This is a genomic window from Paenibacillus sp. MY03, from assembly GCF_002165585.1.
Lineage (GTDB): Bacteria > Bacillota > Bacilli > Paenibacillales > Paenibacillaceae > Pristimantibacillus > Pristimantibacillus agaridevorans.
On sequence record NZ_MXQD01000028.1, the window covers coordinates 57672 to 144440 of the forward strand.

The following is an 86769-nucleotide window of genomic DNA, read 5'->3' on the forward strand; positions in this document are numbered from 1 at the left end:
TATTGCGTATGGAATTTATTTTTTGCCGATCATGTTCTCCGGACGGACGTACTGGTCGAACTGCTCCGACGTCAGAAGGCCGCTTGCGATGGCGGATTCCTTGAGCGTCAGCCCTTTTTTGTGCGCGTTCTTTGCGATCGCCGCCGCGTTTTCGTAGCCGATATGCGGGTTGAGCGCCGTAACCAGCATCAGGGACTGGTCCAGATTACGTTTGATGACTTCTTCGTTCGGCTCGATGCCGACCGCGCAGTTGTCGTTAAACGAAATCATGGAATCCGCCATCAGGGCCACGGATTGAATGAAGTTGTACAGGATGACCGGCTTGAACACGTTCAACTCGAAGTTGCCTTGGCTCGCCGCCATGCCGATCGCCGCGTCGTTGCCGATAACCTGGCACACCGCCATGGTCATGGCTTCGCTTTGCGTCGGATTGACTTTGCCCGGCATGATGGAGCTGCCCGGCTCGTTTTCCGGAATGGAAATTTCGCCGATGCCGCAGCGAGGGCCGCTCGCCAGCCATCTGACGTCGTTGGCGATCTTCATCAGGTTGGCAGCCAGCGCTTTGATCGCGCCGTGCGTATACACCATTTGGTCATGGCTCGTCAAAGAATGGAACTTGTTGCGCGCCGTTATGAACTTCTTGCCTGTCAGCGCCGTAACTTCCTCGGCTACCGCGACCGCGTAATCCGGATGAGCGTTAAGGCCCGTGCCGACCGCCGTGCCGCCAAGCGCCAGCTCGCGCATCGTGTCCACGCTCTGAATGAGCATCGCGCGCGTGTTGTCCAGCATGGAGTACCAGCCGCTGATTTCTTGGCCGAACGTAATCGGAGTCGCGTCCTGCAGGTGGGTACGGCCGATTTTTACGAGATTGTCGAACTTCTCCGCCTTCGCGCGCAGCGTGCCGTTAAGCACGTCCAGCGCAGGGATGAGCCGGTCTTCGACCGCGATGACGCCCGCGATATGCATAGCCGCCGGGAATGTATCGTTCGAGCTTTGCGAGCGGTTGACGTCGTCATTCGGGTGAATGCGCGTTGCGCTGCCGCGAGCTTCTAGAATTTGGTTCGCGCGGCGCGCGACCACTTCGTTGACGTTCATGTTCGTTTGCGTGCCACTGCCAGTCTGCCAAACAACGAGAGGGAATTCGGCATCCCACTTGCCGCTTAGAATTTCGTCGACGGCTTCGCCGATGACCGCTGCCTTCTCCTCATCCAGCACGCCAACCTTCAGGTTCGCGAACGCGGATGCTTTCTTAACGATCGCCATGCCGTAGACGACCTCGAGCGGCATCTTCTCGCCGCTGATTTTAAAGTTTTGCAGACTGCGCTGCGTCTGCGCTCCCCACAGCTTATCCGCGGGAACTTGAATTTCGCCCATCGTATCTTTCTCAATCCGGTAATCCATTACAGTAACGTCTCCTTTGCGCTAAAAATGATTCCTTCATACAAACCTCTTTCATTTATAACGCTTATCGGACGCAGAAGCAAGCCGGAGTCTTTATTTCAACACCCATTCCTGCGCTCTCTTGCGCTCCTGCCAGAACCGGCGGTATATGCCGTCGCTGGCGATCAGCTCGAGATGATTGCCGTATTGCGCAACCCGTCCCTTGTCGATGACGGCAATCGTATCCGCATGACGCACCGTATTCAGCCGGTGGGCGATGATGACCACCGTCTTGTCGCGGGCCAGCTCCTCGAACGCCTCCTGTATATGCTTCTCGTTATCGGGATCCACGCTAGCCGTCGCTTCGTCGAGAAGAATGATCGGCGCGTCCTTCAGCATGGCTCTGGCAATCGAGATCCGCTGCTTCTGGCCGCCGGAAAGCAAGCCTCCGCCTTCGCCGACCACCGTATCGTAACCGTACGGCAGCTTCTCGATAAAGTCATGGCAGCGGGCCTTGCGAGCCGCCTCCATCACTTCCTCCATCGTGGCGTCGGGATTGCCGTAACGGATATTGTTCGCGATCGTGTCGTTGAAGAGGTATACATCTTGGAACACAAAAGCAATCTTTTCCATCAGCGCATCGGATTCCAGGCCCCGCACATCCGCTCCGCCAATCGAGACGGTTCCTTGGCCCGCGTCCCAAAACCGCGCGATCAGGTTCAGGATGGTTGTCTTGCCTCCGCCGGAAGGACCGACAAGCGCCGTAATTCCCTGCTCCGGGATAGTTAGATTCAAATTCGTCAACACGGATTCATCGCCGTAGCCAAAGGTCACGTCGCGGAAAACGATGCCGTGGCCCTCGGGCTCACGCCTTCCGGTAGCCGGCAGCAGCTTGACGTCGTCGGTCAGAATAATATCGTTCATATGATCGACCGTCGTCATGAACATGCGACGGAACACGGCATAATCCATAAGCGGCAGCGGCTCGTAGAAGCAGATCGCCAGAATAAGGAACACGACGAACTGTCCGGGCTCGAGCGTTCCCTGGCCGATCAACGCGCCTCCGACAAGCAACACAAGCGCAAGACCAAGCTCGAACGAGACGTTGTACACCGCCGTATACGGCGTCAGTTCTTTGTTAATGGAAATGCTGGCCTTCTTGTAGGCCAGAATCGTACGGGAATAGCTTTGCATCCGGCTGCCCGTCAAGCCTAAAGAACGAATGACCGCAATGCCGCGAATGTATTCCAAAATGCGGCTGTTGGCTTCCTGGCGCGCGATTGACAGCTTCCGCATAATCTCCTTGAGCTTCCGCTCCGCCAGCCATGTGGCTGCGAGGCTAATCGGCACGCCAGCCAGCGATACAAGCGCCAGACGCCAGTCGATCCACATCATGGCAGCCAGAATCATCGGCGGAATGACCCAGCCCTTAATGAGGCCGACCACAATGGACGGCATGTAGATGTAAGTGCCCGCATCCGACTTCACTCTCGATTCCAGCACGGAGGCGTCCTTTTGCAGGAAAAATCCGTACGGCACCTTGCGCAGCCGATCTCCCAGATATAAACGCATATGCGTCAGGAAGTGGCCGAACATGGGGAAGGACCATCTATTCGTCCAGTAGTAGAAGACCGCCTGCCCGCCGAACATGGCAACCATCCACAGGACGGCCTGCCAGGCATCTTCCATGCGGCCGGACAATGCCGCGTACACGGCGACCGCCACCGCGATGGAGCCGAGCGCGACGAACACGTTCTCGAGTATCGAGAACGCGTATACGCCCCAAAGCTTGCCTTTCTTCTCATCGCCTGCGAGCAGCATGGATTGCGCAAGGGCGGACATCTCGTTCAAGCGGCGATGCGGATCGTCCATCTCGTTATCCTCTCGCTCGTGCAAAGCACCTTGGCTGCCATTCGTCTCGACTGCGCTGCCCGCGAGTACCGTCTCGGGATCCAGCCGACGTGCTCTCTCACCCGTTCTGTCTCTTGCAACGACAGGCTCCTCCCGCTCAAGATCCTCCGCGCCGCTCTCGTAAGCTTCCCACATGCGCCGGTACAATTCGCTCGCCAGCAGCAGCTCCTCGTGCGTCCCTTTCGCGACGACCCGGCCTTCGTCGACGACCACGATTTGATCGGCGTGCACGATCGTTCCCAGACGGTGGGCGATTGCCAGAATCGTTTTGCGTTCGCCGTCCGTCGTTCGGGTGAGGGAGGCCAGCGCGTCTCTTATGCGCGCCTCGTTCTCGGGATCCACAAGCGCCGTCGCTTCGTCCAGGATAATAACCGGAGCATCCTTGAGAATCGCCCTCACGAGGCTGATTCGCTGTCGCTGGCCTCCGCTTAGCGCCATCCCGCCTTCTCCTACCTCCGTGGCATACCCTTGAGGCAGCTCCGCAATAAAGTCGTGGCAGGCTGCCCGGCGGGCCGCGTCCATCACTTCCTCATCGGTCGCCTCAGGGTTCCCGTACCGAATGTTGTCCATGATCGTTCCGCGGAACAGGTAAGCATCCTGAAATACGAACGACACGAGAGACATAAGCTTCTCTTCGTCCATTTGGCGAACGTCGACTCCGCCTATCGCGACCGAGCCGGCCGTCACATCCCAGAAGCGGGGCAGCAGGCGCGCGATCGTCGTTTTGCCTGCGCCCGATGGGCCCACCAGCGCCGTAAACGTGCCGGCTGGCACCTCCAGCGACACCTCGTTCAGCACCGGCTGCTCGTTATAGGCGAAGCTAACTTCCCTCAATGCGATGGAAGCGTTCTGAGGCTCGCGTGCGGCTGCCTTATCGACGGCTGGCATCTCCGCTTCTTCCAGCAGTCGACTGACGTTTTTGAGCGATGCGGACAGACGGAAGGCCGTCATGCCGCTGGAACGAAGCATTTTAAACAGAGCCGCTCCCACGCCGAGCGACATCAGGATGAAGAACACAAGCGCGGGAACCGTCAATTGATCGCGGCCGATTAGCCATAATCCCGACGGAACGACGATCAGAAGCGCCGTACGCGACAGCAGCACGGCCAGCGTCTTAAAGGGCATGCCCTTGCGTTCGATCTCCGAGCTGACGTCGGAGAATTCCCGAACCGCCTTCGCGTACGATTCGAAAGCTTCGCCGGTTCGCGAGAAAGCCCGAATGACCTTCATGCCGTATACGTAAGTAAGTATGGCGCTGCTGACCGCGGCGCCCGCCTTGCCGAATCCGGCCTGAATCGGCTTCAGCCGCGTCATGACGAACGAATAGCCGATCACCGTCACGGCGATGAACGCGAACACGGCCAGCCCCATCCGCCACTCCAGCGCGAACATGATGGCAAATGACAAAATCGGCAACGCAGCGCTTTTCGTAATATCCGGCAAAAGATGCGCGATCCCTTCCTCCAGCCCCTCGACATCCTCGTTAACCGTATGTTTGATTTGACCGCTGTCCGTCCGGTCGAAGTAACCGAGCGGAATTTGGGCCAGCTTATCGGCCAGTGCCATCCGCACTTCATAGACGACGTCATAGGCGACTCGGTGCGTCCAGTCCGTCGATATGGCAGTCAGTACGCCCTTAAGCGCAACGGCTAGCAGGGCGAGCCCCGCGAGCAGCATCAATTCGGAGCTGTCGGCCAGCAGAGTTCCGTTCACCAGCCCCACGCAAATGCGATAGATAATCCAATAAGGCACAAGCCCCATCAACGTCGCCAAAACGCCTGTCGCGATGGAGCCGGCAAGCGATGTCTTGCGCTTCATCAAAAACGGCTTCAGCCGGGCGAAAGGCGTCGGCGGCTTCTTATTAGCCGCTTTCTTTCCTTGGCCGGCTTGGGGAGTCGGACCGGTTTTCGAGCTGGCAGATGCTTCGTGATGCTGCGATGCTGCTGGTTCCTGCCGCGTCTCGCTATTCCGGGTTGCAGTCGTCATAGGTATCACCCTTCTAAAAATGATAATGATTATCATTATAATTCTAATGCACAGGCTCGGAAAATGGAATGGATAATTTGCCATTAACGGGATGGACTTGTGCCAGCGGGCTGGAGCTTGGCTTGCCGGCTGCTCTTCGCGTAGTGGACGGCAGCGCCTGCGAAAACCGGAAAAAACGCACGGGATTTTTCTCTTTTTAGAAGCCGGTCATTCCCTTATGCTTAGTGTCTAGATCCATGAACAGCCGCCTATCCGGCAGCATAAAGAGGTGATTCCGCTATGAAATCCGTTATTCAGCTGTTGCATTTCGGCTACCATCAGGCCATGAGCTGCCTGTTTCCCGTCGCCATCTTCGGCACTTTAGCGCTGTCCGGCATGGTGGATTGGCCCTTCATCCATCGTTACGACGCCATTCTGCTCGTCTTGCTCGCCGTGCAATTCCTGATGTATCGGAGCGGGTTGGAGACGCTTGATGAAATCAAAGTGATTTGCGTATTCCATCTCATAGGATTGGCTCTTGAAATCTACAAGGTAAAGATGGGCTCGTGGTCGTATCCGGAACCCGGGTTCACGAAGATGTTCGGGGTACCGCTCTACAGTGGTTTTATGTATGCGAGCGTAGCGAGCTTCATGTGCCAAATTTGGCGCAGACTGCGCATGGACATGACCGGCTGGCCGGGACTTCCCGCCGCCGGCTTGCTGGGAGGCGCGATCTATTTGAACTTTTTTACGCATCACTTTATTCCCGACTTCCGTTGGTGGCTGACGGGGCTTGTGCTGATCGTGTTCTGGAGAACATGGATTCTGTACCGGGTTCGCGGCGTCACGTACCGAATGCCGTTGACGCTTGCCTTCGCCATCGTCGGCTTCTTTATCTGGCTGGCCGAGAATATCGCGACTTTCTTCGACGCGTGGAAATATCCCGACCAGCACCAGTCCTGGCAGCTCGTCGGCTTTAGCAAGATCAGCTCGTGGTTCTTGCTGGTAATCATCAGCGTCATCATCGTGGCGCAATTAAAGCATGTAAAAGCGGGCAGGCAGCCGCGGGGGAGTTGAGTTTGATTGGCGACTTAAAGCCTGTGTTTCAAAAACCCGTAACGTCCAGTCGCTCACTGCCTATCGGACATAATTGACGCTATTCGTGATACGGAAAATTCTATTGTGGCAACAAAAAAAGCGCCTGACGAAGCCATAAGCTTCTTCAGACGCTTGTTTCCATAGTATGAGGGGCAGTCTCGTCGGGGGCCTACAGCCCTTTGGCTTCGCGGTATGCGGCCATATAAGCGGCGGCCTTCTGCTCGATGATCGAGAAGTCGCCCGACTTCACCGCGTCCTTCGTCAGGTCGGAACCGATGCCGACGGCAACGGCGCCAGCCTTGATCCAATCCTTCAGATTGTCCAGCGACACGCCGCCGGTCGGCATAATATTCGCCTGCGGAAGCGGTCCCTTGATGGACGGAATAACGCCAGGCGAATACAGATTGCCGGGGAACAGCTTGACCACGTCCGCGCCAAGCTCGAGCGCGTTCTGAATTTCCTGGATCGTCATCGTTCCCGGCATGACCGGCACCGCATAGCGGTTGCACAGCTTGATGGTATCCGGATTCAGCGCGGGGGCAACTACGTATTCCGCTCCTGCCAGAATCGCGGCGCGAGCCGTCTCCGGATCCAGCACCGTTCCCACTCCGATGATGGCGAAGTTGTCCGCTTCCGGAGACACGTCGCAGGAATATTCCTTGGACAGCTGCTCGATCGCGCGAAGCGCAAACGGTACAGTCATGGTGATTTCGATTGCCTTGATGCCGCCCTTAATGGCGCGTCTCGCCATCTCTGCTACTTCCTCCGCCGAATCGGCGCGAAGCACGGCCACGACTCCGGCATCCGTCAATTGCTGCAATACTTTCAGCTTTTTCAACACGCTAGTCCCTCTCCCTTTTTCGTACGTCTATGTTCGAAATTGTTCGTTTTCTCTAGCGTCATTATAGAGCTTTTCCGCAAATCCGGCAACTAGGAGCCTGCTTTCGTCACTCGCTCGGCGGCCTAAACCTATAAACTCCAATATTAACCTCCGGGAATCGTTGTTTAACACAAGACGCGCTACTCCTTACAGCTTGTAGTCGATCTCCAGGAACTTCTCGACTTCCTTCTCCCAACGCTCCGAAACGAACGCCGAGTGCAGGTCGTGATGGTTGTAAGCGTCATATTCCTCCTGGCTGTCGAATTCCATGGCGAATCCGAAGTCGTAGTCGTTTTTGACGCTGACTTGCTTGTACGCCTTGAATCCCTTTACTACGGGGATGGAAGCAAGAATTCGTTCGCCGTCCTCCAGGAACCGGCGCTCCGCTTCGGAGCCTTTCTCATGCTTCAGCGTGAAAATAACGGAATGCAGAATCCAGCCGCTTTCTTTGCTCATTATGTAACTCTCCCTCTTGTTTAATAGAATGCTTGTCTATTTCATTATAAGGCGCATGCATGCTTATGGCGAATGACTGCCCGCTTTGGCCGATATAAAATTCGTAACGGATCCCTATCCGAATCGCCCATTCTCTGGCTATACTGGTAACATATTAGAGACGAGGGATGAACAGATGTCTACCATTCAACTTAGCAAAAAATGTTTAAATCGGACGCTGCTCCATCGCCAGCTGCTGCTCGAACGCTCCTGCCTGTCTCCTCTTGAAGCGATCGAGCAACTGGTGGGGCTGCAAGCCCAATCGCCGAAACCGCCCTATTACGCTTTGTGGAGCAGGCTGCAGGATTTTGAGCCATCCATGTTGTCGGAATTATTGCTCGGCAGGGATGTCGTACGCATCGCGCTTATGCGGTCCACCATCCATCTGGTGTCCGCCCGCGACTGTCTTTGCTTTCGTTCCGTCCTGCAGCCGGTGCAAAATCGCTTGCTGATGGGGACGCATGGCAAAGCGCTCGTCGGCGTTGACATGGAACGGCTTGAGGCTACCGCTCTAAAGCTGCTCGCCGAAAGCCCCCGCACATTCGAGGAGCTCGGCAAGCTGCTTCAGGAGCATTGGCCTTCCGCAGCGGCGGGCTCGCTGGCGACAGCCGTCCGTGGCCGCTTGCCGCTCGTACAATTACCGCCAAGGGGCGTATGGGGACGTTCTGGCGCAGCCACGCATGCAACAGTAGAAGAGTGGCTCGGGGAGCCTTTGCGGGAAGGGAATGAACACTCGTTGCTAGAGCTGATTCGCCGCTATTTGCGCGCCTTCGGTCCCGCATCGGTTAAGGATATCGGCGTCTGGTCCGGACTCTCCAAGCTGGGTCCCGTTCTTGAGAAGCTGCGCCCCGAGCTTCGTACATACCGTGACGATGCCGGCCAGGAGCTGTTTGATCTGGTCGGCTTGCCCTTGCTTTCGGAAGATACGGCAGCCCCTGTCCGGTTCCTGTCGGAGTTTGACAACATGCTGCTATCCTACCAGGATCGAAGCCGGATTATGGATCCGGCTCACAAGCAGCTCGTGTTTACGGTGAACGGCATCATCAAGTCCACCTTCCTCATCGACGGTTTCGTAGCAGGGCTGTGGCGCATTGAGTCATCGAAACACGCCGCTATCCTGCACCTTCGTCCGTTTGGACCGATAAGGGATGAAGCTCGTGGAATGCTGGAGGAGGAGGGCGGCCGCCTGTTAGCGTTCGCTGAGCCCGAACGCGGGCCTTCTATCGTCTGGGAAGCCGATTAGACGATTCCCCCTTGATTTCCGCTAACGAGACGTTATAATACTTTATAACGTCAGTGAACGGGACAGTAATTCATTGGAGCAACGTTGCATAGCGAGCCGGGATGGTGGGAGCCGGTCAACGTCCGACGAACGAAGAGGGCCCTGGAGGCGGCTTTCCGAGAGACTCATCCTGGTCTCAAGGTCGGTCCGGTTCGGCCACGTTACGGCCAAGATAAGATCCGAACGCCATAGCGCATCCGGATAATCAGAGTGGCACCGCGGGTATTCCCCGTCTCTAGCAGAGACGGGGATTTTTTGCGTTTATGCGGCTGGCCGCCTCGACTTAGGAGGAATAAACATGATCAAAGAAAAACTGGTGGATGCTCTAGCCCCTCTTCTCTCCCTTGCCAAGGAAGAAATGACGTCGCTGCTGGAATTTCCGCCGAGCGATGAGCTGGGCGACCTGGCTTTGCCATGTTTCGTGCTGGCCAAGAAGTTGAAGCAAAGTCCGGGGCAGATCGCCGCGGCTCTTGCGGACACTATCGTCCATCCTCTCTTTCGCGCCGAAGCGGCAGGACCGTATTTGAACTTCAAGCTGAATCGATCCGCATTCGGCGCAGAGCTTCTGGAGCGTACGCAATCGGAAACATTCTGGCGGCCAAATATCGGGGAAGGAAAACGCGTCGTCATCGACATGTCGTCTCCGAACATTGCCAAGCCGTTCGGCATCGGGCATCTGCGTTCCACCATGATCGGCAACGCGATCTATCGCATGCTGAGCGAAGTGGGCTACGACACCGTAAATGTCAATCATCTCGGCGACTGGGGTACGCAATTCGGCAAAATGATCGTCGCCTACCTCAAGTGGGGCGACGCTTCCGCGATTCGGGCCAGCGACAACCCGACGAAGGACTATCTGTCTTTGTATGTCAAATTCCACGAGGAAGCGGAGCGTCATCCCGAGCTGGAGGACGAGGCGCGGGAGTGGTTCCGCAAGCTGGAGACGGGGGATTCGCTGGCAACCGAGCTGTGGCGGGATATGATCGGCGAGAGTCTGAAGCAGTTCAATAAGCTGTACGAGCGGCTTGGCGTTACGTTCGATCATGTGCTGGGCGAGAGCTTCTACAATGACAAAATGGAGCCGGTCATCCAGAAGCTTCGCGGCCAAGGCTTGCTGGAGGAAAGCGATGGAGCCCTTGTCGTCCGGCTGGACGAATTCGGGATGCCTCCCTGCCTGCTCGTCAAGTCCAACGGCACTTCCATCTATGCCACGCGCGACTTGGCGACCGCCATCTATCGCCGCGACGTCATGGGAGCTTCGCAGTTGCTCTATGTGGTTGGCGGCGAACAATCCCTCCATTTTGAGCAGGTGTTCCGCGTGCTTGGCAAGATGGACGATGCATGGGAGGAACGCTGCAAGCATGTTCCGTTCGGCCTGATGAGGATGGAAGGGCAGAAAATGTCCACTCGCAAAGGGAAGGTATTGTTCCTGGAGGATGTGCTGAACGAGGCGGTGGCACAAGCGAGACGCATCATTGAGGAAAAAAATCCCGCTCTCCGCGACAAAGAAGCCGCAGCCGAGGCGATCGGCATCGGCGCGGTCGTGTTCGGCGACTTGAAAAACACGCGCACGCTCGACGTCGACTTCTCGCTGGCGGACGTGTTGAACTTCGAGGGAGAGACCGGACCTTATCTGCAATACACGTATGCCCGGATGGCAAGCATTCAGCGGAAAGCGGCTGCGGCGGGCTTTACGCATGCAAATGCGGATTCTGATGCAGAGGCGGTTGCGAATGTGGATGTGGATGTAGAGGCGGATCCAGGATCAGTTGCGAGTTCAGGAGCGGGTTCCAGTGCGTACGCTAATGTAGACAGAGATGCGGGTACATCTGACGTAGACGTCGCAATGCTCCTGGCAAGCCCGCCATCTAGTTCAAGCGATACTTCAAATGGAGGAACTGGACCCGTGTATGGTGGTTTCGGAACCGCCGAACATGATCAAGTGTGGCCGCTGCTTAAGCAGATCTCGTTTTATCCAGCCCGTCTGGCTCAAGCTGCCGAAAGGCACGAGCCGTCCGTGCTCGCTCGTTATCTCCTGGAGCTTGCGCAATCGTTCAACCGGTTCTACCACCACGTCAAAGTGCTGGACGGCAGCGCCCAAGAGCAGGTATTCAAGCTCGAAGTCGTCCGCGCGGCTTCCAAAGCGCTTAGCAATGGCTTGGCTCTGCTAGGCGTTCGAACGCTCGAGGAGCTCTAGCAGCATACAAGATCCCGCCTGTTGCGATGGAGGGTCTGTCTCGACAGTCGCAAATAGTCGGCTGTCTGGACATACCTTGTTCCACATACGACAATTGTCGTATGGCATGGAGTGCACAAAGAGGGTCCACACGCATAATTGCACATGAACCCTCCTGATTATATGAAACTGGTTGCAGCCGCCACTTGTCACATTACATAAGCTGAATCATTCTGTAGACGATAACGGCAGCTTCCGCGCGCGTTGCATGAGCTTGTGGATCAAATCTGTTGTTCAACTTTCCAGTCATAATGCCAACGGCCGCTACGTTGTTTACCATATCTCTGGCCCAATCGCTGATTTGGCCGTTATCCGCAAATGCGGCATTCCCCGGATCAACTGCTCCGTCAACTCCGCCTGCCTCAAGCGCGCGCATGACCATGGCGGCCATTTCCTCACGGGTAATGTAACCTTCGGGAAACATGCCCGTACCCTTGCCATTCATAATTCCGGCCTTATGCGCCGTCGCGATGGAGCTAGCGTACCAAGCCCCTTCCTTCACATCTGAAAACTGCCCCTCGTAGGCCACTTCCTCCAGCCCCAGCAAGCGGTTCATCAGGGTGACGAACATCGCGCGGGTCAGACGGTCGTCAGGCGCAAACGAATCGTTACCCACACCATGCATATATCCTCTCATCGCCAGTTGACCAATCGCCTCGTCAGCCCAATGAGAGGCGTCAACATCCTTAAATAAACTGAAATATTGAAGCACGGAAAATGGAACAAACGGATGAATATCAAACGAAAACGCGCCATTGAAACGATCCAAATTGCCGCCAACATATTTCCACGTCTTCGCTCTTTCTTCGAAGGTGTAAGCCGCCACAGATGGAGAGCGGTTTGCGTCAAGCCCGCTATAGACAACCTGAATGGATTTATCCCAGTATAATCGCTCACCTCCCGACATTGCAGATATTTGGATCTTGCCCGATACGGGAGCAAATCCTTCAACCGCGGAGAGCAAACGTTCCACTTCCAACATAATTTTCAATTCATCCTTGATCTGATCGGGATCCAGCCATTCCTCTGGCAGCAGAAGCATGACGTTACCATTGCGAATTTCGATCAATCGGTTATGCTCCCTCAACAGTTCAAGTCCTTGTTTGGACAGGATAATCGTCTTGGCAGCAGTATCTCCAATGTTGGTCAGTTCGAACCTTACGGAGGTTGACTCGGATGCAAGTATATCCTGCAACAGTTTTTTGTCATTTACGGTCAACGTTGTCATGCCTTCCGCTGTATCGACTTTGTGTTCTTCGGGAGCGATAACGCCGATGCCCGTATGCGAATTCACAGGCAAATGTTTGGTTTGAACTTGTATGGACAAACTTGACTCCGATTCGTTGCCGGCTGCATCATAAGCCGTCACTTTATAATCGTAGCTGCTTCCCGGAGCAAGTCTTTTATCTGTGTATGCCGTTTCAGCGGTGTCCCCAACCTCAACTCCATCCCGATAAATTTTGTAGCCTTCTACTTCATACGGGGGAGCCTCCCAGGTTAATTCCACCACATCATATGAAATATTGGTCGTTGTCAAACTTGTCGGTGCGGGTTTACTCCGATTGCTTACCCGTTTGCCGACATACTCGTCCATCGCATGCCCGTCGACCGTCTTAATGCTTCCCAATTCTGGAAGGTAGGATAAACTTAAAACTTCGCCAGCCTGCGCTTCACTCGTCAAATGGAGCAATAAACGCCGTCCATCTTCTTCGACCCTGTAATTAGCCGAGGTGACCATAATCGGCCCTTTGGTCCCAAGCAAATAAAAACCTCTTGCATGATTTAAAACGATGGCCTGGTCAAAGGTAAGAACCAGCCGATTGGCTCTGCCGTCCACAATCTTTGCGTCAACGATAGCCGGTCCTTCGCTCACCGGTTTCTGCCGCCATTCCAGCTTGGCGACAGCGCCTGTCAATACATCAAACGCGGTATCAAGCTGATGTTGATTCGCTTGTGAATCGGCTAGCAACGCATCAGCCGCAGCCAAACTTTTCGGTATAATCTCCCAGCTTTCCTCCGTATACAAGGATTGATCAAGGAGTCTGATTTCATCCACCTTGGCTTGCAGTGCGCCCTCTTCTCCCCCGTCTGGCACATTCAACGGCTCTACATAGATATAATCCACTTCGCTGAAATGAAGTCCTTTTGCCAATCGGATCGTGTTCATTCCTCTATCAAGCTCCACATTTAAAGAGGCTTCCTTCCAATTGCCCCAACCTGTGGACGGCAGCGAAAGTTCTACGGCCGGCCTGTCATTTACGGTGACCTGATAGCTGGATCTGTCCATGCCATGAGCATACGCTATTTTCAATACATACGTCCCTGCCCTTGCGGCATAGATTTGCGAAAACTCCACATAACTGTCGTTAAAGTCGATATTGCCGACATGGCTGCCGCAAGAAGCGTTCTGGTTATGATTCTGTACGACGGAACGATTATACCGGGCATCCTCGGCTTCGTATCGACCTGCCTGACATTTTACCAATATTTGCACAGCTGACGGCCGACCAAAATCAGGCGTTCCGTCCTCATTCCATTCAATCTTCTGCACCCGGGTGCCGCGCGCTCCGGTACATCCGGCGTCCGGCCTCGAATTGGCGTGATAAACAAGCCAATCCTCCGTTCCATCAGGAGAGGTAGTAAAGCTGTTATGACCAGGACCATACACGTTTTCTTCCGGATTTTTGCTAAATACCGGTGCGGGCGACTTGGACCAGGAGGCGGGATCAAGCAAATCGGCTGTATCCTCGGCCGTCAGCATGCCCAACGAATAATCAGGCGACTGGCAACCTGTTGCAGAAAAGGTCATAAAAATCCGGCCATTGCGCTTGAGGATGGCAGGACCTTCGTTTACACCGCCCGCAATTTTCTCCCAGTCATGTGTCGGTGTGGAAATGACAACGGCTTCGCCGCGAACGGTTAAGGGATCGATCATCGCATCAATCCACAATTCCATAATGCCGTTTGTACGGGTCGACCATACAAAATAATAAGTTCCGTTATGCTCGAATGTATTGCCGTCAATCGCAAATATATCCGGCATATTGACAACTTCTCCCTTGCTTACCCATGTCCCCGACATTGGATCAGGAGACTCGTTTTCCAATACATACATCCGGTGATTGGCGTCTACGCCATCATCCGCCGTATAATACAAATACCATTTGTCATTGATCCGGTGCAGTTTGGGCGCCCATATATTTTTGCTGCCCCAGCCGTTGGCTGGCGGTGTGAACGCTCGTGTAACCTCGCCGTTCGCAATATCTGCCAGGTCGGCGGATTTGAAAATATCAATTCGGTCCACCTGTGTAAACGTCATATAATAATTGCCTTCATGGAGCAGGACAAACGGGTCGGCAGCCCCGTTCATAATCTGTTTTTCGAATACCTCCCCGTTGGCTGCCGACGCTCCCGATATCGGAAAAATGCCAGCAAGCAAGCAAAAACTTAAAAAAATCGAAAACCCTTTTACACAAAGCTTCATCATTGTCCCTCCTTGAATAATATGTAATTCGGACTAATCCTTGTTGGATTTCTCCATTTTAATAGCCTGACCGCGATTAAAAAACGACTTGCTTTTGGAAGGAGTGGACATATCATTGGATTTAAATGCGATAATATGTAATCGCTATAAGTCAATCTTTGCACCTCTCAGAGACGAGCGACCGCGTTTAGAGTCAGGAGCCAAATAGCCCCTGCCCTTAGGGGCAGGAGCATCGGGAAGAGGCTCTTAATGTAGAAACGATAGCAAATGCTCTGTTCTTAAGCGCATAAACGAAATAACTGGCTGTTACAAACACGCCACGCGGGGCCAAAGCAAGTTCCGCTATCGGCTCGGCTAACGCCCCGCCGCCTCTCCCTCTGGCCCGCGCGTAAACAACGCGAAACACACGACGGCCCCCGCGATCAACGCCATCATGACGGTTGCCAGCGGCAGAGCCGTCCCTTCGCCGCCAAGGCCTACGAGCGGCGCTGCGATTCCGCCGAAGACAAAGGAGAGCATGCCGAGCAGCGCCGAGGCGCTTCCCGCCGAGCGTCCTTGATCTTGCAGCGCCAGCGATGTCGTCGTCGCGCTGGTGATGCCGATGCTGGACACGACGAAAAAGAAGCCAGCAATGACCATCGGCAAGCCTAGATCAAGCAACACGGCAGCCATCAGAATAATCGCGCCGAGGCTTGCCATCGACAGACCTGCCGTAAGCAGCCTGCGTGCAGGCACTTTGCCTGCCAACCTGCCCGCGATTTGGCTCGCCAGGATGATGCCTGCGCCGTTAAGCCCGAACACAAGACTATATCCGCGCGGCGTCACGCCGTACAGCTCTTGCAGAACAAAGGAAGAACCGGAAATATAAGCGAACATGGCAGCCATCATAAGGCCCTGCGTGAACGCGTAGCCCATAAAGGCGGAATTGCCCAGCAGCTTGCGGAACGTCGTCAACGTATTGCGCAAACCTCCGCGAGATCGGCGATCGACAGGTAGGGTCTCCCGAAGCCCTACGTAAACGGCTGCCAGCATTAGCAAGCCCGACGCGCTCAGAACAGCGAATACCCCCCTCCATGACGTAAACGTCACGATCTCCGCTCCGATCATTGGAGCTAAAATCGGGGCAGCCCCGTTAATAAGCATCAGCAGCGCAAAAAACTTAGTCAGCTCCGCGCCGGCATACAAATCTCTTGCGCTAGCACGGGAAATTACGATACCCGCTGCACCTGCGAAACCCTGTACGAAACGAAGCAAAATAAAAGTCCATATGCTCGGAGAAAACACGCATAGCAATGAAATGACGGCATATACGGCCATGCCGATTAACAAAGGCATCCTGCGCCCTCTTACGTCGCTGATCGGTCCAACGATCAACTGCCCGAGCGCGATGCCGACCAGGCATGCGGTCAAGCTGAGCTGCGCAAGCGACGTCGAAGCGTTAAAATCATCTGCAAGCGCCGGGAGCGCTGGCAAATACATATCGATGCTAAGCGGGCCTATACCCGCAAGCAGGCCGAGTATGACGGCTATGAACAGACGTCTGGATTTAACCTCGCGTTCGGCAATGGTGTTGGTGGATGACATGATGGTGCATACTCCTCTCTTGCTGCAGCAAATCTCAGCTTTCATTGTAGTCCCGGCAGGCCGCATTTGGCAATCGCATACCAAAAAGAAGCATTCGGGGCTGATTTCTGTTAAAATGGAAGCGGCGATACTCATAGCGGAGGTTACAGCATTGGACTATATTGTATTGGATATCGAATTTAACGGCCGCAAGTTTGCAAGCGATCTGCCCATGGAGGTCATCGAGATCGGTGCCGTTCGGCTTAACGAGCGTCTCGAGCTTGTAGACGAATTTACGGCTTTTATAAAACCGGTTTATTTTGCAAAATTGAATAGCTTTATTCAGAAAAAAACGGGCATCCCGCAGCAATCCATCGATACGGCGGAACGGTTCCCGCGCGTCATCGGCGCTTTCCTGCAATGGCTTTCGCGCAGCGAGTCTCCGCTCCTTGTCACTTGGGGCGGCGAAGACTTGAAGCGAATCGTGCTGGATACCCGCATGCACAAGCTCGACGATGCCTATTGGTTAAGCGTAAATTACTTTGACCTGCTCAAAGGCTTTCTGCGTTATCGCGGACTCACGAACGACGTAAGCGTTGAGGCAGCGCTGCAGGAACTTGGCTTAAGCTCAGAGGGCTCCGCCCACCGGGCGCTGGACGACGCGCGGATGACGGCGGATATTTTCCGCACGGCATTCCCTCACCTCGACTTCAGCTTCACGCAGAAATACAAGGATATGCACTCCAATGCCAAGGAACGACGGCTGGTCAAAAATGCGATTAGGCTGCTCCGCTCCCAGAAGAAGGAGCCGACTTGGGAAGCGCTCGTGGAGCATGTGTTCAAAGACAAGGTCAAGCTCGATAACCCCAAGAAGGTAGCCGAATTGCAAGCTTACTTCGAGGTCGAGGCCGCAAAGAAACCCAAGCCGTCTGCACCGAAGCCGCGCAAAGAGGCTGCCTCCGGCAGCGAAGCTGCTCCTGCACAAAATGCAGGCAGCGTAACTGCTCCTGCTCAAAATGCAGGCAGCGAGTCTCCAGCCGACATTGGCGGCCCGGATGCAATCAGCGGCGAAACAGCTTCGAACGCCATTGCGGACAATACCGGCGAGCAAGTCTAGCCCGCCTTCTCCCGTTCGCAGGAAGCAGGCCGGTCTGTTATTTCCGTTCCATAAGCAATTAACAAAAATGCAGCTGTTCAGCGAGAAACGGATTATTCTCGCGACGAATAGCTGCTTTTTTGCATCCGAGCTTCAATACCAATTTTTTTAAGCGCAACCTTTCCATTCTAGCTACGTCTATTTGTAGAGCAATAATTCCTCATCAATGGTAGGAGTGGAAAATGATGATAACAAACAAATTAGCCAAAACTCTGTTAGCCGTTTCGCTTTCTTTTGGAGCCGTGCTGGCCGCGGCTCCCGCACCTGCCGCTTATGCGGCGGAAGTCGCCGCGGTTAAGATCGATTCCGCCGCCCAAGCCATCGATCGGGCCAATGCGCTTCATCTTATTCCCGCAGCTGCGAAAGCAGAAGCCAAGCTTGTTGGCGGAATTTGGGAAATCACGTTCAGGGGAGAAAAATCGTTCCCTAAAACGACTAACCCGTACTTGGCTGGGTTCATTAAACTGCAAGCAAAAGACGGCAAGGTTACGGAGTATGCGGCAAGCTTGCAATCGGATTACGTCGTGGAGTATCCCAGCGACCCTAACGATGAAAGCACCTTTAAGTTTACTGTCGATGAAGTACGGGATATCGCCTCCAAATTCGTAGAGCAGCAAAACTGGACGCTGGATGTCCAATGGATGGACGATCCTTATCCCATCTCCGATTATATCGCAGGCAGAGAATTCCATACGGCCAGAATGCATATCATTCGCTACGACCGGTCCCACAACGGAATTCGCGACGGATCAAACGGAGGCTATGTGACTGTTGACCGAGTAACGGGCGACGTCCGAGCCTATTCGGTTTATTGGAAAGAGCAAACCTATAGTCCGAATTCCGCCCAAAATGCCGCCGGCCTAATTACTTTGAATGAAGCAGCCAATCGCTTCTATTCCGCTGTTGATCCGTTTTTGAAGTGGCAGGCTATTTACGATCCCGAGCAGCCAAGGCTTATCTATGCGCTGCATCCTCAATATTTGATGACCTACGACGGCAAGTTCCCGAAGGAATATCAATGGGAGAACCCGACGATTCCGGAAAAAATCAAACCCGCCTATTCCAGCGTTTTGGCCAAAAAACGATTGTTGTCGATGTATGATTTAAATCTGGAATACGTGGGAGGCAAGCTGGCCTACAAGCTGCGCTTGAAGCCGGAAATCAACTTCTTCCAGGAAGGTCTGCAGCCATCCATCGACGCGAATACGGGCGCATGGCTGGATTTCTTAAATCATCCCCTTGAGAAGCCTCTGCCCGACGCAGGAGAATGGCTCGAGCAGGCTGCTCCATTCGTCAAGGTAGGATATGCTGCCGCGTTCCTCTGGGATAACGAGCTGCTGCGACTAGAGAACGAACCTTTTATTCAGAATGCCTATACGCTTGTTCCATTCCGGGAGCTGTTGACAAAGCTGGGAGCCAAGATCGGCTGGGATCCCGTGGCGCGCAAAGTAACCGCAAGCAAAGCCGGCACGACCATCGTGCTGACCGTAGATTCCGATACAGCCATCATTAATGGCGAAACGAAGAAGCTGGAAGCGCCCGCGCGGATCAAAAACGGCAGAACCTACGTCCCTGCAAGACTTGTACTGGAGACATTTGGGGCGGATGTCGGCTGGAACGACGAATCCAGGCTTGTCATCGTAAAGACTGCCGACAACGTGCCAAATCCATCTGCAGATGAGCTCAAGAAGCATCGGTTCCAGGCCCAGCTCAATTGGGAGAATAAAGCGCTCAAGTAAGCGGACTTAAGCTAGCGGACTGCAGACACGCCGAATCGGGGATAACACATGAGAAGAACGGGGATGCTCTTGGGAGCGTTGATTGTCCTATTGACGGTCTGGGCCGGGGCTGCAACTTATATGTGGCTAAAGGCCGATCGGCATCAGCATGCGGAGTGGAACAACATCCTCCATCGCTTCAATCAAGCCGACATCGAACGTCTGAACGAGATGGTCCATCGCCATCGTGAAGGCAAAGGCGACTATTTGTTACTCATTCCTCCAGCTTTCGATGGAGGTTACTGGATCCATGATGTACATTCTAACGGCAGGACCATCACGTGGACGATCGACAATACACGGGACGGAATGAGCTCCGGAGCCGACAAAGGGAAACAGGAGTTTATTTGCAAAAACATTCAACTTCGCGAAAACTCCGAGCGTTATGTTTATACGTTGGAACAGTGCGCCGGCGAAGGCGACGAAATCCTGCCCGTTTTCACCTACCGGAAGGATAGCATCGCCGAAAACACAAAAAAACATCGCTAGATTCATTAACGCTCGGCTATTCTGCTTAATCGCACTGCTTCGGAGCTAGATCGTAAGTATTGATCCTTTCATCCAGTGACCGCCTAACGGACAAAAACAACACTATTTTTCGATTTTGCTAGCTTTCCAAAATTTAACGGACACACATGACGTTATTTGCATCATCCGAACGTCTAATGGTTTGGTTTCGACGAAATAGAGTCTTGCCTGTCCGTTAGATTGGGTAGAGGTCAAAAAACGGGCAAATAGCGTCGCTGGTGTCCTTTAGATTTTCAAGCTTTTGTGGGTTGTATGTGATTTACTTTCTTATCTTTCAAAAAAGGCGAGCTCCTCTTCATGCTTGAAGGAGCCCGTCTTTTTTATGCCTTTTTACACGTCTCTCGAGAATCGGGGTGCCGTCGATCTCGTCCATTAACCAAAAATTGCTCTGGCAAACAGCCCCGTCCATAAGCTATATTCAAATATGGACTTCATTACACGACCGAAAGCGAGCTAAACCTCATGAATCGCAGCACGAAAGGTATTACCACATATGAACTTCTTTATGTAGCAGGCATTGTAGCCATCTCGTTCTCTTCCATCTTTATCAAATGGTCTCAAGCCGACGTTGCCGTCATTGCCATGTACCGGCTGTATCTGACCAATCTGCTCCTGCTGCCGTTTGCCTGGAAATACCGTCGCGAGCTGTTCGCGCTTACGAGGAAGCAATGGCTGATGCTGGGGGCCTCCGGTCTTATGCTGGGCCTTCATTTTCTACTCTGGATGGCTTCCTTGCGCCTGACGACCGTCGCAAGCTCCACCGTCATTCTTACGCTTGAGCCCGTTCTTGTTATGCTGGGCTCTTACTGGATCTATAAGACAAAAGCCAATTCCGCCATGCTGGCCGGCATGGGCATCGCCATCATCGGCTCCGTTATGATCGGGGCCGGCGATTTCAGTCTGTCCGGCGATGCGCTGGCGGGCGATATTCTCTCTTTCTTCGGAACCGTCGCTGTGGCTGCGCATATGCTGATCGGCAAAGGTCTCCGCGACAGCGTAGGAGCGTTCCCTTACAACTTCTGGGTGTTCCTGTTCGCCGCTACCGCGCTGGCCGTCTACAACGTCGCTGTCGGCAATCCGTTTACGGGCTACTCCGGACAAGAATGGGGGCTGTTTCTGCTGCTCGCCATCGTGCCAACCCTGTTCGGACATTATTTGTTCAACTGGCTACTCAAATATATGAACGCGACCGCCGTGTCCATGTCCGTGCTCGGCGAGCCCGTCATCTCGTCGCTTCTCGCTTGGGTGCTGCTAAAAGAAGCGTTGACCGGCTATCAGTTGGTTGCCGGCGTCTTCATCCTGTCAGGCGTATGGTTATTCATTCGGCGTGGGCAGGATCGCGGGGCCGAGCTTGCTTCCAAGGCGGCCTCGAATGGCTCCGCCGTTTGACGGCAGCGCCACTTTCTTGGCGACAACAAAACCGGCTAATCCCAAAAGTGTTCGAATGCTAGGGGAACGTTAATACGTCTTGTCATTCTCCAATAACGACCAATCCGTTCGGATGTTGTCTCTCCGCCGCTCCAGAAGCTCACGCTGGAAGTTTCCGAACTCGAAATAATCGCCGATGGAGCCCTCGTCTATGAGTAGCGCGGCCAACTCGCCAAGCAGCACCGCCCTTTCGTAGTTCGCCCTGGTCTCTTCGCTGGACCAGAACGCTTCCTCCGTCAGCCCCGTCTTGTCGATTCGCCGCTGCATCAGCTCCGCCGCAAGTCCGTTCTCGGAATCCGCATCCATCAGCGCCGCCCTTTCGTTGGCAATGACGGAATCAATCTCTTCCTTCGTGGCCGTTAACCCTTTATCCCGGGCATAAGCAACAGAAAGCTCGGTCGCCGTCAGCTCGTCCAGTATTTCCTCGTCGCTCGGTACCGCGAAGTCCGATACCGTCGCGGCAAGCTCCGCATTTGCCTTATAGGAGTGGAACCGTTCAACCGTAATGGCAACGCCCTGCCCCTCCACAAGAAGCGGCTGCTTGTTATCGCCTGACCTCGAATCAATGATAAACATCGTCAACAACAGCAGAACGGCAGCCAGGCAAACAAGGACGACTATGCTCTTCTTCTTCAGTGGTATGCACCTCCATGTTCTTCCTATCGCCATCGAAGCTCTCCTCTTATACGCAGTTTTCCGGCTATAAGACTCAAAAAAGCTGCCGCGCAAGCTCGTAATTTCACATCCAAGGCAAGCCCGGAAACATATACGTTTATGTGGTAAATGCAAAGAGACCTTGCGTATAAATCGCAAGACCTCTTTATAAAGAACCTGTTTACGTGTAGCCGTTCATTTTACAACAACCACAACAGCAACAGACAGGCCGCCGCCAATACGAGATGAATCCAGCCGAAAGCCTTAGCGGTCCTGTAATCCTTGCTCCCCCTGTCCGCCATCGCGACATCGATCGTGAGCAGGAACAGGCCGCAGGCTGCGCAGAGCAGACAGAGGTATCCCGAAACGCCGATCGTCAGCACGCCTACTTCCATATCGGATCCCCTTTCTTACATCGCGTTCATACCGACCCTTCTGATCTTCACGTTAACATCGATATCGAATTCAAGCCGCTTGTACATCTCCTGCCACTTCTCCTTCGACCCGATGTTCTTATTCCAATAACCCGGCTTCTTCGCCCGAACCTGCTCGCCGAAGCCGAAAATGTCGGAGCCCTTGAGCTGGGTCTGCCGGATGACGTTCTGGTAGAACATGGCGGAGGTCTCGCTCTGTACTTGCTCGATTCGCCGTATCGTTTCGGGATCGTCAATGGATAACTCTCCGTTGATTTTCTCCTCCAGATTGGCTTCAAGCTCCACCAAAATGCGAAAACGGGGCAGGCCGTCCTTGATGTCCAGATTGATTCTGGAATAACGGTGCGTGACGTTCGTCATAACCGTCTTGTTGGAATTGTCCTTCTCTAGCTGGACGACTGCCCGGTACCCCGCAGGATTGACTCCTCTAATGCCTAGAAACCCCGAAATCTCCGCCGGCTTGGTCGTTCCGACCAAATGATTGCCGCGGAAATACGCAAGCCCTTGCACGCCCACGTTTTCGTTCTCCTTTATATCTATATAAGGCAGAAATCCTTCCTGACCCAGCTTCGACGAATTGCTCCAGAACTGTCCAATGTAATTCTTCGGAAACTTCCCCATGCGGATCGAATTCTCCAGAGTCGACATCAAATATAACGTAGGCACGCGCTCCAGCTTGGGAGAAGCTTCTATAAGTTTCTCCGCGCGGCCCTTGGCCACCATCATCCAAGCCATTCGACGAACCTCCGGGTTGCGCCGAAAGAAGTCGTTAATATTCTCGATTCCCTTTTTGGCAACGGCTTCGGATAATACAATGACTCTCAGATGGCCGAAAAAAATACGAGCCGAAATTTGCTGCTGCAGGTTCATGAACGCATCGTCGACGGTATGGCCTACGACGCTGATGACCCAGACGGTATCTTTCGTTTCCCCATTGCCTCCCCCAGCTTCGCCGGGACCGAGCGGGATGCGGCCAGGCAGAGCGATTTGAACACCGATGCGGACCATCCCTTTGCTTGGCGGAGGCAGGGAGCCCTTTACATGCGATACCTCTTGCTCCTCTTCCTCGCCCTCTTGGTTACTGACTTCATCGATGGAAACGCCCAGCACGACCGCTCTGTCATCGATCTCAAGCCTGTCCCAGCAGCCGGCGAGCAATGGCATGAACAGAAGCAGGACCAATACGGTCGCTATCAGCCTCGTCTTCGCCATGCCGCTCATGCCTGCGCCCCTTTCTTCCTTCGCGCCAACGCCAAGAGAAGCAGAATTAAGGGGTAAACGATCGTCACCAACAAGCCGTAACGCCCCACGTCTTCAATAATGCGATACATATACTTGACGTTCTGCGGAAGCATCGCCATGAAATAGATGAAGGGCAGCATGACAAAGGACAAGGTGCGGTGCTCCTTCATTCCAAAAAGTTGTTTCATGGCATAGATCGTCAGGAAATAACTGGACAGCAGCGTCGTAAAAACGGCAGTTACCCACACCGCCAGGAAGGCTGCGTCCAATCGCTCCAGCACGTTGGCGGGCAGCGAAGTCGCTTTCGCGAGCTCAAGAGTGGGCCATAACAGCATCTTGATTTCTTCTGAACCGAACACGCTGACGGCCGCCGTGACAATGATCAGATATAAGCCCCCTGCTATAGCTATTCCAAAAAAGCTTGCTTTCATCGCCTTTTCTGGTTTGCGCATGGACGGAATGATCATGGTAATGATAAAGGAGCCCTGGAATAATCCGCCAACAGTCAGCATACCCAATACTACCTTGCCGGAATGGGTCGAGATGATAGGCTCCAGATTAAGCAACTCGGCATTTTTGAGCGAGAGGAACGCGATCAGCAGGCACGGGACAAGAAGGAAGGGGAAGTAGAAGTTATGCATATACGCGAACTGCACGATCGACTTGCGCACGGCAGCAGCCGCCAGCAGCAGCATGCAGATAACCGTCACTTCTACGGGAGTCGTCTTAAGAACCGTCGTGACGACCACTTCGCCGAATTCTCGTGCGGTCAGCGATGTCAAGATCGCGAAGAACAGAATGATCACGAGGCTTCCGATCGCCGCTCCCCACTTGCCTAGCACGCTGCGGCTATATTGGATGATCGTCTGATCGGGAAAACGCACGCCCAGCCAAGTGATGACGGAAAGCCCTGCCATAGCAACGAGCATGCCGAGAAGCGTGACGAGCGGCGCGGCAGAACCGGCCGCGTTCGCCGCGAAGAGCGGCAGAGGCAAAACGCCGACGCCGATAATGGTGCTTACAAGAATGGCCGTAGCCTGGAATACCGTAATGGAGCGGTTCGAATCAGGGGATTGGGAATCGTTCATGGAACAGATATCTCCTTTCCGCTTTGTTTGTTGGGATCGTTCTCAGCTTGATTGGTCCCCGTCCGGCTGCTCTCCGTCCTGGTGTTTCTGAGGAGGGCGAAGCTTGACATCATCCTGCGGGGCCAGGAAGGACGGCCTTCTATTCATCCAACTAAGAGGACTGCGAATGAGCACGTCTTTCATCCCTTGAAAGTTGCCTGGAACGATCGGGCTAAGATAAGGGACGCCGAACGATTTTAACGAAAGCATGTGGTTGGCGATGAGGATTAAACCGATCATGACGCCGTAGAGCCCGAACGTGCCCGCCATGAAAATGAGAGGAAACCGAAGCAATCGAAGCGCCAGCGCTGCGTTGTAAGCCGGGGTGGCGAAAGAACCAATCGTCGTAAGCGCGATGATGACGACGGTGATGGGGCTCGCGAAACCGGCAGCTACGGCCGCTTGTCCGATAACGAGCACGCCGACGATGGAGAGCGCGCCGCCTACCTGCTGCGGAAGCCGTATCGTCGCTTCGCGCAACACTTCCATGGACACCTCCATGATAAGCACCTCCACGACCGCCGGGAATGGAACGCCAGCCCTGCCGCCCGCCACCGCAACCGCAAATTCCGTAGGAATCAACTCGGGGTTAAACGAAATGACGGCTACGTACAACGCGGGAAACACGAGGGAGAAGATTAACGCTACAAGCCGAGCCAGTCTGATGGCGCTCATTAGCAGAAATCGCTCTGTGTAATCCTCTACCGTCTGATAGAATTGCGCGAAGATTGTCGGCACGACAAGAGCCAGCGGGGATCCATCCACGAGGATGGCGACACGGCCTTCCAGCAAATTCGCTACGATTTTGTCCGGCCTCTCCGTGTATTGCACCTGCGGGAACGGCGACCACTTATTATCCTCGATGAACTGCTCCAAATATCCGGAATCCAATATGCCGTCGATGTCGATGTTCGAAAGCCGGCGTTTCAGCTCCTTTAGAAGGTTGGGATCCGTAATATCGCGCAAGTAGCAGAGGGCAACCTTGGACTTGGTTCGCCGGCCGATCTCCATGGATTCCACCCGCAATTGCGTGGATTGCAGCCGATAACGAATCAATCCCAGATTAGTGCCGAGCGTTTCAATAAAGCCTTCGCGCGGACCTCGTATAACCTGCTCGGTTGCCGGCTGCTCGATGCCTCTTTTCTCGATGCCCCGGGTAGATATTAGAAGAGCCGCCTTCACGCCTTCGATCGCGATGACGGTATCACCCGCAAGCACCGCGCTCAATAACCTGTCCATCATTTTCTCGGTTTCGACGCCGCAATGGTACAACGTCTCATTGACAAGAAACTCCGCCAGCTCCTCCCTAACAAGCAATTCGGGATTTAAGTGACTGGGCACATTCATAAGGGGCTTCATGATCTCTTCGTTCAGCATCGTCTGCTGCACCATATGGGAGAAGCAGTATATGACCGCGGAATAATGTCCAAAGATGCGGAAGCGGCGAACGGAGAAGTCGGCGCTTTCGCCGACTGTCTCCTGCATGATGGTGTCGAGCTGGTCGAGATCGCCGTTTAGCTCCATCCTCTCGTATTCCTCCAGCGTATGGTTGACGCTGATCGACACGGTCTGTTGCCTATTCGATTGTCCCTTCCTATTTAGCGAATTCATCAAATCACCACCGACGGCAAGTAGATGCCCAAGATTAAGTTATCTCGAGTAGTCTCTGCCATCAGGGGAAATTCTATCCATGGACCTGGAAATGAGCAAAAGGCCCTTGCAGTCATTCGCCGCATGGACCTCTCTATTCGTATAGAAATAATCATAGAATACGTTTGCCCATAAATGCCGCTGCCAGCGCTACTGCCAGTCCGGACGTTCGGCTTTCTTTATCCTTCAGCGGATTCACTCCTACGATATCCATAGAAGCGATGGAGGGACTGGCCGCCAGTCCCTCCATCGCGAGCCGCGCTTCCCGGAATGTAAGTCCGCCATGCACGGGCGTCCCGACGCCGGGGGCCTCTCCAGGATCCAGCGCATCCATGTCGAGACTAAGATGAATGCCGTCCGAATCGTTGCCTGCCAGCAGAAGCGCGCGCTCGATAACTTCCTGGATACCGAGCCGATCGATGTCCATTATCGTAAAACAATGAATACCATGCGAGCGAATCAAGGTTTTCTCCCCATCGTCAAGTTGCCGGATGCCCACGAGAACGATATTCCGATTGCGCAGAAGCCGTCTCGTCTGTCCGATATCGGTCTGTTTGAATGCAGCGAGCCCCGTTGCGATCGCGAGCACCATACCGTTAGCGTTGCCGGAAGAAGAAGTATGCTCCGTGTTCAAGTCCCCGTGCGCGTCCACCCAGATCACTCCCAGCTTGTCGTATACGCGAGACATGCCGGCAAGCGTACCTATCGCTACGCTATGGTCACCGCCAAGCACAAGCGGAAAGCTTCCGTACAGGGCGGCTCGCGCCACGCGATCCGCCGTTCGTTCGCTCATCGCCCTCACTTGCGGCTCATATTTGATGATCCCGTCTTGTCGGCTTCGCGGCGACAGGTTAAGACTGCTGTTCGCATAAACTGTCTCTGAATTCGTATCCTCGCTGTCGGCGTCCCGATGCGGTTGTTCCAGCCGTACCTCGTCGCAGCTCACCCCATGCGGAGCCAGATGCTTCAATTCATCCAGCAAGCCTGCCGCCAGTATGCTCGTCGGCCCCTGTTCCGTACCGGCAATTCCGCCTCCCAAGCCAAACGGCACCCGGATTACCGATATTTTATCCCGCGAAATGTTCATGCCGCTCATCCTCCCATGATGACTTTACAGGCAGCTACGGAGTGGCAGATTCCAAAACTCGCTTGATGCGGATAACGTCCCAGTCGATATATAACATGAACCGATTGCCCTGCGGAACGGTTTGCAATAACAATGGGCATCGGCATGTAATTGCAGGTCCTATATTACTCGGCCAGCGGCATGGCGTCCCGTGATGAAGGATTCGGCGTTGGCATGTTCATGCGAAAGGTCCCCTCGTCGCCTAATGTGTTATTATCCTATTCACGGGACAATGCCTGCGAACCATAAATCATTATTTTTTTTGGCTCGCGGGCAGTTTCACGATGAACGTTGTACCGATCCCAAGCTTGCTCTTAACTTCAATTGAGCCCCCATGAACGGCGACAAATTCTTTGGCAATGGCAAGTCCGAGTCCCATCCCCCCGCTGTTACGATCCCGAGCATCGTCGCTGCGATAGAATCGGTCAAAAATATAAGGCAGATGCTCCGGAGCTATGCCCGGGCCCGTATCCGCAATAGCTGCAACGACCACCGATGCTTCGCTGCCGGCAGGTTCAAGCTCAGCGCCGATCTCGACAGTGATCGTTCCTTCGTCAGGCGTATAACGCATCGCGTTCCCGATCAAGTTTAGGAATACTTGCGTCATGCGATCCCAATCCAGCCATAGCTGAGGGTTGCCGCTTCGGTCCTCCAGGACGAGCGTCATCCCGCGCTCCTCTGCTTCCTCGCCGTATCGGTTCAAGATCCGTCCCAGCAGCTCTTCCAGCGACCCCGGTTTACGATCCAACACCAGCTTGTGCGCTTCCGCCATCGACAATTGATGCAGATCGTTAACCAGCTTGCCGAGCCGGATCAGCTCATCCTGCAGCGATAACAGCTCATGGGGTTCGGCGGCTCTCCCCTGCTGCTGAAGCAAGTCCAGCTGGCCTTGCAGGATGGTCAGCGGCGTCCGCAGCTCATGCGCAACGTCCGCCACCAGACTCCTTCTGGCAATCTCCGTTCGCTCCAGTTGAGTCGACATCGCATTAAACGACTCGGCAACTTTACCGTACTCATCCTTGCCCAGCACAGGTACCTGGGCGCCAAGCTCCCCGCTGCCCAACCGATCGATGGCGGGTACGAGCGACTGAAGAGGAGCTGTTATCCGTTTGGCAAGCCAATAAGCCGCGATTAAAGACACAAGCAGCAGAATAACCGAAAATGCCAGCAGAATGACCGTCACGGAGCTTCCGATCCCGTATTGAAGCTTGGCCAGATTAGCCGCCTCGGGATGGTAGTAATATAAAATGCCGACTTCGACTCCATCTGCAAGGAGGTCATGCTTCTCTCCGAATGCTCGAATCTCGACTTCATTGCGGGAGCCGGCTAGAAGCAGCAATTCCCGATTCTTCGATAGCAGGAGAAAGCTGGTCTCGAGCGGACCAGCGTCATCGGATGAGAACTGGTTCGTTGCATCAATGCCGCTCCATGTTTTGTCGTGAGCGTTATAGTAGTCCAATAGCCGGTCCGCCAGATGGGCGACCTCTTCGTCGCGATTCGCGATATCCATATATTTTAACGCCCCGTTTACGACGAATACGGCAATCAGGATATGAATGAGACTCAAACTCGCTACCAGCGCTGCCATCGCGAGGAACAGCTTGCGCCGAACGGTCATAAGGACGCACCGCCGCCGAACCGGTAGCCGAAGCCGTACACCGTTTGAATATAGACGGGGCTTGACGGATCAGCTTCGATTTTTTTGCGAATGCGGCTAATGTGTGCGTCGACCGTTCTCTCGTCGTTGAGCAGATCCTCGGCCAGCGCAGCCTGAAGCAGCTGCAGCCGGCTGTACACGATGCCCGGCTTCGCCGCCAGCGTCAGAAGCAGCTTCAGCTCCGTAGGCGTCAATGTCAGTTCCTCGCCCTGCTTCCAGACTCTGCATTGCGACTCCGAAATCGAGAGCTCGCCCCTTTGCAGGATCCTCTCCTTGTCGCCCCCCGCTCCCTCCATCCGCCGCAGAACCGCTCGGATTCGCGCATGCAGCTCTCTTAGAGAAAAAGGTTTCGTCAGGTAATCGTCGGCACCCATCTCGAGCCCTACGATTTTGTCCGTCTCGTCCGTCCGGGCCGTTACCATGATGATGCCCATCGCAGTCTCGCGACGCAGCTCCCGACAGACGTCGATGCCGCTCATTTCCGGCAGCATCCAGTCCAAAATGGCAAGCTCCGGCTTATGTTCCTTCGCCAGACGAAGCGCATCAAGGCCCGTCTTCGCCGTTACCACGACATACCCTTCCCCCTTCAGGTAAGGCTCCACGAAGTCCAATACCTTCTGTTCGTCATCTACAAGCAGCAGCGTATGCGCCATTCAAGATCCTCCCTTTGTTGAAAATATAGAAACGAAATCGACATCCTTTTTCGATTTTTCCCGGAATGTAACGCGCTTCGCCGCAAAAAGGCGACAGTCGTTTCAACTTGTACTTCTAGCCTTGTGCTTCTAGGTTGTATGTTAGAGCTCCGGAATCGCCTTGTCAAAAAAAGAATAACCTCTCTCCGCAATTTCACGGAATACGAAAAACTTCGTCACAGGTTCACAACATTTCATTGCTACAATCGGTACATCCACTTAGGAAATGAGGCGAAATCATAGATGAAACGACTACGATCCCCGCTGGTTCCGATGCTCTGCATCGCCGCCCTCTTGGCGCTGCTTCCCCTCGTAACGGCGGCCTGCGGCATGTATAAGCTGAAATATCCGGAGGAGATCAATATGGCCGATATGAGCGGTCATGCCGATCATGCCGATCATGCCGGGCAGATGAACTCCGGAAGCGGCACGGCAAGCGATGGAGGCTCCTCCTGTGCAGACATGACGGAGGCGTCGTCCTCTGCGCCAACTTCGGCCTTCGATCTGACGGCCTATAAGACGAAGGTCGATATCGGCGGCCGAACCGTCTCTGCCTGGACCTTTGACGGGACGACGCCCGGTCCCGAGCTTCGAGTTCAACAAGGGGACCGCGTCATTGTCAACCTTAACAACAAGGATATCGACAGCGGCGTCACCATTCATTGGCATGGCATCGTCCTCCCCTGCTCGCAGGACGGCGTCGCCGGCGTGACGCAAGACGCGATCAGCCCCGGCGAATCCTTTACGTACGAATTCATAGCGGGGCATGCCGGGACGTACTGGTACCACTCGCATCAGCAGAGCTCCGAGCAGGCTCAAAAGGGCCTGATAGGCAGACTGATCGTGGAGCCCCGCGAGGATTCTCTTCGGTACGATAGGGACTACGCGGTCACGTTGCAAAAGCTTGCCGACAAGCATTGGCTGACCAACGGCAAGCGTGGAGGCGACACGCTTGCCGCGAAGCCCGGGGAGCGTATTCGGCTCCGCCTGATCAATAGCTCCAGCGAGGTGCAATGGATGGGCGTTGCTGGAGCGGATTTCCAAGTCGTCTCGATGGACGGACAGGATCTAAACGGTCCGGACGTCATCCGGGATCAATGGATTCCGATCGGAGGCGGGCAACGTTATGACGTGCTGCTGGCCATGCCTCAGAGCGGCCAAGTCGAGGTGTACAGCCGGAATAAAGAAGCGTTGCGCGTTACGCTTGGGGAAGGGACCGCACCCGCCCTGCTCGACAAAAAAGGCGCCGAATTCGATCTCGCCTCCTACGGCACGCCGCTTGATGACGGCGTTACGGCCGACATGACGTTCGACCGCGAATACGAGCTCGTACTCGGTCTGCTGGACATCAACGGCAAGCGATTCCATGATATCCCTCCCCTTATGGTCAAGGAAGGCGAATGGATCAAAATCACACTTAAGCACGAGTTTGGCGCAGAGCATCCCATGCATATGCATGGCCATCTGTTCAAGGTGCTGACGAAAAACGGCAAGCCGTTGACGGGAAGCCCTGTATACGCCGACAGCGTTTTACTCTTTCAGGGCGACGAATACGAAATCGCGTTTCAAGCCAACAACCCCGGCCTATGGATGGAGCATTGCCACAATCTCGGCCACGCGGCGAACGGCATGTCGATGATGATTAATTATGAAGGCGTCACGACGCCGTATCGCGTTGGCACGAAGTCGGGCAATTTGCCGGATTAGCGCCCGGCCCGGCTGATGAATGTACATTTTTGCAGAAAAATGGGCTCGTATCGTGGGCATTTTTTTGGATATATGCCGCCCGTACCGTAGGCATTTTGCAGAGATATGTCCCGCGTATCATGGGTATTTTGTAGAGATATGCCACCCGTTTCGTGAGCATTTTGCAACGCCTGCATTTTTTAGATATAAGGAACGGATAAACGGGAGTAAACATTACTTTTTAATGGGGGAAACGGACATGTTCAGAAAAACGTTGTTTGCAATCGCAGGACTAATCGTAGGTTTTATAGGCGGCATTATCGTCAGCGAGGTTATCGCCATCACCGCCTACTTGACGTTAGGACAATCTGCTTGGTTGAAGGGATTAAAGTATCTCCCATGGATCCTGTCGATCCTTTGCGCCGCTGCAGCCTATATTTGGGTCCCCGCCAAGAAGCAGTCGCGCAGGGCGACTTAGCCCGGGCGCGGACGAAGCTGGAGCTGGAAGCGAGCAATATCCCGATTTTTTCGGGCTATTGCGCTTGGCGGGGTCGGCGGCGCTGCTATAGCCCGATTTTTTCGGGCTATTGCGCTCGGTGGGGCCGGCGGCGCTCCTATAGCCCGATTTTTTCGGGCTATTGCGCTTGGCGGGGGCGGCGGCGCTGCTATAGCCCGATTTTTTCGGGCTATTGCGCTTGGCGGGGGCGGCGGCGCTGCTATAGCCCGATTTTTTCGGGCTATTGCGCTCGGCGGGGCCGGCGGCGCTGCTATAGCCCGATTTTTTCGGGCTATTGCGCTCGGCGGAGCCGGCGGCGCTCCTATAGCCCGATTTTTTCGGGCTATTGCGCTCGGCGGGACCAGCGGCGCTGTTATAGCCCGATTTTTTCGGGCTATTGCGCTCGACGGGGCCGGCTGCGCTGCTATAGCCCGATTTTTTCGGGCTATTGCGCTCGGCGGGGCCGGCGACGCTGCTATAGCCCGATTTTTTCGGGCTATTGCGCTCGACGGCCCTTCGTACTTTGCTGCCACAGTTTCAAGTAACTTGGTTACTCGTGACTACAGTTAGGCTGATGCATGGAACTTTCGTATGATGGGTGCCGCAGTTTCAAGTAACTTGATTACTGTGCTAAAAGGGGGATTGTGCTTAGTTCATTTCTTTAGCATGTAGCACAGTTCATATCCGGTTGTAAATATTTCTCCCCCGCCTATTCCCAAGCTCATCTGTTAGTACATACGCGTGAACACGCTGTTTGCCGGTCCGCAGCGGTTTGATTCGATGTTTGGCTTGAAGATTCTTCAGTACTTTCCGACTCACGTCCTCGCCTCGTTTTAAACAATCTTGCACATCCTTCAGATAGATTGGCTTGTTGATATAAGCAGCGTAAGCAATTACCTTCTGTTCATAAAGAGATAACTCTTCTCCCTCTACTGCTCCTAGCGCTCCCAATAACTCGAACAAACTCGTTCTGCATTTATCCGGTCTCTTGCTCAGCTCGTCCCAAGTAAACGGGTAGTACAGATAACCTTTGTTTGCCAATGTACGTACTCGATGCCTTTCGAAATCGAATCTGTCACGGGTAATGTTCTCCGCATGCGCGACAAAGCCCTCGCTCTCAAACGCAATGCCTAATGGCTCATAGAAGGCGTCAATGTAAATCGAAACTCCCGTAAAGGTAACAATCTCGAATTGCATCGTAAAACCTTTAAACGTTCGAAACGCCGGCCACAACACCTCTTGGAACATTTTCTTTTCCGCCAACAAATCCTTCTGGAGCATCTCCAGCCTTTTGCCGGTTGCTTCACAAAGTTGTTCTCTCGCAAATTGATCAAATAACGCGCCGAATGACATTCGCTTCAACTCCCTCAGACAAATAAAAAGGCGCCGCTATCTCAAAAAGAGACAACGGCGCGTGCTTCGCGCTAAGATGATTGATTGTTCCATTATACATGTTCTTATTTTACTATGGAAGAAAAATCGTAATTCTTAAGCGTTGTTTCGCCGAAGAACAGACTTTGCATAGCCGCCTAACAAATAGAAGCCCGCTCTGCGCATTTTGGAATGGTTATCGACATCGCCTTTTTCGTAGACGAGCGGTTGGCTCCCGTTGTCCTTAGGCGGCGCGGCGTGTTTATCGAGATGTTATGAACTAGATGGTAGGGAGGAACGAAACATACCGCTCGTTTGATGGAAAAATAATTAAAAAATGGCGGTGCCAAAAGATTATCCTATTGCCGCCATTTGCGGGTATTGGTTAATTGCCGCTGTATTCTTATGATAGCAGTTGACAGACGAAAGCCGCCTCCGGATGAATCTCTGGCAGAGTTATCGGCGCGGGGCTGGCTCGAAAGCCCGAATTTTCCGGGCTATAGCTGCTCAGACGCGGCTTTACGCTCGATAGCCCGGCCTTATGAGACACCCCCTCGCACTAGCATATAATAGTTGTACACTTCATCGTCGATCTCGATAACGTTCATGAAGACGAAGCCGCATTTCTGGAGAACTCTGTTCGAGGCATCGTTGGCGAGCAGAGCAACGGCGCTCAGCACCTCGATGTTCGCATGCGCGAACAGATAGCCGGTGACCGCCTGCACGGCTTGCGTAGCATAGCCTTTGCCCCTATGGTCTTTGGAGATGGCATACATGATCTCGCGGTTAGGCGCCGGCAGCTCCTCCTTCGGGCCGGTGCAGCACCAACCGATCAATTCTCCCGTTTGTTCTAGCATAATGGCCAATCGAAGCCGCAGCTCTCCCACGTCCTCCCCATTGCTTGCCAAGCGCAGAAATTCCCCGTTCTCCGGTATTTCGCAGTTCTCGAGCCACTCTCTCCGCTGCTCCAGGGACACGTTCCAGCCAGGCAGCCACGCATGGATCTCGGGCTGCCACGTCAGCGCGTGGATGGCTTCCGCATCCTCCGCCATGTATGCTCGGAGCCGGATGGCCCCCACTACCAACGTAAACGGTTGTTCGCCCGAGGCCTGCCTGGACATTCTATTCATCATTGCTCACCTTCCCGCATGTACTGGTACGTCTATCATACCTCGTCGGGACGATCCATCGTACGGTCCAAATAGTTATAACTAATTTGTATCAACTTCCCCGCGAGGCAGCCAGCCCGATATCAGCGCCCCGCCATCCGGACCGTTGCTCGCCTCAAGCTCCCCGCCGTGTTTCCTGATAATGCGCCTCGAGATGGTTAGGCCGAGCCCGGTGCCGCCTGTGGAACGATTTCTCGAAGCTTCCCCGCGATATAACGGCTCGAATACCCGCTGCAGCTCCTCCGCCGCGAAACCCGGGCCCGTGTCTCCGATTGCGAAGCGGACGAGGCCGGCGTCCCGGTAACATTGAACAGTGATGACGCCCCCGCCTCCTTCGGGCGTATATCGGACGGCATTCTCCATCAGATTGACGAAAGCGCGTTCCAATAAGTGGCCTTCGCCGCATATGGAGCAATGACTCTCCAATCCCTCCGCGGCAAATATAATCCCCTTTTGCTCCGCCTGCGGCTTCAAGCTGTCCATCGATCTCCGGAGCACGGCGGTCAGATCAACGGACGACGCATTCAGCTCCGGCTCTACGTAATCCAGCTTCGCGAAGTCGAACAGCTCCTCCACGAGCCGATCCAATTGCGCGGACTTCTCCTTGCATACGGACAGGTAGCGGGCGATCTTCTCGGGCGATCGGGCAATCCCTTGCTCCAGGCCATCCAAATAACCTCGTAGCGCGAATAACGGAGTTCGAAGGTCATGCGCCAGCGCCGCGATGACGAAGCGGCGTTCCTCCTCGAGCTCCGCCTGCTTTAGACTCGATTGCCGCAGCGCCTTCAACATGACCTCGAAAGCGTCCCGAACTTCGGCGATCTCGGTCAAGCGAACCGCCGGCAGCGCAATCTCCCGTTCGCCGGCAGCGACCTGCCGGGCCGCCGCGCCGAGTCCTTCCAGAGGCTTAAGCAGATACCTCCTCATTCTCATCGCCACGACGAACAACGCTAGCAGCAGTCCTGCAATAAGCGCATGAACGGGCAATACGCTGGTTTTGTCCGCGCCTCCCGTCGCAATCCGAATTGTTCCATACTCCATATAAAACGCCCCCAAGTAGAAGACCCAAGGAAGCAGCAGAAAAAAGAACAGACATAACAACAAAAACTTGCGAATGCGTAGCGTCTTCATCTCAGCCTCCTTCGAATCGGTAGCCGACGCCCCAAACATTGACCAAGTGACGCGGCTTGTCCGGGTCGGACTCGATCTTGTCGCGCAGCCGACCGATATGGACTCTTACCGTATGCTTGTCCCCGACGCCTTCCCAGAACTTTTGCAGCAATTGCTCATAGGAGAATACTTGGCGAGGATGCTCCGCGAACAACGTCAACAGCTCATATTCCTTCGGCGTGAGCATAACGTTTTCTCCGTCGATGACGACCTCCCTGGCTGTCAAATTCAGTTGAATGCGTCCGTAGTCCAAGATGTTCTCCGCGTTTAGCCGCTTGCTTCCCATGCGGCGCAATACCGCTTTCACACGGGCCACGATCTCTCCCGGCGAAGCGGACTTGACGATGTAATCGTCTCCTCCGAGCGTCAGCCCTCTGATTTTGTCCACGTCGTCGCCGCGCGCGCTTAAAAAGAGAATCGGCACGTCGCTGTCCCTCCGAATCCGTCTGCACAAGTCGAAGCCGTTCTCTCCCGGCATCATGATATCGAGCACGAGACAGTCAATGGCCTGCTGCTGGAATATCCTCCACGCCTCGGCCGCATCGCAAGCGGTCCTCACTTCGAACTTCTCGTTCTCCAGGAAATCCTTTATCAATTCGACGATGCTTGGATCGTCGTCTACGACTAGCACCGTTGGCATCAAACTCATATCGATCCCACCTTCCTCTCCTACTTTACCACGATTCCCGCGAGAACCAAGCTGCCCTTGCCGCTTTGTGACGGATTGTTCCTGTTCTGTGACCCCTTGGATGCTTGGTTCGAGATACTTTCTTGTTATGATTTTCTTCGAACAAGGCAAGTCGCAATAGGATCGCATTATTCGAAACGGCTTCAGCCGCTTCAATATATCAAAGGGGGATTTCCATTCATGTTATCGGTTCAAATCGTGTTATTTGACGGCTTCGACTTGTTGGATGCCATTGCGCCATACGAAGTGTTCTGCGCTGCCGCCAAGTATACGGATGGCGCGATTGTCGTAGAGCTCGTCACTGCGGAAGGCAGCAGATCCGTCGCAAGCGGCGTAGGAGGGCTCAAGATCGAAGCGACCGGCAGACTGGCTCCGGAGAAAGGCGGCATCATTGTCGTCCCCGGCGCTTCCGGGGATGTCGAGGGTGATGGTCCGGACTCCGTTCCGACCATCTTAGCTCGCGCCATGGGCACGGAATTGACGGGGCTCGTCGAACGGGCGCTTGAAAGAGCCGATGTCGTCGTCGCTACGGTATGCGGAGGTTCCCTTCTGCTGGCTATGGGAGGACTTCTGGAGGGCAGGCCTGCAGTGACGCATCATTTGGGCATGGACGTGCTGGGTGCGATCGGAGCCGCTCCCGTGCAAGCCCGCGTCGTGGATGACGGTAATCTGGTTACCGGCGGAGGCGTTACGTCGGGTCTGGATGTCGCGCTGCATCTGGTGGAGCGCGAGCTGGGACCGCGTATCGCGCATGCGGTAGAGCGGTTGTTCGAATACGAGCGCAGAGGTACGGTATGGCGGGCAGTTGGGCTGGAGCCTGACGCCGCCAAGCCGCCAAGCTCCGTTCGCCCCAGCGAACCCGCGCCGCTCGCCGTGCTCAACTCGGATAGACACGCACCGCTCGCCTTGCTCAACTCGGACGGACACGCGCCGCTTGCTGCGCCCAACTCGGATGGACACGCACCGCTCGCTGCGCCCAACTCGGACGGACACGCGCCGCTCGCTGCGCTCAACTCGGACGGACACGCGCCGCTCGCTGCGCCCAACTCGGACGGACACGCGCCGCTCGCCGTGCTCAACTCGGGCGGACCTGCCGATGTTCCGGCGAGCCGGACTTCCACCTCCGACCTGGCCGGCAACTGGGAGACAATCATCGCCACGCCCGTAGGTAAGATGCCGGTCCTGCTTTCGATTGTCATTCGGGACGGCGATCTCCAGGGGACAGCCACGCAAGGCGACGAGACCGTGGAGCTAATCGATCCTGACTGGCAAAATGATAGGCTGAGCTGGTCTCTTCGCGTGACGAAGCCGATGCGCTTGAATTTGAAATTCGAGGTTGCGGTAAATGGAGACGTGATGACCGGAATCGCCAAAGCAGGCATTCTGCCGGCATCCAAAGTGACGGGAAAAAGGGTAACGCCTGGTGAAATCGAGGAGAAATCTGAGGAAAACCGTCAATGAGAAAAGGGATATTTTCTTACAAAATGTTGGCTGCCATCGCCATCCTGTTCATTTTATACGCGCTGATTCGGAATTACATCATCGATCCCGGAGCGGAAAGCTTCCTGAGCCATAAGACCGGCTTGAAACGCGAACTGAATCTGCCGATGTGGCTGAATGTCATGTATATCCACGTCGCGTTTGCGTGCCTGGCCATGGCGACCGGGCTGCTGAACTTCTCGTCCCGGCTGCTCGAGAACAACCGGAAAATTCACCGTGTCAATGGTTATACGTATATCGTATCCGTTCTTTTCGTCGTCCTTACGTCCGGGTACATGGCGCCTTATGCCACCGGGGGCAAGATCAGCAGCATGGGATTTAACTTCATGAATTTGATATGGCTGTTCATCACGGTTACGGCCCTTGTCCAAATCAGAAAAAAGAGAATCATTCGCCATCGGAACTGGATGGTCCGCAGCTATGCCTTCTGCTTCGCGAACATGGCGATCCATCTGGTCTCGACGTTGTTCCATCAGGGCTTCGGCTTCGACTACGCGGACAGCTACGCCATCGGCGTATACGGCGCGCTTGCGCTGCTGCTGATCATCCCGGAGGCGCTGATCCGAACGACTCTGAAGTCCGGCACATAAGCGAAGCGCTCTTTTATGGCAAAGGGCGGCCCCTGATGATGGGACCGCCCTTGTCATACCATTATTTAATGAGTCCTCACAAGCGTCAACCTCTTTGGTTCTTAAGGCTCAGCGATCAATTTGACGACCTTCACTTCTTCCGGATCAAGCGTTAAAGAGAATTGCTCGCCAACAAGGGAAAGCGGCATGCCGGCCGTTAATTCCTCGGCAGCAATCATCGTGCCCAGTCCCATGGCCTGGCCGTCGAACGATATAGTCGACGTAACGGCCGAAGTTCCTTGGTTCATGAACGTGAGATACACTTCGTCTCCTTCGCCGTATCGTTCCATCGCGACCGACGGGGAGTCGGCGCTTGCCAAAGTGAGCGGCTCCCAGCCAGCTTCGGCTACGGCTTTCACCATCGGCACGTAACGAATAAACAATGCCCGGTCGCGATCATAGAAGCTCGCATTCTTCCAATAATTCGTCGCATTGTCCGCCGTGGCGCTGAACGCGCTCGGGAAGATGCCGTAAAAAAGCAGCTTCTCCATGTAGCGCTCCATGTACGCGTTGCCGAATTTGCTGAAATTCGTGTTCTGGAGCATCAAGTATGGCTTCGCTCCCGACAGCGTTCTGTATTTGCTGAGCGTCTCGTCCGTGTCGGGGTTAAACGTGTCTCCCGCCCCGAGCCAATTGCGTTCGTTGCCCATCGCGTCCAGCCAAGGCATATACATCGAGTAGGCGTGAGGCGTTCCGTTTGCCATCAGCAGCCGGCCGTCTCCATGAAGTTCGTCCGCCAGGCGGACCGTCGCTTCCCAACTGGAGAATGCCCGGTGTACGGCAGGCCGCTTCGTTACCTTGGAGAAGACCAGCGGCGCTATTGCGTATTCGAAGTGATCCCGATTATAGTTGAGCGTATAAGGCCAACCGTCCAGGGTGTCCAAATATTCGCCGTCCGGCTTCGGACCGGTCGTGTTGTAGCGTGCGTCCATCTTATCCTCGCTAAAATACATCTCATAGCCGTTGGAATCGCCCGGCAAGTCCGGATTAGCGTTGATCATCCAGAGAGCGCCTACGTTCCAGGGAGTATCCAGCCATTGCAGGTACGGATCTCCTGCCGGATTGCGCATGGCCGCGGCTTGCGCCATCTGCGCTTTTTCCTCCCCGAGCAAGGCTGCCGCGTCCCTCGCGCTCTCCGCTGTCGCAACCGTCTTGGGTGATTGCGGGTCGATGCTCTGCCACCAGGAAGACAGCTCCTGATAGTGGAATACCAAAATGTCGTTGGCGTTGGCATAAGCCGTATCCACGGGGTCGTCGTCGCCTTCCTTAAAGCGGAATCCGAAGTCCTCGTTATCCGGTATGTCGGAAATGGATGCAAACGGCATCCAGATGCCTTGCTCCGGTATCCGGACCTCGTAAAACTCCGGGAACAGATCCATGTATTTGTCGAACGCGCCGCGGAAACCCTGTTCCCCGTCAAACCCGTAAATCACGAATCCGAAGTCCGCCGCGGAAGGGAAATTCGCGGTATCTGGCGCAAGGCCAAGCTCGAACGTAATCGTCAGTTGCTTCGTGCTGCCGTTGTAATCGAGCCGGTAATGCGTCGGCTTGTTGTAGTCCGCGCCCAACGACAAACCTGCTCCCGTTGCCGGATCATAGATTGCGGATATGGGATAGATGGACAACGGTCCCGTCTCGAAGTCGGGAATTTGGCTGTTGCTGTATACGTTGCCGGCCTGTCCCGTCTGGATGGTCCTCTCGCCGCGGACGTAATCGCCCCACTTCCACCCCTCCGCGTTCACCGGCAGGGCAAAGGTCAATGTCACGGCCCGGTCGTCGCCGCTGAGATCCGACAATCGACCGGATACTTTAATCCCTTCGGGCAGCACCTCGAAATCGGCTTCGATCTCGAGGTCAAGCTGATCCGCGAGACCATTAAACGAACCTGGGTTGTTGCCCGCCAATCGCTCGAACGCATAAACGTCGGAATCCGATTCGTGATCGCGGACCAGAAATCCCGATGCGACACCGGCCGAAGCCAGCTCGCCGCTATTCCATTTCAACGAAGAGACGCCCCGCTCGCCCAATGACAACTCCAGTCCGTCCATGGTCTGAAGCGTCGTGTAAGCCGTGCCTGCCTGATACGGCAGAGGAGTGACCAGCGCATCTTCGAATACGGCCGCTTCCGTCGTTATTTCCTTTACGGAGAAGTCGTCGAACCAGACATCCCCTTGGTGCCCGTCCCGGAAAATGCCATAAACCGATATCGTCTGGACCGGCTTCTGCGGCTGGAAGTACAGCTGTCCTCTTGTCCAATCCTGCGTGCCAGTCGCAAATGGTGCCGTTAAAGCGAATTGACTGGTTCCGTCCGTATAGAACACGTCCATGTACAAGGCATAACCTCGATCGATGTCTCCGGAAACATTGGCGGCCTTGCTCCAGCCGCTAAAAACGATCAGCTTGGGCGTGCTTTGGTTGACATGAAGCGTCTGGTAAATGCCGGACGCGTCCGTGCCCGAAGCGTTGCTTAGCTTGACGCCTCGGCTACCGCCCCGCCCGCCGGCGGCTTCGATCGTATAGCCCTTGCCGAACGAACCCCAGCCTTCGATCGCGGTTCCGGCCACGTTCTGAAGCGTGCCGTTAGCCAGCAGTTCCGTGCCCGTCGTCGCGGGATCGCGTTTCCCCATGACCGCCCCTCCGGCGATGTGATCCGGCAACTCCTCCAGCGAGAAATTATCGAACCAGACGGTGCCGCTCCGACCGTTAAACAACGCATAGATAGCAACCGATTTGACCGGCTTGGCCGGAGCGATGTACAGCTGCTGCGGCTCCCAATCATGCGTTCCGCCTTCGAACGCCGCGTATAATCCCCACTCTTGGGTGTCATCGGCATACGTTACGTCCGCATAGATCGAATAGGAGGATCCCGGCGAGCCGCTTACGGAATCCGCTTTGCTCCAGCCCCTGACGAGCAAAGGCTTGACGGTAGTCCGGTTAAGAGTAGCCGTCCGATAAATGCCGTATTCCGAGCTCGTCCCGGAACTGCTGACTTTAACCGCCGAGCTGCCTCCCCTGCCTTCGCCGGCGGCAATCGCGTAACCGCTCTTCCACGAACCCCAACCGGCGATCTCTCCGCCGACCGGCGATTCGAACGCGCCGCCCGGAAGCAGATCGGCTGGCAGCTCCTCGACGGACAAGTCGTCGAACCAGACCTTGCCGGTCTTGTTGCGGAACAAAGCATATACGGTGACGGCTTTGACCGGCTTCTCCGGATCGATATAAAAGGCAGCCTGCTCCCAATCGTGGGTCCCGGTCTGGAACGCTTTGGCCTCGCCGTACAGATGTGTATTGTCGGCGTACGTCAGGTCCACCCACAAGGAATAGTCGGAGGATAAGTTGCCGCTTGCGGTTTGGGCTTTGCTCCATCCGCTCACCTTAAGCGGCTTCGTCTCCGTCCGATTAAGCTCGATATACTGATAAGCGCCGCATTCGCCGGCCGTTGCCAGCTCGCATGTCAACGAGCGGGTCCCGGAACGGGCGTCAGAGCTATCGACCGAATAACCGGCATACCAGCCCAGCCATCCGGAAGCTCCCCCTCCGCTCAAGGACTCGGCGCCGCCGTTTGCCAATAATTGTGTCGAATAATGAGGATAATCCGGTTCCGAATAATAGGCCTCGGTCGATGAATAAGGAAATGCCATTAATCCAAACACGAGAAGCGCGCAAAGCAACGTCGATACCAAACCTCGCATACGATCGTTCACGTTTTTTCCTCCTCAATAGTTCATGATCAAACTTTCCTTGGCCCGCACAACGACATCCTCGGCCAATATCGCCCTGCCGCCATCAACGCGGCACTCCATCCCTCCTTCATTGAATCGTACCGTCGCTTCGGCGACTGCCTCCAGTCGCTTGCTTCGAATCGACTTCAAACGCAGCTCGCCGCCCAACACCTGCAGCGCAACCCTTCCCGGCACCATCTCTACCGTGCCCCAAGCGTTTCCGGCAGCCCAGAAGGAGCGGAAGAGCTCTCTCTCCTTCGTTGCGGGCGAGAAAGCGATTTCCCCATCGCTCATGTCGAACTGAAAACCGCTCATGGCCAGCAGCAGCGCATAAGAAGACATCGCGCGGGCGTAGTGGCTGCCGCATTCGAATTCATTCCATGGATTGCGCCTCACGCCGTCGTAACGTTCCCTCACCGCTCGGACGACAGACAACCCTTCATCGACCAAACCTTCGTAGATCATGTGGCTTGCCGCCTGGTATTCGAAGCCCGTCATGCACTCATCCGCGTAAGGAACCGGCACGAGCGGCTGCCCGCCTCTCGGCCACGTGCACACCAGCACGCCCCGCTCGTCGTTGAGCGCGTATACCCGGTTCGAATTGGCATGCTCCCTCATCGACGCGAAATTATAGCGATAAATACTGGCCAGCGCGCTTCGAACCTGCGAGCGCTCGAATATGTCCCCCAGTCCGGCCACCCGCGCGTGCCACTGGCCGATTACTTGGTCAATATGGCAGCCTTGACCGATTTGATATTTGATCTCTCCAAGCTCCGGGTCGACCGGATAGGCGGGATCCGACAGATCCAGCAGCTGATGGTAATATTCGCCGTTGAACGCGTTGGCGTCGATCCAGCTTTTTCCCTGCCGGTACATGGTTTCGTACTGATCGGCATCCCCGTCGCCGAGCGCCCGCCCCATGCGGGCCGCGGCCAGCAGCGCCGCCTGGTAATAACCGTTAAGATACGAATTGGGGCCGTATAGCTCGACGTCCAGCGTATGATGCTGGGCGCCTTCCAGAATACCGTCCCGATTGCGATCCCAGCCGTGCTCGTTATCCGAAGCCCAGGCGAACGCGAGCGCCTTCTTGACGGCTGGCCACAGCTTCCTCAGCCAAGTCGTATCGCCGGACAGCCTCCATTCACGATACGTCCGTACGATAGCTCCCATCTGACCGTCGACCGCCGCGTGGTAATCGGACTTCTCCCGTCCAAGGGGCAGCATCGTCCGGAAAGCCATCTTCCCATTGGGATACTGGTTATAGGCATAATCGAGCGATCGCATGGAACGCGCCAGCGCGGGGAACAGGAAGGCCGTAGCCTGCTCGTAATTCCATACATGCGTGCACGAGCCTTCGCATGAGCCTTCGTCCGTGTGGCAACCTTCGAAACCGTACAAAGAACCGTCCGTTAGCCGCATGACCGTAGGAGACTTAAGCGTCGACAGATTGGCGGATACCGCCTCGATCACCGCTTCCGGCAAGGTCGATTGAAACAGCGCCTCCTTGAACGCCATCGTTTCCCCGAGCAGGCGGTCGTAGTTGGCGTGCGCGTAGGCGGCCGCGGCCCTCGCCCCTTCGAATACGGTAGCGTAATAATTTTTCCATTTGCCTTCCAACGAGCTGCCCTCGGGCAATGGATTCCAGTCGTTGACCGCCCATGGAAAGTGCCAAGCCAGAACGAATCGAAATGTCGCCCGCTCGCCCGGCCGAAGCGTCTGGTGACCGACCACGCTGCAAGTATCGAAGTTTTGTTCCACGACCCGGTAGACGTCAAGATCCCGAGGTTCCGCATATTCGCGTTCGGGCAAGCGGCCCGGCCGCAAAAATTCCTTCCAGAATACCGTGACGTTGTCGAACCATTCGCCGCGGTACCAGTAGGTCTGCAGGCTGGCGTCGGGAGCGTCTGTCGACAGCGTGATTTCCCCGTATTCCGGATCCGCCGGGGGGATGGCCGCCGTGGACAGCGTGACGCCCTTTATGGCATCGTCCCGAAACGAGATGTTGACCGATCCTTTTGAAAACGGGTTGGAAACGCAGCCCGCCAGCGAAACGTCCAGTTCATCCTTCGACCGGTTCTCCACCTCGTAGACGAATATCGCGACGGGGAGCGACGAGTCCCGCTCGTTCATCGGGATAAACGGATTAAACGCGGTCAGCTTGACGGCAAGCGGGGAATCATCTTCCTCGAAACCGAGCTCGGCGATCGGGAACTCGCCCCGAAACGTTGAGTCGCGAAAGTGGGGAAAGCCGGCCATCTGTCCGCGTCGCGGACCGAAGCCGTAGCCCTCGAATCGCCCCCTGCCTTCTCCCGAATACGGCGGTTGCTTGTCTCCCTGGACGACCTTGGCCAGCACGGTGCGCCCCTCCCGCTCCGCCTTGACCGCGAAAAACGAAAAACCGTTAAGACTGAATTTGGCCGGACGGTTGCGAATTTGCCAGTCGATCAGTCCGCCGTTGCCCGACAAACCGATGCTTCCCGTGCCGATTCCGCCGAGAGGAAATGAAATTTCCCCCGTATTCGCGCCCGTATATACAAAACCTTGCTTCAACTTTCCCCGCCTCCTTGGTCAGCCTTTTAGCGATCCGGCTGTCATGCCGGCGATAATATACTTTTGCAGGATCAAATAGAACAGGAGCAGCGGCGCGATGGATAGGAACAACATTGGAAACAGACTGGTCCAATCGACCGAAAATTGTCCGATATTTCTGAAAACTTCCAGAAGCAACACGCCTTTATCCCTCGATTGAAGGAACAGGAGCGGCGTAATAAAGTCGTTCCAAGTCGCCAGCACGTTTAGAATCGTCACCGTCGCGACGACCGGCGTCAGCAGCGGCAGCGTGATGGACGCAAAGGTTCGAAACACCGAGCACCCGTCTATTTTGGCGGCCTCCTCGAGCTCGAGCGGCACCGTCGATTCGATAAAGCCCTTCAGCAAGAAAATAGAGAAAGGCAGGCCATATGCGATCTCGATCAGAATGACGCCCGTGAGGGTGTTCATGAGCCCCATCTCGGATATGAGCTTGAACAGCGATAGAATGCCCATCTGGTAAGGCACCATCATCCCCGCGAGAAAGATGCCGAAAATAACGCGGGAATAAACGCGGCGCCTGCGCGCGAGCGTATAGGCCGCCATGGAAGCGAACAAGACGATGCCTGTCACGGCGCCTGCGCTAATGATCAGATTGTTCGAAAGCGCCCTGCCGAATTGCATCGTTTGAAGCGCGTTCGCATAGTTCGTCCATAACCAGCTTTGCGGCAGTCCTAGCGGATGAAGCAAAGCTTGCTCGGGCGTCTTAAACGTCGTGACGAACAAATAGTAGACGGGAATAATAAAGACGGCAGCCGCGATCCACATCGCCGCTTCTCCAAGCCGGAGGCCGAACCGCCGTTTCAAGCTGCTTTCGCGTATCCGTTTCATCTAGCGCTCCCCCCAAAGTCTGACCAGCCTGAGCTGCAAATACGTAATGAGGCCGACAATGCCGACAAACAATATGCCGAAGGCGGAACCGAAAGCGTAGAAGCCTTCCCCGAGCCCCTTCTTGACCATTAACGAAACGATGGTTTCCGTGGCGTGGCCGGGCCCGCCGGACGTCAGCGAATAAATAATATCGAATACTTTGAGTCCGCTGATCATGACCGTGACCGTGCAAAACGTGATCGCGGGAGCCAGCAGCGGCAGCGTGATGCTCCGAAACGACTGCAGCGGACCGGCTCCGTCGAGTTGGGCGGCTTCGTAATATTCGGGATTGATGCTTTGCAGATTGGCCAGATAGATGACCATGTTGTAGCCCGCCCACTGCCACACTTGGGTAAAGATTACCGCGTAAAGGGCAATATTCGCATCTCCGAGAAAGTTGATTTTGCCGATGCCGATCGCCGCAAGTCCTTGGTTAATGAGCCCGAAATCCGACGTGGAATACAGGTAGCTCCATAGGAACCCGATAATCAGCGGACTAAATACAGCGGGAAGGAAAAAGACCGAACGCAGCAGCGCGCGCGTCTTGAATCCCCTGTTAAGCGCCACGGCCAGCGGGATGGCGAGCGCGTTGATCAATAGCGTCGAAATGAGCGCGTAGACGAGCGTGTTTCGAATGCCGGTCATGTAGATCTCTTCGCGGAATATCGCCTTGTAATTTTTCCAGCCGACAAATTCCACATCGCGAGGGTTAATGTCGGACCAATTCGTAAAGCTGTAGACGAACGTGCTAAGCGCGGGATAAATGAAGAACAGACCGTAGATGGCGAGCGCCGGCAACAGGAGCAGCGCGTAAGTCGGCTCCAGGCGGCCGTTCATTTTCCATTTTGTCAAACCCATCCGGTTCGCCTCCTTTCTTGATCCATTCTAGGGGGTAATAAAAAGGGAGGCGCACCGTCGTTTGACGCCGCCTCCCCGTGTTTTATTTGTTTCTAAGCGATTCGGCTTTTTTGTCGGCCGATTCCAACGCCTGTTCCGGCGTTGCATGCCCTCCGACGACGGCCTGAATCATTTTGCCGAGCTCGTCGATGATGGGATTGCGCAGCGTTCCCCAGCCGTTAGGAGGGAAATACACGTTGCCCTGCTCGAATGCGGCTTGAGCATCCGCGTATTCTTCCGGCATCTCGAACACGACGCCTTTCAAGTAGGAGGAACCGCCTTTATTATCTTCCCAGTATGCCTGCTGCCCTTCCGGAGTCGACAGCAGCTCCAGCACTTCGAACGCGGCTTCTTTGACCTTTGACTTGGCATTGATGCCGAACGCGACTCCCGGTCCGCCGACCATCCAGCCCGCTCCGCCTTTCGTCCCCAAATTCGGGAACATGCCGATGTTCATGTCGGGGTTCTTCTGATTGAACGTGTCCATGTACCAAGGACCGGATTGGAACATCGCCGCTTTGCCGCTCGTAAACTCGTCAATCGCCTGTTCTTCTTCCAAGCCGAGCATGTCCTTGGTAAAGATGCCTCGTTCCAGATACTGCGTCCACGTCTGAAGAGCCGGCAGCAACGCTTCCTTCATCGTCGCTTCGCCCTTTCGGAAAGCCTCGTCGAAGTCCTTGCCCTCCGCCGTGCCGATGTGGTCGTTCAGCGCCAATGCGATGAAGGACTGCATCGCGACGTTTGCGTTTTTGAGCCCGATGGCTTGCGGTTTGATGCCGTTGTCGAGGAATGTCTGGGCGACGGCAAAATATTCGTCCAGCGTCGTCGGAACCGTCAAACCGTATTGAGCAAATAAATCTTTGTTGTAATACACGCCATTGAACCAGCTCGCTTGCGGAAGTCCGTATAGTTTGCCTTCGAAGGTGACGTAGGAAGTACCCGAATCGTGGTACTTGCCAGCGAACCGACCCGTTAAATCTTCGAAGTAGCCCAGCTTTACCGTCGTGTCGTCGATTAATCCGCCTACGATATCAGGCCCTTCGCCCGCGGCCAATTGCGTCTTGATGATCGTGTCATATTGCGTCGCATCAATGAACTGATACTCCAGGTCCACGTTAGGCAGTTTCTCTTCGATCAAGGCCAGCAAAGACGCCATGCTTTCTTCTTTGTTCCAATAAGAGAGACGAACTTTGGTTTTGGCGCCCGTTTCATTCGGCTCCTTGGACGAACCCGTTCCGGCCTCTTGGACTTTCTGACCCGCATCCGGCGAAGCAGGCTGATTATTTGACCCGCATCCGGCCAAGACCATTGTGGCTGCCAGCAGCATGGATACGACGGTAAACATCATTTTTTTCACGTACGGCACACATCCCTTTTATGTTCGAATTGGAAGTTGCGATCCCGGGCATCGCTGTTTCTTTCTGCAACTTAAGTATAGGACAGGGACAATAAGGCCGGATATATAAGCTTTTATCGATATCTATCAGAAAATCGCTAAAGTGAGGCGTCAGCGTTGAGCGGCATGCGGACCGTGACGGTCGTGCCCTTGTCGACTTCGCTTGCCAGGGATACCCCGTAAGGCTCGCCGAAGGAAAGGCGAATCCGTTCCCGGACGTTCCGAAGGCCGTAACCAGGCGAATGTTCGGACAGCAATCGCATAAGCTCGTCCTCTTCGATCCCCACGCCCGTGTCGCGTATCTCGAACACCAAATCTTCTCCGTCCTTGTAGCCCTTGAGCGTAAGGAGCCGCTCTCCTTCAAGCTTCTCCTTCAGACCGTGGTCGATCGCGTTCTCGACGAGAGGCTGCAGAATCATCCGAATCATCGCATGCCGGAAGATGGCCTCGTCCAACTCGTACACGACTTCGAAAGCGTGCCCGGACATGATTTGTTGGATTTCGACGTACGTTTGAACCATTGTGATCTCGTCCCGAACGGAAATCTGTTCCCTGCCTTTGTTGAGCGCCGTCCTGTAAAATTTGGCAAGCAGCGTGACGGTTCGACTCACTTCGAACGCGCCTTTTCCGATCGCCTGCGAATTGATCAGCGACAACGAGTTGTACAGAAAGTGTGGCTTGATCTGCTCTTGCAGCGCGGCCAGTTCGGCTTCCTTGCGGGCGATGCGGTTTACGTACGCCTCCTCGATCAACACGTTGATCTGCCTCAGCATATGGCCGAACCGATTCGTCAACTGTCCGATCTCATCCTTGGACGCCGCGGAAACCATGATGTCCAGCTCGCCTTCCTCCACCCGCTTCATTCTCTCGTTCAGCTTCATGAGTCCATGCAGGAGCGTGCGGGAGAAGAGCAGCACAATGACGAACAACACGGCAACGCAGATGACGATCATTACGAAGGTCGCTTTAAGAATATCTTCCGTTCGCTCTCCGATATGGCTTGTGCTGGCATAATAGAACATGGACCAGCCCGAATCGGAGATGCCCCTGCGATAGCTCAAATAATCACCACCGGTCGCCGATTCTCCTTCGTCCTGTTTAAATGTCGAGAATATGGAATCTCCGGTATGGCTCTCTATCGCGATGCGGTCGTCTCCGCCCACTTTCCATATCACTTCGTTTATCAAACGATCGAAATCGAATTCGATGTACAGGATGCCTTGGCGAATGCTTTGCCCCGGTTCGTAAATGTTGCGCGTGGCAAATAGCTTCTCGCCGTCGCTCCACCAGCGGGTTGCCGTATCAAAGACGGTCTCTTTGTACCACTTTGCCTCCTGGACAAGAGAAGCCGGCTGAATAAAGTTGCCGAATGGAGACTGGCGGTTCTCCGAATAAATGACGATTTCCTTCATTTCGGACATAAAAAAAAGATAGTTCCAGAAGATAGGCTCCACGTCCTCGTTCATTTCCACGGCAAATTGATAGACGTCGATCTCGCGGTTCGTAACGGCGTTTATGACTTTAGGGTTAAAGACGATGGATTTGATGGGGTATTCCTGCCGCTCGAACCGGTAGCCAAGCTCGGAGGAAAGCTGATTGGCCGCCGTCACCGCCGACGTGTTCAGTTGGCGCTTTAAATCTTCGTTAGCGCTCCCGTACGAATAAACGCCGAGAACGCTAAGCGGCAGAATGATGACGATGCAATAGGACAAAATCAGCTTCTGGCGGAGAGGCATGTCGCGAAACGCGCGAAGCAGCCCTCTCATGACCGGTCGCCTTGTTCCCGATACTGCACGGGCGTGCAGCCGAACTGCATTCGAAACAACATGGAGAAGTAAGAGGGATTGGGGTAACCGACCGCTTGGCCAATCTCGGCGATTTTCGTATGGGTCGTCGCGAGCAGTCTCTTCGCGTTCTCCATCCGTACCGCAATGATGTATTTGCCCAGGTTTTGGCCCGTATGGTTTTTAAACAGATGGCCGAGATAGCTGGCGGAAAGAAAAACTTCCGAGGCCAAATAATCCACGCTAAGTCCGGAATCTCCATAGCGGGATTGGATAAGCGCCTGGACGTCACGGACCACCTTGCGCGTGTTCTCGTCGGATCCGCTCCCTGTTGGAAGTTCGCTTCCCCTTTGCACACCCTCATCGGATGACGAGCGGTCATCGAAGCCCGAGGCCTGAAGCTCCCGGTGCTTCCGGCATTTCTCGATCGCCTTGTCCATGACGGCAGCGAATTCTTCTCGATCAAGCGGTTTCAGCAAATAATGGATGGCTCCGAGGTCGATGGCTTCCTTGGCGTATTCGAACTCGCCGAAGGCGCTGTATATAATGAGCTGAACAGACGGATTAAGCAGTTTGGCGTGACGCGCCAGATCGAGGCCGTTCATGCGGGGCATCTTAATATCGGTAAACAGGATGTCAAAGCTGTCGGAACGAAGCAATTCCAACGCTTCCTCGCCGTTCGAAGCGGTCGATACCTGCAGAGGCAAGCGTAAATTCTCGATAATGGTGCGTATCGTCCCCGTCTCGATTACTTGATCGTCTACAAGCAGAATAGCATACGTGGATTCCAAAACTTCGCCACCTTCCTCCCAAGATGCTCAACATTATAGCAGGAGGAAGAAGGGATGGGAAGACAAGCCTTGCGGCATCCGCACAACTGACTGACAAGCGCGAACGCCAAAAAGACGAAACCGCATGGGGCTGCGTTTCGTCTTTTATGGTTTATTTCATGACCTTCCTTGCCCACTTGAGCTTCCCCTTGTAGGGGGGGAACAGGAGGCCCGGCTCAAAACGCGTCGTGCGCTTGAGCAGGCTCTTCCGATGAGAGAACAGCTCGAAGCTGTGCTTGCCATGGTACGCGCCGATGCCGGAGGAGCCGACTCCCCCGAAAGGAAGATGGTGGTTGACGATATGCGACAAGGTGTCATTGACGCAGCCGCCTCCGAAGGAGAGCCTGCCCATCACTTCCTGCTCCGCCGCTGCATCCTCCGTGAACAGATACAGCGCAAGCGGCTTGCTGCGACCGCGAACGAAGTTGATTGCCTCTTCCAGGCGAGCAAAAGTCAGCATGGGAAGAATCGGACCGAACAATTCGTCCTCCATCGCCGCGACGCCTTTCCCGTCCTCGGAAGCCTGGCCCGCGTCAATCAGCGTCGGAGCCAGGTACAAGTCGCTCCGGTTTCGCTGGCCTCCCCATACAACGCGTTTCCCGTCGGCTTCTATGATCGCCGCAAGCCTGTCGTATTGCCGCTCGCTTACGATTCGCCCATAATCCTCGCTTGTTGCGGGATCGTCGCCGTAGAACTGCCGCACGGAGTTCCGGAGCAGCTCCGACAGCCGCTCCCTTACCGACTCGTGCACGAGCAGATAATCCGGCGCGATACAGGTCTGCCCCGCATTGATCAGCTTGCCCCAGACGATTCGTTTCGCCGCAAGCTCCAGATTGGCCGTCGCATCGATAATGGCCGGACTTTTGCCGCCCAGTTCGAGCGCAATCGGCGTCAAATGGCGGGACGCGGCTTCCATCACGATGCGCCCCACCCCCGTGCTGCCGGTAAAAAAGATATAGTCGAAAGGCGCATGGATGAGCGCCGAAGTCACCTCTTTGTCTCCCTCCACGACTCTTACGTAGGCGGGATCGAAGGTGTCCGCGATCAGCTCCCGAATCGCGGCCGACACATGCGGAGTTACCTCGGACGGCTTGACGACCGCGCAGTTGCCCGCGGCGATCGCGCCGACTAGCGGCTCCAGCACAAGCTGGACGGGGTAATTGAACGGTCCGATGATAAGAACGGTCCCGTAAGGCTCATAGACCAGCCTGCTGCGGCTGCCGAACAACGTCAGCGGCGTCTTAACCCTGCGCGGTTTCATCCACCTCCGTATATGCTTAATCATATACGTAATACTGCCCAGCACGAGACCGATCTCCGTTGCAAAAGCTTCAGCTTCGCTCTTGCGCAGATCCTTGTACAGCGCGCCAAACAATGCCGCTTCATGCTTCGCGATCGCTTCCTTTAGCTTGCGCAGCTGCCCGATGCGAAACGCGGCATCCGCTGTCGCTCCGCGTTCGAACCAGCGGCGGTGTTCCGCCAAGATCGCCTCTGCGTCCAGCCCGCTCTCCCCCGTACCGCTGGCGTTATGTTCGTGCGGCATAGCTGTTCCTCCGTTCTGCCAAGTCTGCAGCTTGCACAGTCCTGCTTTTTTATTTTAGTTTAACACTACAAGCTTTCTAACCGCTACTTGCCGATATCTAACCCCAAACTTCCGTCTCCCTTTTCGGTACGATGCAAAAAACGCCCATCCCCCAGGGATAGGCGCTTGCTTTTGTTATCACCGCGATGCTTGAGATCATCGCTTCGGCAGCAGCTTCACGTATTCATCGGACAGCTTCATCAAACTAAGGATATAGTCGTAATCTTGACGATACTGGCTGAAGTCCGCGACGGGCTCCATCGTTTCGATATCGTAAGCTTTGCCGTCGTCGAAACCTTCGCCCGGGACAAACAAAATATCATCGTTGAAAAATGATCCTGTCGGCAAATAATAACGCATGCCGATGACATTCCGAGTCGTGTTGATCAAGTCTTTGCCGAAGACGGTTGCGCCCTTCTCCTTTAGATCGAGACCAAGCAGATTCGCGATCGTCGGCATAATATCTACTTGGCCGCCGACTTGAGCGGAGGTCTCGCCTTGCACGCCAGGGACATGGACGAGGAAAGGAACGTTGAAGCGGCCGATGCGGTCATCGTATTGGATGCCGAGCTCTTCTTCGACGAATTCGACAGGCGTCTCTTTGGCTTGCAGGCCGAAGTGATCGCCATAGATGACAAGCATGGTGTCGTCCCACATACCGCTTTGCTTCAGATTCTCAATCAGCAGACCTAACGCATAATCCGTATAGTTTGTCGCTTCGATATAATAGCCCAGTTGTTTCTTTTCAAGGGATGCCGGAATTTCGATATGCTTGAATTTTTCCGGTACCCAAAACGGATGATGGCTCGATGTCGTTATGAATTGGGCGTAGAACGGCTGGCCTTCCTCATAATGCTGCTTAAGCACGTCGAATCCGACCCGATACATTTCTTCGTCCGAGGCGCCGAGCGCATTGAACTGATCATTTTTGAAATCGGGTTTATCATAGTATTTCGTAAAACCCAGCGCGGGATACATTTGATTGCGATCCCAGAACGTGACATCGTTAACGTGGAATGTGTTGCTCACATAACCTTCGGACGCAAGCAGTCTGGGCAATGCCGGTACGGCGCGGTCGCCGTAGCCCTTGGACATGGGTTCCGTGCCTGTCGGATAGATGCCCGTGTTGACGTTCCATTCCGCATCGGAAGTATTACCTTGACCGATCTGTTGGAATACGTTGGTGAAATAGAAGCTTTCCTCATCGGAGATCAAGTCGTTTAGAACCGGCGTAACCTCCTGGCCGTTTACGGTCAAGCCAACCATTATATCCTGGAACGATTCCAGCTGGATGACGATGACGTTTTTCCCTTTGGCCGCGCCGAACAGCTTCGGCGTGCCTGCTTCTGTCGCTTCTCCGCCAAAATGTCCGCCCACAAGCTCGGCGAGCGCTTCCGCTGTTTTTTTGGGATCGCCATCCTTAATCGCCTGGTTCTCCTTGCGCTCGTTAATGGCTGTAGCTACTTGATAATTCAGAACGCCAAGGCGCTGCGCCTGCACCAGCTCGTTGGAGATGTGCAGGTCAGAGCGGATGTACAAGACCGACGCGCCTAACGCCACGACAAGCGCAATGCCGACATAAAGCGGCTTGCCCGCTCCGCTGTTTCCGTGTTTGGATGTCTTGCCGCGCATAACGATCAGCGATAATGCAATCAGGACCACAAGATCGAGGAACAGCAAGTAAAACTTAGGGTTGATCGCAGACTTAACGCTTTCTCCAACCTGACCTACCTGATCAAGGCCGCTCAGTGCCGTATACGTCGGAATACTTCCAAAAAAGGAGAAATATACGGTGCAAGCGAACAATACGAACGCGAGCAGTCCATTTACGGCCCCGAATACGAGCGGCTTCCAGCGGCTTGTTGTGAGAAGCTCCGCGATGCATAAAATGACAAGAACGGCAGCCGCGTCTGCAAGCAGGCGATCGATCTGCACCGTTCCGAAGTTAAATTGACGGAATAAGGCCATCTTCAACATAATAAGAACAAAGGTCGCCCAGAACGGCGAACGACGATATATATTCAGTATGGCATTCATGTTTCACTCACGCTCCTTGCTTTGATACCTTTTAAAATAAAGAAAAACCGTCGAAAAGACGGTTCCTCGCATAAATGTTAATTTCATATTAACGTAATTCGGCACAGAAATAAATAGGGAACTCCCGCCAAATCCGTATCATTGCGTTTCACTTTGCTCCGAATCCCCATGCCAAAGCTTGCGGAACGAATCGCTGGACTCAAGCAGCGCTTCGGCGGTGCCCTCCGCTTCGATTTTGCCGTCCTGAAGGACGATTATGTGATCGGCTCTTGCAAGAGCCGCCTTCCTGTGGGAGATGACAAGGCAGGTGGCATCCCCCCGCTCGCCGAACAGCCGATCCCATAGTTTCTCCTCCGTCTCGACGTCCAGCGCGCTGGACAAATCGTCGAAGACGAACAGCTCCGACTCCCGTACCAGCATTCGCGCCGCGGCCGTACGCTGCGCCTGTCCGCCGGACAACTTAACGCCGCGCGGGCCGATCGTCGTCTCTAGCCCATCGGGAAACTTCGCCAAATCGTCCTCCATAACGGCCGTGCGCAAGGCGCGATCCAGCTTGACTTCATCGTCGGGCTGGCCGAGAAGAATATTCTCGCGCAGCGAATCGCTGTACAGCCTTGGTACCTGTGCGGTATAGGCGCTTCTCGGCGGGATAAAGAAGTCTCCGAGCTCCCCCTTTACCATCCGTCCGTTCCATCGCACGATGCCGCCATCCTTGGGCAGCAGCCCCAGCAGGACGCGGGCAAGCGTTGTTTTGCCGGAGCCGATCGGGCCTGTCACGACCGTAAAGGAGCCTCTGGGCAGCCGCAGCATAATATCCTCGATTCCTCTCCCCGTCTCCGGATAGCGGTAAGTCAAGCCCGTCGCTTCCAGCAGCTCAAGCCGCTCGAACGAAGATACGCCGGCGCTTCCTCCAAGCGCGGACCCGACAACCGAAGATGAAGACTCGCCTCCTGGGCTAACCGCATGATCGATGACCGCGCCTTTTCTCTCCAAGCCAAGCGCCCGATGCACCGTCAGAACGGAGGCCGGAGCGCCCTGCAGCATAAAGGTTAGTCGTCTCAGCGCCACGCCCATCTGCTTGAAGTACGTGAGAAACTTGCCGAAGTTGGAGATGAACTGGGTAACGAACGTTAAATAATAGACGAACAGCGCAAAATCGCCGACCGTGAATTCCCCGCCCCTCATCTTCTGTCCAGCCAGCAACAGAATCAATCCGGTGCCAATGTTAACGGTATTGGAGAAGATGGAGTCCAATATTTCGGTCATCAGCTTGTCCTTCAGCATGGTGCGCCTGCGATTCTCTCCAAGTCCCCGGAAGCGGTCGACGACGCGTCCCTCCGCGCCGGCCACTTGTATGGCCTGCACGTTGCCGAACATCTCGCTAATCGCCCCGGTAACCTTGGACGTCGCTTCCCGGCTCGCCTCTCTGTACTTTTGCAGTCTGGCCGTCGCCAGCTGCGCCGCGATGACTACGAGCACAAGGGGCAGGAATACGAGCAGGGTCATGCCCGCATCGATCCCGATCAGAATATAGCAGGATACCGCGGCGAAGCACGTCATCCCGAAGACGTCTACCGACCAGCTGACGGCCTCTTCCGTCTGATCCACATCATCGCGGAAGTAGCTGATTCCTTCGCCGGGCGAGCAAGGAATCGCCTTGGCGCCGGGCTCCTTGAGCACATGCTCCAGCAGATTCCGCCTAATGAGCATGCCGATTCGGAAGCGGAATTGCACATCCGTAATAAAGCCGAACCAGATAAACACGCTGCGGGCAAGAGCAGCGGCAATAAGCAGCATAACAATCAAACCGACGCCAAACTCCGCAGGCTGATCGGGTACAAGCGAATCAAAAAACGCTTTGGTCAGGAGGCCGGGAAAAATCGGCATCAAATAAATAATCGTCCAAAGAACAGCGTTGGCGATGTACCAGCTCTTGCGATAGCCGATCAAACGCATCATATAGGTGAATGTGCTCAAGCCGTCACCTCCTCCAATCCAATGGCAAGCATGCGGCTAAACCGCGATGTAGGATCGCCAGCCAGCTTTTCGCGAACTCCGCTCTCCGCCAGCACGCCTCCATCCATAATGGCAATTCGATCCGCTCGCTGAATCGTGGACAGCCTGTGGGCAATAATGATGCATGTCCGCCCTTGAAGAAGCCTGTCCACAGCCTTCTCCAGCCGCTGCTCCGTGAGCGGATCCAGGCGGGATGACGCCTCATCCAAAATGACAAGGCCCGGGTTCTGCAGAAAGACGCGCGCGAACGCGAGCAGTTGCCCCTCTCCTGCCGACATGCTTCCGCCGCCGGAATCGAGCGTTGTATCCAGACCATCCTTAAGCGAGCGCAGCCAATCGCCGAGCCCAAGCTCTTCTAATACGGCGCAAATCGCCTCGTCTGTAATAGAAGGATCGTAAAAGGTCAGATTATCGCGGACCGTGCCTTGAATGATCTCGATATTTTGGGTGACGATCGCGACCGTGTTCCGGAGCTCGGATAACTTCATATCCCGAATATCGGTTCCGTTAAGGCGGATTGCCCCTTTCTGAGGATCGTAGAAGCGCAGCAGCAATCTCGCGATCGTCGTCTTTCCGCTGCCCGTACGCCCTAGCAATCCCAACACCTCTCCAGGTTTCAAATCCAGATTGAGACCCTTGATGGTCGGGGACTCTCCGTAGCTGAACGACATCCCGTTAAACGATACCGCAACCGGACCGTCCGCAAGCTTGACGCCGGGACCGTCCTTAATGCCGGACTCCATCGCCATCAACTCGCGAATGCGATGCATGCTGGCGTCCGCCTTCTGCAGGTCCTCAATCTGGGTCCGGATCTTTTCGATCGGCTTAGCCAGCAGCTCCGTGTAGAAAAAAATCAAATATACGGTGCCGATCGTAATGGCTCCCGTCTTCCACAGATATGCGCTGATGACGAACGCCATAACGTTGCCGAGCGCAAATACGATGATCGTCGTGATCCACATCGACGCGAAGCCGAGGAACGCCTTCTGTCTAAGCGGCAGCATGCGGCGGATCAGCCCGTAAAATCGGCCCATGACGTAGCCGGAAGCGCCGTTCGCCCGCGTATCCTCCGTCCCCTCCAGATGCTCACCGGTAAAGCCGTAATACTCCGCGTTAATGCTCCTCCAGTCGCGCCACACCGGCGCGGCATATTTGCGGATATGCTGCACGATAAACACCGCGAACACGACGAAGAGCAGCATGCCGGCGCCAATCCAGACGTTCTCGAGAAACAGCAGGACGATGATGCCGATCATAAGGAGCAAATTGCCGCCCAGATGAATTATGAAGCTGGAGAAAAAATTGGCCAAAGCGTTGACGTCGCCATCCACACGCTCGATAAGCGAGCCCGACGTATTGGACTTATGAAAGTCCATATCCAGTCGCAAACAATGCTCCGCCAGATCGCCGCGAAGCTTGTTCGTTGTTTTCCATGCGAGATTTTCGCCGACATATGTCGATATGATCGCGATGATTTGCTGCATGATAGAGAAACCGATAAACAGCAGGGCAGCGTACATCAGCTTCTCCAGAGGCTCGTCCGAGCCAGCTGTGTCAATGAAATAACGAATGACTTGCGGACTGGCAAGCTGCAGACCGATCAAGCCGAACAGCAGCAGCGTCAGAGCGATCAGCGAGCCTCGGTGCGGGAACAAATATTGTCCCAATAACTCGGCATACACCTTTATCCCGCCGGATTTTGTTGTTTTATTCATCCTACTCACTTCCCGCTTTCCCCCATTTGACAAACGTACGTTCCCTCATTCTATCATAAACTCTATGTTTTAGGTTGTATCTCACAAGATGATTTGATATTTTTGAAATACTATAGTAAGGCGAGGAGACGAAATAACGATGGGTATCAAATTGGTTTCATGGAATGTAAACGGGCTTCGCGCTTGCGTCGGCAAAGGCTTCTTGGACTACTTCAAGGAGATGGACGCGGACATCTTCTGCCTCCAGGAGACGAAGCTGCAGGAAGGTCAGATCGAGCTGCCGCTGGGAGACGAATACTACCAATTCTGGAATTACGCGCAAAAGAAAGGGTACTCCGGCACCGCCATCTTTACGCGATATAAGCCTCTCTCCGTCCGTTACGGCATGGAGACCGACGAAGAGCCGGAAGGCCGCATCATTACGTTGGAATTCGAACAGTTCTATATGGTTACCGTCTATACGCCGAATGCGAAACGCGACCTCTCCAGACTGGAGTACCGGGTGGAATGGGAGGAGCGATTTAAATGTTATTTGAACGGACTGGACAAGCTGAAGCCTGTCGTCGTATGCGGGGATTTAAATGTCGCGCATGCGGAGATCGATATCAAAAACGCGAAATCCAACCACGGCAATTCCGGTTTTACCGCGGAAGAACGCGGATGCATGACGAGCCTGCTGGATTCCGGCTTCGCCGATACGTTCCGCCGGCTCTATCCGGATCGCTCCGACGTGTACACTTGGTGGTCCTTTATGCCGAAGGTGCGCGAACGTAATGTCGGCTGGCGGATCGACTACTTCCTCGTGTCGGAGCGGCTGGTCCCGCTCGTCAAGGACGCCGGCATCGACGCCCATATTATGGGCAGCGACCACTGCCCCGTAACGCTGGAGATGGAGGAGTTGGAGCGCTGAGCTAATGAGTAGCAGCCATAGCTTGGGGCAGATGTCCGCTGCGCGCCAATCGGGAGCAACAACGCTAACTTGTCAGTTTCTCTGCCATGTCCGCCCATAGAGGCCATGCTTCCAAATAAGCAGGCAAATCTTGCGGATGGTGCATAAGACAGATCGCGATTCTGCAATAGAGCTGGAACGCCGTCTCGAGAATCACTTCCCCTGGTTCGACCGTCCGTATGTTCAACTCGTTGTAGGCACCCAGCAGCGTCTCGACGTTTAAGTCGTCCGGAGACGAGCAAAACGCGTAAGTTAAATCGTAAAGAATCGGCCCGGCGATCGGCGACGGGTCGATGACGCCTGTCATTTTGTCCTCGTCGAACACGAAATTATGAACGCCGGTGTCGCCGTGCAGCCAGTACTTATCCTCCTCGCCCCAGTCCCGGAGCTTCTCCTTCCATACCCGTTCGACCAGTTCATGGTCCTTCGCAGGCAGGTAGTCACCAATCCGTTCCGACGCGAAGACAAGGCTTCTCCCGTTGAATTCGCGCCATGACTCGCAAGGCGAATCCGGTCTTCCATATCCTTGGAACGTTCGTTCCGGCGTATAATGATTAAGCAGACCTCGCGCCAGCTCGCTCATCCAATCCTTTTTGCCGCCGCGATTGACGTGCGTCGTTCCATGCTGATACTCATACAGCAAATAACGGTGCTCCTGATCCACATGTAGCAGCTTAGGCAACAAGGGAGCCTCTGCGTAACGGTTAAGGAATTGCGCCGTTTCCCGCGTATATTCGGCCTCTTCGAGCTTTAGCACGTACGACGGCGCTCCGTTCCGGGACAGTATATAGACTTGCCCCTCCGTCGTTCCTTTAACTGCCTCGGCAGCCAGCTCCTCCACTCGGCCTACAATTTTCAAGTCTGCCAGCTTCTCCATCATTTCACGCAACGATCCGTCCATCTTCGTCCCCTGCTTTCCATGTCGTCCAACCTTAACCTTCCAATAGATTAAGTATAGCCCATTCTCCAAGCTGCGCCCGGTAAAGTTTAGCTATAAATTTCCTCTCACCTTGCGGAGACAGCTTAAGGGGATTTACAGTTCTAATAACGATTCATTAACGACTACGGATCAGAAATCAAAAACCATGCGGTCGGAATCATGACGATTCCATGGCATGGAAAGGGGAAGAAGATGAAAGAATACCAATGGCAAAACTGCCCGCCGAACGTTAGACGGCAGGCAGAGCTGATCACCAATTACTTGCATGATTATTTAGGGAGCGCGCTTGTCGGAGTATACATCCACGGCAGCATCGCGCTTGGCAGCTTTTTGCCGGCCAGGAGCGATCTCGATCTGCTGATCGTCGTCGATCGCATGTTGACGGCCAAGGAACGATTCAAGCTGATGATCGCTTTCCTCAGCCTGCATCGTCAGCCTGTGCATGTGGAAGCCAGTATTGTGCGCAAATCGGATATGGATAACTGGACATTCCCGACGCCCTACGAGTTCCACTTCAGCGAACATTGGCGGAAGCGGTTCGAGGCGATGGAGGCCCGCGAGGACGACTCGTTTTGGCAGTTCGAAGACAAGGCGACGGACAGCGACTTGGCTTGTCATGTCAAACTTGCAAGACAGGCGGGAATCGCCTTATACGGTCCGGAGCCGTGCGACATTCTACCGGAAGTGCCCCATGATGATTTCTGGCAATCCATTCGTGCAGACGCGGACTATTACGCGAAGCACAGCGGCGATCTGGAGAACGCGGGCATCTTGTCCCTGCTTCGCATCTGGGCCTATAAGGAGCTTGGCGAGATCCTCTCCAAAACCGACGCCTGTCGCTGGGCTGAGGGCGCGCTTCCAGAAGAGCTTCGCCACATTGCCGTAAACGCGATGAATGAATATGCGATGAACGTGGTCCCCGCCCGCTACAACCAGTCCGAACTCCTCGCTTTCAAAACCTACTTATTGAATCGGATAGATGCAGCTGTTTCGGTTGGTTGGACAGGGGTTCAACTCCCCTCGCCTCCACCAACCACATCCACAACCGCATGAGGTTGTGGATTTTTGCTATTCCTCGATACTAACTGGCCAATTAACTTCTACATGTTCCTAATGGACAATCAATATTGCAGCACTTCAAACCCTCCATTAAGCCACCATCCCATAACTCTTTTGTTATAGTTACGTCCTAAGATGTATTTGGGAGGTTAGAACATGGTACTGAAGGTAAAAAATTTGTCGGTTGCATACGGTCAGAAAACGGCCGTCGATCGCATTAGTTTTCAAGTAAAGTCTGGGCAAGTAATTGGTTTACTAGGTGCGAACGGGGCAGGAAAATCTTCAACAATTGCTGCAGTGCTTGGTATTGAAAAAAGCACTCATGATGAGCTTGGCATCGTTGGCAAATCACCGATACGCAATCGAAAGGAGGTATTTGAACAAGTAGGGGTGCAGTTTCAAGAAACCAATTTCCAAGATAAATTAACCGTTTCCGAAGCATGTGGACAGTGGCAGGCACTTTATCAAACATCGGCTGACGTACCTGCTTTACTACAAACCTTTGGGCTGGCAGGTAAGGAGAAGCAACTTGTTAAACTACTTTCTGGTGGGGAGCGTCAGCGACTAGCCGTACTCCTTGCCCTCATTCCTGAACCGAAGCTTGTGTTTTTAGATGAACTGACAACAGGGCTTGATACTAAAGCTCGTCGTATGCTGTGGAAGCAGCTCTTAACCATGAAAGAAAATGGTTTGGCGATTGTTTTAACATCACATTACATGGATGAGGTTGAAGCGTTATGTGATGAGGTATTGATTCTACGTGAAGGTCAAACCGTCTTTCATGGAACAATTCAGGAAGCATTAATCGCTAGTGGGAAAACAACGCTTGAAGACGCATATTTACTTTTTGCAGGTGAGGGGGAACACTGGGGATGAGTACAATGTTTACACTTTTGAAAATAGAAGGAAAGCTAGTGTGGAAAGGTATTGATATTCTAATTTTCGGTATATGCTTTCCGATCATTTTGGCGGCCCTGTTTGGTTACTTGCTTAGTAAGGATGCATCGGCAGGTTCTTCTAACTTTGAATTATCTTACTCGGCTGTTATAACTATTGGCGTGCTTGCAACGGGTGTAATGGGTCTACCGCTAACCATTGCTGATTATCGACACCGAGGCATCCTGAAACGATTCCAAGTGACGCCAGTATCTCCTTTACAGATTTTATTTGCACAAGGTCTAATTCAGCTTTCCTCTGCCCTTGTTTCATTCGTAGGTGTTACCCTGGTGTACTACTTATTGTTTGATTATCGATTAGCGGGTTCCTGGTTTATGTTTTTGAGCGTATATGCTTTCGTTATTTTAGCCATGTACAGTATTGGTATTTTCATTGGCAGTGTCGTACCGGATCAAAAGGCAGCGAATATGTGGAGTTCTGTTGCCTACTTTACCATGTTATTGTTCTCGGGTGCGACGATTCCGTATGAAGTGATGCCGCGCTTCGTTCAATGGATAATGGATATCCTACCTTTGTCACATGGTATTCATTTATTAAAAATGGTAACTGCAGGTAAAGCCATGGCAGGTATGGCGGTGCCCATGTTAATATTAGGTATTTGTACGGTTATCAGCTTGGTTGGGGCGTTCAAATTTTTTAAATGGAAGTAGGGTTACGGGATGTACAAAACCAAAGAAATCGCAGCACTAGTTGGGGTACATCCCAACACCGTACGGATTTATGAACACTGGAACTATATCTCATCTGTTCCGAGAGGTGAGAATGGATACCGCATTTATTCAGACTTGCATCTATTTCAACTAAAAGTAGCTAGAGTCGCTTTTCGTTGTGAAATTGTTCAAGGACTCATTCGGGCAAAGGCAAGAGCTATTGTAGAAGCTAGTGGTAAAGAGGATTTTGCTCAAGCACTGGAATACGCACAAGCCTATCTGTCACATTTAGAAAAAGAATATTATCAGGCATTAGAAGCTATTGAGCTTTCGGAACAGTGGATGTGTGGATTGGAATCAGCTTCTATTCAAACGTATACACGAAAAGAGGCAGCTCAGGTACTGGACCTTACATCTGAAGTTATACGAAGTTGGGAGCGGAATGGATTGCTAACAGTCCCTAGACTTTCAAATGGATCTCGCTCATATACAGAGAATGAAATAAAGCGATTAAAAATTATTCGTACTTTAAGGACAGCACATTATTCAATGAGTGCAATACTTCGGTTGATGAATAAAGCAGAGACGATGAGGGCAACTGATATAAATATTAAGAAGGTACTCGAAACACCTGAAGATCATGAAGATATTATTTCGGTGACAGATCGACTGACCATTTCATTAGAGCAAGCCATAGAGTCTGCAAAGGAGCTTTTATTGTTACTAAGGGTAAAACTAAACTTAGAATGATACTTTAGCTTAAAAGTTCAGAACATGTTTCCGCTAATTGTGGATTTGTACAGCCACGGTTCACCTCCACCAACAAAATCCACAACCGTGTAAGGTTAAACCACAACATTTAATAGTGAGATGCTGGCTTTCATTTTTTTGTAAATTCAGTTATGACAAACAGAATATTTTAAAACAAACATAATATGCTACTTTTCTAATTGCCCACGATTTGGTAAAGTTTCCTTTAGGGGGCTGATAATATTGCCAGAAGATAGACAAGAGGAAGAGTTGCAAGGACTAATCGGGAATTCACGATACATTCCTTTTTTACATCGTTTGCAGGAAAGTTATTTTTCGATGGCAATTAAGTGGTGTGTTAATTTTATCATTGCGGTATTCCAGACCTTTAATGTCCCTGCTTTTGTTCTTTTATTAATTTTCTTTTTCGAACAGTTTATGCAGAAAGTTATTGATCCCACCTATTCATTTCCATACAATTTTGAAATGATAGCTTCTGGATTTGCTGGATGGTTTCTAATTCAACTTCTATGGGCTAAAACAACGAGAAACATTGTAAGTCCAACGGTATTCCCGATTTGGTTCATGAATTCCAAAGGAGTTCTCAAAAACGAATTTTTCTCTGCTGAGCTTTCTAGAAAGTACAGCGCCGACCTTGAGCAGTTTGTTCGCTATCAGGCGGACGAATATATTAAAGAACAACTCCGTGATAAGGATCTCCATATTGACCGATTAATTAATGCAATTGAGCAGCTACGCCAGTTGAGTATGTTTCCAAATGAAAGTTTCGAGTCGATGAGAAGGGTCGTAGAAAACCTGGTAGATGTCGTTATTGATCCCAATAAGAGCCGTCATCAATTTGAAGTGATTATGGATCGAATCTTGGTGGAGATTACAACTATGAAATCAATACAACCAATCATTAGACAGGGTTCAATTATGTTGCTCAATAGCAGTAAGGAGCTTCGAATTATTGGTCAATATAATATGCCCAATAGTGTTGTAAGAAATAGGGTTGTCTCCCTTGGAGAAAAGTTTGCTGGGAAAGTCGCGTTAGAGGGTGAGATTGTTTGGATACAAGATGTAAATACGCCTGAAGCAGAGCAAGAATATCAGTTTGAACCTGATCCCAACCGACGTTACGCTGGCATAATGGGTTTTCCTATAAGAGAATCCGGATTGGACGAATATAAGCCTGTTGGTGTAATTGTTCTTCATTTTGTGAAAGGTTATCATCTTGAGGAAGAGCAGAAAGTTGCGGTTGCTAAAGTTTTGGAAGTGTACGCTCAAGTGATCTTATCATCCTTAAAACTCCAAAACTATCATAGAAATTTGAAGAAAAAATATGGTATAATGAGAACACAAGAAGAAGTAAGCGTTACATTTGATCCAGGAGGTGACACGGTATGAGCGCTTTAAAAGGGCTATTGAGCAATAAACGGAGTAGTAAAAACACTTCAAAAACCAATATTACTAAATATACTGTCGGCACCCGTGTTCCACGTAACGAGGAAGCCGAGCGTATAGTACGCAACGCTCTTGCTCATCAACCGTCTAGGCTTATGAAATTAAAATAAATTAAGCAGATCTAAGCTCGGGAATTTTTGATTCCCGAGCTTTTTGTGTTTAATCTCCCTACCATCTGGAAATAGATAGAATAAACCAGATTGGTAGGGAGGTTGAAATATTATGAGCTTGTTCCGAAAAAACTTAAAAAAGGAGCACATCATCACAAAATATAAAATAGGCCAATCCGTTCCACCGAATAAAAAAGCGAATAAAATCGCTGAAAACGTTATAAGGGATGTTAAGAGCATCAAAAGAAAATGGTTTTGATAGAATGCCAGTCCACGCTATAACTCCTTAAATCATATATCCGATATAGATACAACAAAATGAGGCATCGGATTTGGTTGTGTCACGCTACGGTTTGCCTAGATAACAAGTCGTTGATATTATGGTAAATTATTTTGGATTTCAATCAAGCGTCACGTGAAGAGAGAATACTATTGGCCCAACAATTAAGTCATAAGTTTTCCAATAAATTCAAAATAGCTTGAATCGCTTCGGCACGGCTTGTATGCGCTTTGGGATCGAACACCCCATTGCCTTTCCCTTGCATCAAACCAATCGCCAACACTTGATTAATGTCATCTTGAGCCCATGTTGCGATGCGGTCGGCATCGATAAATCGATCAAGCGCTCCGCTTGCGTCGGACGTTTGGCCTGTCAATCGCACAAAGGCTCTGAACAACATGACTGCCATCTGCTCACGGCTGATTTCACTCTGCGGATCAAAGCGGTTCTCGTCCAAGCCTAGAACCAGTCCTGCTTCGAATGCGGCGGCCAGTTCCGGCGCATACCAAGCACTGTCCGGCACATCCTTGTACGGTATGTCTTTCCCGCTTAGCTGCAGTCCCAATGCCCGAACCAACAGTGCGGTAAATTCGGCGCGAGTCGTCTCTCGATCGGGACGGAAGGTGCCGTCCTTATATCCTTTGGCAATTCCCAGCCCCACCGCTTGTTTAACGGCTGCCGCAGCCCAATGTCCCGCTAAATCCGTAAAGCTTACCGTTCCCCCTTCGGATTCCGAATTGTCTTCCGGCTCGCCTTGCTCTTCCGGTTCGGAAGGCTCGTCCGGCGTCGCAGGGATATACGGCCCCGACGGATTGCCCGAATCCGGGATCACTCGGCGAATGACAAGCGTATACTTGAGATTCTCTCCGTTTTCCGCCGTAACGACCAGTTCGTATTTATTGTCGCCAGCGAGCAGATTTGCCGTTATCCCCCCTTCGACAGGCTGCCCGTTTATACTTGCACTCGCAGCCTCATCTTCAGTTGCGGCAACAATCTCGATATGCGTCGATTCGGTGGAGACCGAATAGTCGAGCTTATCCGGCGCGAACGCCGGAGATAGGGCAAGCTCGCTGCCCTGTACGAGCACCCGTAAGCTTTGAAGTCTGGCATTGTCGGATCTCAGATCCGGCCCTGGTCCCGTCGTTGCCGATCGCGTCAGCGCCTGGCTTGCGTTGCCCGCCTCGTCCATCGCAATCACCTGGAAGTTATAGGCTGTTTCCTCCTCCAGCCCCGTTACCGTGTATGCCGTAACCGATCCTTTCACGGTTCCTTTCAAGACTTCATCGGCATAGATCCGATATTGCACAACCTCATAATTGTCCTCGGCGTCCGGCCAACTCAGCTTCACTCGGGTATCCCGAATATCTGTTGCCTCAAGCACGCTGTCGATCGGCCATGTCGGGCTTTGCGCATCAGCTTCCCTGGTCGTGAAGGAGAACGAATACGGCGCCTCCAACGGGTTGCCTTGCCCATCACGCACAGCCGCAGCGGGAATAGCCAGCGAATATTCGCTTCCGGCATTCAGAGCTGCCGCAGGTTCAATGCGTAAGCGGCTGCCGTCGATCGAGATGTTCGCCGCAACGGAAGCCTCACCGCTCGTCAGTACAATATTATTCCATGCCGCTCCGGCCTCAACTGGCTTGTTCAACTGCACAACAATTGCTTGATGCCGCGGAGCCGCGGTATCCTCATCTTGCGGCGACGTCTTCACCACATACGGAGGAGCTTGCACATCATCATATTTAAACAAATTCGTTATATTGGAATAATAAAGACTGCCGCTCCGATCCTCGCCGATATGGTAAACGTCCGATGCCAGAAGTTTTTGTTCCAGCGTATGCGGGTCCACGGTGTACACTTGATTCAGGACATTCAACAGCAACAAGCCCGACGAGCCGATTTCGATTTTGTTGGCATGCCATGACGGCGAATCGCCCGTGCACCAGTTGCAAGCTACAATCTCTTTCGTCAGCAGCACCTCTCTTGTATCGGGATCGAATTTGAACAGCTTGTTCAGCGTTACGCCCCACAAATATCCCTCGTGGTCGAAGGATATGGCGGAAATGACTCTTTCCCCGGCAATCGGCGTCTCCGCCCATACCAGCTCATCCGACGCCATATCGTAAATAAAGAGCTTCGCATCCGGCTCGCTCGCTTCGATGCCGAGGCCGCCCCATACCGTTGTCGAGCCGTACAGCAGCCCGTCCTTGTATTGGAGCGAAGTGATGCTTTGATTGTGAATCAGATTTTTGTGGACCGTATGCTCTCCCGTCAGAGGATCGTAGAGCGTGAGCGCCCCTTCAAGCATACCGTAGTTAGCAACTGTACCGACGGCAACACGGTCGCCTGCTTCCGCCAGCGCAAAGGGGCGATCCTGGCCGTCGTCCTTCAAAGTGAACAGCAGCCTCGGGTTGACCCCGTAATTATAGGGCTCAGAAGGATCAAACTCGAATATATTTGCGCCCGGATATACGCCAATATAGATATTGCCGAACGCATTGGTCATTCCTTCGATTTGATTGATCGTGCCTCGCGGGAATTGATGACTCTCATCGGCAACCGGGTCGTAATAGCTCATGCCGCCCGTTTGATAACCGCCGGTGTAGATGCGACCGTCAGGCCCTGTATGCACGATGTTAATGCGCGACGGAGAGCCTTGAATTTGGCCGTATACGACCCCGCTGTCGCCCGTAGTCGGATTGTAGATGAAAATGCGCCCCGCCACGTCGATCGTCACGAGACTTTCGCCGGGATACGCGATATCGTTCAGCTCCAGCCAGCCGAAGCTTCGAGGACCGAACGTATGCGAAGCCGTTGTCGCCGTCAATGTGCCTTGATCGTCCTCATGATCGTAATCATAGGCATACAGCTTGCCGTCCGACTTGAATAGATAGATTGTCCCGTCATCCGACGCCATCGACACATCGATCCCGCGAATAGTTGGAATCACATCCGTCCATTGCTCCGATCTTAAGCTGTAAACAAGCAGAACATCATAATTCGTCAGTCTGGCCAGCAGAAGATCATTGGTCGCCACGATATCGTAAACCATGCTTTCGCCATGATATTCCGGGGGAAGCACGATTTCCCGCTTGTCGCCCGTATTTTTGTCCACTTCGAAAATTTGCGACTTGATCGATCCGGTGCCCGCGTATATTTTATCGTTCAGAACGGCAATCGAACGGGTATACTCAATACTGTCGCCCATGCGTCCATAATCGCGGACAGTGTTCGTGGCCGGGTCGTAACGAAACACTTTGCCGTTCGGATAAGTGCCGCCATAGATATAACCGTCCTCGTCCGCCGTCAATCGCCATAAAAAGTTCTCGGACGCGATCGGTCTGCCCAGATTGATAAGCGTCGTGCTTCCAGGAACCCAGCGATAGAAGGAACTGCTGGAATAGGTGCCGATGTAGACGCTGCCGTCCGGAGCAGGCGTCAGCCCCCAGGAACCTCCCGTCCCTGGTATTTCAATCGAGGTCACGGTCTCTCCCGTCAAGGCGTTCATCACCACAAAATAAGCCGGCGACGTGCTGTTGATCGTATAGATCCAGGGTTCGCCGTTTGGCCCGGCGCCGTATGCCGCCGCATTGATTCCTACATTATTGACTTGAGATCCCAGATCCGTTATCGTCGGCAGCTGCACTTTACGCAGACTGAGCTTGTCATAGTAGGCATCGGTCACCGCTGCCGAGGACGAGTCAAGACGAATCGTTACATACGCGGTATGTTCGGGGGCCGTTCCGGTTGTAGAATACTGGCTCCAAGTATTATTGTTGGCCGGATTGCTCGTAACCCAGGTTTGCGTCAACAAATTGTACCCGCTGTCAAAAAAACGAAGGTATATTTGTATTCGGTCTCCCGTGTTATAGACCATGGCCGACGTTTCCAGCGATTCACCCGAAGACATGGGAATAAAACTAGATTCCATTGCCAGCCAAACGCTGTTGTTGCTATCTGTCAATCTTAGGCTTTTAATGCCTGCATAGCTGCGATCGCTCGTCACCGTATATTGATTGGACGGTTCCGTCGCATTCAGCTTTCTCCAGCCGGGTATCGTCCCATCAGGCAGCAAGGCCGCTTCAAAGCCTGGGTTCGTCAGCAGATTATCTGGATCGAGATCGGGATCAGGATCAGGAGGGGCTGCTTTGTTCAACTCAATATCGTCAAAATAAGCATCGGTAATCGATCCCCCTCCAGAGTCGAGGCGAATTGTTACATATGCAGCACCGGCGGGCACAACACCTGTGGCTGTATACGCTTTCCAATCGGGACCCGCCGGATCGCTCGTCAGAACAACCGACGAACCGACCTGGCTATAGCCGCTGTCCCAAAAACGCATAAAAATTTGAACCCGGTTCACCCCTGCGCTTAACACCTGCGCCGACAACTCCAGCTCGTCGCCTTCAGTAACCGCTGTATAGTCGGTTTCCAAAGAAGCCCATAACGAAGCGCTGCTGTCAATCATTCGAAAGCTGTACGTTTCCGAGTACTTCTTTTCATTCGTAATAATAAATTGATTCGTGGGCTGCGCAGCATTGCCTTTCCTCCATCCGGGAATTGTCCCATCAGGTGCGACCGCTTCTTCGAAACCCGGATTGGTCAGCAATTGAATGGGGGGCGCCGCATTTGCTTCCGGCGCTGCAACGGACAAACATGCCAAAATTAAACTTGCGCAAAGCAAATATAGGAATGATTTCTTATACCGAATGCCCAACATATATTCCTGCCTCCTTCTTCTATTCATTAATTCAATCTCCGTGCCTGAACAAAGTACCGATCGCTCCTACGGCGTCGGAATAATTTCCGTATGCCCGTTCGCAATCGTCAAGCGCGTACTCATGCGTAATCATGGCTTGGACCGATATGCGCCGCTCAGCCAGCAGACGAATATATTCCGACGTATTCCGGCCTTCGGTCCAACGCACATATCCGACGGGATAATCGACATTGTCCCGCTCGTACCGTTCGTCGTAACGTCCCGGCCCTCCAGCACGCGATATGAGCACCTGCGCTTCCTTGGCGAACATCAAACCCCGGTTGAACTCCGTGTACAAGTCTCCTACCACCACAATTTTCCCGCGATCGCGCAGCCAACTCAGCGAGGCGTCAATCAACCCCGAGCCCGATCCGCCGGCACACAGCAATACGGCATCGGCGCCGACGCCGCCTCCCGTCGCTTCCTCAAGCTCGCCCACCAGCTTTTCGCGGTTATCATATACCTGGGATAACCCGTATTTTCGCAGCATATCTGCCCGTCCGGCATCCACATCCAGGGCGATCGTCCTGTACGCTGCGGCATGAGCAATCTGAGCAATCAAATTGCCGAGGATGCCAAGTCCGACAACAATGACCGATTCGCCAAAAGCCAACCGCGCGGTTCGCAGCGCATGGATCGCTATCGCTCCCAATCCTGCATACGCGGCTTCCCGGGCATCCACATGCTCCGGCACCACCGCCGCCAGATTGGCCGGTACCGACAGCCATTGCGCATGACATGTATACGGGGCGCCGTAACAGGCGACCCGCTGTCCTTCGCGAAAGCCATGTGCGCCTTCTCCCACTTGCTCTACAATTCCGACCGCGCTGTATCCCAATATGCGCGGATCGTCCAAGCTGCCGCGAATCATCCCAAGCTCGGTGCCCGGACTAATCGCGGAATATTCGGTCCGCACGCCCACATGTCCCGGCAGCAGCTTTGGCTTCTCGATGTCGACGACGGCAACGCCGCTCCGTAGCGCAGCTATCGCTTTCAAATTCCGCCCCCTCCTTTGTGCCGCCCGATATACGGGCGCTGTTATTCGTTAGACAGTTTTCTGTATTCGCTTGGCGAGGTGCCATAATATTTTTTAAAGGTCGTCGTAAAAGTCGACGAGTTCAGATAGCCGATTCTCTCCCCGATTTCGGCAATCGACAGCTGCGAATCCTTGAGCAGCTCTCTCGCATGGGTCAGTCTGATTTTGTTGAGATATTCGACATAATTGACGCCGAACGTTTTCTTGAAGTAGTTCGAAAAATATTTCGGAGTCGTCCCCGCCACCGCGGCAATTTCATCCAGATATAAATTCCGCATATAATGCAATTCAATATATTGGGCAATAAAGGACGGGTTCAGCTTGCGTCCGTTCTCCTCTTGCTTGGCATGCCCCGCCAATTGTCTCGCGGCATCGAGCAGCGCGTTCTCCATTTCGGCATAGTCAGGCGCTTGCTCCAGCCGTTGCATAAAGTGCCGCTCCAGTTCGTACAGCTCCTGACCGGTCCTCGCCGAACCTTCCGTGTGCCCGACCATGTAGAAGAACATGCTGTTCGCCAGATGGATCATTTGATGATAATGAATGCGCCGCTCGGCATTTTCCCTGATCGTCTCCCGAATCAATTGCGTCGCTTCCTGCAGCTTGCCGATCATCAAATAATGGGATAGCTTCTCCATCTTCTCGATCGGGTAATAAGCCAACCGTTTGTACTGGATTTCCGCCACATCCATCACCGAACTGCCATCGTTGACGGCACGGTACAGACTTCCGCCTTGCACGGACAAATAGGCCCGGCGGCAGTTCGACACATTGGAGGTATAGAGAGCGCTAACGCAAGCCCACAATGAAAATCCGGAAAACTCCTCCTTCTGCAGCCGGGTCAAGGATGTTCTCAGTTGTTTGATCAGACCGCTGCGCTCCTGCAGCCGTTCGACGCCAAGCATAACGATAAATTGCAGTTGTCCGGCGTGAAACGCGTTGGCTGCCAAACCGTCCCGGCCGAGACCCTGCTCCATCCGTCGCTCCATGTCCTCTATCGTCCAATTCTCCGCCGATTCGTTTGCAAGCCGGCCAACCTGCACAAGCGCCATGATGAAGTGCTTGTGGCGGTAGAAATCGGCATAGTAGGTCTGCATTCGGATATCTTGCTCGGTTTCGTGCGGCAATCCGTCCAGCGTCTGAAGGAACGTTGATCTTCGCAGCTCCTCATCGGCATACGCCTTTTGCCTCCGATTGTCTTCATTCTCCGATTGCAGCCTGACAATACCGCTTAATATTTTGCGGAAATCGTTGCCCTTGCTGTTGCCTCCGCCCAATTGCTTTAAAATTCTTTTGACGGGATTGTTCAAATAGACACTGAGCAGCAAAGACAGAATGATAGCGCATACACCTGCGGTCAACATAATTTTTAAATTGGCTCCAGCAACGGCATCCACATTGGCGAACTGGTAGGGCAACCGCTCCATGTAGATAAAGTCGTTATAGTCCGACTTCAGAATCCGGTATTCGTAATCCTGGCGTTTGACCGTCACTTCGCCGGCATTGCCGAAATAAGCGTCGCTCAGCGCATCCACCAAATTCCAGTTGTCGTCGGTGCTCATCAGCATGTCGCGATTCTGGTCCAGAATCATCATGGAGCCGCCGGAAAAAATCGGACCCTGGTTGACATGTTTGAGCAATGCTTCCAGATCGATCAACACCAGAACATTTTTACCGGATGAACGCAGCTTGTTGCCTCCGGTAACAACCAGCAGCTTTTTATTTTTGTGCTGATTCGAGTTCTCGCCGGTATTGACAGTAAACGGCGATGCCGGAAAAACCTTGTACGTTTTTTTGCTCCGCATATAATTTCGCCAGTAATCGGCGTTGTAGGTCTCATGCAAATATTTTTTATCGAAGAAATAGTCGAAGCGGTTCGTGCCCTTGGTGGTAATGACAATATCCGAATCGTCATAGAACACGGCCACCTCTTCGATAAAGTCGTAAGGAGCCGACAAATTGGCGATATGCTCGATCATCGTGTAGGCAATGGACATATCCGTGCTGTCATCGATCATCGAGCGCAGGCTGTCCGTTCCGGGCATTATGTGGATGGTGTGGATCAAGTTGTTGACCACCCTGAAGCTGTTGTCGAAGGCCTGCACCGTCGATTGCATCATCATTGAGTTTTTGTCGGATACTTCTTCGTAGATGCCCGATATCGAATTGCGGTACACCATATAAGTCGAGACGAACATAAGGACGATAACCAACATCAAAGCCAAAAATATTTGCATAAGCCCTAGGCTGGTCATTCTACGTCTCATTGCGCACGCCCCTATCGATACGATGTCCCATTATTTTAACACATTAACCTTTCTCCGAGCCGAGCATCACTCCTTTTGCGAAATACTTTTGAGCGAACGGATACACGATTAATACCGGGATCATCGCGAGTACAATCGTCGCATTTTTCATCGCCTGGGGCGCCAGAGCCGCTTTGTCCACCAGACCGGCAGTCGAACCCTCGTTAAAAATAAGCATGCCTCGCAGCACAACCTGCAACGGATACAACGCCTGATCGTTTAAATAAATCATGGGCAAGAAAAAGCTGTTCCAGTGCCCCATAAAGTAAAACAGGCCGATTGACGCCATCGCCGGCTTTGACAACGGAATGACGATATTGAACAGAATGCGGAACTCCGAGGCTCCGTCGATCAACGCCGCCTCGCGGATCTGGGAAGACATATTCTCATAGAACGTCTTTAGAATAATCAACTCGAAGGTCCAGATCGCATTCGGCAGCACGAGCGCCCAGACCGAATCGATCAGCCCAAGCTGCTGCACGATCAGGTAATTCGGGATGATGCCCGGGCTCAGGAACATGGTGAGCACAATCATCAACATCCAGAATTTCCGGAACACCAGATCCCGGTTCGCAAGCGGGTAAGCGGCAATCGCTGTCATGAGCAAATTGACGAATGTCCCGAAAGCGGTATAAAATATCGTGTTTAAATAGGCTCGCGGAATTTTATCGTCCTTAAGCACTTCCGCATACGCCTCGAAATTAAGACCTATGGGCAGCAGCCATACTTGCCCTTGCGACACGCTGGCCGTATCGCTTAGCGATACCGCGGCAATGTACAAAACGGGGTACAGGGTCGCAATAGCTACGCCAACCAGCATAATCGCATTGATAACGCCAAAAAACGTAAACCTAGCCTGGCCTACCATAATCCGCTCCCTCCCAGCCGCTTGCTGATATAATTGGCTCCCAGCAGCATAACCATGGCAACCAGCGCTTCGAACAGACCTACCGCCGCCGCATAACTGTAATTGGACTCCAGCAATCCTTTGCGATATACGAAAGTGGAAAATACATCCGCCACCTCGTAAGTCATCGGATTGTAGAGCAGCAATACCTTCTCGTAACCGATACGAATCATCGATCCCGTCTTCAGGATAAACATGATAATGACCGTCGGCAGAATGCCGGGAAGCGTTACATTCCATATGCTGCGGAACCTGCCGGCGCCGTCCACTCTCGCCGCCTCATACAAGGTTGGATTAATTCCCGCTACGGCAGCCAGATAGATAATGGCGTCGTAGCCGGTGTTGGTCCATATTTCCGATGTAATATACACAGGCCTGAACCAACTTGGATCGACCAGGAAGTAATGGCTTTCCAGGCCGAACGATGACAACAGCCGATTGACGATGCCGTTTGTCGGCGACAGAAAGTCAATGATCATGCTGCTGATAATAACAACCGAAAGAAAGGCAGGCAGATAACTGAATGTCTGTATCGATTTTTTGAACCGGGCGACTCGCACTTCGTTGAGCAGCAACGCAAGAAGGATCGGGAACGGGAATGACGCAATCAGATTAAAAAAACCAAGCGTTAACGTATTTCTGAACAGAAGAAAGAAGTCGTCGCTGCCAAAAAGTTTAGAGAAATGCTTCAGCCCCACCCACGGACTGTCAAAAATGCCGGTAAACACGCTGTAATCCATAAAGGCTATGGCCAATCCGGAAAGCGGTCCGTAACGAAATATCAAATAGAAAACGAGACATGGAATTAATAGAATCAGCAGTTGCCGGTCCCGCTTTATCCGCTTGCGGAGATCGGACCAATAGGACCGAAATACACGCATGCCGCCTTTCCGCAAAGCCGTCGTATTTGATCCCGCCATACATGATCACTCCTATCGATGTTGAGCGGCGATCGGACACCTAAGCATCCGATCACCGTACCGTGCTGTTCGCGGCCTTGCATTCGCCGCTGCCCGACAAATCATTTGGAGCTGTCGAACCGTTCTTGAGCTGCATTATAGATGCCGATATATTCCGTCACGCCAATCTTGGCCGCATTCTGCACCCAGGCTTCCCATTCGCTGTTGCCGTAGGCCTTGTTCAGAACATACTTGGAATTAAATTCGGCAGCCGCCTTTTCGAGCGAAGTCTGTATTTCCGCAAGTCTTGCGTTTTCTTGATCCGTAAAATTAAGAACGGGATCAAGCGGCTCGAACTTGTTGTCCGACAGCATCATATCCTGGGCTTCCTGCTCTTTCTCCGTGAAATTGTAATAGACGCTTCGTCTGTCGGGAGCCAGGTACATGCCTTCCATCCACATGCCGTAACGATCGTTCAACACATTGATATCCACCGTCGGCAAATCGGAGAGCTCTGGATACGTAGCTTTGCCGCTCTCATCCCATGTAAAGTTGACTCCCTCCGCGCCTATGGTGACCAATTCCGCGCCGGACGGGCTGCTCAAATAATCCAGAAGCTTGAGCGCCGCTTCCTTATTGGCGTTATTGGCCACCGTTATGCCCCACGAGGCGTCGATTTTCGGCAAGGTGCGAATGTTTCCGGTTGGCCCGATCGGGTTGGCATAACGCAGATCAAAGTCCGGATTGACGTCTTTGATCTGGTTATAGAACAAGTCGAGCCGTCCAATCCAATCCCAAGTTACGAACGATTTATCCGTTGTCATCTTCGCCGTCCACGAGTCGGGGGTATCCGTCAGAAACTCGGGGTCGATCAATCCTTCATTGTACAGTTTTTTAATAAAATCAAGCAGTTCCTTGTGCTCCGGTTGAATCGAAGCAAACTTCCAGACCTTCGCCGCTTCGTCAAAGTAGGCAGGATAGCTGTCTCCCGCTATCCCCCATCCGTAAGCCAGATCCTTAAAGATCAGCTCCTTCGTTTTGGATGCGAACGGATAGGAATCCGGGTACGCGGCTTTCATCGCCTTCAATACCTCATAGAATCCGTCCGTATCCTTCCACATTTCAAGACCTAATTCTTTCAAAATATCCATTCGCGCCATCAGCCCGTGGTTGACGTCCCGATTCATATTGTAGATCGGCCAAGCATACATCTTGCCGTTCTCGTCTCCGTAGGATTTGATCACCCAAGGGTTCTCCTCTACGTACATCCGGTTGAAGTTGGGGAGAATGTCGAGATAATCGTTAATGGCAACAACGGCTTTCTGCCCGCCAATCTGCTTTAACTCTGCAGGCTTCAATCCGTGGAAAATATCCGGCAGCTTGCCCGAAGCTACGGTTACTCTCAACTTGTCCTGATACGTAGAGTTGGAGAATGCCTGAAAATTAACTTTAATGCCTGTTCTTTTTTCGATTTCCTGAGCGACCAGCTTGCCGTTAGGATCCGACTCTCCACTGAGCATCCAAGTAATGGTTGTTGGTTTATCCACCAATGGAAGCGTCAATCCGCCGGTATCGCCGTACGTATTCGGCTGCTCCGCGCCAGCGCCGGAATCGGATGGCGCTGCGGACGGCGATTGCGTAACAGTTGCGCTGCCGTTGTTTTTATTCCCCGCGCCGTTGTTGTTCCCTGCGCATGCAGCCAGCGCGGATAACAGAAATACGCAAGCGAGAATGGCACTTAACCTTCTTTTCATTTCTTGTCCTCCCCATTTTCATCTATTTGATATTGGACGACCGTTTGGCGACCGGTACCGGGTCCCTTCGGTCAACCACATTCTATATTGGGCTTTCTTCTACCGTAAACAAAGCGTTTTCATTCGTCGACAGTTTAACCCCGCCGAGTTGTTAAATTCATGCTAAAACCCTGTAGCATCAAGGTTTTAAGGGCTGTAGAAAATGCTAAAGCGGTAGAAATTCGTAATAAAGTCCGGACTATATTAGTGTAAGATACTCTCACAATAATACAATCCGGACTTCTCTAAGTCTCACGTAGCGAATCTGCTTAATCGATTCATCCGATTGATGCCATTGATTATCGGAATAGTGATACCTACAAAAAGCCCAGGTTCATATGAACCTGAGCATCTCGCTTATAAGCGGATGGATGACCGACACATGGCCCTCCTCCTCGAACTTGCGGAACGAGAGTCGCAGTCGCCCCTCTCCCGCAAGCGGCAGCAGCCGCTGGTATAACCTCTCCGCATCCTCCGCCATCCCCGCCTTCTCCCTGCCGCCGACGCCGATCAAGAGCGCTGCGGCGACCTCGCCGGATAACAACCTTCGTTCGAGCTCCGGCAACCGTTCCAGCAACGAGTGATTTTTCCACCAGATAGATGGACTGCCCGCGATATAGGTTTGGAAGCTGTTCGGCTTCTCTGCAAGCGTCCGCAGTACGTAATACCCGCCAAGAGAGTGGCCAAACAGCGTTTGCCTCGTGCGGTCGACTGGGTACAACGCTTCGATCGCCGGCTTCAGTTCCTCTTCGATAAAATCGGAAAATACCGCCGCGCCGCCGGTAAGCGGCCAATCGGAGCCATCCGGTCGCGTCGGCAGCTCAGACGGCTCAGCCGGATCGGTGTAGTCCAGGAACCGATCCTCGGACACGATCGGTCCTTCGGCGTCATAGCCGATGCCGACCACGAGGGGCGGGCTGATTCCCTGCGGTCCGCGCATCTGCAGCCGCACCGCTTCCGCGATGGAAGCGAACGACGCGTTCGCGTCCAGCGTGTATAGCACCGGGAACCCCTCCGACGGGGGATCAGCTGCTGGTACCGAGATGAAAATACGGTACTTCCTCCCATTACGGCGCGATTGAATCTCTCGCTGCTCGGTGCGCGGAACGACATAGCCGCCTGCCTGGCGGGATACGAACGGCGCTAACGTCGCGATTGCTCCAGCAGCGGATTGTCCCGCCGAAAGTCTCGTTTCCGTGTTCGCGCAAGCTCCGATTAAGCTTTTCTCACCTATTTGCTCAAACTCGCTCGACTCCACGGCCCCAGCCGCCTCCTCCGGCGGACCGAACAGCCACTGCAGCGCCCGCGGCAGATTGCCCGCCATGCAGAGCGCGTCATGCGTGCCACCCTCCTCCAACCGGAAGAGCAGACGGTCGTCGGGGAACCCCTTCTCCTGCCATAGCTTGCGTGCCTCCAACGTCGCTTCCACCATATGGCGCTGAATATTCGTCTTGTAAATGCCCTCCGCGTCCCCGACCGACATATAGATTCGCAAGTCGCCGCGAGGCGCGTCGTTGTTCCGCAGGTGCGGCATAACGCCTTCGTACCAGAAGGACGCCGACAGCAGACCGAGCAGGCCAAATGTATCCGGTCGCCACAAACCGCCGAACAGCGAAACCAGGCTGCCGAAGGATCCCCCGATCAACGCCGTATGCTCCCGCTCCGGTTTCGTCCGGAACAAATCGTCGACAAATGGCTTCACGCTGTCCGCGAGCTCGTCCAGATAGGCGCGCGCTCCGCCGCCGAAAGCAGGGTACGTCGACAGCAGAGGCGATGCCGGCCACGGCGTATATTCATCGTTGCGGTTCGGCGTATGTACGCCGACATAAAGCACCTCTTGCAGCTTTCCTTGCCTAGTCAAATGCTGCAGCTGATTTGCGACGAGCTGGAACAGATCGCCCCCATCTTGCACGTAAGCGACCGGATATCGCCGCTCGCGTCCCGCGTCCGTCTCATAGGACGGAGGTAGAAGGATGGTAAGCCGGCGTCCGTTCGCCTCCATATTCCTAAACCAATTCAATGTATGCACACTCCCGTTTTCGCCCGCCTGCCGCTCGGACGGGGTAAATGAGTACCGTGGCCATTCGCTTGCTCGCCTTCATCGTCTTGCCCGGATGAGCAAAAACACAAAATAGGGAACGCCGATAATCGATATCACGATGCCGACCGCGAGTTCCGCCGGAGCGAACACCGTCTTGCCGATGAAATCGCCGACGACGACCATCGCCGTCCCGATCAGTCCGCTGAGCGGCAACGTTGCGCTATGGCGCTCTCCTACAAGCCTTCGAGCCAAATGCGGAGCGATCAGCCCTACGAAGCCGATGCTTCCCGACACGGCAACGGAGGCGCTGACGAGCGCGATGCTGCAAGCGAGCAACATATTTTTCTCCCTCTCCACGTTCACTCCGAGTCCTCCAGCCGTCGGTTCGCCTAGTTGAAATAGGTCCAGCACCCGCGACCGTCTCCACAACAAGATCGGCATCGCGAGCAGCCACGGCAGCATCGTGACGACGAACTTCCAGTTGGCGCTATAGATACTCCCTGCGAGCCACACCGCGGCCATCTCGAAGTCGTTCGGATTCATCTTAAGCGAAACATATATCGTAACTGCCCCGAATCCCGAAGCAATCGCTATTCCCACCAAAATAAGGCGTTGCGGATCCAGGCTGCCATTATGCCTCGCGAACAGGTAGATCAAAGAGGTTGCGAGCAAACCTCCCACGAGACCGAACATCGGCTTGAGCATGACGCCCAGCCAGCCGGATGCCGCTATCGCTCCTTGAGTCAGAAACATGAAGAGAACGACCGTCATTCCCGCTCCGGCGTTAATGCCAAGAATGCCGGGATCGGCAAGCCCGTTCCGCGTGACGCCTTGAATAACGTTTCCCGCCATGCCGAGCGCGGCACCGACCAGCATGGCCAACACGATCCGGGGCAGACGGAACTCGAACACGACAAGGTCATGTTCACGGACGGGGTCAATGCGCAGCAGCGTCTTGGCCACATCGAGCACGGACATGTCGAACATGCCGTTTGTTACGCTTAAATAAATCGCCGCAAGAATAACAAACGTCGTCCCGCCGAACGCCGCCCCCGTCCGAACGGACGCGCCTTTACGCATGTTTGCCCCCTCCTCTCGTCTTGATCAGGTAGAGAAAGAAAGGAACGCCAAACAGCGCTGTCACGACGCCGATCGGCGTCTCGAATGGCGCGTTCAGGAAACGCGAGATCAGATCGCACAGCCCGAGGAACAGGGCGCCCATCGCGGCGGATAACGGGATGATGCGCCGATAATCGACTCCGACGAGGAATCGCGCCAAATGCGGGACGATCAGGCCGATGAAGGCGATTTTGCCCGCAAGCGCAACGGCAGCTCCGGTGAGCACCACGACGGCGAGAATGACGAGCCCTCTCGTCAGCGCCGTTCGTTGTCCAAGACCGGAGGCTATATCCTCGCCGAGCGACAACACCGTCACAGACTTCGCCAGACAAAGCGCCAGCAGAAGCCCGGCCGCCACGAACGGAATCACGATCTTTAGCAGTTCGGGGTCTATTTGATGGAGCCTGGCGTTGTACCAGAAGCTGACGCTCTGCGAATACTGAAAGTAACTCGCGGCAGCAGCCGATACGCCGCTCAGGAAGGTGCCGACGATCGTGCCGAGAATGGCTAGTTTGACCGGCGACAGGCCACCCGGAATAAGCCAGGCCAAGCCGAACACCAGCCCCGCACCGAGCGCAGAGCCGATCACCGAGACGATAATGAGCCCCGTCGAACCCGAATAGGGCAGAAAAATCATCGCGAACGTCACCAGCAGCACCGAGCCGTCGGAGACGCCCATGATCGATGGCGAAGCGAGGTAGTTGCGCGTCATTCCCTGCATAAGCGCCCCGGACACGGCAAGCGCCGCGCCGATGACCAGCGCCCCGACCGCGCGGGGAAGCCGGGCATGGCGGATGATCTGGTGATCGACATTATCCGGGTCGAAGTGGGCGACGGCCTGCCATACCGTAAGAGCCGTAATATTCTTGGAGCCGTACAGAATGGACAAAATGATCAATAGCAGGGCTGCTGCCGGCGCCATCACGAGGATGACTGCCGGCAGTACGTTGTTGTGTCGCATATTCACACGCCTTATCGGATTCGGTTATGGAGCAAGCTTGGCTACGGCCGCCTTCAGGAATTCGATCTTGCTATAAGCCGTGCCGCCTTGCGCGAGCGGATCGACGATGTTGATGAACACGTTGCCGCTCTTGAACGCTGCCGTCGTCTTGGCGATTGGATTGTTCTGCAAATCTTCCAGAGCTTTAGGCGCGTCCGCGTTCTCCGTCGGCTCGAACTGCAGGAACAGAAAGTCTGGATTGATCGCGGCAAGCTGCTCGGTCGTGATCTCTTCCTGCGCTTTCGCCGCGGCGACCGCATCCGGAGCCGTCAGTCCCAGCTCCTCGTATAGGATCGGGTTAAAATATACGTTCGTAGGGTAGATGAACATTTTGCCGCCTTGGCGAATACGAACGACCGCGACCTTCTGGTCCTTTAGCTTGTCGCCAAGCTGCGACTTCGCCGCTTCGAGATCGGCCTTGTATTTCGCTACTTCTTCTTCCGCCTGCGCTTCCTTGCCGCTCAGTTGGCCCAGCAGCTTCAGATTTGCTTCCCAGTTCGTCGAGATATGCGAATACAGAATCGTAGGCGCGATTGTCGCCAGCTTCTCCGTTACTTCGGCAGGGAACTTCGTGGAGCCCAAGATGACATCCGGCTTCAGAGACAGGATTTGCTCGAAGTTCGGCTCCGTCTTCTCTCCCACCGATACCGCGTTCGTCGTAATCGACTGGAACATCGCCGGGAATTCGCCGCCGAACGAAATCGCGCCAACCGGCTTCACGTCGAGCACGATGGAGTCTTCCATTGCTTCTACGGCGCCCGTGATTACGATTCGTTCCACGTTCGCCGGAATTTCATATTCCTGGTCCAAATATTTAATGACCTGCGTGCCTGTATCCGCTTCCTCCGTAGGCTGCGCCGTCGCTTCTCCGCCGCTCTCGGCCGTCGCCGTTACCGTCGGGCTCCCCGCCGGTTCGTTGCCTCCGTTATTTCCTCCCCCGCAAGCCGTTATCGCAAGCGACAACGCAAGCAGCAGCATAAGACCCGCCATACCATTTTTCAACCTCATTGCCAGCACCTCTCCTGTTTCTCTAATTGATATTGATTATCATTAGCGATTATAGGATATGGATGCTGTTTCGACCATGGATTATATCCAGATCGAACATGGAAATAATCCAGATTACTCAACTATCATAGCAAACGCCATCTCCAGACACCGCTCGATTGCAATCGGCGAATATTCCCGCCATGGATCGGAGGGCAGCAGTCTGAGCCGGTTGTCCCTCACTACGGGGAGCGCCTGCCAATCCGACGATTCGCGCAGCGTTCTCCACCGTTCAAGCGTCTCGGATTCCTTGCGGATCAGCATGAACGCCCAATCGGCGTCCAGCCTGCCGAGCTCCTCCAGCGTAATCGGACGACCGTGATCCGAAGGCATATACGGATGCAGCGATATGAAGCCCAAGCCTTTTACCATCACATCGTGAAACGTCGAGCTGCAATCCAGGTACATCCGGTCTTTGACCAGGCGGATTTGCAGAACGTTGCGCCCTGCTCCTTGCGTTCCGGCGCGAACGAGGCTGCAGCGCTCCTCCGCCTTTCGCTCGTAGTCGAGAATCCACTGCCGTGCCTCGGCCTCGGCGTCCAGCCTGGCGGCTAACGCAAGCAAAACGGACTCCCAGCCCGTCTCCTCGGAAGGCAGCAAGAACACAGGCGCAATCTTCGCAAGCCGCTGCCGCTCCCAGTCCTCCGTTTCGTTGGCGCATACGATCAGCTCCGGCTTTGTGAAGGCGAGCTGCTCGATATTGGCCATGCGGCGATGATTCTGGCGGAAGGCGTCCAGATGAACCGGAATATCCGCCCCGTAACGCTCGATGTACAGCTTCGTCCACTTCGGATGCAACGGGGCCGCATACGGAATAATGCCGAGAGCCAGCATATAGCCGATGATCGAGGAGGAGCCGTATACGACGATTCTCTTGCTGCGAGACTTCATATAAGCCGTGGGTGACATGCCGGCGAACTTCTTGAACTTGCGGCTGAAGTAAAACTCGTCGGCAAAGCCGACCTGATGAGCCACCTCCTTCATTCGCAGCCCGGAATGGAGCATCAGTTTTTTCGCGCGGTTCATTCGAATGTTCGTCAAGGTGTCGATCGCGCTGACGCCGTACGTCTTTTTGAACGCATCCACATAATATTTCGGACTCAGCTTCGCAATGGAAGCCAGACGCTCAATTGATAAGTCTTCATGGAACCGTTCCTCCATGAAAGCCCTCGACCTCTCTAGAGCGGACTCGGTCGACGCCTTGCTGCCAACCCTCTCCGCCGACAGCAGCGAATAGATCAGCTCGTTCATATCAAGCTCCGCCCGCCATCTCTTAAGACCGTCTTCGCTTCGCCAATTCTCATAAATGGAGCGGCATAAGTGGGCGAGCCTCCCTTTCACGGGAACGTTCAGCTCATCCTTGCCTTCGAACAACATTTCGATCAGATGCGCAGCCGGCAGAGCCGCGAGGGGCAGTTGCTCCTTACCGGGTTCGATTGTCGCCTCGAAGTGCAAAATGGCCGCTGCCAGCTCGCCGCCCCGATCCGACAGCAGGCCGAATGTGCTGTCCGGACGCACCGGGTAAGCGCGGTCTCGTACCAATCTCAGCGATCCGGCATCCAGTTCCAGCTCGCCCTCGCCGCGAATCGGCACGATGAGCGCGGGAAGCAGCGTTAATTGCCGCTCCATCCTTTCTCCTTCCGCCCCGGCAAACAGTTCAACATCGATCAACCGCACCCGAAGCCGCTCCAGCGGCACGCCCCCGTTCCTTGCTGTTTTCAACATCGCTGCTCCCTCCCCTATGTCGTATGGTCATGACTTGTTCTCCCAGTCCGATCATAGATCAAATGATTTGCGGTATTGGCTCGGCGTAATATGATGTATCTTGCGGAATACGGCGGAGAAGCGTCCGGCGCATTCGTACCCGCAGGCTCTCGCGATATCCCGGATGCTCATCTCATCCTTGGCCAGCATCCGCATCGCTTGCTGCATCTTGCCCTCGCGGACATAAGCGGCGATCGTCACGCCGTAAACCAGCTTGAACGAACGCCGCAGCTTGCTCTCGCTCATCGCCGCAAGCGCAGCCAGACGAGATAAGTCGGGCGGCTCCAACATGTTTCGGTCGATTGCATCTTTAACCTTGAAGATGCGCTGCTTATTGTCCCATGTCACATGGTCGGCGCGCCTCTTGTCGATCAGCTCCGGTTGTTCCTGATTGCGCTTGATCAGCATCAGAATTTCCCCGCATTTAAAATAGTAATAAGGCAGCGGCGTTACAGCCTTCCGTATCGACCATTTCAGCTCATCCATCGCGAGCAGCACATCCGGCGTATTGATCTGAGGCTCCGTCCATAGCCGGGCTTCGCCTGGTTTAAAAGCGGTCTCCGGGCCGCCGCCCGCAAGCAGTCTGCCGTGGATATATTCTTCGAACACGATCATCGCGTCGAAGCATATAAGTTCCTCATCAGAATAATGGATCGTAATCGGTGTTCCCGGGCTCGCAACGACCTGATTCATCGGCTTCAGCTCCCGGTCGCTCCTGCCTTGTCCGGATATCGTTATTCGTCCTTTGCTGACGCTGAACAACCACATGCAAGGTTTATCCGTATCGAACGTATATGAAAGTTTTGATGCCACCTTGAACCATGCGCTGACGCAAAACAAACCCGGCTCCGGGCTCATCTGGATGACCCAGCCTTCTCCCCGGCTCTTCGGCATGTCGTAACACCAGCCGTTTCCAAAGCGGCGCCTTTGCATCCCGAATTGCCGGGCCATTGATTCAAGACCGTCGACAAACATCCCTTTTTCGTCTTGAATAAAGCTTGTCCTTCTCGCCTTCGAACTTCCCGCGTCTATCCTCGCATTCGCTTTTCCGATTGACTTCCCCATACCTTCTGCCTCCACACAATGTGCCAAAGTGATATAGTTCTATGCTGATTTTAACTGATTTTGATTATCATTAACAGCTATACATCTAATAAAATGCGGATGTTCCGGGCTTTCGCTTCTCTTTTCCACTTGTCCAGGAGCCTTTCGTCAGCGATTGACTTCCTCGATGACAACAACCTAATATAGCTTTGAATCATTTATTTTTTTGAACTACCTTTAGAAGGAAGGAAGATAAGCGCGTGCAGACTTTACGTCGTTTTTTCTCGTATTACAAGCCCTACAAGTGGCTTTTCACCCTTGCTTTCGGCAGCGCCATCATGGCCGCTCTGCTGGATCTGACATTCCCGATGGCTATCAATATCATCATCGACGACTTGCTTCCCAAGGGCAACTGGATGTCGATTCTGTGGGCCGGACTTATTTTGCTCGGGATCTATTTACTGAGCTCCGTATTTCATTTTGTCGTCACCTATCATGGACACAAGCTCGGCATCAATATCGAGACGGACATGCGCCGCAATCTGTTCAAGCGGGTGCAGAAGCTGTCGTTCCGTTTCTTCGACAACAACAAAACCGGACATCTCGTCTCCCGCATGACCAACGATGTCATGGATATGGGCGAAGTCGCCCACCATGCTCCCGAGGATCTGTTCATCGCCGTCATGACGCTGCTCGGCGCTCTGGGCATCATGCTCGGCATCAACTGGCAGCTGGCTCTCCTAACGTTTGTCATCGTGCCGCTTATGATCTGGGTATCGCTGCATTTCTCCCGCAAGATGAACGCGGCCTTCAAAAAAATGTTCAGCGACATCGCCGACTATAACGCGCGAGTCGAAAATAACGTCAGCGGCATGCGGGTCGTGCAGGCTTTCGCCAACGAGCCGTTCGAGATCGAGAAGTTCAGCCAGAACAACAATCAGTTCCGCTTGACCAAATTGATCACGTACAAGGTTATGGCCTGGCATTCCTCTATCAGCTTCGTCATGCTGAAGTTCGTTTCCCTGTTCGTCATCGTCTGCGGAGCCTGGTTCGTCATTGAAGGAAAAATGAGCAATGGCGACTTCATGGCGTTCATCCTGCTCTCCAACGTCTTCCTGGGACCGATCCGCACGATCAATTCCCTGATCGAGACGATACCCAAGGGGCTCGCGGGCTTCCGCCGCTACGAGGAATTGATTCATACCGAGCCCGACGTAAAGGAGAAGCCCAATGCACGCAGCATCGGCCAACTCCGCGGCGATATCGTGTATCGGAACGTAAGCTTCGGTTATGAGTCGGACAAGTCGATCGTCAGCAATCTGAGCATGGACATTCGCGCCGGCGAAACCATCGCGCTGGTCGGGCCGTCGGGCGGCGGCAAATCCACGCTTTGCAGTCTGCTGCCCCGCTTTTACGACATTGCGGGAGGACAAATTATGATCGATGGCCTGGACATTCGCGATATGCCGCTGCGCAGCCTGCGCGAGCAGATCGGCATTGTGCAGCAGGATGTATTCCTGTTCGACGGAACGATCCGCGAAAATATCGAGTATGGCCGGCTCGGCGCAAGCGAGCAGGAGATCCGGCAGGCTGCGGAGCGCGCCCAACTCGCGGAGATGATTGACTCCATGCCGGAAGGACTCGATACGCTGATCGGCGAACGCGGCGTCAAGCTGTCCGGCGGACAGAAGCAGCGGCTGTCCATTGCCCGCATCTTCCTGAAAAATCCGCCGATCCTGATCCTGGACGAAGCAACGTCGGCGCTTGATACGGAGACGGAAGCTTCCATCCAGCAAGCTCTGGCCGAGCTGTCCAAGGGACGCACCACGCTGGTCATTGCCCACAGGCTGGGCACCGTCCGCAACGCTGACCGCATCTTCGTCGTGGCCGAGCAAGGCATCGCCGAGAGCGGCACGCATGACGAGCTGATGGAACGCGGCGGCATCTACCGCCGGCTGCATCAGCAGGGGCTGACGGGCTGA

61 protein-coding genes are annotated in these 86769 nt (G+C 53.9%); 19 read left to right on the forward strand and 42 right to left on the reverse strand.

Annotation, left to right across the window (positions count from 1 at the left end; translation table 11 throughout):
* Window positions 1–15 precede the first annotated feature (15 nt).
* Together fumC and B1748_RS20710 are read right to left on the reverse strand one after the other, a co-directional pair.
* Complete coding sequence (fumC, locus tag B1748_RS20705) at window positions 16–1401, reverse strand: class II fumarate hydratase (protein WP_087569846.1); 1386 nt, start codon at window positions 1399–1401, stop codon at window positions 16–18.
* Window positions 1402–1494: 93 nt separating this feature from the next.
* Window positions 1495–5277, reverse strand: coding sequence for an ABC transporter ATP-binding protein (locus B1748_RS20710; RefSeq protein ID WP_179215711.1), 3783 nt, complete (start codon window positions 5275–5277; stop codon window positions 1495–1497).
* A gap of 279 nt (window positions 5278–5556) precedes the next feature.
* Here B1748_RS20710 and B1748_RS20715 point away from each other — a divergent pair, with 279 nt between their 5' ends.
* Complete coding sequence (locus tag B1748_RS20715; RefSeq protein WP_087569848.1) at window positions 5557–6333, forward strand: DUF817 domain-containing protein; 777 nt, start codon at window positions 5557–5559, stop codon at window positions 6331–6333.
* Between the two features lie 190 nt (window positions 6334–6523).
* On the opposite strand, the gene B1748_RS20720 is transcribed toward B1748_RS20715, so the two are convergent.
* Both B1748_RS20720 and B1748_RS20725 read right to left on the reverse strand, forming a co-directional pair.
* A complete protein-coding gene (locus B1748_RS20720) occupies window positions 6524–7192 on the reverse strand; it encodes a bifunctional 2-keto-4-hydroxyglutarate aldolase/2-keto-3-deoxy-6-phosphogluconate aldolase (RefSeq protein WP_087569903.1) in 669 nt (222 codons plus the stop codon).
* A 189-nt stretch (window positions 7193–7381) separates the two neighbouring features.
* A complete protein-coding gene (locus tag B1748_RS20725) occupies window positions 7382–7690 on the reverse strand; it encodes a Dabb family protein (protein ID WP_087569849.1) in 309 nt (102 codons plus the stop codon).
* A gap of 175 nt (window positions 7691–7865) precedes the next feature.
* On the opposite strand from B1748_RS20725, the gene B1748_RS20730 reads away from it, so the two are divergent.
* A complete protein-coding gene (locus B1748_RS20730) occupies window positions 7866–8972 on the forward strand; it encodes a winged helix DNA-binding domain-containing protein (RefSeq protein WP_087569850.1) in 1107 nt (368 codons plus the stop codon).
* Between the two features lie 337 nt (window positions 8973–9309).
* The gene (gene argS / locus B1748_RS20735; RefSeq protein WP_179215712.1) at window positions 9310–11208 is read left to right on the forward strand and encodes an arginine--tRNA ligase; all 1899 of its coding nucleotides are present in this window, start codon (window positions 9310–9312) and stop codon (window positions 11206–11208) included.
* A 193-nt stretch (window positions 11209–11401) separates the two neighbouring features.
* Here the strand turns inward: argS and B1748_RS20740 are convergent, their stop codons facing one another.
* Together B1748_RS20740 and B1748_RS20745 are read right to left on the reverse strand one after the other, a co-directional pair.
* Window positions 11402–14731 carry a family 43 glycosylhydrolase gene (locus B1748_RS20740; protein ID WP_179215713.1) on the reverse strand — a complete coding sequence of 1110 codons (3330 nt, stop codon included), beginning with the start codon at window positions 14729–14731 and terminating at the stop codon, window positions 11402–11404.
* 354 nt (window positions 14732–15085) lie between these two features.
* Entirely contained in the window at window positions 15086–16315 is a 1230-nt protein-coding gene (locus B1748_RS20745; RefSeq protein WP_087569852.1) for a multidrug effflux MFS transporter, read from the reverse strand.
* Here B1748_RS20745 and B1748_RS20750 point away from each other — a divergent pair.
* The 4 genes from B1748_RS20750 to B1748_RS20765 all read left to right on the forward strand — a co-directional run bounded on the left by B1748_RS20750 (window position 16314) and on the right by B1748_RS20765 (window position 21145).
* A complete protein-coding gene (locus B1748_RS20750) occupies window positions 16314–17411 on the forward strand; it encodes a 3'-5' exonuclease (RefSeq protein ID WP_256975797.1) in 1098 nt (365 codons plus the stop codon). The two genes, B1748_RS20745 and B1748_RS20750, sit on opposite strands and share 2 nt — an antisense overlap.
* Before the next feature lie 224 nt (window positions 17412–17635).
* On the forward strand, window positions 17636–19189 hold the full coding sequence (locus B1748_RS37245; protein ID WP_218781647.1) for a copper amine oxidase N-terminal domain-containing protein: 1554 nt from the start codon (window positions 17636–17638) through the stop codon (window positions 19187–19189).
* A 48-nt stretch (window positions 19190–19237) separates the two neighbouring features.
* Complete coding sequence (locus tag B1748_RS20760) at window positions 19238–19717, forward strand: DUF4362 domain-containing protein (RefSeq protein ID WP_087569853.1); 480 nt, start codon at window positions 19238–19240, stop codon at window positions 19715–19717.
* Between the two features lie 501 nt (window positions 19718–20218).
* Entirely contained in the window at window positions 20219–21145 is a 927-nt protein-coding gene (locus tag B1748_RS20765) for a DMT family transporter (protein WP_087569854.1), read from the forward strand.
* A 69-nt stretch (window positions 21146–21214) separates the two neighbouring features.
* Here B1748_RS20765 and B1748_RS20770 read toward each other — a convergent pair whose 3' ends face one another.
* From B1748_RS20770 to B1748_RS20805, 8 genes are all read right to left on the reverse strand, one after another.
* Window positions 21215–21853, reverse strand: coding sequence for a SurA N-terminal domain-containing protein (locus tag B1748_RS20770; protein WP_087569855.1), 639 nt, complete (start codon window positions 21851–21853; stop codon window positions 21215–21217).
* A gap of 185 nt (window positions 21854–22038) precedes the next feature.
* A complete protein-coding gene (locus B1748_RS20775; protein ID WP_087569856.1) occupies window positions 22039–22233 on the reverse strand; it encodes a CLC_0170 family protein in 195 nt (64 codons plus the stop codon).
* 15 nt (window positions 22234–22248) lie between these two features.
* Window positions 22249–23493 (reverse strand): Ger(x)C family spore germination protein, encoded by a 1245-nt coding sequence (locus tag B1748_RS20780; RefSeq protein WP_087569857.1) that lies wholly within the window; start codon window positions 23491–23493, stop codon window positions 22249–22251.
* On the reverse strand, window positions 23490–24602 hold the full coding sequence (locus B1748_RS20785) for a GerAB/ArcD/ProY family transporter (RefSeq protein WP_087569858.1): 1113 nt from the start codon (window positions 24600–24602) through the stop codon (window positions 23490–23492). Before B1748_RS20785 ends, B1748_RS20780 begins: the two co-directional genes overlap by 4 nt.
* 42 nt (window positions 24603–24644) lie before the next feature.
* Window positions 24645–26165, reverse strand: a complete 1521-nt coding sequence (locus B1748_RS20790; protein WP_256975804.1) for a spore germination protein — start codon at window positions 26163–26165, stop codon at window positions 24645–24647.
* Window positions 26166–26403: 238 nt separating this feature from the next.
* A complete protein-coding gene (gene rocF, locus B1748_RS20795; protein WP_179215714.1) occupies window positions 26404–27378 on the reverse strand; it encodes an arginase in 975 nt (324 codons plus the stop codon).
* A gap of 292 nt (window positions 27379–27670) precedes the next feature.
* On the reverse strand, window positions 27671–29035 hold the full coding sequence (locus B1748_RS20800; protein ID WP_087569861.1) for a sensor histidine kinase: 1365 nt from the start codon (window positions 29033–29035) through the stop codon (window positions 27671–27673).
* Window positions 29032–29727 carry a response regulator transcription factor gene (locus B1748_RS20805; protein WP_087569862.1) on the reverse strand — a complete coding sequence of 232 codons (696 nt, stop codon included), beginning with the start codon at window positions 29725–29727 and terminating at the stop codon, window positions 29032–29034. The genes B1748_RS20800 and B1748_RS20805 overlap by 4 nt, the downstream gene beginning before the upstream one ends.
* 282 nt (window positions 29728–30009) lie before the next feature.
* Here B1748_RS20805 and B1748_RS20810 point away from each other — a divergent pair, with 282 nt between their 5' ends.
* Together B1748_RS20810 and B1748_RS20815 are read left to right on the forward strand one after the other, a co-directional pair.
* A complete protein-coding gene (locus B1748_RS20810; protein ID WP_087569863.1) occupies window positions 30010–31473 on the forward strand; it encodes a multicopper oxidase family protein in 1464 nt (487 codons plus the stop codon).
* Window positions 31474–31711: 238 nt separating this feature from the next.
* Window positions 31712–31930: a DUF5957 family protein gene (locus B1748_RS20815; protein WP_087569864.1), complete on the forward strand. Its 219-nt coding sequence runs from the start codon at window positions 31712–31714 to the stop codon at window positions 31928–31930.
* 696 nt (window positions 31931–32626) lie between these two features.
* Here B1748_RS20815 and B1748_RS20820 read toward each other — a convergent pair.
* The 4 genes from B1748_RS20820 to B1748_RS20835 all read right to left on the reverse strand — a co-directional run bounded on the left by B1748_RS20820 (window position 32627) and on the right by B1748_RS20835 (window position 36307).
* Entirely contained in the window at window positions 32627–33301 is a 675-nt protein-coding gene (locus B1748_RS20820; RefSeq protein WP_087569865.1) for a hypothetical protein, read from the reverse strand.
* A gap of 557 nt (window positions 33302–33858) precedes the next feature.
* Window positions 33859–34452 carry a GNAT family N-acetyltransferase gene (locus B1748_RS20825; protein ID WP_306299336.1) on the reverse strand — a complete coding sequence of 198 codons (594 nt, stop codon included), beginning with the start codon at window positions 34450–34452 and terminating at the stop codon, window positions 33859–33861.
* Between the two features lie 78 nt (window positions 34453–34530).
* Entirely contained in the window at window positions 34531–35619 is a 1089-nt protein-coding gene (locus tag B1748_RS20830) for a sensor histidine kinase (protein ID WP_087569866.1), read from the reverse strand.
* Between the two features lies 1 nt (window position 35620).
* A complete protein-coding gene (locus B1748_RS20835) occupies window positions 35621–36307 on the reverse strand; it encodes a response regulator transcription factor (RefSeq protein ID WP_087569867.1) in 687 nt (228 codons plus the stop codon).
* Between the two features lie 219 nt (window positions 36308–36526).
* On the opposite strand from B1748_RS20835, the gene B1748_RS37610 reads away from it, so the two are divergent.
* Both B1748_RS37610 and B1748_RS20845 read left to right on the forward strand, forming a co-directional pair.
* Entirely contained in the window at window positions 36527–37807 is a 1281-nt protein-coding gene (locus tag B1748_RS37610) for a DJ-1/PfpI family protein (RefSeq protein ID WP_256975800.1), read from the forward strand.
* On the forward strand, window positions 37804–38436 hold the full coding sequence (locus B1748_RS20845; protein ID WP_087569868.1) for a DUF2306 domain-containing protein: 633 nt from the start codon (window positions 37804–37806) through the stop codon (window positions 38434–38436). The genes B1748_RS37610 and B1748_RS20845 overlap by 4 nt, the downstream gene beginning before the upstream one ends.
* A gap of 101 nt (window positions 38437–38537) precedes the next feature.
* Here the strand turns inward: B1748_RS20845 and B1748_RS20850 are convergent, their stop codons facing one another.
* From B1748_RS20850 to B1748_RS20900, 11 genes are all read right to left on the reverse strand, one after another.
* The gene (locus B1748_RS20850) at window positions 38538–42179 is read right to left on the reverse strand and encodes a hypothetical protein (RefSeq protein WP_087569869.1); all 3642 of its coding nucleotides are present in this window, start codon (window positions 42177–42179) and stop codon (window positions 38538–38540) included.
* Between the two features lie 12 nt (window positions 42180–42191).
* Window positions 42192–44747, reverse strand: coding sequence for a GH116 family glycosyl-hydrolase (locus tag B1748_RS20855; protein WP_087569870.1), 2556 nt, complete (start codon window positions 44745–44747; stop codon window positions 42192–42194).
* 18 nt (window positions 44748–44765) lie between these two features.
* On the reverse strand, window positions 44766–45617 hold the full coding sequence (locus B1748_RS20860) for a carbohydrate ABC transporter permease (protein ID WP_087569871.1): 852 nt from the start codon (window positions 45615–45617) through the stop codon (window positions 44766–44768).
* The gene (locus B1748_RS20865; RefSeq protein ID WP_087569872.1) at window positions 45618–46514 is read right to left on the reverse strand and encodes a carbohydrate ABC transporter permease; all 897 of its coding nucleotides are present in this window, start codon (window positions 46512–46514) and stop codon (window positions 45618–45620) included.
* A gap of 82 nt (window positions 46515–46596) precedes the next feature.
* Window positions 46597–47901 (reverse strand): ABC transporter substrate-binding protein, encoded by a 1305-nt coding sequence (locus B1748_RS20870; RefSeq protein WP_256975806.1) that lies wholly within the window; start codon window positions 47899–47901, stop codon window positions 46597–46599.
* A gap of 146 nt (window positions 47902–48047) precedes the next feature.
* A complete protein-coding gene (locus tag B1748_RS20875; RefSeq protein ID WP_087569874.1) occupies window positions 48048–49715 on the reverse strand; it encodes a sensor histidine kinase in 1668 nt (555 codons plus the stop codon).
* Window positions 49712–50524 carry a response regulator transcription factor gene (locus B1748_RS20880; RefSeq protein WP_087569875.1) on the reverse strand — a complete coding sequence of 271 codons (813 nt, stop codon included), beginning with the start codon at window positions 50522–50524 and terminating at the stop codon, window positions 49712–49714. Before B1748_RS20880 ends, B1748_RS20875 begins: the two co-directional genes overlap by 4 nt.
* Window positions 50525–50675: 151 nt before the next feature.
* On the reverse strand, window positions 50676–52106 hold the full coding sequence (locus B1748_RS20885) for an aldehyde dehydrogenase (protein ID WP_087569876.1): 1431 nt from the start codon (window positions 52104–52106) through the stop codon (window positions 50676–50678).
* Window positions 52107–52301: 195 nt separating this feature from the next.
* Window positions 52302–54182, reverse strand: a complete 1881-nt coding sequence (locus tag B1748_RS20890; RefSeq protein ID WP_087569877.1) for an LTA synthase family protein — start codon at window positions 54180–54182, stop codon at window positions 52302–52304.
* 138 nt (window positions 54183–54320) lie between these two features.
* Window positions 54321–56159 carry an ABC transporter ATP-binding protein gene (locus tag B1748_RS20895; protein WP_087569878.1) on the reverse strand — a complete coding sequence of 613 codons (1839 nt, stop codon included), beginning with the start codon at window positions 56157–56159 and terminating at the stop codon, window positions 54321–54323.
* Window positions 56156–57913, reverse strand: coding sequence for an ABC transporter ATP-binding protein (locus B1748_RS20900; protein WP_087569879.1), 1758 nt, complete (start codon window positions 57911–57913; stop codon window positions 56156–56158). The genes B1748_RS20895 and B1748_RS20900 overlap by 4 nt, the downstream gene beginning before the upstream one ends.
* A gap of 145 nt (window positions 57914–58058) precedes the next feature.
* Here B1748_RS20900 and B1748_RS20905 point away from each other — a divergent pair, with 145 nt between their 5' ends.
* Window positions 58059–58823 (forward strand): exodeoxyribonuclease III, encoded by a 765-nt coding sequence (locus B1748_RS20905; protein ID WP_087569907.1) that lies wholly within the window; start codon window positions 58059–58061, stop codon window positions 58821–58823.
* A 64-nt stretch (window positions 58824–58887) separates the two neighbouring features.
* On the opposite strand, the gene B1748_RS20910 is transcribed toward B1748_RS20905, so the two are convergent.
* A complete protein-coding gene (locus B1748_RS20910; protein ID WP_087569880.1) occupies window positions 58888–59763 on the reverse strand; it encodes an aminoglycoside phosphotransferase family protein in 876 nt (291 codons plus the stop codon).
* A gap of 231 nt (window positions 59764–59994) precedes the next feature.
* On the opposite strand from B1748_RS20910, the gene B1748_RS20915 reads away from it, so the two are divergent.
* The 6 genes from B1748_RS20915 to B1748_RS36940 all read left to right on the forward strand — a co-directional run bounded on the left by B1748_RS20915 (window position 59995) and on the right by B1748_RS36940 (window position 64795).
* On the forward strand, window positions 59995–60855 hold the full coding sequence (locus tag B1748_RS20915; RefSeq protein ID WP_179215715.1) for an aminoglycoside adenylyltransferase domain-containing protein: 861 nt from the start codon (window positions 59995–59997) through the stop codon (window positions 60853–60855).
* A 162-nt stretch (window positions 60856–61017) separates the two neighbouring features.
* Entirely contained in the window at window positions 61018–61737 is a 720-nt protein-coding gene (locus B1748_RS20920) for an ABC transporter ATP-binding protein (protein WP_087569882.1), read from the forward strand.
* The gene (locus B1748_RS20925; RefSeq protein WP_087569883.1) at window positions 61734–62468 is read left to right on the forward strand and encodes an ABC transporter permease; all 735 of its coding nucleotides are present in this window, start codon (window positions 61734–61736) and stop codon (window positions 62466–62468) included. Before B1748_RS20920 ends, B1748_RS20925 begins: the two co-directional genes overlap by 4 nt.
* Window positions 62469–62477: 9 nt before the next feature.
* The gene (locus B1748_RS20930; RefSeq protein WP_087569884.1) at window positions 62478–63218 is read left to right on the forward strand and encodes a MerR family transcriptional regulator; all 741 of its coding nucleotides are present in this window, start codon (window positions 62478–62480) and stop codon (window positions 63216–63218) included.
* 243 nt (window positions 63219–63461) lie between these two features.
* Window positions 63462–64628 (forward strand): GAF domain-containing protein, encoded by a 1167-nt coding sequence (locus tag B1748_RS20935; protein WP_087569885.1) that lies wholly within the window; start codon window positions 63462–63464, stop codon window positions 64626–64628.
* Window positions 64625–64795, forward strand: a complete 171-nt coding sequence (locus tag B1748_RS36940; protein WP_179215716.1) for a hypothetical protein — start codon at window positions 64625–64627, stop codon at window positions 64793–64795. Before B1748_RS20935 ends, B1748_RS36940 begins: the two co-directional genes overlap by 4 nt.
* Window positions 64796–65244: 449 nt before the next feature.
* On the opposite strand, the gene B1748_RS20940 is transcribed toward B1748_RS36940, so the two are convergent.
* The 12 genes from B1748_RS20940 to B1748_RS20995 form a co-directional block, all read right to left on the reverse strand.
* Window positions 65245–69822, reverse strand: a complete 4578-nt coding sequence (locus tag B1748_RS20940) for an S-layer homology domain-containing protein (protein ID WP_087569886.1) — start codon at window positions 69820–69822, stop codon at window positions 65245–65247.
* Between the two features lie 4 nt (window positions 69823–69826).
* Window positions 69827–70831 (reverse strand): zinc-dependent alcohol dehydrogenase, encoded by a 1005-nt coding sequence (locus B1748_RS20945; protein WP_087569887.1) that lies wholly within the window; start codon window positions 70829–70831, stop codon window positions 69827–69829.
* A 41-nt stretch (window positions 70832–70872) separates the two neighbouring features.
* Window positions 70873–73134: a helix-turn-helix domain-containing protein gene (locus tag B1748_RS20950; protein WP_087569888.1), complete on the reverse strand. Its 2262-nt coding sequence runs from the start codon at window positions 73132–73134 to the stop codon at window positions 70873–70875.
* 43 nt (window positions 73135–73177) lie between these two features.
* The gene (locus tag B1748_RS20955; protein WP_087569889.1) at window positions 73178–74041 is read right to left on the reverse strand and encodes a carbohydrate ABC transporter permease; all 864 of its coding nucleotides are present in this window, start codon (window positions 74039–74041) and stop codon (window positions 73178–73180) included.
* Window positions 74035–74961, reverse strand: a complete 927-nt coding sequence (locus tag B1748_RS20960; RefSeq protein ID WP_256975807.1) for an ABC transporter permease — start codon at window positions 74959–74961, stop codon at window positions 74035–74037. Before B1748_RS20960 ends, B1748_RS20955 begins: the two co-directional genes overlap by 7 nt.
* Window positions 74962–75101: 140 nt before the next feature.
* Entirely contained in the window at window positions 75102–76733 is a 1632-nt protein-coding gene (locus B1748_RS20965) for an extracellular solute-binding protein (protein WP_087569891.1), read from the reverse strand.
* A 373-nt stretch (window positions 76734–77106) separates the two neighbouring features.
* The gene (locus B1748_RS37615) at window positions 77107–78801 is read right to left on the reverse strand and encodes an alpha/beta hydrolase (protein WP_373271291.1); all 1695 of its coding nucleotides are present in this window, start codon (window positions 78799–78801) and stop codon (window positions 77107–77109) included.
* A gap of 69 nt (window positions 78802–78870) precedes the next feature.
* A complete protein-coding gene (locus tag B1748_RS20975; protein WP_087569892.1) occupies window positions 78871–79893 on the reverse strand; it encodes a FecCD family ABC transporter permease in 1023 nt (340 codons plus the stop codon).
* Window positions 79886–80893, reverse strand: coding sequence for a FecCD family ABC transporter permease (locus B1748_RS20980; RefSeq protein ID WP_087569893.1), 1008 nt, complete (start codon window positions 80891–80893; stop codon window positions 79886–79888). The genes B1748_RS20975 and B1748_RS20980 overlap by 8 nt, the downstream gene beginning before the upstream one ends.
* A 24-nt stretch (window positions 80894–80917) precedes the next feature.
* Window positions 80918–81940 carry an ABC transporter substrate-binding protein gene (locus B1748_RS20985; RefSeq protein WP_256975803.1) on the reverse strand — a complete coding sequence of 341 codons (1023 nt, stop codon included), beginning with the start codon at window positions 81938–81940 and terminating at the stop codon, window positions 80918–80920.
* Window positions 81941–82054: 114 nt separating this feature from the next.
* Complete coding sequence (locus tag B1748_RS20990) at window positions 82055–83704, reverse strand: AraC family transcriptional regulator (RefSeq protein WP_087569894.1); 1650 nt, start codon at window positions 83702–83704, stop codon at window positions 82055–82057.
* 51 nt (window positions 83705–83755) lie between these two features.
* Window positions 83756–84808, reverse strand: coding sequence for a helix-turn-helix transcriptional regulator (locus tag B1748_RS20995; protein WP_087569895.1), 1053 nt, complete (start codon window positions 84806–84808; stop codon window positions 83756–83758).
* A 239-nt stretch (window positions 84809–85047) separates the two neighbouring features.
* Between B1748_RS20995 and B1748_RS21000 the strand changes: the two genes are divergently transcribed.
* Window positions 85048–86769, forward strand: coding sequence for an ABC transporter ATP-binding protein (locus B1748_RS21000; RefSeq protein ID WP_087569896.1), 1722 nt, complete (start codon window positions 85048–85050; stop codon window positions 86767–86769).

Excerpts from the sequence above, each read along its gene's own strand:
- fumC (WP_087569846.1), bottom strand. The coding sequence starts at position 1,401 with ATGGATTACCGGATTGAGAAAGATACGATGGGCGAAATTCAAGTTCCC.
- B1748_RS20710 (WP_179215711.1), bottom strand. The coding sequence starts at position 5,277 with ATGACGACTGCAACCCGGAATAGCGAGACGCGGCAGGAACCAGCAGCA.
- B1748_RS20715 (WP_087569848.1), top strand. The coding sequence starts at position 5,557 with ATGAAATCCGTTATTCAGCTGTTGCATTTCGGCTACCATCAGGCCATG.
- B1748_RS20725 (WP_087569849.1), bottom strand. The coding sequence starts at position 7,690 with ATGAGCAAAGAAAGCGGCTGGATTCTGCATTCCGTTATTTTCACGCTG.
- B1748_RS20730 (WP_087569850.1), top strand. The coding sequence starts at position 7,866 with ATGTCTACCATTCAACTTAGCAAAAAATGTTTAAATCGGACGCTGCTC.
- argS (WP_179215712.1), top strand. The coding sequence starts at position 9,310 with ATGATCAAAGAAAAACTGGTGGATGCTCTAGCCCCTCTTCTCTCCCTT.
- B1748_RS20740 (WP_179215713.1), bottom strand. The coding sequence starts at position 14,731 with ATGAAGCTTTGTGTAAAAGGGTTTTCGATTTTTTTAAGTTTTTGCTTG.
- B1748_RS20750 (WP_256975797.1), top strand. The coding sequence starts at position 16,314 with ATGATGGTGCATACTCCTCTCTTGCTGCAGCAAATCTCAGCTTTCATT.
- B1748_RS20745 (WP_087569852.1), bottom strand. The coding sequence starts at position 16,315 with ATGTCATCCACCAACACCATTGCCGAACGCGAGGTTAAATCCAGACGT.
- B1748_RS37245 (WP_218781647.1), top strand. The coding sequence starts at position 17,636 with ATGATAACAAACAAATTAGCCAAAACTCTGTTAGCCGTTTCGCTTTCT.
- B1748_RS20760 (WP_087569853.1), top strand. The coding sequence starts at position 19,238 with ATGAGAAGAACGGGGATGCTCTTGGGAGCGTTGATTGTCCTATTGACG.
- B1748_RS20765 (WP_087569854.1), top strand. The coding sequence starts at position 20,219 with ATGAATCGCAGCACGAAAGGTATTACCACATATGAACTTCTTTATGTA.
- B1748_RS20770 (WP_087569855.1), bottom strand. The coding sequence starts at position 21,853 with ATGGCGATAGGAAGAACATGGAGGTGCATACCACTGAAGAAGAAGAGC.
- B1748_RS20775 (WP_087569856.1), bottom strand. The coding sequence starts at position 22,233 with ATGGAAGTAGGCGTGCTGACGATCGGCGTTTCGGGATACCTCTGTCTG.
- B1748_RS20780 (WP_087569857.1), bottom strand. The coding sequence starts at position 23,493 with ATGAGCGGCATGGCGAAGACGAGGCTGATAGCGACCGTATTGGTCCTG.
- B1748_RS20785 (WP_087569858.1), bottom strand. The coding sequence starts at position 24,602 with ATGAACGATTCCCAATCCCCTGATTCGAACCGCTCCATTACGGTATTC.
- B1748_RS20790 (WP_256975804.1), bottom strand. The coding sequence starts at position 26,165 with ATGGAGCTAAACGGCGATCTCGACCAGCTCGACACCATCATGCAGGAG.
- rocF (WP_179215714.1), bottom strand. The coding sequence starts at position 27,378 with ATGAACATTTCGCGGGATAAAATATCGGTAATCCGGGTGCCGTTTGGC.
- B1748_RS20800 (WP_087569861.1), bottom strand. The coding sequence starts at position 29,035 with ATGACCGTTCGGCGCAAGCTGTTCCTCGCGATGGCAGCGCTGGTAGCG.
- B1748_RS20805 (WP_087569862.1), bottom strand. The coding sequence starts at position 29,727 with ATGGCGCATACGCTGCTGCTTGTAGATGACGAACAGAAGGTATTGGAC.
- B1748_RS20810 (WP_087569863.1), top strand. The coding sequence starts at position 30,010 with ATGAAACGACTACGATCCCCGCTGGTTCCGATGCTCTGCATCGCCGCC.
- B1748_RS20815 (WP_087569864.1), top strand. The coding sequence starts at position 31,712 with ATGTTCAGAAAAACGTTGTTTGCAATCGCAGGACTAATCGTAGGTTTT.
- B1748_RS20820 (WP_087569865.1), bottom strand. The coding sequence starts at position 33,301 with ATGTCATTCGGCGCGTTATTTGATCAATTTGCGAGAGAACAACTTTGT.
- B1748_RS20825 (WP_306299336.1), bottom strand. The coding sequence starts at position 34,452 with ATGATGAATAGAATGTCCAGGCAGGCCTCGGGCGAACAACCGTTTACG.
- B1748_RS20830 (WP_087569866.1), bottom strand. The coding sequence starts at position 35,619 with ATGAAGACGCTACGCATTCGCAAGTTTTTGTTGTTATGTCTGTTCTTT.
- B1748_RS20835 (WP_087569867.1), bottom strand. The coding sequence starts at position 36,307 with ATGAGTTTGATGCCAACGGTGCTAGTCGTAGACGACGATCCAAGCATC.
- B1748_RS37610 (WP_256975800.1), top strand. The coding sequence starts at position 36,527 with ATGTTATCGGTTCAAATCGTGTTATTTGACGGCTTCGACTTGTTGGAT.
- B1748_RS20845 (WP_087569868.1), top strand. The coding sequence starts at position 37,804 with ATGAGAAAAGGGATATTTTCTTACAAAATGTTGGCTGCCATCGCCATC.
- B1748_RS20860 (WP_087569871.1), bottom strand. The coding sequence starts at position 45,617 with ATGAAACGGATACGCGAAAGCAGCTTGAAACGGCGGTTCGGCCTCCGG.
- B1748_RS20865 (WP_087569872.1), bottom strand. The coding sequence starts at position 46,514 with ATGGGTTTGACAAAATGGAAAATGAACGGCCGCCTGGAGCCGACTTAC.
- B1748_RS20870 (WP_256975806.1), bottom strand. The coding sequence starts at position 47,901 with ATGATGTTTACCGTCGTATCCATGCTGCTGGCAGCCACAATGGTCTTG.
- B1748_RS20875 (WP_087569874.1), bottom strand. The coding sequence starts at position 49,715 with ATGAGAGGGCTGCTTCGCGCGTTTCGCGACATGCCTCTCCGCCAGAAG.
- B1748_RS20885 (WP_087569876.1), bottom strand. The coding sequence starts at position 52,106 with ATGCCGCACGAACATAACGCCAGCGGTACGGGGGAGAGCGGGCTGGAC.
- B1748_RS20890 (WP_087569877.1), bottom strand. The coding sequence starts at position 54,182 with ATGAATGCCATACTGAATATATATCGTCGTTCGCCGTTCTGGGCGACC.
- B1748_RS20900 (WP_087569879.1), bottom strand. The coding sequence starts at position 57,913 with ATGAATAAAACAACAAAATCCGGCGGGATAAAGGTGTATGCCGAGTTA.
- B1748_RS20910 (WP_087569880.1), bottom strand. The coding sequence starts at position 59,763 with ATGGACGGATCGTTGCGTGAAATGATGGAGAAGCTGGCAGACTTGAAA.
- B1748_RS20915 (WP_179215715.1), top strand. The coding sequence starts at position 59,995 with ATGAAAGAATACCAATGGCAAAACTGCCCGCCGAACGTTAGACGGCAG.
- B1748_RS20920 (WP_087569882.1), top strand. The coding sequence starts at position 61,018 with ATGGTACTGAAGGTAAAAAATTTGTCGGTTGCATACGGTCAGAAAACG.
- B1748_RS20925 (WP_087569883.1), top strand. The coding sequence starts at position 61,734 with ATGAGTACAATGTTTACACTTTTGAAAATAGAAGGAAAGCTAGTGTGG.
- B1748_RS20930 (WP_087569884.1), top strand. The coding sequence starts at position 62,478 with ATGTACAAAACCAAAGAAATCGCAGCACTAGTTGGGGTACATCCCAAC.
- B1748_RS36940 (WP_179215716.1), top strand. The coding sequence starts at position 64,625 with ATGAGCGCTTTAAAAGGGCTATTGAGCAATAAACGGAGTAGTAAAAAC.
- B1748_RS20940 (WP_087569886.1), bottom strand. The coding sequence starts at position 69,822 with ATGAATAGAAGAAGGAGGCAGGAATATATGTTGGGCATTCGGTATAAG.
- B1748_RS20950 (WP_087569888.1), bottom strand. The coding sequence starts at position 73,134 with ATGAGACGTAGAATGACCAGCCTAGGGCTTATGCAAATATTTTTGGCT.
- B1748_RS20955 (WP_087569889.1), bottom strand. The coding sequence starts at position 74,041 with ATGGTAGGCCAGGCTAGGTTTACGTTTTTTGGCGTTATCAATGCGATT.
- B1748_RS20960 (WP_256975807.1), bottom strand. The coding sequence starts at position 74,961 with ATGCGTGTATTTCGGTCCTATTGGTCCGATCTCCGCAAGCGGATAAAG.
- B1748_RS20965 (WP_087569891.1), bottom strand. The coding sequence starts at position 76,733 with ATGAAAAGAAGGTTAAGTGCCATTCTCGCTTGCGTATTTCTGTTATCC.
- B1748_RS20975 (WP_087569892.1), bottom strand. The coding sequence starts at position 79,893 with ATGCGTAAAGGCGCGTCCGTTCGGACGGGGGCGGCGTTCGGCGGGACG.
- B1748_RS20980 (WP_087569893.1), bottom strand. The coding sequence starts at position 80,893 with ATGCGACACAACAACGTACTGCCGGCAGTCATCCTCGTGATGGCGCCG.
- B1748_RS20985 (WP_256975803.1), bottom strand. The coding sequence starts at position 81,940 with ATGAGGTTGAAAAATGGTATGGCGGGTCTTATGCTGCTGCTTGCGTTG.
- B1748_RS20990 (WP_087569894.1), bottom strand. The coding sequence starts at position 83,704 with ATGTTGAAAACAGCAAGGAACGGGGGCGTGCCGCTGGAGCGGCTTCGG.
- B1748_RS20995 (WP_087569895.1), bottom strand. The coding sequence starts at position 84,808 with ATGGGGAAGTCAATCGGAAAAGCGAATGCGAGGATAGACGCGGGAAGT.